This window comes from Bacteroides fragilis (assembly GCF_019583405.1).
Lineage (GTDB): Bacteria > Bacteroidota > Bacteroidia > Bacteroidales > Bacteroidaceae > Bacteroides > Bacteroides fragilis_B.
On record NZ_SZUU01000006.1, the window covers coordinates 115344 to 230686 of the forward strand.

The following is a 115343-nucleotide window of genomic DNA, read 5'->3' on the forward strand; positions in this document are numbered from 1 at the left end:
GGTGACACAAAATCATAGGCCTTTTCTTCCAGCAAATCATTGCATGAACATGCCAACAGGACTGTCCATAGCAATAAAAACGATTTGAATATTATTTTTTTCATGACTTTTCTTGATTTGAGTTAAACATCAGAACGTACACTGTAAACCAAATGAGAAGGTGCGACTACTTGGATACGAGAATAAATCCACGCCACGGCGAGAAGCATCACTACCGAAAGAGTTTACATCCGGATCATACCAGCTATATCCCGAAATGGTGAATACATTGCTGACAGAAGCAAACAGATTGATCGATTCAATTCCCTTGAACGGAGAGACAAACTTATACCCCAGATTAATATTCTTCATTCTCAGATAAGATCCGTCTTCTACATAACGATCAGACAGTTTCATCGTTCTTCCATAGCCGGCATAAGCTTTCGGCCATTTGGCATTCTCCCGGTTTTCGGGTGTCCAGCGAGATTCATATATATTCAGCGGAATATTACCAATACCACTCATAGTCACCTCGAGTAAGTTCGCATTGAAAATATCACCTCCGACACATCCTTGCAGGAAAAAGCTTAAAGAAAAGTTCTTATAAGTAAAATTGTGAGTCATACCGAAAGTGAAATCCGGATTCGTATCCCCAATTACCTGGCGATCGGCATTTGTAATACCGGCTACTCCATCCAAATCTTTATATTTCACCTCACCTACCATTGCTTTACATACGGCTTCTGACTCTTTTGCATAAAACGGGTCGGCTCTTACTTCAGCAATATTATCATAAAAACCATCTTCCACAAATCCATAAATGGTTCCGATCGGCATTCCGTTGCGCTGCAGGAATACATTATCAGCCTTACTCCATCCCTGGGCAAACTGATCTCCCGGAAGTCCGCTGATCTTGTTACGGTTAAAGGAAATATTAGCATCAAAATCCCAGTTGAAGTTCTTACCGGTGATCGCATAGAACTTTCCGGTAATTTCAAGTCCCTTATTCGTTACATTTCCAAAGTTAGTCGTCATATTCGAGAAACCTGTACTTTGTGGTATCTGTATATTCTGCAATAAGTCAGATGTCTTTTTGTAATACAGATCGACAGTCAAATTAATTCTGTTCTGCAGGAATCCCATATCCACACCCACATTATACTGGCTGGTGGTCTCCCACTTCAAATCCGGATTGGCAGGTCCTCTCCAGGTAAGATTGGCAAATCCACTGGAAAGTGCACCGTTAATCGGATAATTGGCCACAGTCAGATAGTCACGGGTAGCATAGGCGCCTATCGCCTGATTACCAGTCTGCCCGTAGCTTGCACGGAACTTCAGGTTACTAAACAAATTCAGGTCCTTAATAAACTGCTCTTCCGATGCTCTCCAGGCAATAGCTCCTGAAGCAAAGTTAGACCATTTGTTGCCCGGTGCAAACTTACTGGAACCATCCCGACGGAAAGAGGCAGTAAACAGATACTTATTCATCAGGTTATAGTTGGCACGTCCCAGGAAAGACACCAGAGAAGTCATTCCGCGTCCACTGGTCGGCTTCTGCGGATTCACAGCGGCACTCATATCAAAGTCTTCCGTCAGGTCCTGGGGGAATCCGGTAGCTACCATTGCTTTATTACCATAGTCCCCTCTTTCATAAGAGAAAGCAGCAACCACATTCAACGAATGATTCTTATTGAAAGTTTTGTTGTAAGTCGCCATCGTTTCAAGTACCAGATTCTTCGCCCAGTTATCAGCTTTTGAGGCGTATCCGTTTGTCGGATCTTTACCTTCCACCGTCTCTCTGTTATAGTACACATCACGTTCGTTTATATTATAGGAGAAACCCACATTCTGACGAACTTTCAAATCCTTATACGGTGTGATTTCCACAAATGAAGAAGAGAAGAAACTATTCGTTGTCAATTCATCTTTAGCTGCACGGGTATATACATAAGGATTCGATGAGAACCAGTTCAACTGGGCATTATTCGTTTCATCGTCCAAGGGTGCGGTAGCCGGATAGAACAAGGCCCCCCGGATAATACCATCACTGACAGAATTGGTTTTGGCAAGCTTGTTCAATGAGTTGGTGAAACTCATATTCGTACCGATTTCAATCCAGTCGTGTACCTTACGAGCGAGATTCGCACGGAATGAATAACGTTTGTATCCGGAGTTATGAATGATACCGCTCTGATCCAGTATATTACCGGAGATTGCATAATACCCCTTATCATTCGAACCGTTCACGCTCAGATTGTATTCCTGGGAAAAAGCTGTTTCAAATACTTCATCCTGCCAGTTTACACTGGGATACGTACCATTCCGATAATCTTCCGGTCCCGGAGAATAAACCGATTCACCGGTATTCGGGTCCACTTTCGAAGTGCCCGGATAAGGAATAGCTTCATTTGCATTCTCGTATTCATTAAACATCCGTGCTGCTTCATTCCTATACAATGCATATGTATATCCATCCAGCATATCCAGTTTCTTCACTACCTTTGAAATTCCGAAGTTAGCACTGAAACTGATATTGTCTTTTCCTTTCGCACCACGCTTGGTGGTAATCAATACCACTCCGTTCGCACCGCGTGATCCGTAAATAGCCGTAGCTGAAGCATCTTTCAGAATCTCAATAGACTCGATATCCGACGGATTAATCGTCGACAGCGGATTGGCCGTCTGCATCATACCATCTTTACCTGTTCCGGGCATTCCACTACTGGTAAAAGGAATACCATCTACAATGTAAAGCGGTTCTGTAGAAGTTGAAAACGAGTTCGCACCACGAATCTGAATACTCACGCCTGCTCCGGGAGCACCATCATTCTGGTTGACCTGCACACCTGCAATACGCCCCTGAAGTCCCTGGTTGATACTGATCGGATTGGTTTTCATCAAGTCTTCGCTTTTGATACTGGTGACCGATCCTGTCAAGTCACTCTTCTTCATTGTACCATAGCCTATGACTACCACCTCATCCAACAGTTCAGTATCTTCCTTCATTGTCACATTGAGTATTTTCTGTCCGGGTTTTAAAGTAATCTCCTGTTCTTTATACCCCACACACGAGAAGACCAGTACCTTCTTGCCACTCGGAACGTTTACACTGTATTTACCGTCCACATTGGCAATAGAACCGGTTCCAGCACCTTTGACCAGTACATTGGCTCCAATCAATGGAGATCCATCGTTAGCATCGGTGATTACGCCTGTAACAATGGTTTGCTGAGCCATCATATGGCTGCTCATCAAGAGCGCCATCAGAAACAACATCATGTTCTTCATACTATTACACTGATTTAAAATGATTAATTTTGTGATAATGCAAAAATAGAGTCAACCGGGAGAACAAACAAGTATGATTTTATCATTCACTTATGCAATTCAGACAAACACTCTTTATTTCTTTTCTGCCTTCAATGCATCCGTTATTCTACCATAGTTTATCTAAAAGACGAAATCGAGACTTGTTTTATCCCAATATCGGAGAACTTTCTCAAATGTAAAATTAGTGCAGTTATCATTAACAATCCAGTATTATTTTATCCGATAGTGATACAATCAGCACACCCTTACATCAGAGAACAAGTACATAAAGAAATTACCTTCAAACAATCTTTCCTTAAAAAAACACTACTACCTCAGAACCTGTAAAAACCAACCTTATTGTATCTTAACCTCAAAACCTTTCGTAATACCCTTTGCCAGTCCCGGTTGTCCGGAACCTATAAACAGCGTATACTTTCCGGTAAGCATCCTCCAGTTTCCATTTTCCCAGACCGACAACTCCCGGGGAGGTATATTAAATTCAACTCTCTTCTTTTCACCCGGAGCAAGTTTCACCTTTTTAAACGCTACCAATTTCTTCAACGGATATGTATAGACAGGAGTATTTTCTCTGGAAACATACACCTGGACGACTTCTTCTCCGGTCCATTTACCGGTATTGGATAATTCAACCGAACATTGCAACGTTGCGCCCGATTTCAAAGTATCATTTCCTTGTATACCATCGAACCCAAATGATGTATAACTCAACCCATGACCGAAACCATATAAAGGATCTTCCTTCATATAACGATAAGTACGCCCTTTCCACATATCAAAATCCAGGATATCCGGCAACTGATCTTCCGCCCGATAAATAGTCATAGGCAACTTCCCCGATGGATTTTCGTTCCCAAACAATAAATCGGCCAGGGCTCTACCGGCTTCCTGCCCAGGGTACCAGGCCTGCATAATCGCCGGTATATGCACATCCGCCCATTCAGAAGTTAGCGGATTTCCTGAATGGAAAACCAATACGATCCTCGGGTTCACTTGATAAATAGCTTTCAGCAGTTTCTCCTGTTCTTCCGGTAAATAAATAGAAGTCATATCATGATTCTCTCTTGCCATTTTTTCATCACTTCCCAAAGCTACAAGCACCACATCCACTCCTTCTACCGCAGCCACAATAGAATCCCTGGAAGCTCCTATACCGTTCAAATAGTTGACTTTTCCTCTTTTACCCATCAAATCTTTCACCCCTTTCAAAAGTGTAATCGAATAAGGAGGCTGTCCACTATATCCACCTAAATAATTATGATCGGCAAACGGGCCTACTACAGCTACCGATTTAGTCTTCTCCTTACTTAAAGGCAACAGATTTTCATTTTTCAATAGCACAACCGACTTGACAGCCGCTTCATAAGCAAGTTCCGCAAACTTCTTGCCGGCCAATAGCTTCTTATCGTAATGATTATAAGGCACAAGTTCCATCGGATCAAATTCTCCCAACTTAAACCTCGCGGTCAGCACCCGCGTTAAAGCCTGATCAATAGTAGCTTCCGAGATTAAGCCCTGTTTCACTGCCTGAACCAATTTCTCTTTATATGTAGTGCCACATTCCAAATCACACCCACTGTTGACACCCAGCGCTGCCGCTTCCTCCAACGAATTCACGACCCTATGCTGCCAATTCATCACCCCAATGGCCCCGCAATCAGAAACTACAAATCCGTCAAATCCCCACTCTTTTCTCAGCACTTCACCGAGCAGCCAACGGGAGCCACTGGGAGGCACACCGTTAAAAGCATTATAAGCTGTCATTACCGACTGCACGTCTGCCTCTTTCACGCAAGCTTCGTAAGCCGGAAAATAATATTCATACAACTGTTTCGTCGGTATTTGCGAAGAGCTGGAAAAGCGATTGTTCTCTTCGTTGTTAGCCACAAAGTGTTTGATTGTTGCGACAGTTTTCAGATAAGCCGGATGATCACCCTGTAGCCCCTTCACAAAGGCTACTCCAAGCCGTGAAGTCAGATACGGATCTTCACCATAAGTCTCTTCATTTCTTCCCCAGCGCGGGTCACGAGCCATATTGATAGTAGGCGACCAGTAAGTGAGCCCCTTTCCTATTTCCAGATATTTCAGTCGCGCCTCCGTAGAAATAGCAGAAGCCACCCGCTTTACCAATACCATATCCCAGGTAGAAGCCAGATTAATAGCCTGTGGAAAAACAGTCACTTCACCTGCACGAGCCACTCCATGGAGACATTCATTCCAATAATTATAAGCAGGAAGGTTCAGCCTGGGGATGCTATCACTTTCGCTCACGAGTTGAGATACCTTCTCTGCCAGTGTCATCTGTTGGATGAGTGTTTTCACGCGAACGGCAATCGGTTGCGACAAATCTCCGATAATCCTCTCTTTCACACCGCGGACTTCCACTTTTCCTCCTGCATTAAAAGCCGGACAATCCTCACACCCTCCATTGTCTTGAGCTCTCAACATTATACCGGCAGAAAGTAGAATCCCTATCATTACTATTTTTGTTTGCATGTCTTTCATATTCTATCTCCACTGTTTTTAGTTCATACGCTTTTCAATAATGCAAAATTATCGGGATTCCATCAAACCATCCAGTATTATTTTATCCATTCATAATACAATTATTATTTTGATAACTTATATTGCTTTATAAATCGATTATCTTTGCACATAGTTAATCCTCAAATACTCCAGAATATGATCAATCCTATTTATTCAGCAGATAAGGCGAGATACTCCGGTGGAATGAAGTATCGCCGTTGTGGCAAAAGCGGTATACTGTTACCGGAAGTTTCCCTGGGCCTCTGGCATAACTTCGGTGATGTAGATACATTAGCCAATAGCCTTCGAATGGCTCACTTTGCATTCGACAAAGGCATCACACATTTCGACCTGGCTAATAACTACGGTCCCTCTTACGGCTCAGCCGAGGAGACGTTCGGGCTAATCATGAAGAAATCCTTTATGCCCTATCGTGATGAGCTATTCATATCCACCAAAGCCGGACATGATATGTGGGAAGGTCCTTACGGGAACTGGGGCTCCCGAAAATATCTGATGAGCAGTCTCAACCAGAGTTTAAAACGCATGAATCTGGAATATGTAGATATTTTCTATACCCATCGTTACGATCCCGAAACTCCACTTGAAGAAACTCTTCAGGCACTCGTCGACATTGTCCGGCAAGGTAAGGCCCTCTACATCGGTATATCCAAATACCCCAAAGAAAAAGCAGAGTTTGCCTACCGATATCTGGAAGAGCGAGACGTGCATTGTCTCCTCTATCAGGGACGATATAACCTGTTTAACCGTGAACCGGAAGCACAAGGTATCCTCCGGCAAGCCCAAGAGAACGGTACCGGCTTTATCGCCTTTTCTCCTCTGGCTCAAGGTCTGCTCACCAACCGGTATCTAAATGGAATTCCTGAAGATTCAAGGATAGCCCGCGGAGGTTTCCTGAAAAAAGAACAACTGACCGATCAAGTATTAAATAAAATCAAAGCATTGAATGAAGTGGCAGGCAGTCGCGGACAAACCTTAGCCGAAATGGCATTAGCCTGGATATTGAAAGATGATCTGGTAACCTCCGTCATTATCGGCGCCAGTTCCGTCAGTCAACTGGCAGACAACCTGAAAGCGACGGAAAACTGTAAGTTCAGTCCGGACGAGCTGCAACGTATCGGGAGCATTCTTCAATAAACTCTTTTTCACCACAGATTAACAGATCACACAGATGTGTAATATTCAGATTATCAATCAAATTAATCTCTTCTCTGTGTTAATCCGTGTAATCTGTGGTGAGTTTTGAAACAGCCCCTGTCAATGACGGCTTCTCTGCAATCATCTCTGCCTAAAACCCTTCAATATTCAGCAACCACTTCCACACAGGTACAACATCTATTAATATTCCAGCAATCTCTACTGTCCTTTCGTTGTCATAAGTCACTATAATGAATTTCTCCACATCAAAGCTATTTGCGATTTTTACCAAAGCCTTAGTTTCTCGCTCAAAAGTAGAGCTATCGGAAATACTAAACGAGGCTTGCACAGCCATCTTCTGCGACGGAAGATAGAAGTCCACCTCAACGTTCTTATTATAATAAGATAGTTCTTCATTACTGTACCGCTTCATCAGTGCCAACGCCACGATATTTTCCAATAGCTTAGTCTCCGGATCTGCCAAAAAAACATTCAGTAGCCCGTTATCACAAAAATATCGCTTTTGAGATATCTCACGATCACTCAACGAGTCCGTAAAATTAGAGATACCAAAAACAAGATAGGCATCTTTCATATATCCAATGTAATCCGCAATCGTATTTCGGCTCACTTTAGCTCCTGCAGAACTTACGATATGCTGTAATCGACTTAAAGCTATTGGCTGCATTACACTTTCGGCCATTTTTTTAGCAAGCAAACGGATAGCATCCGCATTGCGGATCTCATTCCGGCTAATAATATCCCCTAGAAGAATCTTTAAGTATAATGAGTTTATCCAACTTCTTTTATCTCTCAAATCAAATGTTTCAGGAAATCCGCCAAAGTGAAAGTAATCATCAAAGAGCTTTGCAACTGTAATCCTCTCATCAGAATATTCCCAATTTTTAGAAAGCTTGACTCCCTTGTAGGTCAGATATTCCGAAAACGAAAATGGGTAAACCTCCTTGATGATAAATCTGCCTCCAAGTGTTGTTGCAATATCCCGACTCAACATTTTAGCATTACTTCCGGTAATGTATACTCTATATTTGGAGTCTGCTAAACGTCGGGCAAAATGTTCCCATCCTTCAATATTTTGTATTTCATCCAGGTATATCAATGGCCGTTTATTTTCGTATAATTCACGATACGACTCAAGAAGTAGATTTAGCTCCTCCATTTGAATGGAGGATATTCGCTCGTCCTCAAAATTGATGTATAAGATATCTTCAATAGTCGCTTTGCCGGATTTTATCATTGATTGAATATGTTGGAACATTAAATATGATTTTCCGGCACGACGAAGCCCTACAAAAACATAGTTGCAGACTTCCTCCAAAAAGATGGGTCTTTCTACTAATTCAGTCGTAGCAATCTCCTGTTGCTTTTCACTGATTATGGTTTTAATGATTCTCTTTTCCATGAAATCGCTCTTTATACAGAGCAAATATAAGCAATTTCCGTCAGTATACAAAGCATAAAAGCAATTTCCTTAATACGGCCATGCGTCTTATATCATCCTGAGGGAGGATATCCCTCCTTAGCTAGAATCAGAACTCTTTTTCACCACAGATTAACAGATCACACAGATGTGTAATATTCAAATTATCAATCAAATTAATCTCTTCTCTGTGTTAATCCGTGTAATCTGTGGTGAGTTTTTCCCCCTATTATTTCAACCGAAACGATCGGTCAGCTATCAGAGCAGCCCCTGCCCTCCTATCACTCCGGCAATGGCACTTGCCACAGCTATAATCACCTTTAAAAGGATATTCCAGCTATTCTTCTTCATCTGTTTATCTGATTAAACTTATTATGCAGTCGGATCATCCACAATGTCTCCGTCACCATTACCGGAGTCATTACCGCCCGAAGTGCCGATACTGCCTATCTTCTGAAACTCAACACCCTGAAGCAAAGCACGGGTAGTGCCAATAGCGGCAGGCCGGGTATATTCCGGTGTGAAGTGACAGAGAAGAGCTCCCACCTGGTTCGGATTGACATCCTCCTCTTTGTCTACTCCCCTCCCCCGGCTACGAGCCTTCATCGTAAAAGTACCCAACCCTTCCAGGCGTACCGTCTTACTGTTCAATAACTCGCTGCGCATTGCCGTCATTAAGTTCCGGACCACATTATGCACATCACCCGGGGTCAATGACGACTTCTCCGCAATCATCTCTGCCAGTTGCTGGGTGGACACCGTTTTACCTATCTTCACCAGATTCAAATGCCACTTCTTGTCACCGGCCTTAGTTGCCATGGTCGATTGCACTGCTTTATAAAATAAAGTCATATTCCTATATCTCCTTTTTTTTTTAATGTTATTACTACTGATTTTATTCACATTTCGTTGATCAACGCCACAAAGGTGAACATTTACAGGAAGATGACAAAGGAAAACAGGGCATCCAGAACCGATCCCTCAGGGAAAGTTATAAGTATCATATTATCAACAGTTTCAACGCATGTACAAAACCTAATCCTACACCGGCTTTCTCTGACAGATCCACCTGTATTAGTCCGGTTTCCCTACGCATTTGTTTTACGTATTCTGTTATCGTTTGATTTTCCATATTATACCCGTTGGGGCACAAGTATAATAAAAGACTCCCACTTTTATACCCGATATGGTATAAAAGTGGGAGCACAGCATTTATTTATACCCCAACGGGTATACTTTTACATATCTTGTCTGATCGTATCTACTACTCTCCTGATATCTTCATCCGTCAATGTCGGTCCTGAAGGCAGACAAAGCCCGATATCAAATAAGTGTTCACCCGTACCGTTTCCATAGAATGGAGCATCTACAAATACAGGCTGAAGATGCATAGGCTTCCATAACGGACGAGTCTCTATATTCTCAGCATCCAGTTTCAAACGAATGTCCTCACGAGTCTTACCGGCAACACTCGGATCAACCAAGATACAAGTTAACCAGAAATTTGAATCAAACCTCTCATCAGGGTTTTGAAGAACCGTTATACCGGAAACATCCTTAAGCAGCTCCGTATAAAGAGTATGTATAGCCCGTCTTCGGGCAACATGTTCATTGAGGACAAACATCTGCCCACGACCGATACCCGCACAAATATTACTCATCCGATAGTTGTAACCGATGTGGGTATGCTGATAATGTGGAGCGGCATCACGAGCCTGCGTAGCGTAGAACTTTGTTTGCCGGGCCTCCTCTTCCGTGCGACAAATCAGAGCACCTCCACCGGAAGTGGTAATCATCTTATTCCCATTGAAAGAAAGCGCTGCCAGTTCACCAAAAGTGCCGCACTTCTGTCCGTTCAGTTCCGAGCCCAAAGCCTCCGCAGCATCCTCCAATACGGGGATACCATAACGCCCCGCAATCTCCATGATCTCGTCCATCTTAGCAGGCATGCCATAAAGGTGAACCGGAATAATCGCTTTCGGAAGCTTACCCGTCTTGCGCAAACGGTCCTTTATGGCCTCCTCGAGCAATACCGGATCCATATTCCACGTATCCTTCTCACTGTCAACAAAAACAGGTTTGGCCTCCAGATAAGAAATCGGATTGGCAGAGGCCGCAAAAGTAAAGCTTTGGCAGATCACTTCATCACCGGGTTTTACATCCAGAAGAATCAAGCCCAAGTGAAGTGCAGCCGTTCCCGCACTCAAGGCCACCACATGGCGGTCTTCATGCAAATATTCAGCCAAAGATTGCTCAAAAGCATCCACGTTAGGTCCCAAAGGCACAACCCAGTTCGTATCAAAGGCCTCTTTTATAAAGTCTTGCTCACGGCCACCCATGTGAGCAAGCGAAAGCCAGATTCGTTTGTTCATAAATAATATAATTTTAGATACTCTTAATTATTTCACATCTGTTTCCCACTGCCAAAACACGGTCAGGAATATCCTTAGTCACCACAGAACCGGCACCGATCACACTCCACTTTCCTATCTTCACACCGGGAATAACGGTAGTACCGGCACCAATCCAAGTTCCCTCTCCGACTGATACATTCCCGCAAAGAGTAGAATGCGGAGAAATATGCACATAATCCTCAATGACACATTCATGATCCACAGAGGCACCGGTATTAATAATACAATGCCTGCCTACCTGAGCACACACCTGTATAATGCTCCCTTGCATCACGACACTCCCCTCTCCGACGTTTGCAAGTTCAGATACAATAGATAAAGGATGAACCGCACGTCCAAACTCCACGGACAAAGTATCCACAATCCTCTTCCGTATCCGATTATTACCAATACTGACGATCAGTGGTCCCCGCACTTCCGACGGACGTAATACGGGATGACCAAGAAGAGAAGTAACCTCCACATTATCATCAAACAACGCTTCAATCGATTCATGACCGGCTCGTAAAATATCAATGATCACTTTGGCATGACCACTGGCACCATATAAAAACATGATTGTTACTGATTAATTATTCCCTGTAAAAGGTTCCATTGTTACTGAAGTATCAGAACTGATACCCTCACGTACAAAAACCTTTTTAATAGTCAAAAAAAAGATCTTCAGATCCAGAAAAAACGAACAATGGTCTACATACCAGACATCCAACTCAAACTTCCTTACCCACGAAATGGCATTTCGTCCATTCACTTGGGCCCAACCGGTTATCCCGGGACGGACTTCATGCCGACGAGCCTGTTCTTTATTGTATAAAGGAAGATATTGAGGTAACAACGGACGGGGACCAATAAAGGACATATCACCCTTCAAAACATTAATCAATTGTGGAAGCTCGTCAATCGAAGTAGAACGAACAAACTTACCAACCTTCGTTAATCGTTTATCATCTGGAAGTAAGTTTCCTTCTGCATCACGTTCATCTGTCATGGTTTTAAATTTGATGACTTTAAAGATTTTACCATGCCATCCGGGCCTCTCCTGAAGAAAAAAAAGACATTTTCCATTATTAGCAAAACACAAAATAATGGCTATAATAAGCAACAGAGGAGCGAGAACAATTAGCACACAAAAAGCAACAAAGAAATCCACCAACCTCTTTGTAAAATTATAATATGTATTCATTCTAATGATTGATATTCTTTTAATAACGCTTCCCAAACTTTATTTTGTTCATATCGGCTTACAACCATGGGACGAGCCTGCTTTGCCATACTCAACACTTCCCCATCCTTATGTTCATAAAACCATTTCATTGTTTCATACAATAATGTTTCATCTTTAGGTTTTATTATTTTTCCATTAACTCCATCTTCTATTATTTCATTACAGCCACTAATATCCGTCACTATAGCTGGAAGTCCCATTGCCCCAGCTTGAAGAACTACATTAGGAAACCCTTCTCGATAACTCGGGAAAGTAAGGACATCTGCAGCTGCAAAACAAGGGCGTACATCTTCTTGAAAACCCACAAAGGAAATAGCCTCATGATTATGTATTAATTGATAAGTATTTTCTTCTAGTGGATCTAATTTAGATTCAAATGAACCAACAAGTAACAAACGAATCCCAGAATATCGTTGATATAATCTAACAAAAGCATGAATTAATTCATTTATACCTTTATCTTTCACTAAACGGCCGACAAAAATATATGTAAATGAATCACTCATAAAAATATCAGCACTCAATTTGACACCATGAGATCGCTGGAAATATTCTATATCAATACCATTAATATTACCATTGAGAATTACATGCAAAGATTTATTAGTAATTTTTTCTGCTAACAAAGTTCGCTTTACTCCCTCACCTTCAGGTATCACTTTCGTTGCACACCAACATGTAATTCTTTCCATAATCATAAGTACATAACGCAATGTCCCAGTGGTTGTTTCGAACCTTAAACCAGTTACGGTATAAATACGATTTGGTACCCTTGTAATCCAGGCTGCTATCATTGATAGCAAACTTGCCTTTGGCGTATTAGTGTGAACAATATAAGGACGTTCTTTAATAAATAGCGCAATTAATATTATTAAAGATTGAATATCGAAAAGTAAATTAATTCCGCGTCTCATTGGTACATCAATGACTCTTACACCTTCTCTCAATGCTACGGAAGTCAAATACTTATTACCAGACGCTACTCCAACAACATCATAATAATGATTAAAAAAATTTAGTTGCCCTTTTAACAATCCAAACAAACTATCTGAGATAGTTGTGATCCGAAGCAGTTTACGTTTCATTATATGTAAGCACTCACTGTACGGCTATAATGCCCTAAGAGATATTACAGCACACATTGAGCTATTTTATTGATTAAACTTTAAGTTATTTTGTAATATTTACAGGTAAAAGTGACGCATAATCCGTCTCGCCACCGATGGTATCGCTCCATTAGCCATCAAGGCTTCACTTGTGCGGGCAGAGAGCATGTTAAATCCCTTTTCAGACTGACAAATAAGTCGCTATAAGAATCAACCATCTTCTTTATGTCATACATCTGAGCGCGTTCCCAACATTTATCTGCTACCTGTTTATAAAAATCCTTATCTTCTGCAAGCCTTTTGATAATAGAAGCGAGTTCTTTGTCATCTCCATGTGGGAAAAGTAGTCCATATCCGCTTACGACCTCCCTTAAACCGTCAACATCACTTGCGACAAATGGCTTGCCGACAGACATCCCTTCCACGTTTGACAGAGAAAGACCTTCAAAATGTGAAGACATCACTACTATATCTGCCGACTGTAAGACTTCAGGTATGTCAGCTCTTATTCCCATAAGCTTAACAGTTGATTCAAGATTGAGTTCTTTAATCAAACACTCTAACTCTGGACGGCGTTCTCCATTTCCGACAAGCCATAATTCAAATCTATTTTCGTCAAGATGACTGAATGATTTGATGAGCGTATCTTGATCCTTTTGATACCTAAATCCAGCCACCATCACAACAGTCGTTTTCTCACTTCGTATGCATCCAAGAGGCTTTGCGTCATGGAATTTTTGTACATCTACGCCATTGTAAATAGTACATACGTTTTTCAACGAAGGATGAAACGCCTTAAGGTTTTCCTCCGCTTGATTGGATATGCAAATCACTTTGCTATATCGTTTATACATCCATCTGTCGATAGGAGCATACCACTTCCAATCGCGTCTGCGATTGGAAGTGGTATGCTCGGTGGTGACGAGCAGCACCGAGCATAACACACTACCTATGGCAGCAAATAGCTGCGGAGCAGTGTTATGTGTATGTACTATATCATAATTTCTCATCACCTTTACCAACTTGAGAATGACAAGGGGATTATAGACATTACAGTTTTTACTGAAACTATAGACCTTAATGCCAGCCTCTTCGAGAGATTTCTTGAAATGTGTTTCCACTCCATCGAAAGCAAGCACATCCACTTCATGCCCCTTGTCTCGCAGCAATGGAGATATTTCAGAAATGAGTTTCTCCGCTCCACCTATTTGAAGGGAAGTTATTACCTGTAGTATCTTCATAATCAGTCTTCTATAAGTCTGACATATGAGTTAATAAAATTATCTTTATCAAATAATGTTTCAGCAATTTGTCTGCTATTTATACCCATTTCAATAATTTGGTTTTGTGTTAGCTGAAAGAATTTACAAAAAGCGTCACACATGGAATTTACATCTGTTGGGGCAAACAGGAAACCATTAACCCCATCATGTACCATTATGTGATTGTCACTCACATCACTACACAAAACAGCCTTTCCACAACATATATATTCTGAAATGGAATTTGAAAATCCTTCGTATAAAGATGGCAAGCACATTGCATGGAACTGATTCATATAATCAGCGACGTTACTCACAGCTTCCTTTACTTTAAACACATCTGCAATATGATATTCTTCAATCAATTGATGTATATGAATAGAGCCTTTTATGAATTCTCCCTCTTTCTTATCACCATACCAATATACGCAAAATTGCCTATCTGAAAAAGTCTTTAATTTTGAGAGCATAAAACAGAATCTCTCGTAGTTCTTTTGAGGAAAAAGTCGTGCAAATACACCTATTTTGATAACTTCAGTGCTTTTAGGAACAGGCTTTACCGAATACTCTTCTACGTCTGTATAGTTTGTGATTGTTGTTATACGGTCTTTCCATTTTTTGTTTAGTCCTTTAAGATATTTTGCCTGTGTGTGACTATTTGGGACAACGTGGTCAGCCCTGTTGTATAGTATGTTGTAATTGATTATCTCGCGAAAGCTAGGAACTATCGTCATATTTCTTTCACTCACAATAATCTTAGGCTTTCTTGTTATAAAGAGGGGGAGCAACAAAATGAAATTTGGCACAGACCTATAACTGATAATGCAATCAGTCTTATGTGTAAAAAAGAATTTTGAAATAATCAATTGCTTAATGATATTGTTCTTCCCATCAACATTGAGGAGAATTCTCTTTATTCTTTTATCTAAGACATAATGGTCTGGAATGTTGTTGTATGTTACAATAGTAACATCATAACCCTTTTCTGCCAAAAGGTTTGAGAGAATTGTTAACTGGTGCTCAGCCCCCCCTCCTGTTAGGTTCGAGGTAAAACAAGTAATTCTTTTCATTTCTCTTGCCTTTCAATCTTTACTACTTTACCTGAATGAGTTGTACGTTTTTTCTCTGGTGGTAACTCCATATATGACTCATAAAGTTGTGCTAAATATTTATCATACTCTACAAAACCTTGGAAATATGAATCCTCAAATGAATAATATGAATTGTTTCCATACCAATCCGTTGGTATAATTTCTTTTTCTTTCCAACGTCCATAAAGATTCCCTAAATAATTACCTGGTGAAAGTGCGTGAGCTTTTCTCTCAATATAATTATATATCGTTTTTTTAGAAAAAGGTATAAAGAATCTAATTATTCTCTTAACAAACTCTTTTTTCTTACTATCATTAGCTGCACGTGTATATATTCTCGCATATTTATCAACAAGCCACAACAGGTTCTTAACATCGTGATTGTGAGGATCACAGCTGTCGAGAGGAAATATATCGATATTTAATCCAAAGAAATCTTGTATTTTGCCGTAATACTGATTATTTTGACACTTGGTTGTTGTATCTTCTATTTTATAAAATGGTAGTGTTATATTCCTTGAATTATAAATTGTACGGCATTTATATTTAGAAGGCAAATCACGTTCAAATATTTCAACAAGACTATCAAAATATTTTCTCGGCACCCCAAAATCCATATCATCATCCCAAGGTATGAAACCTTTATGACGAATAGCCCCCAACATGGTTCCTCCTAACATATAATATGGAATATTGTTTTTTCTACAGACTGCATCAAATGCTTTTGCTATTTCAAGCAAATGATGATGCAGTTCTTCAAATGTCAATTCCTTCATAACCTTTATCATTTTATCTCTTTACTATTTAAAGTTGTAGCCACCATTCACCTCTATCAAACTGCCATTTATGAAAGGATTGTCTATGCAAAATCTGAATGCATCAACAATCTCATCAATAGTAGCAAAACGGTGAATAGCTGTCTTCTTATATATGTTTTGTTTAATCTCTTCCGGTTTTTCTTTCTGCCATGGTGTCTCCACAAACCCAGGGACAATGGTATTTACCGTTGTTCCTGTTCCCTCAAACTCCTTCACAAGATTCTTACAAAGGGCATGAACTGTCGATTTGGTGACACCATAAGCCAAGACCGTTGCATGGGGCTGTACGCCCATCTGCGAACCTGTGAAAAGGATACGACTGCCATCAGGAATGATAGGGAAGAACTCTCGACACATAATATAATGCAAATTGACAGTTACTTCCATCATCATATCCCAATCCTTATCGGTATATTCAGTAAATGACTTACGTATGCTCATACCTGCATTGCAATGCAAACAATCCAAATGATCTGTCTTGCTTTTCACATAATTGATGAACCTATACACTTCCTCACGATTCGTCTGATCGGTTTTGATAGCTTTGAAGTTCGCAACATGTTCTGTGAAATCTGGACCAATGTATGTTGCAAAAACATAATACCCTTTGCTAACTAACATCTTGGCAACACCTAAACCCATCCCAGAAGTGCCTCCTGTTACAACTGCGTATTTCATGCGGCTCTCCTTTCTGCAAACGATTCGCTCTTTAATTGTAAGACAATATGGTAGAAGTGAAAAATTTCTATTTCACTTGTGCAGTTGGGTGTGGGAGGGGTAATCGTTCTGATTTCATACGATTCAATTTATATTCATAACTGTGTCTTCCCTCTTCTCTAAAGTCAGCTTTATAGCGTGCGAGCACTTGCTTGAAGATTTCTTCATACTGAGGAATGAATAAATCGTCCTTTGCTTCGAGATGTTCAATAATCTCGTTTGCCAATGCTTCTGTAACAGAAAGGTCTGTCTTCCCATTATTGAAACTCGTGCCCTTGATAGAACCAGGGGAAACATTTAGTATGCGATTAGTGCTTCCGCCCTTCTCAAGCTCGACATTCAGACTCTCAATAAAAATCTTGAGTGCAGCCTTTGTCGCACCATAAACGGCAAAGAAAGGTGAAGACATAAAGCCAGCAATGCTTACCATTACGCCGCAACGAAAATCCTCTTTTCCTGCGAGCTTGTCCATGAAATGATGGATGATTCTTATTGGAGCCACAGCATTCACGCTAAAAGAACTTGTTATGTGCTGCTCAGCAATATCCTTGAAGAGGCTCGGCTTTCCAAATCCAGCTGTTATCATAAGGGTATCTACATCTTTAAAGCTATCAAATATTGAGTAATCTTCAGTAATAAGGTCAAACTGTATGCTCTCAAATTTTTGATTCAAATATTGCTCTGCAATAAGGGCTTTATCAACAATATAGACCCTTTCGCAATCTTCACGATTTGACAATTGGGTTGCAATTGACAAGCCAATGCCATTTGCACCTCCAACAATTAATGCTTTTCTCATATTTCATTAAAATTATCTTTCTTATTGAATTTCTCTATTACCTCAGCTATAGCAATACTCTCTCTCCGACGGAGTTTGTATGAACTCTTGCGATGATTCACAATCATTGACATAAACTCCTGTATCTCATAGCGGAGTCCTTCACCATCATAGCTGTAGAAATACTTCTTGTTCTTTGTCTGGTCTTCATATCGAATCTCAAAGAAGTCAGTTAGCCACCATGGAGCAGGAACATATACATAACCCTTCGTGCCAGAGATAATCATATTACCCTCAGTCTTCACTCCAATCCCCAAAGTCATTGAAGCAGTTGCGTGTGGATAGCAGATGTTTGCCTTTGTATATATATCAACTCCATTCTCTACTTTTGAGTAGAAGTCCACCTTGGTATAGTTCTTTCCTAACAGCTTCACGATAGCCATCATGTTAAGCGGGGCATGCTCGTTCATCGCACCACCTGCCAGAGAGGCATCGAGTTCACGAGTGGGAGCGTCAACCATCTTTGAGAGTGATGTCTTTACATCTACCACATCACCAATCACTCCACTCTTTACCAGCGTCACAAGATGATTGAACGACGGACTGAAGGCGGTCTTGCTGGCCTCCAAGAGGACAATGTCGTGAGCCTCGGCATAATCATAAAGCTCGCGGGCCTGTTCAGAATTGAGCATAAAAGGTATCTCACAGAGCACGTGTTTGCCAGCATAAAGAGACTTTTTGGTGTAATCATAGTGGGTAAGATGAGGCGATGCCACATAAACAGCATCCACTTCCTCGAGGAAATCCTCAAAACTATCCGAAAATGGCTTTACACCAAACAATTTTCCAAAAGCAACAGCATTTTCCTTGTTGGGGTCGAAAACAGCTGTCACATTTGCACTATTGACTACCTTACTTTCAGGAACAAAACGTTTAGCTATTCTTCCTGAGCCAACAATACCAATGCGATACACCTCTTCTGTCTGCTCTCGAAGCATAGTAGAAGAGATGCCTTCGGTACGAGGAAGATAAACAACCTTGCAATATTCGTTGAGATAGTCGAATTTACCTTTCCAATCGGATCCGATGGCGAATATATCAATATCATATCGCTGGATATCATCAATCTTCTGACCAAGACAATCTTCAATAATTACCTCATCAGCATAGCCTGTCGCCTTGACTGCCTCAACGCGCTCCAAAACGTTATTGCGCACATTGAGCTTCCCTCTACCTCTGTCGAAGCTGTCGCTGGTGACACCAACAATAAGGTAGTCGCCAAGTTCTTTTGCTCGACGAAGAATGTTAATATGACCCTCGTGCAGAAGGTCGTATGTGCCGTATGTTATTACTCTTGTCATTTCCTATATTACCAATTGTTGATACAGGATACCAAATTTACTAAAAAACCCTCCTTAAAATGGCTAAGCAAAATCGCTACATTTTGCTCACCATTAATTAGATGCAACAGCAATGTCATTATACAACACAAGAAAGCGACAGTCAGTACCGACTTGTTTTTACTCTCTTTATACAAACTTACCGCTGCCACATAATTTATAAACAACAATACATGAAATAAACGTTGAACTTGGGGTGTATATATAGCAATAACTATAAGCAAAAGCGAAATAACATTTATACTAAACAACTTATTAAACAACAAAACTGACATTTCATATTGTGGATACTTAAATCTATTGAAAGAGAAGTATTCAAAAGACTTTATACTCTTTTTTGCAATAAAATAAGATTTTATATAGATAAAGTACCCTAAGCTCAATACAAAAAAGCATCTAATAGTCAAACCAATCAAACCAAATATATTTGACTCACCTGTCTGTTGAAACTTATCATTAAGAGTATCTGGAATAGGGAGGAAAGCGATGATTTTGTATAATAACCTTGTTTGAGCTGTTACAAAAAGCACTATAAATGCAATTAAAACAACAGTAGATAGAATCTTTCTATCTTTTATACAAAGAAGATTATAAAGTAAAAAAAACAAGCATGATGTATGAAGAGTAGTCGCTATTACTACCAAACTAGAATACATTAGATAATCCCACTTTGACTCTCCTCTAATCAAATAAGGCAACGCAAAGATAACCACACACATTCCTGCCAGCCATCGAAATAGTTCAGCATCAGCCGTTGCTGGGAAAATCAAGAAGAGAGCTATAACACATGCAATTCTATTTGTAAATACTTTAATGGTTGACCATATAGCAAAAACTTCAAATAAGCAAATAATTGCCCTTGCTGCATCAAATGATAAACCATATTTATTACCTAACATGCAAAATAAGAAAAAAGAGGGTTCGTATCCCCACAATTCAAAAATATTGCCAGAGCCTACAGCATCATAAGAATTAACATAAGCTAAATAATCTTGATCTGAATGCTCAAATGCCAGCAAAAGATAAAGGGTTAACACTAACAAAATGTTGACACCTTTGTTATTGGATGTAAAAGCTAATAATAATACTATTATGATGTATATAATCGTCAACTCCATTTCAAACCTTTGCTGAATATTTTTAAGAATACTGCATTATATAAGAACGCGAATACTATACTGCCACAAATTGATAGGAGCCAATAAGATGTGCTTAAACCCATAAATTGAATGAGAATATTTTTGGAGACATCTAGTCCAATATATAACTCCAATGTGTACTTCCCAATATAATTAAGTAAAGTTATAACATTATAAAGACGGCTACGAGATATATAAGAAAATAGTTGAGCAAAAAGAACTGCTATCAATAAAGCCCAAATCCAACCTTTATATACAGCCGAGAAGCTATCAAAGGTTTGCAACACCATGTAAAAAATTATCAAAATCAAATAAATAAGGCATGATCTTTTTGATTCTTTTACCTCACTACCGATACATAAGCCTATAAGATAACATGGAGTACGAGACAAGCAACTTTGTATCGTATTTATTATAGTATTATCTACTATTGGGTAAATAGAAACTACCATAACAATAACAAGTAAAACACCTAAATTTAAATATTTATACGAAGAACTGAGAAGTTTATAGAGTAAAGGAGTAATAATGTATAAAGGTATAAGCAATGCTAAAAACCATAAACCAACATGTTCTGTCCAATATGAGCAAAAAGAAATATAATAAAAGAACCCCTCAATCCCAGTGCCATTATGTAGAGAGTACCAAATCCAAAAGGGGGACTCTAAAATGAGATATGGGATAAGAACCCGTTTAAGCCTACTTAGAATCCACCCCTCCCAATTAATATTATTACCTTTTTTACTAATGGAATAATACATTCCTATACCTGAAACTAAAAGGAAAATGTCAACACCCCAATTGCCTAACGATAATATACTTAAAACTACATCTGGCAACTGTGCACCATCCATTCGCGCATGACATAATAAAATCATAATGATGGACATTCCCATCAATGGAGTCCTATACTGACTTAAATTGCCTAAATTATATCGTATTGGTATAATCTTAGATAAGTTCATAATACTATATTTGAGAGTTATTTCTTAAGCAACTCTTTTTTGATAAATTTTTCTTCTGGGATACTCATTAAATATGCCTTCTTCTCCTCTGAGTTTTTAAATTTTCCTTTAGTGTTCAGGTTGTAAAAGTGATTCCTGTTTAGAAAATCGTTAGTAGAACAAATGATTTTTGCAGGATTTCCGCCAACTACACAATTTTTGGGGACGGATTTTGTAACCACACTTCCCGCTGCTATCAAACATCCTTCACCTATTGTTACTCCTGGCATTATATGAGAATTTGCTCCTATATAAACCCAATCGTTAATTGTTACTTTTCCGTATGCATCAAACTCTGGACAAATATTGCGTACTGCTTGACCTCCACCATGCGTGTGTATATAAACATTTCTTGTTATTTGACAATTATTACCTATTGATATCAAATAAGGTTCACTACTCCACTCTCTTGTAGCAATAAAACAATTCTTACCTATTTTTACGCCAATATGTAAAGCATACTTTTCTGGAGACACAAGAAAACGCCAGTATAAGTTAACTAATCTTACAAACAAATTCAACACAATTAACTAAATAATTTATTTAACTCTTCTTCAACTCTTTCTACCATATTCAAAGGAGAAAATTCATCATGATAGCCATAATCAACGAAACCAGTTCCTTCCGTAATGAAATCAATGTTTATATTATTCATATCTTCAAGGACTTGAATTTTATTTCTATCATAAAACTTAGATTTCTGTACATAATTACAACTCGTTATTAACTTCTTTCCATAAATAACAGCTTCTAAAAAACGAGATGTATAACCTTGTTGATTATTCTGCGTAATATCAAGCATACACCTTGTGTTTACGGAATGATAAAGCATTTCCCTGTATGACATAAAAGTATCAGAATACACTATTCCTGGTAATTCTGTTCTCTCATTTTTTGGCACTTGTGTAAGGTAAAAGAATACTTTAAGACCAGCTTTTGTTAACTGATTATATGCTCTTGACAATAATGGAAGTCGATCTTTTGCTTTTCCTGCAAAAAAAACATCGGACTCAAACTCTTTCTCTCTTGTTATTTCTATTGCAGACTCAAATTCGTCAAAATGTGGGATATTATATTCTTTTGATTCAGCCTCATCATAAGTCATTTCTAAATCAAAAATTGGATTAAAATGCAAATCTGGTCTCATTCTTTGCCCGACTGAAAGAAAGTCCCTGTGTATGTGTACGATTTTACAATCAGGATACTTCTTCTTGAGATAATGTAAATAGCCTAACGGTAGGCTACGACTTATTATTATAAAACACATAGGTAGTTGTACAGAAAAGTTATTTTTAAAATATAGCGGATACCAAAGATTCTGAAAAGGCAACTTTATATGTTTTGAAATTTTTTCAGATGTGTGTAGGGCAAAAAGTAACCGTATCCAATAAAGGTGTTTATCCAACGGATATGAAACAACTCTTGCCTGCTCTAAATTTTCCAAATCTTTTGTACAAATTGTATAGTAACCGTCATTGTCTACTCTTAACTTGTTATCAGGTGAATTAAAGATGACATAATTGTATTTATATTCCATATTTTAAAAATTACGTTTTGAACTGGCAGGTAGTATTGAGCCACATTCCAAAGGAACTACCTATATTGCCAGTTGCCATTTGGGTTATTTTACAAAGGCGTTTATATAGTAGCTATCTTTTGTACATCCTCACCAGTTAACCACATGTGCATAAGAATTTTATGTTGATAAACTTTTTCATACTATCTAAAAAGTTTTAAATCATCGAGCATTAACAATACTTAGAGCCAAACTCCTTGATTGTATCGACAATCAAGGTTAAGTCATCAAGCGAGAGGCTTTGATGCATCGGCATGCAAAGAGTGTTGTCGACCGCATAATCTGCATTAGGACAACATGCATGAACACCATAGCCTGGGACTCTGTGAAGCGGGAAGTAGCGATAAGTAGTGTAAATTCCGCAGTCGCGCAGGTATTTTGCCAGCTCATCTCGCTTGCCGTTCTTAACCTGAATGTGATAGAAATAATATGACGTAGTGCAACCTTCTGCTATAGGCAGAGGAAGGTCTAGCCAATTGACATTTTTAAGGTTTTCGTTATAGAACTCGTGAACTTTTGAACGTGCTTCCATAAAGGACGGCAGTCTCTTGAATTGCTCAAGAGCCATGGCTGCTGTCACATCATTCATGATGGCACGATGACCGAATGAACTGATGTCGAACTCCCACCACTTCTGAGCTACACTGTTCTCATATCCGCTTTTGGCTTCAAGTCCGAAATAGAGCCACTTCTCAGCTCGCTCTCGTAATTCAGGGTCTCTGAAATGTAAAGCTGCACCATCGCCACAAACAAGAATCTTCATGGCATCAAATGACCACATGCCGATGTCCCCGAATGTTCCTAATGCCTTTCCTTTGTAGGAAGAACATACTCCTGCTGCACAATCCTCTATAACCTTCAGATTGTGGGCATCAGCCAATGCCATAATCTCGTCCATCCCGCAGGCAATTCCTCCGAAGTGAAGAAGAAGTATTGCTTTTGTTTTGGATGTAATGCACTTTTCGATGTCTTCAGCACGAGCATTAAGTGTGCGTGGGTCAACATCACAAAGAACCATCTTTGAGCCGTTGGCACAAACTGCATTGCCAGCTCCGACAAAACTGATGGTAGGAAGGATGACCTCATCACCTGGCTTGATGTCGCAAAGGTGCATAGAAGAGAATAACCCTTCGCTACAACAGTTTGTTGTCAGCACTCTATTTGCAGTCGAACCGACGTGTTCAGCCCATTTCTTCTCAAACTCGTTGACGAGTTTACCTTTTCCAATCCAATTGGAATCGAAAACCTCTTTGATGCGGGCTAATTCCTCTCCCCCTAAAGTAGGTTGAAAAACATTAATCATGATAAATAAAATTTAATATTTACATATACCTATGTATTGATTTTGAACATCTTAAAATCTTTATCGATGTCGAAATTCAATCAATTTCTGTAATCTCTTGTACAACATATCTATGGTAATACAGGTAACGAATACAATGGCACATTGCAGGAGTGCCACTCCAATCATATAAGGAGTGTTGAAATAATCGATATTGTCGAACACTCGTTTCCAAAACCATGGATAGACATTTGGATTTTCTGAAATCAAATAAACCGCAAACGCACTTTGAGCAAGTAAGTTGATAATAGTAGATGTGATATTCATCTTGCTAAAGAGTAAGAACAAGCCTAATGCGCCTATAATCGGCAGGATTGAAAACCTTCCAATGAAGTGCATACTTAAATTTGCTTTAAAGCCCAAAACAGGTGTGACAATATCGAGCAACAGAATTGAAGCTATTGCCAAACCAAATCCAGCTATGGTCAAGCCTTTATTGTACCTCATCAATTTATTTTCCAACTCTGGCAAATAACGCAATTGTGCGCCTATAGAGTAGAACAATACAAATGCTCCAAGGTTGGAAGACACTGTTTTTGCAAAAATAAGCGGTAAAACAAGTTCAATGGCAAGCAACAATGCGAAGTACCATTTTCGTTGCTTGTCTGTGAATGCTAACAACAATTTGTTAAGACAAGGTGACAACACCAAAACGAGCAAAAATGGTGCTACAAACCAGTATTGGCTATAGATAATTGGCAGTAAAGAAAGTCCCCCACCCGTTATGCTAAATTTGACAAATCCCAAAGCAACTACAAGAAGCCAAGTTGTAAATGCATAGAACTTCACATCTTTTACTACACGCATGAGACCTTTGGTATTCATCGAATCACGAGAGGCTAAAAAGAACCCCGTAATCATCACAAATATGCAATTGCCTACCTCTCCGAAATATTGCGTAAGCTGAATGAAAACTTTGTTGATAAGGTTCGTATTGTCTGGTGTTAGTTCCCACGAACCATGTCCGCCCCAGTGACTTAATACTATTCCAAACATTGCCAGCAAGCGCAACAGCTCTATTCCAGATTGTCTTTGTTGTCCCATTTTATTTCTTTTTGAACTTGTTTATAATAAATGCTAAACTGCTATCTCTTAGGATGTATTGCATGAACAGATATATAACTGAACATACCAATACTTGACATATCAAAGTCATCCACAGAGGGAGTTCTATGAGAGACAGAAGATAGCCACAAGCTAACATTATTATGGAAGAGAAAACGGGTTTAATCAAATCTTTAGTTCTCTCAATCAAAGAGTAGTTATAGACTTTATCACTGATAACACATAGCATAAAATTGCCAGCAAACTCGACTACAACATAGCCTATTGCAATAGCGAACACTCCGTATGGAATCATCAAGACGAGGGATAGCAAGTTGATTGCCAAAAGAATCATCTCATAATACAACCCTATCTGGCTTTTCCATAAAGAGAGATACACTTGTTTATCTACAGATGTTATGATACCTGGAATTCTAAGCAAACAGAACAGACTTAAGAATGGGGCACACGGTAGCCATTTATCTGTTAGGACAATTAAAATCAATGGCTTTGATACAAGCGCCACAAGAAGCAGAACAGGTATCATCACAAATGCCGACATACTGACGGAACGGCGAGCCATCTCCTTTATGTAACTTTTATCGTCTTGTGATCTGGAAAAGACAGGCAATAGGACTGATGATATTGAAGTATTTACTACTTGAGTAACAAGACCAGAGTAAGTATATGCCCGGTCATAATACGCAAGTGTAGCAGGCTTGTAAACCTTTCCTATGGTCATCGTACGGATAGTGTCGCCTCCTGCACTTACAAGGTTAGTTCCTAATATCTTAAGGCTGAAAGAGTACAATGCTTTTGCGCTTTGTTTTGAGAATCCAAGCTTCAAACGTATTTCTGGAAGCATATTCATAAATATGACTATTGCCAGAATATTCGACAAGACGTAACAAATAAGTGCCCATACTCCACACCCTAAATAGGCCATAGTTATACCTATGACCGCTGATATAGGAGTGGCAAGCAAACTACGGACAAACATAGTTTGGAACATCATTTTTCTCTGCAATAATCCGCTCTGTATGGAATTGAAGGAGTATAAGAACAATGCTATACCCATTACTCTGATTGGCCACACAAGTTCTTCCATATTGTACCACGAATTAATCACAGGTGCCATAAGAAACAATCCTACATAGAGAATTAATGCCACCAAAAGACTAAGCGTAGTCAATGTGGATACATCTATCTCTGATAGGTCTTTCTTCTGGACGACTGCGGCTGACAGACCACATTGCACAAAGATACCAAGATAGTTGACTATAGCGGTAATAATCGCAAGGCTCGCAAAATCTTCAGGCATAAGGAGACGGGCGAGGATTATCTGAACCAACAAACCTATTCCTTGCACCATTATCCGTTCACCTGATTTCCACAATAATGAACCTATTATTCCATTAGCCTTTGCCATATATCATTAATACAAAGAAACCTCAATATCAAAAGGGGGGGTAAAGTCTTTTAAACATTCGTGTTGTGTGTCTTTCTCGGATAAAATTACTTTGTCCATCGGTATACACCAATCAATACCAAGGCTCCCGTCCTTAATAGAGATGCCGCCATCTGCCTGTGGTGCATAGAAGTTGTCGCATTTATACTGGAAGACAGCGGTTTCGCTGAGAACAGCAAAGCCATGCGCAAAGCCTCTTGGAACAAAGAACTGGCGATGATTATCTTCCGTCAACTCCACAGCAACGTGATGTCCGTAGGTGGGTGAGCCTTTGCGGATGTCAACGGCTACGTCAAGAACTTTACCTTTGACACAACGGACTAATTTGGATTGAGTGAACGGAGGTAACTGAAAATGAAGGCCTCTCATTACCCCATAGCTGGACATACTTTCGTTGTCCTGTACGAACAGTATTGGTTTACCATATTGGGGTATAGCAACTTTCTCATCAAACTCTCGTTGTGAGAAGGATTCGACGAAATATCCTCTTGAATCCTTAAACACTTTGGGTTCAATGACAACTACGCCTTCAATGGTAGTTTTGATTACGTTCATTACTTTTCAGTATTAATAATGCTTAATCTAACGATGTCTTCATACTTCCCTTCGGCATTGAGAGCCTCATCTTTAAGAATAGCTTCTGCAGAGAATCCTGCGTTCTTAAGTAATTCTACTTCATCGGGATACTTATAGAATACGTACGAATACACCTTATGCATACCATATTCCGTGAAAGCTTTATCAACAAGCATACGAATAGCCATACTCTGGCTATCTGGTGTCCACTCTGTATCTGTACTGGTGAAAATACACAGCTCACAACGCTTGTTGGTGTAGTCCATATCCTTCAGATATACAGTTGCAATAGGGTATGCTACGATAGGGAAATCCTCATTCAAGCGTTCCACCATGAACTGCTTATATTTGCCTGTCTTCACAAAATTCTCGTAGAACTCTTTATTTGATTCTTCAGTAATTGTTGCTCGACTGAGACAATGGTTAATCACTCTTTCGTCATTACGCCACTTTACAAGATGAACTCCATCTTGCAATGTGATTGGTCTTAATACTATTTTCATATTTCAATTATTATATTTCATCTTCAAAAGAACGATGACACTTGTCCTCAGTGGGAGTACTTTATCAACTGCACAAATGCTATGCTTTCATTTTTTTAAGGTCTTCTCGCAAAATTTGCGATTACTCTTGGAGTTATTTTGATGGATTGATTCATCGTGTTTTGTTTTTATCATGGGTCATAGAGATAGACACTTGATTTATCAGTCCTTATCCCAAAATTTGCTTAACATCTTGGTTTTGATGAGTCTTGAAAGGCAGCACAAAGTGGTTTGTAATCAATGCCTGCACACCGAATGCGGAAGATCTACCTTCATCTCTTTTAAAGTTACAAATTATATCCATATATAGATTTATATTATAATCCTCGTGACACACTAAGCGTCCATTTCTCCTCAAAATTTCTCTAAACCATTATAAAACGAACTGTTGAGAATTTTGAAAACTTTAAAAAAATATTTTAATTTTACGTTCATTTATTATAATACCCATTGTACCATTCCGCAAACTTACACAGTCCTTCACGCAAAGGGGTCGATGGTTTGAAGTCGAAATCTTGCACCAAGGGTGTTGTGTCCGCGTAAGTGACAGGAACATCACCAGGCTGCATGGGGACGAGTTCCTTGTGTGCCTCAAAGTCGTATTCAGCTGGAAGCACACCAGCGCGAACGAGTTCTTCTTGCAGGATGGTGACAAAATCCAACAGGTTCTCGGGTTGGTTATTGCCTATATTATATATGGTATAGGGAGGAACGGGCAGACCGTCCTCACCTGTTCGTCTTTCGGGAGCGTGTCGCATCACTCTGACTACTCCTTCTACTATGTCATCAACGTAGGTGAAGTCACGCTTGCAGTTGCCGTAGTTGAATATTTTAATGGTCTCACCTTTCACGAGTTTGTTCGTGAAACCGAAGTATGCCATGTCTGGACGACCGGCAGGACCATAGACAGTGAAAAAACGAAGACCTGTAGATGGGATATTATATAGTTTGCTGTAAGCGTGCGCCATCAGTTCGTTGCTTTTCTTGGTGGCAGCATAGAGGCTAACAGGATTGTCCACCTTATCATCGGTGGAATAGGGTATCTTCTTGTTGCTACCATAGACAGAGGAACTGCTGGCATAGACCAAATGTGCTACCTCATGGTGACGGCAGACTTCCAATATGTTGTAGAAACCGATGAGGTTGCTCTCGATATAGCTGTCGGGGTTAGTAATGCTGTAACGTACACCTGCCTGTGCGGCGAGGTTGACTACTACATCTATCTTGTTTTCGGTGAAAACGTTCTCAATGAGTGCTTTGTCGGCGATGCTGCCTTTGAGGAACGTCCAATCCTTAGACAGACTGTCTATTTCCGTCAGACGTTCGTATTTGAGATTGACATCGTAGTAATCAGTAATAGAGTCGATGCCGATAACTTTGATATTGTCAAAGTCTGTTAGTAACCGTTTCACCAGATTGCTGCCGATGAAACCTGCGGCACCTGTGACAAGAATAGTCTTGCCTTTCAAATCTATATTGTATTCCAACATGAAACTAATCCCTTTTAAAAATGTCACGCGTATATACTTTCTCCCTCACGTCGTCCAGGCACGCATCGTAGCGGTTAGCAATGATGGCTTGCGACTGCCGCTTGAAGGCATCGAGGTCGTTGACTACCTTACTACCGAAGAAAGATTCCCCGTCCACCAGGGTGGGCTCGTAGATAATGGTCGTGGCCCCTTTGGCTTTGATGCGCTTCATGATGCCCTGAATGGCCGACTGACGGAAGTTATCGGAGTTGGACTTCATCGTCAAGCGATACACGCCGATAACCACCTCCTTCTCCTTTTCAGCTTCCCAATTCGCACTCTCATGGTAATAGCCGGCCTTGTTCAGCACTTGGTTGGCAATGAAGTCTTTGCGGGTTCTATTTGATTCCACAATGGCAGACATCATGTTTTGGGGAACATCTGCATAGTTGGCCAACAACTGCTTTGTGTCTTTCGGTAGGCAGTAGCCGCCATAGCCGAAGCTGGGATTATTGTAGTGCGTACCAATACGTGGATCAAGCCCCACACCGCTGATAATGGCTTGTGAATCCAAGCCCTTCATTTCAGCGTAAGTGTCCAATTCGTTGAAGTAGCTGACACGCAGGGCAAGGTAGGTGTTGGCAAATAGCTTCACAGCTTCTGCCTCCTTCATACCCATGAACAAGGTATCAATTTCTTCCTTTATCGCTCCCTCTTGCAAAAGTTTTGCAAATATCTTCGCATATTCCTCTGCATCGGAATTGCCGATAGATTTAATGGCTGTATTCTCCTCATCGAACTCTTTTCCATCGATGATCTTTGGATAGCCTACGATGATACGACTGGGATAGAGGTTGTCGTAGAGTGCCTTGCTTTCGCGAAGGAACTCAGGCGAGAAGAGCAGGTTGAAATGCTTACCTTTCAATTCTGGTTTCAGCTGAAACAGTTGGGCATATTTCTTATAAAGCGACCGTGTATAACCAACAGGAATAGTGCTCTTGATAACCATAACGGCATCAGGGTTCACCTCCAACACCAAGTCTATTACATCCTCAATATGATGAGTATCGAAGAAATTCTTGACAGGATCGTAGTTGGTGGGAGCAGCTATGATAACAAAGTCCGCATCCTTATAGGCTGCTTTCCCGTCAAGGGTTGCGGCCAATTTCAAATCCTTTTCCGCAAAGTATTTTTCAATATACTCATCCTGTATCGGTGACACACGACGGTTTATCTTCTCTACCTTTTCGGGTATCACATCCACAGCCACCACATTATGATGTTGTGACAATAGTACTGCCATGCTGAGACCTACATAGCCTGTACCAGCAACGGCGATTTTCAAATCTTTGTATTCTTGCATATCGTATTAACTTTTATCCACAATTAATTAGTTGGCATTACAACAACCGTAAGCATTCAATTTAGGGCATACCCCCTTTGAAAGGGCACACAAGTGTGCCCTAAACTGAGTTTCGTTAATTAATTGGTTTTGAATTTAACATTGGCATGTAGCCAAAGTGATTTTGTCAGGGAGCATGTTAACATAATCCCTGCACCCGTTAAAGATATTTTTGAAAAAAGTTCCGATGAAGTTCCAAATAGAACTGCCATGAAGCTTCACTATTCCAATCGCACTGTGATAAGTTGCAGCCATTTCAGCTCCTGCGTCACTATCGTAATGAAGCGAACTGTTTCGTTGAGTAGTCAGCTTTCGAATGGTTCGTTCAACTTCGTTATCCAAACTTTTTGATAATCTGGTGGAAGGTGGAATCAGAATCTTAAAGGTAAAACAAAAAAGAAGCGGTGGCTTCCGTAGCGACAAAGACACCAAGGACTTTATGGCGATACATTCAGTCACCTATACGGCAAAAAAGAATCAATATTCACGTTGGGATGCCGTTTTAGCATTGGTCCGATAGGCCAATCGATAAATCGTACCCTTACTTACGTATTCGTATAGATGAGTAGTTACTTGACACTCAAAACGAGTTAAGAATCAATAAAAGCGAGGTTCAATAATCACAACACCCTTTATGGCGGTTTCTATTATATTCATTACTGGTCTGCAGCTAATTCATCAATTACTTTTAAAAGGTACTGCCCATATTGGTTTTTCAACATAGACTGAGCCAATTTCTTCATTTTATCAGAATTAATCCAACCTTGGCGAAGTGCAATCCCTTCCAGACAAGCTATTTTCAACCCTTGACGTTTCTCAATCACTTCGATAAAAGTACTTGCTTCACTCAGAGAGTCGTGAGTACCTGTGTCCAACCAAGCAAAGCCACGCCCCAAAGTCTGTACTTTCAATTGTTCTTTTTTCAGGAAATACTGATTCACAGTTGTGATTTCTAACTCACCGCGAGCAGAAGGTTTTATGTTCTTAGCAACTTCTACAACCTTATTAGGATAAAAATAAAGTCCAACAACGGCATAATTGCTTTTAGGCACTTTAGGCTTTTCTTCAATGGAAAGACAATTACCTCTTTTATCAAACTCCGCAACACCATAACGCTCCGGATCATTCACCCAATAACCAAACACCGTTGCCTCTTGCTTTTCATCAGCAACACGGACTGCCTCTTTTAACATAACCGAAAAGCCATTGCCATGAAAAATATTATCACCCAAAACTAAACATACTGAATCATCACCAATAAACTTCTCTCCAATAATAAAAGCTTGTGCTAAACCATCGGGAGAAGGCTGTTCCGCATATTCAAAACGCACTCCGAAGTCAGAACCGTCACCCAGCAAACGTTGAAAGCCGGATAAGTCATAAGGAGTGGAAATAATCAATATTTCACGAATCCCCGCCAACATGAGTACAGAGATAGGATAATAGATCATCGGCTTATCAAATATCGGAAGTAACTGCTTGCTTACCCCTTTAGTGATCGGATATAAGCGAGTGCCGGAACCACCGGCCAAAACAATACCTTTCATAATTAAAACTTAAAGGGAATTCGATTGATTTGTAACTATTGGCATACAGCCATAACAGTTGTTTGTTGATTGGCAGCAAAGATATATATCATTTTTGAGCCCTAAATTGAATGCTTACAGATTACTCAAAAAATCACTATCTTTCGTTCATCCCAATTTATTCTTCAACATACTCCCACGGATAAGGATTATCCACCACAGTCTGAAACTCGTTGATAGCCTCTTGCTGTTCAGTAGTAAGTGACACCGAATCCCAAGAAGCGATAATTGCACGGGCTTCGTCAGCCAAAGGCTCGTCGAATACCTCACCATAGCAGGCAGTAAGCAGGCGGAGCTTCAATAGCGAAGCGGGAAGGGTATCGAGGATATCCCAGCAACGATCTAATATTTCCTGGATATGTTCGCGCTTTTCTCCATGGTCGATGAACGATGCGTTGTAACCCATCAGGAGAGCGAGACAGACAGAGGCCTGCTCTTCAACCGTAGAACCTTTGATACCGGAATTATACAATGTTGTGGTCAAGCGGTAAACTTCATTGTTACGGCGGGACAAGTCATCGCTGTAAATGGGACTCCCGTCCATGCCCAAATACATCAGGTCGTGCGCGGCACGCTGAAGGGAAGCTACTTCTTCGGAAAGAGTCATAATAAATTTGAATTATGAATTATTTGATTACTTCTATAAGATCAGGATGAATGGTGGCCATGGCAACTGCTATGACACCTTGTATAGCAATGACCACGCGACGATCCCGGGCGCCTTTCACTTTCAGGAAAACACCTTCCTGACCCTCGAAGTCACCACCCGTAATACGGACTTTGGTGCCTTTGGACAGGTTGAGTTCATCGGGTTGAAAGTATAGGAGATGGTCACTGTAGGTGCCGGCTACAGCGATGAAGCGCTGCATTTCATTGTCGGGGATAATTATCTTCTTGCCGCTACGGGTATCGGTGATATACTGTAAATAAGCAACCATAGACTTGACACGCTTCACTTCGGAAGGACAAGCGTGAATAAAAATCAGATTGTGAATAACAGGAACCAAGACACGGACTTTTTTTCCTTTCTTCATACTTATCTTGTATTGCATGGGGACAAAACAGCCCAAGTTCTCTTTCGCAAGCAACCGCATAGCGTCAGTCTCCCGACGGTAGGTGGCACGCATAGCGAACCATATTTCAGTCTCTTTCTCCACTTCCATTATTCGATTATTTCAGAAAAGGACATTCTCCCGGGGCTTTGAACTTCTTGCACACACCTGAAATTCAATCACTTGCGAGTACTTTATGTAATATACAGCAAGCTTTGTACTCTCTTGCCACGGTTTCTTGTAGTTACTCATTACCTGTCTGGTAAGAAGCTATAAATAAACGAATTACACTAAAAAAACGTATTTTTAAACGTTCGTTTATTTGAACTCTATTTTTGTATTCATTTTTTCATTATCAAAACATAAAAGCAGACAGATAAAAAAGAGATTTTTATTCATAGGTATCTATCTAACAATTAATATGTTAAAATAGAGTCCCAAGAGTGCAAATCATTTTTTTTATTAAACATTTTGCTATTATGAAAATACCCCTTATCTTTGCGTTCAAATAGACGAACGTTTTTTGAAACATCCCTATTTTACCAAACTATCGCATTATAAGCCAACAACTTACTACTCCAATAAAAATCAAACACCACATTTTATCCTGTATTTGCAAGTTTACTAAATTTTTCGTCCATACCTTTGCCATATTTTACACAAATAAAAATCACTAAAATTAAAAAAGAGTATGAACTACGAAAACAAACAACAAGAAGAAAAAAAAGGAACTCAAAAAAAACAAAACGGACAACAAGCAAACCTCTGACAATAAAAATCTTAAGTCAAACAGGGGACGAAAAAAGGAGAAACCCATACAAGGGATTGTTTTGAAACACTACGAATGCTTAAAGCTACTAATCACACTCTATCAAAATGGAGCAATGGGTATAAAAAAGGAGACATCACAAATTGCGTTAGCCCGATATATAAATGACAAAAAACTATTAGGGAATATTCGAAACGGAATATTCATTCCATTGAAGCTCAGCACCATTCTAAAGGAAATAAACACTATCTGGAACGAAACCTTACAAGATAAATCCATTGGCATAAAATAGACAAGAAAACACACCATGAATTATTATACTCCAACTTAATCGGCAAACACTCTACCTTCGAGCCGTAAACAATTTATAAACTTTAAAATCGTATATGTATGAAACGAAAAAAAAGGCCGGCATCACAAAGTGAAGCCATGAAACTGAGATGGAAAAGACGTATCGTCTTCGAAAAAGGATACACCGAGTCGTGCGCCGAATGGATGGCGGAACGCCTGGAAGCGTTATTGGATCACATGCAATATGGACATGCGGCAGTGGCTTACCGAAAACAGAACGGGAGTTTCCAACTGGCGAAAGCGACACTGCTTTATTACGAAGCGGAGTTCCATAGGAAATATGATCCCGCAGAAGTAGAAGGGGCGGTAGTGTACTGGAATGTGGACGAACAGCGGTGGACGACGTTTCAAGTGGAGAACTTTATGGAGTGGAGGCCGGTGGTGTAAAAGCGAACACCACAGATTACACGGATTTCCACAGATAATTATTCATCCTAACCGACGGATCGATTCTGATATTCTATGCGAATCTCGTGTAATCCGCAGTAAAAGTATTGCAAATAAAGCAAACAACTAATCTAAAAAACAATATGGCGACAACATACGACGGGATCAACTATTTCCCGATAGGCGTAAATTTCATGGAAGAGAACGCAATGGAAGTGATAGAAGCAAAATACGGAATAAAGGGCCCGGCAATCGTGCTGAAGCTGCTTTGTAAAATATACAAGGAAGGATACTTCATCCGTTGGGATGAAGAACAGTGCCTGATTTTCGCAAACAAAGCAGGGAGGGAAGTGCAAACAGAAGAGGTGAAGGGAATCATCAAGATTCTGTTCATCAAAGGAATACTGGACGAAAACAGTTATCGGGAAAACGGAATACTGACTTCGGAAAGCATACAAAAGGTATGGCTGGAAGCTACGAAGCGAAGGAAAAGAGAACTGTCGAAGCTCCCCTATCTGATAGTAAAACCGGAAAAGGAAAACGGAAAACCCGATACTCCTTCTACACCACAGGAAACTCAGCAACCGGAGCTGTTCAAAGAGGAAAAAACACCTGTTAACCCGAAAAACGTAGTACATCATGTAGCCGTTGACGCAAAAAATGCATGCGATTCCGGACAAAGTAAAGTAAAGGAAAGGAAAGCAGAGGAAAGTAAAGAATTCCCCCCCTCAGCTCCCCCTGAAGGGGAGGGGGAAGAGCGGAAGGAGGATTCTGCTTATCTACAGATACCGGGATACGCCTTCAATACAATGACGCACAATTACTCGGGACTGATGGACACGCTAAAGAGATTGAGCGTTACCGACACCGGGGAAGTAAACTCCATACTCAGGCTGTCGGACTATGGGAGGAAGGGAACGACGGTGTGGAAACTGATTGCAAACACTTGCTGGAGCGATATAGGGGCCAAAGGAAGATATCTGATAGCGGCGCTAAACAAGGCGAAAAGAAGATAGCAGGGAGTGTCAGTCCCCTATTTGTAGTTGACAAAAAAGCAAGTATACAGGCTTTTTACCAGAAAGGGATTCGGTGAAACAAAGAAGTAAAGAGTATACCTAACAAACTAAAACACAGTGTTTTTAAAGCACAAGATTTCTCTCGCCCAAAGCTTTGTTTTAACGCTACGTTAAAGCTTGTTCTTTAAATGCAAATAGCAAGTGTTTTAAATGCAAAAGGCTTGTTATTTGCACACAAGAATAAAATAACGGAGAAATGGCGTTAACAATGTTAATTGAGGGTAAGTATTCTCACATAAAATTATACCAGTTTCTTTTTCTTCCTGTAGTTTTCACGAAACTCTTTGGGTGAACATTCTTTCTTTTTCTTGAAGATCCGATTGAAATTAGAAAGATTATTAAACCCGCATTCATAACAGATTTCAGCAATAGACATAGTAGAATCAACCAGCAGGCGGGCAGCAAACCCCAAACGAATGTCAATGATATAGTCCGAGAGGTTCTTGCTGGTACGCAATTTAAAGAAACGACTGAAAGATACCGGAGTCATTCCTACCATATCGGCCAACTGATTCAGGCGGATCTCTTCCTGATAATGGGCATTAATATATTCCTGCACCTTCTGTACGCGACGACTATCCGAATGAATGCCGATTTTAGCAAAAGAAGAACTTGACAACGTACGAGCCTCTTCGTTGAAAAGTGACAGTTCGTAAAGGATAGTCAGGAATTTGATAACAGCATAAAACCCCTGTTTCTCGGATGCCAGGGTATCGAGCAGAGGATAGATTTTCAGGATGGCCGACATCGGAAAACAAAGACCTTTCTGAGCTTTCTCAAGCATATCACGAATGGAATCGAACTGATTCTTATTGATAAAGCTTTTAAAAAAGAGATCGGAGGAAAACTGGATCGTTATTTCACGGATCTCTTTTGAATGGCAATCGTGCTGCTCCCATACATGTTCCAGGTCTTTTCCAGTAATCAGAACCAAATCATAATCACTGATCACTTCTGCCGAATCGCCGACAATGCGACGCACTCCGGCGGCTTTCTCCGTAAAGTTCAGCTCAAACTCGGCATGGTTGTGAATGGGATAGGTAAACTCCGTTTTATACCGTTCGGCAATATAAAAACAATCCTTGTCAGACAACGGAGTGATCTCCCGGATAATGTTGCTTTGTAGTGCATTCATAGCTAATATAGTATTATTAGCTACAAATATAATACACTTTTTTAATTTCTTCTACTCCACTCCCTAAAATCTTCTCCCGTAGGATTCTGGAATACACGTAATCCGAATTCCGGAATAATAGCAAGCAGATGATCGAATACATCGGCCTGGATTCCTTCGTAAGGTACCCACTCTTTCACAGCAGAAAAAAAGTAAAGTTCGACCGGAATACCTTGTTCGGTGGGCTGAAGATAGCGTACCATGCAAGTGAGATTTTTATTCACGTCGGGAAGACTTCTCAGGTAGTTCGTCAAATAGGCGCGAAACACACCAAGATTGGTCTGGCGTCGCCCATTGACCAAAATAGAGTTGTCTATGTGATGTTCTTTATTATACTCTTTCACCACCTTCTCGGTCTGCTCCACATAATCGGTCAACAATTGGACTTTCTTATATTTAGCCAGCATTTCGGGGGTACAGAATCTTACACTGTTCATATCAATATTGATAGAACGTTTCACACGCCGTCCACCGGACTCCTGCATACCCCGCCAATTCTGAAAAGAATCGCTGACCAGCAGATAGGGAGGAATGGTAGTGATGGTATTGTCCCAATTGCGCACCTTCACTGTATTGAGCGTCACTTCAATCACCGTACCGTCGGCTCCGTATTTGGGCATAGCAATCCAGTCACCTACTTTCAGCATATTATTTGCAGAAAGTTGAATGCCGGACACAAATCCCATGATACTGTCTTTAAACACCAACATCAGGATGGCAGCCGAAGCACCAAGCCCGGTGAGCAATACCATCGGAGATTTATCTATCAATACACTGATAACAACAATTCCTCCAATGAAAAATAGTATCACTTGCGCTGTTTGCAACAAACCTTTCAATGGTCGATCACGAAACTGCTCTCGCTCACTGTATACATGATAAACAGCCGACAGAAATGCGCTGATAAAACGTAGAAAAACCGCAATGATATAAATCATGCAAATACGACGAATAAAATCGAGGGCACTTACATTTGGAATTGCCAAAGGAATCAACACATAAATAATGATGGGGGGGACAAGATGACTGAGATAAATCAGTACTTTACGGTCGAATACAATATCATCCCAGGTTGCTTTGGTCTTTTTCACTAGTTTAGCAACCACTCTTAAAAGAATGTTACGACAAATAAGATCGGCTAAAAAGGCAACACCGATAATCAGTATCAGTGTGATAATAGGACCTACTTCATTGCTGTTAAATCCCCAGGAAACGAATAAGTTATTTATCTTTTCGGTTATTTGTTCCATATAAAAACTCTTTAATATCTTCTTTCAACCATTGATAGAGGTATAAATCTTTGTATGCACTGTTTTTGCGGAGCATTACTTCCACATTCACCTGACTGTTCTGATAACAAGTCAGTTCGTTATGAAATTGTTCATTGTGTTCTGCCAACTTCTTGATTTCCTGTTCACGCTCGCGCCTTAAAGCCGTACAGACGGGAGTCAGCACTTTCATCACTACATTATCCATAATATGATGCCCTTGAACAAACAAATAAGTAGTATCAGGAAGTACTCCGAGCCTTTCAAGTTCGGCCGATAATCTGTCGATCTCTTCGAGCCCCTGCGGAAAGCGTGTAGACAATTCGGACAACTTAGCTGTAACCGAACGTCTCACCACTTCCAGAGAACGTTCCGGATGTCTCAGGCTAACATCGTGCAAGCGAACACAGCCATTAAACTCACTCATGGAAAACGTATAAGTATCATGGCGGCGATAAAACCAGACAGACCATAGGAAAAGCGGATAAACGATCCGGGAGTATCGCTTCATAAACTCGTTGAAATCAATGAGGTGACGGTCATTCAAAGTTGCCTGTACACAAACCTCATGCAAGCTGTCGGCGTAACAATGATAGTTCTCAATGGCATAGGCATAGGTCTGAAAAATATATTTGTTACGGTTAATCTTACGCGAGGTGGAGGTAGCTCCCTGCAACAGAAAGTCATAGTCACTATCTACGCAAGCAATCAGGCTTTTCCCGAGCTCAGCGGTATTGAGAGTATTCATCAACACCATCTTCTTGCCTTTGGCCAACGATGTAGCGGAAGGAAGCATCACTTGAAAATAATGTTCTTCGTCCTCAAACTCTTCAAGCAGGGTACGCCAGAAAGCTACATCATCATAACTCTCAACATAAGCAACGATTCGGCGGCGTGCCTTTTTAGAGTACAGCTTATGGGCTGCACTGAAGTAGGAAGAGGTCAGATTATCTTTAAGACTAATTGCCATAGGTCGTGTTTGGGTTAAATGCTATTTATAACTGGTTGCAATATCACTGACTTCGGTTACTGCATCGAGCCATCCTTCCATGATCACTGCAGGAGAATGTGTCGTTAGTATAATCTGCACATTCGGATTCAGTTCACGGATCATCGATATCAGCTTTTGCTGCCATTCGATATGCAAAGAAGCTTCGGGCTCGTCCATGAACAATACGCAATGGGCATTATCCTGTACAAGTACAGTAAGCAGGATCACCAACATCTGTTTCTCACCGGAAGAGAGCTTATTAGGAAACAGAAGTTCACCATCCTGATAAAAAGCAATATCATTGCGTTTACGGTCTATTTTTTTACGGGTATAGCTGAACAGTTCATCGACCAAGTCTTGAAAACGGCGCTTGGTTACTGAAAGCGTAGCTGCTTTGCCGCGCTCTTCTTCGTTATTACTACTCAGCAGATCGATCATCTTATTGCCGATATTGACCTGGTAGTCAAGGTAGCGGCGCTGCAACAGATAGAGTTGCCAGTCGAGTTCGGACTTTACATTCTTATCTGCCATACGGGCTGTGAAGTCTCCCATAATAAGCGGACGATCGTAACTGCGGATCACGTCATACGGAATGTAAGTAGCTTCCGGATTATCAAAAAAGACACGTACCCCGTTTTTTTCATCACTCTTTACTTCACCTGATAACTGTTCAAGATAACCTACCGATCGATTCAGGATAGTAGTTTTTCCTACTCCATTGATACCGGATAGTATATTGACATCCGGACGAAGGTCCCAGACTATGTTGAACCGGTCCCATAATCCGTTTATTTCAATTCGTTTGATATAATTGGCTGATAGTTCCATAAATGGTTGCATTTAAATTAAACAAATATAGAAAATTCAAACGATAAATTAGTTACTTTTGCATCAGTTTTCAATAAAGGTAACATTCGGTATGGAGATTGATAAGAATCTGAAAGGACATGCACTGGCATTTACGGCCAACGTGATGTGGGGATTAATGTCCCCTATCGGCAAATCGGCATTGACAGAGTTTTCGGCACTTTCGGTAACCACCTTTCGCATGGTAGGGGCGGCAGCAGCTTTCTGGATACTTTCCGCTTTCTGTAAACAAGAGCAGGTAGGACACCGTGACATGCTGAAAATTTTCTTCGCTTCTCTGTTCGCCCTTGTTTTCAATCAGGGAATATTTATATTCGGCTTGTCTCTCACTTCTCCGATAGACGCATCTATCGTAACAACGACTTCACCTATCATCACCATGATTGTGGCAGCTATCTATCTGAAAGAACCGGTTACAAACAAAAAGGTATTGGGAATTTTCATTGGAGCAATGGGAGCATTGATCTTGATTTTAAGCAGTCAGGCGACAAGCGCAGGAGGAGGAAGCATCTGGGGAGACTTACTTTGTATGATCGCCCAACTCAGCTTCTCTATCTACCTGACCGTATTCAAAGGATTATCCCAACGCTATTCGGCCATCACAATTAATAAGTGGATGTTTATTTATGCATCTATATGCTATATTCCTTTTTCTTACCAGGATATAGCGGGCATCGAGTGGAACAGTATTTCGACCGCTGCCATTTATCAGGTACTTTATGTGGTACTATGCGGAAGCTTCATTGCTTACATCTGCATCATGACTGCACAAAAACTGATGCGCCCTACAGTAGTAAGTATGTATAACTATGTGCAACCCATTGTTGCTTCCGTAGCGGCGATCTTAATGGGAATCGGAAGCTTCGGCTGGGAAAAAGGAGTTGCGATTGCATTGGTATTTCTTGGAGTCTACTTTGTGACTCAAAGTAAATCGAAGGCAGATTTGGAAAAGGCGGGAAGAAAAGTTTGAACGGAAAATATCCTCAAAAATAACTCTCTAAAGAATGCCGAGCAAAATTTAAACAAGCTCTTAAAAAAGTTCTCATTATTTATAAGTTGTTTCTCTAAGATTGTGTAATTTCTTCTATTACCTCAAAAATATAGTCTGTCCGATCATCTTCCCCGATAGGCAAAGCACATTCTATTTCTTCCATTATATTGGAACGAGAAGTCAACATGACCATTTTTTCTTTCAGATATTGTTTAAGAGCTTCGTCTTTTTCTTCCTGAAAGCGTTCAATGAAATCCGGGCAACTATTCAAAATGTATATAATATCTTCAAAATCATGTGAAGTACGCAAATCATCGCCCCCTCTGCCTGCCAATGCCTCAAACTTAGTGGCTACATAATAAGTAACAGGAAATACATAAATGGTTGTACCATCGGGCAAAGTTCTCGGTTCTTTATTAATGATTGCCGGGTGATACCACATATTGGAAAAACCGATGACACCTTCATCGTCCGGCATAATATCAACAGTTTCTCCCTGATATATCCACCGGCAAATAGGAGCATCGGGAGTTTGGTCGTTTTGAAAACCTTTCCCCCTTAATAACTCGCATAGTTCGTTGAATCCTTTATAAGATGCCAATTCTATTACACAATCCACGTCCATTGTCGGACGGATATCTGTTGCTGCCGGGTCACTGACATATAATTCGGCAACAGCTCCACCGACATAGACTACACTTTCATTCAAATCGCCTAACCCGGAAGCTACTTTCTGTAACCTGTTTAAATTACTCCCTGCCATATTCCTGGAAATATTTTTTAAGTTCAACTTTTGCTATTTCAATCTCTCTTGTTTTACCGATACGTAATGCATCTACAATAACTAATAATTCATATAGTTCCGTATCTCTATTTATAACTTCCGGTACGGACTTATACAGTGGTTCTATCCTTTGCCCTCTTTCCGTTCCGTTCTTATATGCCCATACATATTTCTCCTTTCCCTGGCTGATTTGTTCCTTAATAGGAGTAGCCGAAAACGCAGTAGGTATTCCTCGGACAACGCTTTCCGGCTGAACGGGAAATACATATTTCAAACCATGTACAAGAAATTCTTCCAACGCTATAATATTGACTTTCTGTTTATTCCGGTCAATCAATTTAGCGATACGGCATCTTTCGAGTGCTTCGGAAATCTCTGATGCACTAATTTTAAGAGAAGCAGCTATATCTTTATTCAATAGCCTCTTTCCGTCTTTGGTCGTTTTCTTTAATAATATCACTACGTCCTGTGGACGCATTCCACTATGTTTTTTCATTTTACAAAACCATTAATTTGCAATTCGCGAATTGCAAATTAATGGTTTTATTATTTGATATGCAAGCAAATATGCAAATATATTCCAGAATCAAGCATTTTTTAAAGAATACGGATTTGCAATTCGCGAATTGCAAATCAAATAGAAATAATACTGTTTGAATCAAATTGGCTGTTTTCTTTTTTGCTGATATAGCCGCAAGGATTGGTAACCAGTTCTGTATCATGGAGCCGGTACGACTTTCTGCACTGGTGGGAATGTCCGTATATCCAGTAATCGATAGTGTTATCTCTAATAAGCTCATCCAGATTATTGGCATACAGTGCCGGATACCAGCTATTTTGAAGTTGTTCGCTGATAGCTTCGAGAATAGGAACATGGTGCGAAACAATAATTCTTTTGGAGTACTTCTTTTCCAGTTCCTTACTAATATAATCCCGGCAGAAGCGATTTTCATCATTATACTTGTCAATTGTTATAGGAACTCCCTCATACTGTATGCAGGTAAAATCATTGCAACAATTTCTGATACGTTCACTTATATCAGTAGGAATCTGTGACCATAATGTCGAAAGAATAATCTGCACTCCTTCAATAACGACTGATTGATTATAGTACCAGTGTATATTATCTCTGATTATTCCTGATGCGCTTTTGCGTAACGAAGCTAAATCATATCCCTTATAGAACTCATGATTTCCCGGAATGACAAGTACTTGGGCAAAAGTCGAAGATATTTCATCCCAAAAAGGATTTTGCAGATAGCCTTCATCCCAGCACATCGTATCACCTGCAAGTATCAGTATATCAGCAAAAGGAATAATTTTTTCCTTTTGAAAATATTGGGCATTTCTTGGTATTTCCAAGTGAAGGTCAGACACAAACTGTATATTCATTCGCTTTAATTATTATGAAGTCAAGGCTATTATTGCAATCCAACTGCGAAAATACTCATTTTTCGAGTATTATTGCAGATAGAACGTCGCCTTTTCATGTCATCACGACAATACAGAATCGAACTGACGTTATTTCAGATCTTCGAAATAAGTATCGAGTAAGCTCTTGGCAGCAACAAAAGAGGTGAGATTTCCCTTGAGCACCTGTTGCTCCTTTTCTTGTAACATCGATTCAATCTTGGCATTGTGATAAAAGCTGTCACGTAACTGTTCATTGATGCTCTCATACATCCAGTATTTGCTTTGTTCGTTACGACGATATTCAAAATAGCCATTACCTTTCACAAAATCGATGTACTCGTACACCATATCCCATATTTCCTTTACTCCAAGATTATAGAATCCCGAATAAGTAAGTACACGCGGTGTCCATCCGGAATCCGGAGCCGGGAAAAGATGTAAAGCGTTACGGAATTGCGCAGCCGCCAACTTGGCTTTGTCAATGTTATTGCCATCAGCTTTATTTATCACAATACCGTCAGCCATCTCCATAATCCCTCTTTTGATACCCTGTAGTTCATCTCCCGTACCGGCCAACTGAATCAACAGGAAAAAATCGACCATTGAATGAACTGCCGTCTCACTTTGTCCCACTCCTACCGTCTCCACAAAGATCTTATCGAACCCTGCAGCTTCACATAGAATAATCGTTTCACGAGTCTTACGGGCCACTCCTCCCAACGAACCGGCAGAGGGGCTGGGGCGTATAAATGATTTAGGATGTACAGAAAGCTGCTCCATACGGGTTTTATCACCCAAAATACTTCCTTTGCTGCGTTCACTACTCGGATCAATAGCTAAAACAGCTAACTTACCTCCTTTTTCAAGAACGTGTAATCCAAAGACATCAATCGAAGTACTTTTACCGGCTCCCGGCACACCACTGATACCTACACGAATCGAATTACCGGAATAAGGCAGACATCTTTCAATGACCTCCTGTGCGGTAGCCTGATGTTCGGGACGCACACTTTCCACCAAAGTTACAGCCTGGCTCAGAATCGTCACATCCCCTTTGACAATGCCCTCCACAAACTCATTAACCGACAACTGGCGTTTTTTTACTTTTCGCTTCAGATAGGGATTTACAGATGACGGTTGTTCAATGCCTGCATTCACAACCAAACCTTTATATGCTTCGTTATTTTCAGGATGTTCCATGGCAGATATTAATTATGTGATTCGTTACTCGTAGCTTTTACATCGATCTCCACTTTCGGCTGTACCGGATCATTGGTGATCATCAGAATTCGCAAGTGTCTCTTCTTCTTTCCAAGGTTCTTTTTCAAGACAGTCACTCTCAGGCGGGTACTTTCGCCCGGCTGCAGTATAGTTTTCTTCAAAGCAACACCTACCGCAGGATTGAATACCTGCAGTTTACTGATCTGCAAAGGAGACTTACCTGTGTTAGTGATAACAATGTCATGTCGGGCTTTGTTTTTCTTAACCAAAACCCGGCTTAAATCAATCTTGGATTCGGACAGACGAATAGCAGGAGCTAAAGCTTTATCTTGCTCGGTCATTCCTGAAAAGTCAGGAAGAAGTATTGCTGACACGGGGATTTCATTTTCCTCACTCACTTTATCACCGGCAAAGCGAGCCAGATAAACAGAAGACTGAGTCAAACCTAAATCCATCAGTTGTTTGGTATCAAGTGTCAGGGTAATGGTTCCTTTCTTACCTTTCAAAAGGACGGTAGGATTAGTTTCCATTTTCAGATAAGGCGGAAGGTGCATCAATACAGGTTCGTATGGACGATCGGAAAGATTGACTACCCCCAACGTAATGACCGGTTTCTCTCCGCTGTGTACATCAGGAAAATCTATATCTGTACGGTCAATCCGGATTTGTCCGATTGCATAGGGATGGGTTTTAGTAAAATCCTTGATCTCCTGAACCACCTCTCCATCGAAGTTCAAATAAACCAAACCAGGCTGCGCATTGCTGTAAATGCCGATCGATTTATTGAAATGCCCCAACGCTTTTGCATCAAACGTAGCACTAACCGTTCCTTTTTCTCCGGGAGCAATCGGAGTTTTCGTCCAGTTAGCAACCGAACAGGCACAAGAGGTAGTAACATTAGTCAGTACCAAAGGTTTATCACCTGTATTGGTAATAGTATACTCTACAGAAACCGGACGCTTCCATTCAATCTGTCCGAAATGATGGGTCTCCTTATTAGAAGAGATACGAGGTTGAGCTACAGCCGATAAAGTAATAGTAAGTAAAGTAAATATGAAGAGTAAACTACGTTTCATTCGTTCCTATTTTATTATTGTTAGTTGTTTAAAGTACAAAAATAGGAGTTTTCGTCGAGAATCTGCCACTGATTACATATTTTTAAGCACAGGACATAGTGGCTTTACTCAAAAAAACAGGGGCTGCATCAAAACTCACCACAGAGGACACAGAGTAACACAGAGACGATTTTAGGTTGTTGATTATCAATAAAAAGACTCTATGATACTCTGTGTTACTCCGTGGTGAAAAAAATTTCGACACACCCTCCTGAAAATATTTAATTTTATTTATTGAGATATGTTACAGCGAAACGAAGCTGAGTGGGCTGCATATTCGGGTGCATAGGCACTCTGAATAGTAGCAATTCCTGTTTCGTAACTTCCTGCACGATCGACACGGTAACTATACTCTAAAACATAAGTTCCTTTATTCAAGGTATCGAAAAAGAAATCAGTTGAAGCATCTTTTACTGCTACATAACAACCGACATCACCAACATTGCGATATCCGGACAGGACTTCAATCGGTTCGAGACAGGCAGCGCGCTGGTCTTTCAACTGTATAAAATCCATCGTACGGTCAAGACGGACGGTCAGACGGACTACCACTTTATCACCAACCTTTAACTGAGTCTTACCAATAATCGGTTGCAACTGACGATTGTTATGAGCAATCGTTTCCACATATAATTTCTTATCTACATCCAGACCGCTCCCTTGGCGAACTACTTTATCAAGACTCTCTTCAAACTGTGCATATACTGCTCCCCAGGCAATACCCGGATCTCGTTTTTCAACAATAATCTCAGCGGCATCTACGGTCTTTCTGTCCGTAAAAGTCTTTTTGATATAACCTAACCCCGGAACAGTCGTCTTAGCAGGACTTACCGTTTCTAACACTTCATTGCCAAGAACAATACGGACATCTCCTTGATTATCCAGTAAATTAGTTCCATTGTAAAGCAGGGCATAAACAGCATCTGCAGTAGCTACCGGAGAATCCCATTGCTGGGTCTGTTTCTGCTTTAAAAGCCACATTTTCATTTCTTCAACAACCTGTGCATCCTCTCCCACTCGTTCAAAAGCTTCCATTACATCCACATGGGCAGGTACTTTCAGGTTATTCCAAGTATATGGACTTTCGGCTGTATCAAAAAACATACCCTGGTCATCTGTCCGAGTGAGATATTCTTTAAGGGATGCCATAAACTCCTGAGCCTCTTTCACCTTGCCTACTTTCTGCAAGATAATGGCCGACCAAGCTTTTTCGGTTACAGACTGCTGAGACAATGACGGAGCTACTCTTGAAAGGAAATAGGTGTATGCTTCTTTCATGGATGCCGGCACTTTTTCGTCAGAAATAGCAATCAGATAGAGATACTTTAATGCACTTCGTGAAATTCCTTGTGATTTACTGCCGTTTTTTTCGGCTTCACGAATAGAACGATATTCCTGTAAGGCCTCTTTATGAAGATAGTTGAAAGCCGACCGTTGCATATTCAAGGCTGCGCCTTCCAATGGTTTTCCTGTAAGCAGGGCTATACGTGCATTCTGCTCCACAATAAAATCGGTAACAAAAAGACTACCGTCCATTCCTTTATACCAACTCCACGAACCATCAGGTAATTGGAGTTCCTGTAGTTTCAGTAAGGCTGCTGCATTATTATTACGGATATTATTCAAATCGAATAGAGTGGCAATGCGTTCTTTTTGTTCGCTTTCCGAGGTAGCTTCCATCACCCAGGGAGATTCGGAAAGAAGGATATTCTTCACTTCCTGATTCTTTTGCAAATTACTCAGGAAAGTTTCTTTGGTGCCTCCCCCGAGTTTCCAACTGTCAAAAATAGCTCGAATACGTGGTTGGGCATTCATTATGTAAGAGGCCATTGTGTTGGCATACCAGGAAGTAGCCCATGAAATGGCATCATCATTTCTGGGTTGCGACAGCGCTGGCAATGCTTGTACGGCATACCAAGCCGGATTGGCAGTAAATTCAACGGTTAAACGCCGGTTGGTTGCAGTCTTACTATGATGATTGAAAAGGTCTGCTAAAGAGAAAGTACGCGTTTGTTCACCACGGACAGGCATAGGCAAGGTCTCTGTCAGATTCTCTTTATTGCTGAGAACCGGAAGCAGGTGTTGTTCACCATCGCTGAAATTGCCTCCTTCGGCTATCATCCGGCACCCCAGAACTTCATATTTATCAGTAACCGTAAACAGGAAATCCACCCCGACAGTCTGTCCGGGCCCGGCATTAAATTTCTTTTGCTGGGTAGATATCACCTGATCCGTCATAGGATTGAAAAGCACAAGTTTCACTGTACCCGACATGCTTTTACCTGTGAGATTGCTGACAGAAGCAGCGATGGAAGTATGGTCTCCCACCCGGACAAACCGCGGCAGATTTGGGGTAAGCATAAACTCTTTACTGGTAACAGCAGTAGCATTTATCTGACCCGTCATCATATTCTGTGTGTGGGCATAACCACGGAAATTCCAGGTCGTAAGGCTTTGCGGCATACGGAAAGAGAAGCTGACCTCACCCTGAGCATTGGTATGAAGTTGCGGATAGAAAAAAGCTGTTTCAGCAAAGTTGGTACGTAACTCTATATCTGCAGCCCCATTCACAGCCGGATGATCTGCCTGATTTACAGCCCCCGCATCTTGTGAAACAGAAATCATTTCGGATTCAAAAAGAACATCGTCTGCGGCCTCGCTTTTCATTTGTTGTTTCATAGCTCCCATTGCACGCATACGAGCATAGCGGGTAACCGGAGCGGCGTCATTGGTTATCGACAACACCTCGGCAACAGCATATCCGACAGGAGGTAATACAAAATGATCGTAACTGAAAGAAGGTACTTTCAAACTACGCTGACGGAAACCAAAATAGAAATAGTTCGAATCTGCATAGTCCCTCCTCCAATGGGAAACAGGAACGGAAAGATGATAATATAGCTGCAGAGACTGGTCAGCTTTCCAGATTTTATCCAGTGAAGCATCGTACATGGTAGCCAACATCTCGGCCAAAACCGGTGATTCTTGTGGATTCCGGATCGTCAGCTTCCATTCCTCTTCCTGTCCGGGACGTAATTTGTCACGGAATACATCCCAGCGTATATTCAAAGTATAATCGGGCAAACGCTTTGTCAGACTTACTTCTTGTTCGTAAACCATTCCTTTACGAACAAATGCAAAAGTAATGCCCAAACCATTTCCATAAGCCTCCCGATAAGGATACTCAAAACGGACAAGCGAATCGGACAAATGAAGAAGTTTGCTCTCCAGATGCTTGTTACCACTGAATACATCCATAAGTACATAAGCATCCTTTTCGGAAGTTCCAAAGTAGAACAGTGCAGGATGTTCTGCATCAAACCGGGTATTTACCTCATAATACCATAAAGGCATGGACACCGGTGGACGTTTATCATTCAAAGCGAAAAGGATCACAACCTTTTCCGTTTCAGATTTACGTCCCTGGGCATCTGTCACAGAAGCTACAAGTTTATAAGCACCGGAAGGTAGTGTTTTCCAGTCGGACAATAACGTCTCTTCATTGGATCTGAACGAACCTGAAAGGATTGCCTGAGCAGAAACCTTCTGATCTTTCACAGCTTTGGATTCCTCATAACCTGAAATAGAGAACAATTGGTAACTGCCTTCGACGGCAACCGGTTTACGTTCCAGATTATTTACCTGAAAAGTAGCTTTTATGGAATCGTCTTTACAGATAAGTCCGTTTATATCGGCAAATAGCAGCAAGGAAGTCTTTCCGGCCCGCAGGCTGATTTCCGAAGTCTGCGTTTCGCCCGCAACATTCGTGACCGAAACCTGTACTTTATAGTCATAATAGGAAGAAGTGTCATCACCACCGTCAAGGTCGGAGCCTGAAGTATCGGGTTTCAGGTCAACAGGAAGCTCAAAATTTCCATCTGCCCCCAGACGCACGGTGTCAGAAGCCAGTATGACAGGATTCACTCCCCACATCCGCCAGGAACAAAGGGAGCGGGTTATGGTATAAGTAACCGGAATATCCTGTAAAGGCACACCGCTGAAAGTCTTGACATTCCCTTTCAATTCGACACGGTCTCCTAAACGATAACTTTCAGTCACCGGCTCAAATGTAATGTCAAATGTAGGACGTTTATAATCTTCCACCCTAATGGTACGGAAACCGTTTTGAGTATTCAGGCTGAAAATGCCGTTCAAACAAACGGATGGTAATACGAATTCAGCAGTAAAAGAACCGAAATCACCGGTACGCAGCTTCTTTGTACCCACTTCCTGCCCATTGGCATCTGTAAGTGTCAGTGTATATTCTCGCCCGGCAAGCACATGGGCAGAATCCGGGTATTGTTCATAGGCAATTCCTTTCACATAGACAGTCTGTCCCGGACGGTAAAGAGAACGATCGGTAAGCAAAGTTACGGCAGAAACCGGCTTTGTATCATCTGTAAAGTTATAATTCCCACCCCATAAATAGATTTGAGGCATAGCCGTATCGGCTCCTTTGGCAGCCGTCAGGTATCTGTACTCTCCTGATGAAGCAAACTGTGCTTTCCCGTCAGCATTAGTGGTAGCGGTCAGAAGCTGTTTGTTCTGTCGGTCGAAGACTGAAAGCAGAACCCCCTCTACAGGCTTCCCACTCATATCATCGAGTACAGCTACCTCACTTAGCTTGGAAGGCAAAGAGCGGGTCAGCACTTTGAAGCGGGTGGAAGACAGAAACTTCGCAGAATTAGAACGAACCTCAGCATCCGGAACAATACGAAGGGCATAGAGGCCTGTTTCAGGAGCTTTCATATGAAATATAGAGTCTTGCATTTTATAGTCACCAGACGGGAAAAGGACATAATGCACCGACGAAAGCAAGCGCCCATATTTCTTCAAGAATGTTTCATCAGGTACTTCCACCGCATTGGGGCGAGCCGGCAAATTGATCGCATACAACTGAACTGCAAAACTCTTCAGATTCTTAAAACTGACTTTCAAGTCGAATTCCTCACCGGGATAAACCGCTGACGGGGTCTGCACTGTAAAATCCGGGCTCAGGATATCCTGCTTCAGCTCTTTCAAGGCATTAATACGGTGATAAGCCGGATAGCGGGAAATGGCCTCATCACACAATTGCAATCCGGAAGCAGGTACGCCGGCGTTCACTGCCTCCTGGGCCTTAAGTAAATAAACCTCGGCACAAATGTCACGTGACTGGTTCTCGGCAATCAGTTTATTCAATGCTGCCAGATAAGGATCTTGCGTTAGCCCGATTCTACCTTCGGGAGCATGATAAGGACGAAAACCGGGATCGGTGCGCCTTTTCCACTGCAAATAATCCAAGTTAGTAAGCAACAGAGCGTCCGGATTATCGGTCCGGCGATATGAATCCATCATGTGTCGATAAATCCCTTCGATACGTGCATTTATCAGAGAATCACTGCCCAACCCGGATAAACTCTCTAATGAAGCAATGGCACGGGAAGCTAAGAGATGATACATATCATGATGATAATAATCACTTGTTACCCCCAGCTCGACAAAAGGAATGTAACTTCGGGATGAAGTATCGAGCAGTAACAAGGAATCCTGAAACGTTACGGCTGTTTCTGACATCACTTTCGTTACAAACTGATTTTTACTCCACTCCCGGATATCATTCGAGGGAGTCACTTCCTCCAAATCTGTACGGCGGTTTAGTTTCCAACGATTTTGAGAAGCATAATCGGCATACATACTGCCGATAAGCGAATGCAGAACCGCACGGTCCAGTGGCTTATCTGTAGTTTTCACCCACTGCTCTAATCCGTTCAACGACACATAGAAACTATCCGGAGTGATCTCTTCCCTGAATCTCATCTGCCAGACATAGGCTTTCAGCATTTGAGGAGAGTTCTTCTCAATTTCAGCTTTCTTATAAATTTCGCCGGTCAACCGGACGATAGTCTCGGGCAAGCTTTTCTGTTGGGCCTGCTCCACTTGCTTCCATAACTTATCGTATGATTGGGCATGTGTCCATGAGGACATTCCCATAGAAAGTAACACGATAATACAAATCAGTCTAATCTTCATATCTTAAAAGTTTAAGTATCAATACATAATTAACAAAGTAACAAAATAAAGTTTAAAGATTTGTTCTTTTTCTTATAAAAAAAGAGAACAGATCGGGCATATTTCCATAATCAGCAAGAGTAAAATTAATACATTTTAACACAAAATCGAATACTTGTAACTACTCAGATCTATTTTTACCACAATCAATAAAAACATTAAAATTCTGATTTCTCTTGAAGGATCACGAACTAAACAGCTGTATCCGCCCTACTCTTAAAACCTTGTATCCAAGTTTATTATAATGAATCTCCGTCTATTTATCCCGGTCCGCATACCCGATCCCGGGTGGCGGGGATGGGACGAAGAACAGAGCATTTCGGACTAAACAGCAAAGGAAAACAAAATGCTCTAAACAGCCTGTCCGATTAATCAATATGCTTCTAAGTATTGCATATCAGCATCTTAACAATTGAAAGACGATGGAAGATACGGGTGGAAGATGGAAGATCGAAATGATTTTTTGTAGGAACCTTCTTGAAGTATATGCTGGCGATTGCCGCATGATTATTCAATGGAAAAAATCCGAGGTGAAACAAATTCTCGTCTTGGGCAATGCACCTCATGGGCCAATGGGTGAAGTAACTCCCCAATAAAAAAGTGGGGAACACTTTTACTTAGTGTATCCCCACTTCATCATTTCATTTCTGCCGGCTTCTCTTAAACATCTTTCCAGCAGATGCATTACTACTTTTTTCATTGCTTCAAATACTAATAATAATTACCTTAATTAATAAACACACATCGAAAACCTAAAGGGGAAAACGCTTAAAGCGTTACATATCCCCAGATGTTAGGATTGGCATTTGCCAAATTCTTTAATAAACTTCTTACAATCTTCATAATCTTTTTACCTAAAAAAACTGTTACCTAAAAACTATGTTATCCTAATTCTTATGTTTTACAGCACAAAAATAAGACCTAAATAGGTACGTTGTACTCAAAAAAGGAAGAAAAATGTGTTTTAAAACATATTTCTTGATATACATCAAGAAAACCGGTTTCTATTGGCAATCATATGACAAAACCGGACATAAATAAAGTCAGAAAGGCAGGTTGCCATTGACAATTCTGCATTCGGATGACAAGTCGTCATGAAACAGGAAAACAAGAAGAGATCTTTAAAAAAGAAGAGAGGCAAACGCTTGTAACGCTTGCCTCTCATTCGTATATTCGCAGATGAACCTTTATTTAATCGGTGTTTGTTCTAATGTAGCAACCAGAAAATCATAGAATTTCTGCACAGTCGGAATCAAGGCTCTTTCATCAGGAGAGTGCGGTGAACGTAGTGTAGGACCAAATGAAATCATATCCAGTCCAGAAATAATAGCCCCAATGATACCGCATTCCAACCCGGCATGAATAACTTTCACTTCCGGCTCTGTACCAAACTGCTTTTTATAAGATTCTTTCATTGCATGCAGAATCGGAGAATCGATGTCGGGTTGCCATCCGGAATATCCTCCCGTCATCTCCACTTTCATACCCGCCATAGAAAAGCAACATTCAAGGCTGGTAGTCAGACATTCTTTCATGCTGTCGCTGGAACTACGTGCCAGAATCTTGAAAGAAGCTTTTCCACCACCAATATTAATGATTGCCAGATTTGAAGAGGTTTCTACTGTATCGGGAATTGCAGGAATCATTCGCATCACACCATTCTGACAAGCAAAAATAGCATCGATCAGATTATCCTGAATCTCTTCAGGTACTTCTCCTGCAGGCAGTTCTACCCGCTCGGCAGTGAAGCTGATAGGAGTTTCGATTGCTTTATACTCTTCATTGAAAATATCTTCGCAATACTTCACTAAACCCAATAGTTCTTCTTCATTTTCAGCGGGGATAGTTACTACTGCATGGGCTTCACGAGGAATGGCATTACGCATATTTCCACCTTCCCAAGTTGCCAGACGAGCTTCATAACTTGCTACAGCTTCACGCACAAAACGTACCAGTAATTTGTTGGCATTGGCACGTCCCTGATTGATTTCCAGTCCGGAATGACCGCCACGAAGACCTTTCAAGCTTACCTTAATGGCAATATCACCATCTTCCGGAGCCACTTCCTTATACTCAAGAGATGCGGTAACGTCCATACCACCGGCACAGCCGATGTAAAGTTCACCTTCGTCTTCAGAATCGAGATTTAGCAGTATTTCTCCATTCACAGTACCCGGTTTCAGACCAAAAGCACCAAACATGCCTGTTTCTTCATCCTTTGTAATCAAAGCTTCCAACGGTCCGTGTTTCAGATTCTGATCTTCAAGAACAGCCATGATAGCAGCTACTCCCAAACCATTATCGGCTCCAAGTGTAGTACCTTTAGCTTTCACCCATTCACCATCTATATAAGTTTCAATCGGATCTTTCTCAAAATCGTGAACAGTATCATTGTTTTTCTGTGGTACCATATCCATATGTGCCTGAAGGATTACTCCTTTTCTATTTTCCATCCCCGGAGTAGCAGGTTTACGGATAATCACATTGCCGGCATCGTCTACAAAGGTTTCCAGACCGAGACCTTTACCAAAATTTACCAGAAACCCGGTTATTTTTTCCATATGTCCCGACGGACGCGGAATCTGTGTCAAAGAATAGAAGTGTTTCCACACATTTTGTGGAGCTAAATCAAGAATTGTGCTCATAAATGAATTATTTATAGGTTTTAAATCAATTTCTAAAGGTCAAAGCTACTAAAAAGAATGGAAAAGAAAGAATTACCGAAAGAAATTCAAATAAAAAAAGTTCAAAAACCGGATTTACAGATTAAATATGTATAGCAATAACACACATATTGTTTTAAGTCAGCAAAGCGCATTTCCTGAAACACAATTGTTATCAGCAAATATTATTTTCGTCGGAGAAAGGAGATAGCCGCCAACCCGTAAATGCCTAATAAAACGACCAATAAGGTTTGAATGCCGTGGACGATCAATGCAAATATTCCGGCATCTGTCGCATTTACCCCATAAAGCATCATCATGGTGATCACTGCAAAATGCCACGGACCGGCCCCATTCGGAGTAGGAACAATTACGGCAAATGTTCCTCCGACAAACATGACCAATGCAGCAAGCAGTCCCAAATGTGCCGTAAAAGCAAAACAATAGAAAGTAAAATAAAAATGGAGAAAATAGCTGAGCCAAATCAAAAAGCTATAAAGCAGAAAAAGCGGAAGATTTTTCACATTCCGCAGTGACATAATGCCTTCACAAACATTCAGTACAACTCCTTTCACTTTTTCGAAAAAAGAAAGGGTACGAACCAGATAATAAAATAGCACAACAACCCCGATTCCACAAAACAGAATAATATAGAACCAAACAGACGTAAGTAAATGCATCAATGAAGGAATCTTCGTACCGGTTTGTTCAAGAAAGGTGACAAATACAGGCATTTGCAACAAAACCGTGACACCGGTAATCAAAAGAATAGTCAGTGTATCTACCAGACGTTCGGTTACCACAGTACCTAAAGATTTAGCAAAGGAAACATCATCGTATTTTGCAAGTATCCCACACCGGCTCACTTCTCCTACCCGCGGCACCACCAAACTGGCTGCATACGAAATAAAAATGGCGTCAACACAATCCCTTCTTCGGGGAAATACTCCCAAAGGTTCCAGCGTCTGACGCCAACGCCAACCACGAAACACTTGTGCCGATATGCCGAAAAGAAGTGAAAAAGCCATCCACCACCAGTTTGTGCCGTGTTGCAAAACCTCCGCGGCTTTTACAAAATCGAAGTCACGATAGACCCAATATAAGATAAAGCCTCCCAAAACCAATGGTAAGATAAGTTTCAGCGCCTTTTTTATTAGTTTCTTCATCCCTAATTCTTTATTCTTCATTTAAAAGAATTACCTTTGTCAACTGCAAAAGTAGTTATTTAGTTGATAAATGAAATTAGTAAAGCCTAAAAAGTTTCTCGGACAACACTTCCTGAAAGACCTGAAAGTGGCACAGGACATTGCCGATACAGTAGATACATTCCCCGATTTACCGATTTTGGAAGTTGGACCGGGAATGGGTGTGCTCACTCAGTTTCTTGTTAAAAAAGAACGGTTGGTAAAAGTTGTAGAGGTAGACTACGAATCAGTAGCCTATTTGCGAGAAGCCTATCCGTCATTGGAAGACAACATCATTGAGGATGACTTCCTGAAAATGAACCTGCAACGTTTATTTGACGGACATCCGTTCGTATTAACCGGAAACTATCCATATAACATATCCAGCCAGATATTTTTCAAAATGTTGGATAACAAAGACTTGATTCCTTGCTGTACAGGAATGATCCAAAAAGAAGTAGCCGAACGCATTGCGGCCGGGCCGGGCAGTAAAACGTATGGCATTCTCAGCGTTCTGATACAAGCCTGGTATCATGTAGAATATCTTTTCACTGTAAGTGAACATGTGTTCAATCCACCTCCAAAAGTGAAGAGTGCAGTCATACGAATGACACGCAACGAAGTACAAGATCTTGGTTGTGATCCGAAACTATTCAAACAGGTAGTGAAAACAACTTTCAACCAGCGTCGAAAGACATTACGAAACTCCATCAAACCGATCTTGGGTAAAGATTGCCCGTTGACAGAAGACGTTCTATTCAACAAACGTCCTGAGCAACTCTCGGTACAGGAGTTTATAGACCTGACAAACCAGGTGGAGCAAGCACTGAAATCTCCGATAAAAACAACTTCTCCAAAAGAAAGCCAAAATCGGGAAGCCGGATTATCGGACTGAACAAACATAGTTAGGAAACGTAGTATACTAAACGTGTCTTCCTCGATTTACAGGAAGCAGGTAAGGATGCAATTATGAACGAAGAATACATTGACAACGTAAAAGAACTTATCGGAGAAAAAGATGCCGATAAAGTAAAAGAGCTTCTTATCGATCTACACCCTGCCGATATAGCAGAGTTATGTAACGAATTGAATCCGGAAGAAGCCCGCTTCGTCTATCGATTACTTGATAATGAAACTGCCGCGGACGTACTTGTAGAAATGGACGAGGATGTTCGTAAAGAGTTTCTTGACATCCTGCCATCAGAAACCATTGCCAAACGTTTCGTTGACTATATGGATACGGACGATGCCGTAGATTTGATGCGCGAACTGGATGAAGACAAGCAGGAAGAGGTACTTTCGCACATTGAAGACATCGAACAGGCAGGAGACATTGTCGACCTGCTGAAATATGACGAAAATACCGCCGGTGGTTTGATGGGTACGGAAATGGTGACCGTCAACGAAAACTGGAGTATGCCCGAATGTCTGAAAGAAATGCGTCAACAGGCAGAAGAACTTGATGATATCTATTATGTATACGTGATAGACGATGACGAACGTCTTCGCGGAATATTTCCACTGAAAAAGATGATTACGTCACCCTCTGTATCCAAAGTAAAACATGTGATGCAGAAAGACCCAATCTCCGTACACGCAGATACACCTATCGATGAAGTGGCACAAATTATCGAAAAGTATGACTTGGTTGCTATCCCCGTTCTCGACAGCATCGGCCGGCTGGTAGGACAGATTACCGTCGACGATGTCATGGACGAGGTTCGTGAACAATCGGAGCGCGACTATCAATTGGCATCCGGTCTCTCGCAGGATGTAGAAACAGACGACAATGTACTTCGTCAGACTACAGCCCGCTTGCCCTGGCTATTAATCGGTATGATTGGTGGCATAGGTAACTCTATGATATTGGGTAATTTTGATTCTACTTTCGCCGCACATCCCGAGATGGCTCTTTACATACCGTTAATTGGAGGTACGGGTGGAAATGTGGGAACTCAATCATCGGCACTCGTCGTACAAGGCTTGGCAAATAGTTCTCTCGATGCTAAAAACACGTTCAAGCAAGTCAGCAAAGAAGCTGTAGTTGCCTTGATTAATGCCACAATCATCTCTTTACTGGTATATACCTATAATTTCATTCGTTTCGGTGCGACGGCCACTGTTACTTATTCGGTATCCATCAGCCTGTTTTCAGTAGTGATGTTTGCCTCCATCTTCGGTACTCTGGTTCCAATGACGCTGGAAAAGATGAAAATAGATCCTGCCATAGCTACAGGACCGTTTATTGCCATAACAAATGACATCATTGGTATGATGATGTACATGGGAATTACGGTGTTATTATCGTAAAAAACGGCTATAATGAAAAAAAATAAAGGAAAATAGTATGAAGTAATCATTTTATTTCATTAATTTGTGACCTAATGGATTTAAAGACAAATCCTGTTTTCCTAAAAACGAATATACAATGATGGACTCTCATGACACTAACCAACCTTTAAAACAAGGGGAATTAGAAGAAGAAAAAAAAGCAGTTGAGGTTTCTGAAGAGATTACAGAAACTCCGGCTGAAGAAACGATTGCTGAAAAATCAACCGAATCAGGTTCAAAACTGAACACAAAAGAAGAAGTGTTGTCCCGATTAAAAGAAGTTGCCCAAGATGCTGAAAATGCAAGTAAACAGGAACTGGATGGTTTGAAGCAGACTTTCTATAAAATTCATAATGCCGAACTCGAGGCTGCGAAAAAGTTATTCGTAGAAAATGGTGGTGCCGAAGATGAATTTATTGCACAGCCTAACGGCGTAGAAGAAGAATTCAAAAATTTAATGGCAGCTATCAAAGAGAAGAGAAGTGCTTTGGCTGCTGAGATTGAAAAACAGAAAGAAGAGAATCTTCAGGTCAAGCTGTCGATTATCGAAGAATTAAAAGAACTGGTGGAATCACCCGATGACGCCAATAAATCCTACAATGAATTTAAAAAGCTACAGCAACAGTGGAATGAAGTAAAGCTGGTACCACAGGCTAAAGTAAACGAGTTGTGGAAGAATTATCAACTGTATGTCGAGAAGTTCTACGATATATTAAAACTGAATAATGAATTCAGGGAATATGATTTCAAGAAGAACTTGGAAATCAAGACACACCTTTGTGAGGCTGCAGAGAAACTGGCTGACGAACAAGATGTAGTCTCCGCTTTCCATCAATTACAGAAACTACATCAAGAGTTCCGCGATACCGGCCCGGTTGCCAAAGAATTGCGTGACGAAATATGGAACCGCTTCAAAGCAGCCTCTACGGCTGTTAATCGTCGCCATCAGCAACATTTTGAAGCGCTAAAAGAGAGCGAACAACATAATCTGGATCAGAAAACAGTTATTTGCGAAATAGTAGAAGCAATCGAATTCGATCAACTGAAAACATTTGCTGCATGGGAAACTAAGACGCAAGAAGTAATCGCCCTGCAAAACAAATGGAAAACAATCGGTTTCGCTCCACAAAAAATGAACGTGAAGATCTTTGAGCGTTTCCGTAAAGCTTGCGATGAGTTCTTCAAGAAGAAAGGAGAATTTTTCAAATCTCTGAAAGAGGGCATGAATGCCAATCTGGAAAAGAAAAAAGCATTATGCGAAAAGGCAGAGACACTGAAAGATAGTACCGATTGGAAAGAAACAGCCGAAATCCTGACTAAACTACAAAAAGAATGGAAAACAATCGGTCCTGTTTCCAAAAAATATTCGGATGCAGTCTGGAAACGTTTCATCACTGCATGTGATTACTTCTTTGAACAAAAGGGCAAAGCCACCTCTTCCCAACGTTCTGTAGAACAAGAAAACCTGGAAAAGAAAAAAGCAATCATAGCCCAATTAACCTCAATTGACGAAACAACAGACGCTGATGAAGCAAGCAAAGAAGTTCGTGAATTGATGAAAGAATGGAATAACATCGGCCATGTTCCTTTCAAAGAGAAAGATAGACTTTATAAGCAATATCATGGTTTGATTGACCAGCTTTTCGACCGATTCAATATCAGCGCATCGAACAAGAAACTGAGTAATTTCAAATCTTCTATCGGTAATATTCAAAGTGGAGGTTCGCAATCTCTTTACCGTGAACGTGAAAAATTGGTTCGCACGTACGAGAATATGAAAAATGAGCTCCAGACCTATGAAAACAACTTGGGCTTCCTCACTACCTCTTCCAAAAAGGGAAACAGCCTTTTGACCGAAATCAACCGTAAGGTAGAAAAACTCAAAGCTGATCTGGAATTAGTATTGCAGAAAATAAAGGTAATTGATGAATCAATCAAAGAAGAATAAAAGAAAATAATTTTAAGTTTTATGTAAAGCGAATCTGAGAGCATAAGCCCCTTTGATTCGCTTTTTTCTCTGTCACCGAGAATGTCACCGAATAGCTGTCAACTTTCATCGGATAGGCCTAACCGGACAAAAAAAATCCCCCTAAAACTACGGTTTTAGAGGGGTTTCACTTGTTTATAAGGATAATATGTTGGGCTATCTGGACTCGAACCAGAAATGACAGGACCAGAATCTGTAGTGTTACCATTACACCATAGCCCAATGCTGCTTAACGATCTACATCCTTTGTTTCTCGTTTGCGGTTGCAAAGGTACAAAGTTTTTTTTAATCACAAACACTTTTCGCTCTTTTTTTGCAAAAAAATATCTAATACACCAGATTCCAAATAGATGCATCCCTAAAAAAAAACAAAAAATGAAATAGATTTAGCAGATAACTTTCCTTGATACAATAAATCAGCGTATATTTGTAAAAAATATCACGTTTATGACAGGAAAACAAAGAATACCCCTTCCTTGTTATAAACAGAAACTAAACATTGATTATTTAATTTCAACCTATAAATGAACGAAACGAAAGTATTAATAGAAAAGATAACCGAAGGTATACAAGAAAAAAAAGGTAAAAACATTGTCATAGCAGATCTGACAAACATTGACGACACGATATGCAAATACTTTGTAATCTGTCAGGGGAACTCCCCCAGCCAGGTCGTTGCCATCGTAGATTCCATAAAAGAATTTACCCGAAAAGGTGCCGGCACTAAACCCTCTGCCATCGACGGACAACGAAATGCAGAGTGGGTCGCTATGGACTTTTCTGACGTATTAGTACACGTATTCCTGCCGGAGGCCAGAAACTTTTATAATTTGGAACACCTATGGGCAGATGCCAAGCTAATTACTATTCCCGACATTGATTAATCTATCAGTATGGACAATAACAGCAAGAAAACCAACAATAAAGTAAATATGCCCAAGTTCAACCTGAACTGGATGTATATGATTATCGCCCTGATGCTTTTAGGGCTGTATTTCGCTAACGGAAACAGTTCTGTTAACAAGAACATCTCTTACGATGAATTCCAGCAATACGTACGTGACGGGTATGTCAGTAAAGTGATTGGCTATGATGATAACTCAGTTGAAATTTATATTAAACCACAGTATGTAGGAGCTGTATTCAAACAAGATTCTACACGTGTAGGCCGGAATCCGATGATTACCACCGAAGCTCCTTCACGCGAAAATCTGGATAACTTCCTGCAAAAGGAGAAAGAAGAAACACATTTTGACGGCTCTGTCAGCTATGATAAGAAGAAAGACTATTTCAGCGCAATACTTTGGAATGTGCTGCCTATTGTCTTTCTGATCGCCTTGTGGATATTCTTCATGCGCCGCATGGGCAGTGGTGCCAGTGGTGGAGCAGGTGGCGTATTCAACGTAGGAAAATCGAAAGCACAGCTTTTTGAGAAAGGTGGATCCATCAAAGTGACATTTAAAGATGTAGCCGGACTGGCAGAAGCCAAACAAGAAATAGAAGAGATTGTCGAATTCCTGAAAGAGCCCCAGAAATATACGGATTTGGGAGGTAAGATTCCTAAAGGCGCCTTGCTGGTAGGCCCTCCGGGAACAGGTAAAACATTGCTTGCAAAGGCTGTAGCCGGTGAGGCCAATGTACCTTTCTTCTCTTTGGCAGGTTCCGATTTCGTTGAAATGTTTGTCGGTGTAGGTGCATCCCGCGTACGCGACCTTTTCAAACAGGCTAAGGAAAAGGCTCCCTGTATTGTTTTCATCGATGAGATTGATGCCGTAGGACGTGCCCGCGGCAAGAATCCTGCGATGGGCGGCAATGACGAACGTGAGAACACGTTGAACCAGCTGCTAACTGAAATGGACGGTTTCGGCTCAAACAGCGGTGTTATTATTCTGGCAGCCACTAACCGTGTGGATGTACTCGATAAAGCATTACTCCGTGCCGGACGATTCGACCGGCAAATCCATGTAGATTTACCGGATCTCAACGAACGTAAGGAAGTATTTGGTGTGCATTTGCGACCCATCAAGATAGACGATACAGTAGATGTAGATCTGCTTGCCCGCCAGACCCCCGGATTTTCGGGAGCTGACATTGCAAACGTATGCAACGAAGCAGCCCTGATAGCTGCACGACATGGAAAGAAATTCGTAGGCAAACAGGATTTTCTGGATGCTGTAGACCGTATCATCGGTGGACTTGAAAAGAAAACCAAAATCACCACGGAAGCCGAACGCCGCTCTATTGCTTTGCATGAAGCCGGACACGCAAGCATCTCTTGGTTATTGGAATATGCCAACCCATTGATTAAGGTAACCATCGTTCCTCGTGGACGCGCATTGGGAGCTGCATGGTATCTGCCGGAAGAAAGGCAAATTACCACCAAAGAGCAAATGCTCGATGAGATGTGTGCCACTCTGGGAGGACGCGCAGCAGAAGATATCTTCATTGGCCGCGTATCCAGTGGAGCTGCCAATGACCTTGAACGTGTGACCAAACAGGCTTATGGCATGATCGCCTACCTGGGAATGAGTGAAAAGTTGCCGAACTTATGCTATTATAATAATGATGAGTATTCGTTCCAACGTCCGTATAGCGAAAAGACTGCCGAACTGATTGACGAAGAGGTGAAAAGAATGGTTAACGAACAATATGAACGTGCCAAACAAATCCTCTCGGAACACAAAGAGCAGCACAACGAATTGGCGCAGCTACTGATCGATAAAGAAGTGATCTTTGCCGAAGACGTAGAACGTATCTTCGGTAAACGTCCTTGGGCTTCCCGTTCGGAAGAGATCATGGCAGCCAATAGCAAACAAGAAAATACCGCCCACTCTACGGATGGAGAAGATACCGATACTCCACAAGCAACAGAGTCGCAAGAAGATAATACGCAACAAGAACCGGCGGCATCACAAAACTAAAAACGTAACAGCACCTTGAAGAACAACTTTTTACAACGCGCCATAACAGGAATATTATTTGTAGCCATCATAGTGGGTTGTATACTGTACGATCCACTGGCTTTCGGGACACTTTTCGTTATTGTCAGTGCTTTGACCATACGTGAGTTCGGCCATCTTGTCAATCAATCGGGGGAAGTAGCCATCAACCGGACCATCACCATGCTGGGAGGGGCTTATCTGTTTCTTGCTCTCATGGGATTCTGTATCGATGCTGCCGATTCCAAAATATTCATTCCTTATCTGGTATTGCTCATTTACCTGATGGTAAGCGAACTATACCTTAAGAAAAAGAATCCGGTACTGAACTGGGCTTATTCCATGTTGAGCCAAGTGTATATCGCTCTCCCTTTTGCTTTACTGAATGTACTTGCTTTCCAAAATGATCCGGAAACAACCAGCGTCTCTTATAATCCGATATTACCGCTTTCCATATTTGTATTTCTATGGCTGAATGATACGGGCGCCTACTGCTTTGGCTCTCTGTTTGGCAAGCATCGTTTATTCGAACGTATTTCTCCGAAAAAGTCATGGGAAGGTTCTATTGGTGGCGGTGTCGTAGCCATTGCCGCTTCGTTTGCATTTGCCTATTTCTTTCCGGTCATGACTTGGACTGAGTGGGCCGGATTGGCACTGGTCGTTGTTATTTTCGGAACTTGGGGAGACTTAACAGAGTCACTTCTGAAACGTCAATTGCAAATTAAAGATTCGGGAAGCATTTTGCCGGGACACGGTGGTATGCTCGACCGCTTCGACAGTTCGCTTATGGCCATACCGGCAGGAGTTATCTACTTATATGCACTGACCCTATTCTAAAATCGAAAAAAATAATAGCCGCAAATAAAAACGGGCTACAAACGTAAAGCATCCCGCAGAATATAGCGAAACTTCCGTTTGTAGCCCGTTATTTACAACTCACCCTTTTTACATTACCTGAACTTCGTTTGAAAGCTCTATATTCTTTGCACCCTCGGGTATCGACTGTTCTTTTACATCAAAGACCACCTCAACGTCTCCGTTTTCAACAGAATTCAGTTTCACTTTAATGCCTTTCTTCCCGGTCAGATCCAACGAATTCAAATTAAAAGATACCGCACCGTTTAAACAACGCTTAGTCACATCACCATACGTATTATAACGATATTCCAAATGGATATACCCGTCATCACCATCTTTAGCCATGTTTCGCGTATCGCGAACCAGACTGAAGCGATGTTTTTCTTTGGCCGGTAAGCACTGGCGAAAAATGATGTTCAGATATCCGCCTCCAATCCACATCATATCTTTATATACAAGAACAGGGTCATTGCCTATTTCCGCTTCATTGTCGGCAGTCAGGTCCTCTATTTGTTTGGTCAGGACGTCATAGTTACACTCTACTTTTACCCCATGATCGTATCCTCCATAATTATCATAAAGAGGATTGAAATAAGTAATCACACGCTGTCCGTCTATCGGCCTATAGCCCGGAATCGCGGTCGCAGCAGGCCAAAGACTTCCCCAGTGGTCGGCATTCAGTGCATAAGTATCGCCACCGACTACCCGGACTGTAGCCCAGTCTCTTGCTATATCGCCCAATGAATAACCGCTACCGTCATCACACGACTGCAATGCCGGCAGTATCAGCATCAGCATTGCCACCCAAAGTAGTTTAACTCTTTTCATATCTATTTTTAGTTTATTCCTTTTACCTTATAAATAAAAAAACCGGGCATTTACTGCACCGGCTTCTGTCCTATTATTGAATAAAAAACTATTTTTTAAGCAATTTCACCATTTCGCGGGCAGCATGCCTCGGGGCCCCTGCCGGTCCGAGCAATCGTGCCATTTCTTCATAGCCATCCAACATTTTCCGTCGGTAGTCTTCCTGAAACAACAAACGTTTCAGCTCGTTCCGCATATTCTCCACCGTCATCGTATCAGCCACCAATTCCCTGACTACTTCCCGTCCGGCAATCAAGTTGACCAACGAGATAAACTTCACCTTCAAGATATGTTTCCGGAGGAAAGACACCAGCTTCCCTACAGGAGTATGATAGCAAACCACTTGTGGTACGCGGAAAAGTGCCGTCTCAAGAGTGGCAGTTCCGGATGTCACCAAAGCGACATCCGCCTGTTGAAGCAAGCGGTAAGTCCGGCCAAAGATTACTTGCAGATTTGTCCCTTTTACAAATTCAGCATAATATTCCGGAGAAATGCCGGGAGCGGCAGCCAGCACAAGCTGATGATCTGGAAAAGCCGAGGCTGCCCGGATCATATCGGGGAGATTATCCTTAATCTCCTGTTTCCGGCTTCCGGCAAGCAAAGCAATGATAGGCTTATCCGCTAACTCATTATCACTGATAAAATCGGCAAATGTTTCCGGATTTGCAGCCTTGAAAGCGGTAACTTCATCCACCGTCGGATTACCAACGTAATGAATCGGGTATTGATGCCCCTCAAAGAACTCAACCTCAAAAGAGAGAATGGAGAAAAGCTCATCTACATCTCTTCTTATATTTTTGATGCGATATTCTTTCCATGCCCAAATCTTGGGAGAAATATAGTAGTAAACCGGAATCTTCGTTTTCGCATGCACAAACTTGGCAATATCGAGATTAAAGCCCGGATAATCCACCAAAATAACAACATCCGGCGACCATGCCACGATGTCCTCCTTACATCTCTTCATGTTGGCAAAGATAGTTCGCAGATGCAGCAATACAGGAATAAAGCCCATGTAAGCCAGCTCCTTATAATGCTTCACCATCGTTCCTCCTACAGCAGCCATCATATCACCGCCAAAGAAACGGAATTCAGCCCGCGGATCCTCCTCTTTCAGTGCAGCCATCAAGTGAGAAGCATGCAAATCGCCCGAGGCTTCGCCAACAATCAGATAGTATTTCATAATTCCCAGGATTTCAATTCGTCCATAAAATGATAAGCAGTCATATCCACTACCGTCGGTGTGATGGCTACATATCCGTTGGCCAACGCCCAATGATCGTTCTTCTCGTTCTCCGGTTCGTGATCGATAAATTCTCCGGTCAGCCAATAATAATTCGTATCGTCTCTCCGTGGACAGGCCTGCCACTCTCCGCTCCAGTGCCCTTTGGCCTGTTCGCAGATTTTCACTCCCTTCAGTTCCGGAGTATTGGGAAAATTCACATTGAGGCAAGTCAGTGGCGGAAGTCCCTTCTCAAGAACCATTGCCGCTATTTTCCGCACATAAGGTCCTGCAGCATCAAAATCAGCTCCGGGGGCATGGTCACAAATAGAAAACCCGATAGAAGGAATTCCGTTAAGGCAACCTTCGATTACAACCCCCATCGTGCCGGAGTAGTGTACATTGGTAGCAGAATTGTCACCATGATTAATCCCACCGACAACCAGATCGGGTTCACGGTCAAGTATCTGATTTCGTGCCAGTTTTATACAATCGGCCGGCGTACCGGAACACTTATAAACAGTCAACCCCACATCTTTCTTTAATAACTGATAATGCACCGGCTGTGTCACCGTCAATGCACATCCACTGCCGGAACGGGGAGCGTCAGGAGCCATCACTACGATTTCGCCCAGCGGACGAAGAAATTTAATCAGTTCGCTAATACCTTTTGCCATAATACCGTCGTCATTGGAAACGAGGATCAAAGGCCTTTTATTTTCCATACAATCTTACCTTATCTATTATTTTATGTTTTCGAAATGCACAAAAGTAGCAAAAAGAACTTGTATCGACAACAGAACCAAATAGGAAAGCGAAGGTCTATTAATATTGTACTCACAACAGATAAGAAGCAAGAGTGGAAAACATCCGGATGTTCTTCACAATAACATCCGGATGTTGTTAGATACAACATGGGGATCTTGTTATCAAAAACATGGGGATGTTTTATCAGCTAACTCTTAATGGAAGTCTTGAAACCATCTGATGGTTAGCCATGCAGACTACCCGTTTACAAATCTTAATCTTCTGCAAGTGAGTAAAAAAAGGAATTGATATTCAATTTTAATACGTATATTTGCGAGCTAAAAAGAGAAAAAATGCCCGTATCTCGCCTGGCAGTTATTAACAAAACAGGTAACTTATCAACAGATTAAGCAAAGTTTCTATTTTTTAGTAGGCGCTCTGAGGATTTATCACTTATTTCGCTGCCAATAAATTTAGATAATATGGGAAAAATAATTGCTTTGGCCAATCAAAAAGGTGGTGTAGGAAAAACAACGACTACGATTAACCTCGCAGCTTCGCTGGCTACGCTTGAAAAGAAAGTACTGGTTGTTGATGCAGACCCACAGGCAAATGCCTCTTCCGGATTGGGAGTCGACATCAAGCAATCCGAATGTACTATCTACGAATGCATTATCGACAGAGCCAACGTACAGGACGCTATTCATGACACTGAAATTGATTCGCTGAAAGTCATTTCATCGCACATCAATCTGGTAGGCGCCGAAATTGAAATGCTAAATCTCAAAAACCGCGAAAAGATACTGAAAGAAGTGCTGACCCCGTTAAAGGAAGAGTATGATTATATTTTGATAGACTGTTCTCCTTCACTGGGATTGATCACAATCAACGCCCTGACGGCAGCAGACTCGGTGATTATCCCCGTACAAGCGGAATATTTTGCCCTTGAGGGAATCAGCAAACTGCTGAATACCATCAAGATCATCAAATCAAAACTGAACCCGGCACTCGAAATAGAAGGCTTCCTGCTGACGATGTACGACTCACGCCTGCGCCAAGCCAACCAAATCTATGACGAAGTGAAACGCCACTTTCAGGAACTGGTGTTCAAAACCGTCATCCAGCGCAACGTGAAGCTCAGTGAAGCACCCAGTTACGGACTGCCCACCATCTTATATGATGCAGAATCTACCGGAGCAAAAAATCACCTGGCACTGGCTAAGGAACTAATAAGCAGAAATAGTAAATAAACGAAGATATGGCAACACAAAGAAGAAATGCATTAGGCCGCGGGCTCGACGCCCTGCTCTCCATGGAGGAGGTGAAAACCGAAGGTTCTTCGTCTATTAACGGAATAGAACTGTCGAAAATCTCCGTCAACCCCAACCAGCCACGTCGCGAATTTGATGAAACTGCACTGGAAGAGTTGGCCGATTCGATCAGGGAAATAGGAATTATCCAACCCATCACCCTGCGCAAAGTCTCGGACGACGAGTACCAGATCATTGCCGGGGAACGTCGCTACCGCGCTTCACAGAAAGCCGGACTGGACACGATTCCTGCATACATCCGCACAGCCGATGATGAAAACGTGATGGAGATGGCGCTGATAGAAAATATACAGCGCGAGGATCTTAATTCGGTAGAAATCGCACTGGCTTACCAACACTTGATAGAGCAATATGACCTGACACAGGAACGGTTGAGTGAACGTGTCGGCAAGAAACGCACAACCATTGCCAACTATCTGCGTCTGCTCAAATTGCCTGCACCGATACAAATGGCATTGCAGAACAAACAGATAGACATGGGACATGCCCGGGCATTGATCACACTGGGCGACCCGAAACTACAAGTTAAAATTTTCGAAGAAATTCTGGAACACGGATACTCTGTCCGCAAAGTAGAAGAAATAGTAAAATCACTGAGCGAAGGAGAAGCCGTGAAGAGCGGAACCAAAAAGATTACCCCGAAGCGGGCCAAACTGCCCGAGGAATTCAACATGCTGAAACAACACCTATCGGGATTCTTTAACACCAAGGTACAACTGACTTGCTCTGAAAAGGGCAAAGGGAAGATCAGTATTCCTTTTAGTAATGAAGAGGAACTGGAACGTATCATGGAAATCTTCGACTCACTGAAGAAATAAATGACGAAAAAAAGTAAAACATATCAGCTATACATTGCCCTGCTTCTCTGTTTCTTTCAGGTAGCAGGGATTGATGTGTATGCACAGGAGCCTGTAAAAACAGTCCAGGATTCCATCTCTCCGGTCCGCGAGGCTCCTAAAGCACGGGCACGCCGCCATCGTGAACCGGTGGTTTCTTCGCCGGTCGCCGACAGTGTGAAAGTGGATAAAGCGGTTATCCTCCCGCCGATAGACAGTTTGGAAAACCGGAAACCCGCCATTGTTACGGCAGACAGCCTCGAGGAAGTCAACCGGCAGAACCTGGAAAAGATAGAAACACCTGTCATTCCGTCAGTCGTAAAGACAGATAGCCTGCCGCCTCCCATCATGCCTAAAAAAATGTTCGTACCTAACCCGACGAAAGCAACCTGGTATGCCATCGTATTTCCGGGTGGCGGACAGATATATAACCGCAAATACTGGAAACTACCTATTATATATGGTGGATTCGCCGGATGCGCCTATGCATTAAGCTGGAACGGGAAAATGTATAAGGACTATGCTCAGGCTTATATGGATATTATGGACAATAATCCAAATACGAACAGCTATCAGGATTTACTTCCGCCGAATCACAATTACACCGATACCCAGCTGAAAGATATACTCCGCAAACGGAAAGATACGTACCGCCGCTATCGTGACCTCAGTATATTCGCTGTCATCGGCGTATATCTGATTTCCGTTATCGACGCCTATGTAGACGCGGAGTTATCCAATTTCGACATATCACCCGACCTAAGCATGAGGGTGGAACCTACTATTATAAATAATAACCCGTTACAACCCGGCAGTAAGTCGGTAGGCGTGCAATGCAGCCTCAGATTTTAACCCATGAAGATTGAACAAATAAGAATGAAGAAATTAGCAAACTATTGCCCCCTGATTTTATTGTTTTTGTTTGCCACCCCAAAGGTAAACGCACAGAGTGTAGACGTAGTGATTCGCGACAACGGCAAAGAACGCCAGGAAAGCATCGAGCTTCCGAAAAGTATGACTTATCCCCTCGATAGTCTGCTCAACGACTGGAAAGCCAAAAACTACATTGACTTAGGAAAAGATTGCAGTACGGCGGAAATCAATCCGTTGTTCAGTGACTCCGTATATATCGACCGCTTATCGCGCATGCCGACCATAATGGAGATGCCATACAACGAAATCGTACGTAAGTTCATCGATATGTATGCCGGCCGCCTGCGAAATCAGGTATCTTTTATGCTGAGTGCCTGCAACTTCTACATGCCTATCTTCGAAGAAGCTCTCGATGCGTATAATCTGCCATTGGAACTGAAGTATTTACCTATCATCGAATCGGCTCTGAACCCGTCGGCAGTATCACGCGCAGGTGCAGGAGGTTTGTGGCAGTTCATGATAGGAACCGGCAAAATGTACGGGCTGGAATCGAACAGCCTGGTGGACGACCGTCGTGACCCGATAAAGGCAACTTGGGCAGCAGCACGCTACCTGAAAGATCTATATGATATTTATCATGACTGGAATCTTGTGATCGCAGCATACAATTGCGGACCGGGCACCATCAACAAAGCCATCCGCCGTGCAGGAGGAGAAACCGATTATTGGAGCATCTATAACTACTTGCCCAAAGAAACAAGAGGATATGTACCGGCATTTATAGCAGCCAACTATGTAATGACCTATTACTGCGATCATAATATCTGTCCGATGGAAACCGATATTCCGGAAAGCACCGATACGATTCAGGTAAACAAAAACCTTCACTTCCAACAGATTGCCGACTTGTGCAATGTTCCGATGGATCAAATCAGAAGTCTCAATCCACAATACAAAAAAGAGATAATTCCGGGTGAAAGCAAACCTTATACTTTGCGCCTTCCACAAAACGCCGTAAGTTCGTTCATCGATCGCCAGGACACTATTTACGCCCACCGTGCCGACGAATTATTCAAAAACCGACGTACAGTAGCCATTAAAAATGACAGTCCTGCTTCCAGAAGGAAAGGTAGCTCTGCCAAAGCAGGCAATGGTACACCTACATATTATAAAATCAAAAATGGAGACACCTTGGGAGCTATTGCAGCAAAATATGGTGTACGCGTAAAAGATCTTCAAAGTTGGAACGGACTGCGGGGAACTAACATTTCCGCAGGAAAACGTTTGAAAATATACAAATAAATCCCCTTTCGCTTGCCTGATGTTTAAATTTGATTATTTTTGCAGAAAAGGAACGAAAGGACTAAATTATGGACACTGAGAACCAGAAAGAAATAGCTGAAGAGCAAATGATTGAACAAGCTTTTCAAGAATTGCTGAACGATTATCTTGCTACCAAGCACCGTAAACGTATTGAGATTATAACCAAGGCCTTTAATTTTGCCAATCAGGCACATAAAGGCATCAAACGACGCTCCGGGGAGCCTTATATCATGCACCCCATTGCCGTCGCAAAAATCGTATGTAACGAAATCGGGCTTGGTTCGACTTCCATTTGTGCTGCCCTTTTGCACGATGTCGTAGAAGACACTGACTATACGGTAGAAGATATCGAAAACATTTTCGGAGCTAAAATCGCACAAATTGTCGACGGGCTAACTAAAATTTCCGGAGGTATCTTTGGTGACCGCGCTTCGGCACAGGCAGAGAACTTTAAAAAGCTCCTGCTCACCATGTCCGATGACATCCGGGTGATCTTGATCAAAATAGCCGACCGTCTGCACAACATGCGTACCCTCGGCTCTATGTTACCCAACAAACAGTATAAGATCGCAGGCGAAACATTGTATATTTATGCACCTCTTGCCAACCGCCTGGGACTGTATAAGATCAAAACAGAGCTGGAAAACCTCAGTTTCAAATATGAACATCCTGAAGAATATCAGGAAATTGAAGAAAAGCTGAACGCAACAGCGGCCGAACGTGACAAGGTATTTAATGAATTCACCGCCCCGATACGCGAGCAACTGGATAAGATGGGGCTAAAATACCGTATCCTGGCACGCGTGAAATCAATCTACTCCATCTGGAACAAAATGCAAACCAAGCATGTTCCCTTTGAAGAAATTTATGACCTGCTGGCTGTACGAATTATCTTCGAACCACGCAATATGGAGGAGGAACTGAATGATTGTTTTGACATCTATGTTTCAATCTCTAAAATCTATAAACCCCACCCCGACCGCCTGCGCGACTGGGTGAGCCACCCGAAAGCCAATGGATACCAGGCACTACATGTCACCTTGATGGGAAACAACGGACAATGGATCGAGGTCCAGATACGTAGCGAACGGATGAACGATGTGGCCGAACAAGGATTTGCCGCCCACTGGAAATATAAAGAAGGAGGAGGCAGCGAAGATGAAGGTGAATTGGAAAAGTGGCTGCGTACTATTAAAGAAATACTCGACGATCCGCAACCGGATGCCATCGACTTCCTCGATACAATCAAATTGAATTTATTTGCTTCGGAGATTTTTGTCTTCACTCCGAAAGGAGAGCTTAAAACCATGCCACAGAACTCTACTGCGCTGGATTTTGCATTCTCCCTGCACACAGATATAGGAAGCCATTGCATCGGCGCCAAAGTCAATCATAAACTGGTGCCCCTAAGCCATAAATTACAAAGTGGAGATCAGGTGGAGATACTGACATCCAAGTCGCAACGTGTACAGCCACAATGGGAAGTATTTGCCACTACTGCAAGGGCAAGGGCAAAGATTGCAGCTATTCTGCGTAAAGAACGGAAAACCTTCCAGAAAGAAGGAGAAGAATTGTTGAACGAATTCTTTAAGAAAGAGGAGGTCCGTCCGGAAGCAGCTGTCATCGAGAAGTTATGCAAACTGCATAACATGAAGAATGAAGAAGAATTCCATGTAGCCATCGGCAACAAAACCATCGTATTGGGAGACACCGACAAGAATGAACTGAAGGAGAAGCAAAGCAGTAACTGGATGAAGTATCTGACTTTCTCTTTTGGCAACAACAATAAAGACAAACAGCAGGAAGAAAAAGAACCGCAAGAAAAAGAGAAGATTAATACCAAACAGATTCTTAAACTGACGGAAGATGCCCTGCAAAAGAAATATATCATGGCCGAATGTTGTCATCCCATCCCCGGTGACGACGTACTGGGATATATGGATGAAAACGACCGCATCATCATCCATAAACGCCAATGTCCGGTAGCGGCTAAGTTAAAAAGCAGTTATGGCAACCGTATCATTGCCACTGAATGGGATACGCACAAAAAACTTTCGTTCCTCGTATATATTTATATTAAAGGGATAGATAATGTAGGCCTATTGAATGAAATCACACAAGTTATTTCACGCCAGTTGAGTGTAAATATCCGAAAGTTGAATATGGAAACCGACGATGGCATTTTCGAAGGAAAGGTCCAATTGTATGTGCACGATGTGGAAGATGTAAAAGCTATTTGCAACAACCTGCGCAAGATTCCGAATATAAAGTCGGTGACACGTGTAGAAAACTAACAAACAATAAATAACGGGAAGAGGAGCAATGAGTGCTTAAACAGCCACTCATTGCTCCTCTTCCCGTCTTGTTGAAAACCCATCCAAAGCATCCCTCATTCCAACCAACTCTTGACGAATCTGCTTCAAACGGTCGATAATTTCAAAATTCCGGATCGTCGCTTCCCTGTTATCTTTCAGTTTCTGGCGAGCTCCGGGCAGAGTCATTCCTCTTTCTTTCACCAAATGATAGATCAGGCGAATGGTTTCCACATCCTCTTTCCTATACTGGCGCACGCCACGACTCCCTTTCTTTGGAGATATCTGCGGGAACTCCTTTTCCCAGAAGCGAAGCAACGACTCGTTGACATCAAACATTTGGGCAACTTCACTGATAGAGTAATATAATTTCAGGTCTCTCTCCGTATTTTGCATGATTTCTTCTCTTTTAGTCAAATACTTTACCGTGGTTGGCGGCAATCTGAATCATCCGTTCATAATCTTCCGCACTCAAATCCATAAAGTAATAGTTCACCGGATTGACCACCTGTCCTTTAACGTGCACTTCGTAATGCAAATGCGGACCGGTACTCTTTCCCGTACTTCCTACCCCGGCTATAACTTCACCACGCACAACCTTTTTGCCCAGTTTTGTACGAAACTCCTGCAAATGGGCATAGCGGGTACGATATCCGAAGCCATGGTCAATCTCAACAGTATTGCCATAACCGGTCTCCCATCCCATTTTCACAACCGTACCATCACCCGTGGCATACACGTCCGTACCCGGATGTGCCGAGAAGTCCATGCCGGCATGAAACTTCGTTGTTCCGTAGATGGGATCAATCCGTGTCCCATAGCCGGAGGCTGTCTTCCGAAGGTCCTTATTGGATATAGGCTGGATGGCGGGAATACACTTCAGCATCTGATCATGATTTTTACACATTGCCACTACATCGTCAAATGACTTGGACTGGATATAAAGCTGTTTACTCAGTACATCCATCTTTTGGGTAGTGTTGATCACCAACTTTGAGTTAGCCATATCCATCAGTTGTTCGTAACGGTTCGTACCACCATAACCGGCCTGACGAATAGCCTGTGAAACAGGATCGGCCATAAAAATCACTCTATAGAGGTTATCATCACGCTGCTGGATATCCTGAAGCACCCCCATCGCCTCGTCAAGACGACGAGAGAGTACGTTATATTGCGCCAAGAGTTGGCTATTTTCTTTCCGCAACTCCTTCTCCGAGGGAGAACCGAAAATCAGTAACAGAATGATGAAACTGCCGGCTCCCAGTCCCATTCCTATAAAAAGACGGCGGAGAATGCTCAGCGCCCGTTGTCGGACAGTCGGATAAATCCGGTCATAAGTCTGCGTTTGCGGATTATAGATGTAGTAAACTTTGCGCATCTTATAAATATTTCGCTTGTTAATACGGCAAAAATAATAAAAACAAGCTATCTTTGCACTGCTTTTTTTAGAATATTAACCTCAACAATAGATATATAGAAGTATGTTGACTGCAAAAGAAACCAGAGATTCGTTTAAGAATTTCTTCGAGTCAAAAGGACATCAGATTGTTCCTTCGGCTCCAATGGTGATTAAAGATGACCCCACCCTGATGTTTACCAATGCAGGGATGAACCAGTTTAAAGATATTATTTTGGGTAACCACCCGGCGAAATACCACAGAGTCGCGGACTCACAAAAGTGCCTTCGTGTAAGCGGCAAGCACAATGACCTTGAAGAAGTAGGACACGATACCTACCATCACACCATGTTCGAAATGCTGGGTAACTGGTCGTTCGGCGATTACTTCAAGAAAGAAGCTATCAGTTGGGCATGGGAATATCTGGTAGACGTCCTGAAACTGAATCCGGAACACCTGTATGCAACAGTATTCGAAGGCAGCCCGGAAGAAGGGTTGGAACGTGATAACGAAGCAGCTTCCATCTGGGAACAATTCCTTCCCAAAGACCATATCATCAACGGCAACAAGCATGACAACTTTTGGGAAATGGGTGATACAGGTCCATGTGGTCCTTGCTCGGAGATCCACATCGACCTTCGTCCTGCAGAAGAGCGCGCCAAGATTTCAGGACGCGACCTGGTGAACCACGATCATCCCCAGGTTATCGAAATCTGGAATCTTGTATTCATGCAATACAACCGCAAAGCCGACAGCACTCTTGAGCCGCTTCCGGCAAAAGTGATTGATACCGGTATGGGATTCGAACGTCTGTGCATGGCTTTGCAGGGTAAAACATCCAATTACGACACGGACGTATTCCAGCCGTTGATTAAAGCAATCGCCCAAATGGCCGGAACGGAATATGGCAAAAATGAACAGAACGACATTGCCATGCGTGTTATTGCCGACCACATCCGTACCATTGCTTTCTCAATCACTGACGGACAATTGCCGTCGAATGCCAAGGCCGGTTATGTGATTCGTCGTATCCTGCGTCGTGCCGTTCGTTACGGATATACATTCCTTGGACAGAAACAGGCATTTATGTACAAATTGCTTCCGGTTCTGATTGACAGCATGGGAGATGCCTATCCGGAACTGATTGCTCAAAAAGAGTTGATCGAAAAGGTTATCAAAGAAGAAGAAGAATCATTCCTCCGTACTTTGGAAACCGGTATCCGCCTGCTCGATAAAACAATGGCTGACACAAAAGCTAACGGAAAGACGGAAATCAGCGGTAAAGACGCTTTCACATTATACGATACATTCGGTTTCCCACTCGACCTGACAGAGTTGATTCTGCGTGAAAACGGTATGACAGTCAATGTCGAAGAGTTCGATGCCGAAATGCAACAGCAGAAACAACGTGCCCGCAATGCAGCTGCCATAGAGACAGGTGACTGGATCATACTGAAAGAAGGAACTACTGAGTTTGTAGGTTACGATTACACGGAATACGAAACTTCCATCCTGCGTTATCGCCAGGTGAAACAGAAAAACCAGACCCTGTATCAGATCGTACTGGACTACACTCCGTTCTATGCAGAGAGCGGTGGTCAGGTGGGCGACACCGGTGTATTGGTAAACGAATTCGAGACTATCGAAGTAATCGACACCAAGAAAGAAAATAATCTTCCGATACATATTACGAAGAAACTGCCCGAACATCCGGAAGCTCCGATGATGGCATGTGTAGACACAGACAAACGTGCCGCTTGTGCAGCCAATCACTCGGCTACCCACTTGCTGGACGAAGCGCTCCGTGAAGTTTTAGGCGAACATGTAGAGCAGAAAGGATCATTGGTTACGCCGGATTCTCTGCGCTTCGACTTTTCTCACTTCCAGAAAGTAACGGATGAAGAAATCCGCAAAGTGGAGCATTTGGTAAATGCAAAGATACGTGCCAATGTTCCATTGCAGGAACATCGCAACATCCCTATTGAAGAAGCGAAAGAACTGGGGGCAATCGCCCTGTTCGGCGAGAAATATGGTGACCACGTACGTGTTATCCAGTTCGGCTCATCCATTGAATTCTGTGGGGGTACTCACGTTGCCGCTACCGGAAACATCGGTATGGTAAAAATTATCTCAGAGAGTTCGGTAGCTGCCGGTGTACGCCGTATCGAAGCATATACCGGAGCTCGCGTAGAAGAAATGCTGGATACGATCCAGGATACTTTGAGCGACTTGAAAGCTCTTTTCAACAATGCTCCCGACCTTGGTGTGGCCATTCGCAAGTATATTGATGAAAACGCAGGACTGAAAAAACAGGTGGAAGACTTCATGAAAGAAAAAGAAGCTGCTGTCAAAGAACGCCTGCTTAAGAATGTACAAGAGATTAACGGCATTAAAGTCATTAAGTTCTGCTTGCCGATGCCCGCCGAAGTAGTGAAGAACATCGCTTTCCAACTTCGTGGTGAAATTACAGAAAACCTGTTCTTTGTAGCCGGAACAGTTGATGCCAACAAGCCAATGCTGACGGTCATGATCAGCGATAATCTGGTTGCAGGCGGATTGAAAGCAGGTAATCTGGTAAAAGAAGCTGCCAAACTGATTCAAGGTGGCGGTGGCGGTCAACCTCACTTCGCGACAGCCGGCGGTAAGAATCCGGACGGACTGAACGCTGCTGTTGAAAAGGTACTGGAACTGGCAGGAATCTAAAAGTCCCGACTCTCCACGAAAAAGGGAACCACGCTATCCGAAAGTTTCCATATAAAGCTGGAAGTCAGATCAAACATCATAGACTCTCCGAGTAAAGAGTCCGGTACTGCACCGGACTCTTTCTATTCATTCCCCTTCATCGAATGTCCATATCACAAACTCACTTTATCCCCCGGGAAAAGCAAGAATTATCTTTTTTATTCTACTCCCACTATTACAATAACGGAAAAGAGTGGGCAGACTCAGCCTCATCCGAGATTCTTTATCGCCCGAAATTCTTTTGGAGAGATACCTGTATTCTTCTTAAAGAAATGTGTCAAATAGGATTGATCCGGAAAATGCAGTTGCTCAGCTATCTCTGTTACAGATAGACGGGGTTCATTCAACAGCACTTTTATTTCAGCCACCAACTGTTCATCAATAAGCTGTTTAGGCTTCTTTCCATCTAAATGCCGAACTGTAATTTTATGCAGGTAACGAGACGATATACAAAGTTTTCCGGCATAAAAAGCTACCTGATGTTCATGCATACTATATTCGCGGATCAATTGCATAAACCGATGGCAGAGTAATTGAGTACGGCTATATTGCTTGCTGACAGCCAACTTTTCCGGAATCGTATTAAACAGCCACATGAGCAAACTTTGCAAAAAATTGTGCTCTTGTTGTCCTCTGAACTGCGGCATCGGTTCGGTAAACAACATTTGTGCCATATCCATCCACAAATTGATCTGGCGCCAAGTCTTCTGACTTCGTTCGTCAGCAGTATGACGGTAACAGGGATGTTCGTGAGTATAATTAAAGTAGGGTGTATCAATAGGTAACATGGCATTTAGAAATGCTTCTTTAGGAAACATCAACATTTTCACCTGCAAATCTTCGGAAGCTTCAAGCACTTGCAGCAAGCTACCGGTCAGGAAGATCAGTTCTGTCTGTTCATTAAATATATATTTCTGCACACCGGTAGAGACAATGGCTTCCCCCCGCGTACAAATCAGATAGATACCACACCGGAAATGGTATGGAGTCGATATCAAAGAAGTCAGATCTGTCTCTTCATATCGGATCGTTTTCGTATCGGCAAGCAATTGGTCTGTTTTCATGAAAGTCTGTTTTAGGCAACAAATGTAGGTTTATTTTTTGTATTCGGACTATTTTGTTCTGAAAACAACATATTTTGTACAGATTAGCCTACGTCCGGTTCCTAACAAATGAAGTAATTTTGCGACTGTATTGATCAAAGAGAATAGCAATGACTGACAGACAGAATTCCAGACGGTTCTTATTATTATTTTTAGGTGTATTAAGTGCCTTCGGCCCTTTTATAATGGATATGTATTTGCCTACCCTGCCGGCTATGGCAGATTTTTTCCAGACTTCATCTTCCATGGTACAATTAGGACTCACAACCAGTATGATTGGTTTGGCTGCCGGACAATTAATCTTCGGTCCCCTGAGTGACAAGTACGGACGACGTTCTCCCTTACTTTTGGCCATGATTCTGTTCCTGCTCGCTACGGTAGGATGCATCTTTTCACACACCATTTCACTATTTGTGGTATCCCGATTCTTACAAGGCATTGCCGGAGCAGGTGGTGTCGTGATTTCCCGCTCCATAGCTACCGACGAGTATTCGGGACACCAACTGGCCGGTATGCTCGCCATTATCGGGGGAATAAACGGAATTGCTACAGTCGTTGCCCCCATCGGAGGAGGTATTCTGGCCCAGATAACAGGCTGGCAAGGCATCTTTATCTGCTTATTCCTTATGGGAGTGGCTCTCCTATCCGGAAGTCTGCACCTGAATGAGTCACTTCCGACAGAACACAGACAGGCTGTGAGTTGGCAAGCCCTATACCATCGTTTTGGAGAAGTCCTCCGCAACCGCCGTTATGTAGGCTACGTCCTGCAATACGGCTTTACCATGGGAATATTGTTTGCCAATATCTCTTCTGCACCATTCATCATGCAGCAACACTACGGACTCTCTCCCCTATCGTTCAGCCTCTGCTTTGGAATCAATGCGATAGCAATGGTTATCTCTTCAGCAATATCGATAAAATTGCCTACTATGGAACGGGCTTTATATATAGGAAGCCGGGGCATGCTGTCAGTATCTGCACTGTTAATGGTGTTCTTACCTCTGGGTTGTGATTTTTGGATCTACGAGCTATTGATCTTCGCTCTACTCTCCATGATTGGCATGACTTTTACGGCATCCAACACGTTAGCCATGGAGTGTGAGCGACGGAATGCAGGCATTGCTTCGGCACTTTTGGGAGCCACCGGGTTTGCATTTGGAGGTATCGTATCGCCGCTTGTAAGCTTAGGAGATATGATGACCTCTACCGGAATATTGTTTTTAGCAGGTTCTGTTTGTACCTATGCGTGCACGCGATATGTATTATCACGATCCGCTCAGCCCTCCGGACTGCTATATCATTGAAAACTTTCACATTCAAATATCTTTTCCTGACAAACGTCAAAAGGAAGTTCCAAATCCAATACGACTTACAGAAGATAAAGTCGAAGCGTAGCATAAATTACAATTCACCTATAAACAGACCTTTAACTGCCCAAATATTAGTTTAAAAGCAAAAGGTCCTTCCTTTAAAACCAATGCCCCTTCGGTTTTAAACCAATGATTCCCTTCCTTTAAACCACCTATAGGAACTCTGCACAAATCACACTTATACATTCGATCGCCCAGTGGCAGCAATACTTTATCTATACATATCTATTTTCAAAACACAAAGAAGAGATAACCGAAACGGAAAATGTATTGTCTACACTCAGCAGTTTAGAATGGCAGTCCTCCTACCCAGTAATAACGAACCGAAAAACAAAAAGACGAATCAATCCACACACAAGTTCTTTCGTTTTACATTTATATTCTCTACCTTTGTACACTGAATCAATCAATTACTAAAATTCTAACCCAAGCCGCATGAAAGCATTTTTTCATTTATCATTTATTCTTTTATTCGTATTCACAGCCTGTACGTCTGCCCCCAAGCAGACAAGCACTGATTACACACAATATGTAAACCCATTTATCGGAACAGACTTCACCGGTAATACATATCCCGGAGCGCAAGCACCTTTCGGCATGGTTCAGCTTAGTCCGGACAACGGACTGCCCGGCTGGGACCGCATTTCAGGATATTTCTATCCCGACAGCACAATTGCCGGGTTCAGCCATACTCATCTTTCGGGCACGGGAGCCGGAGACTTATATGACATTTCGTTTATGCCTGTCACCTCGCCCTACAAAGAAGCAGAAGCTCCGTTGGGCGTCTACTCCAAATTTTCCCATCAGGACGAAAGCGCCACGGCAGGATATTACCAGGTACTGCTGAAAGATTACGGTATCAACGTCGAATTGACGGCAACCGAACGATGCGGCATTCAGCGTTACACTTTTCCTGAAGCCAAAGCCGCTATCTTCCTCAACCTGAAAAAGGCTATGAACTGGGACTTCACCAACGACTCTCACATAGAAGTAATAGATTCGGTGACTATTCAGGGATATCGCTTTTCCGACGGATGGGCACGAAATCAACACGTATACTTCCGCACCCGCTTCTCCAAGCCTTTTGCTGCCGTACAGATGGATACTACCGCCATCCTGAAAGATGGTAAACGAATAGGTACCGCTACTGTAGCCCGTTTCGACTTTGACACGGAAGACGGTGAACAGATCCTCGTCAATACAGCGCTGTCAGGTGTAAGCATGGAAGGAGCCGCCAAGAACCTGACAGCGGAAGTGCCTGAAAATGATTTTGAAAAATACCGTGAGGCTGCCCGCAACAACTGGAATAAGCAGCTCTCTAAAATAGAAATCAAAGGTGATAACGAAGACGACCGGGTAAACTTCTACACTGCAATGTACCACAGTATGCTTGCCCCCACCATCTACAGCGATGTGGACGGTGCTTACTACGGACCGGATAAAAAGATACATCAAGCAGACGGATGGGTGAACTACAGCACTTTCTCACTGTGGGATACATATCGTGCCGCACATCCTCTATTTACCTATACCGAAACGGAACGGGTGAACGACATGGTGAAATCATTCCTTGCATTCTACGAACAGAACGGTCGCCTGCCGGTCTGGAACTTTTATGGAAGTGAAACCGACATGATGATCGGTTATCATGCCGTTCCCGTGATTGTGGATGCTTATCTGAAAGGTATAGGCAACTTTGATCCGGAAAAGGCATTGGAAGCTTGTGTAGCTACCGCCAACCTGGACAATTACCGCGGAATTGGCGCTTATAAAGAACTGGGATATGTTCCTTTCAATGAAAAAGATAGTTATAATGCCGAAAACTGGTCGTTATCCAAAACACTTGAATACGCTTATGATGATTACTGCATTGCCCGCATGGCAGAAAAACTGGGAAAGAAAGAGATTGCGGACGAATTCTATAAGCGGTCGCAAAACTATCGTAACGTATACAATCCGGCAACCTCGTTCATGCAACCTCGTGACGACAAGGGAGATTTTCAGAAAGACTTTAAAGCAGATGCTTATACACCGCATATCTGCGAAAGCAACGGTTGGCAATATTTCTGGTCGGTACAGCATGACATAAACGGACTGATCAGCCTAGTAGGAGGGAAAGAACGCTTTACCCAAAAGCTGGACAGCATGTTCACCTTCCATCCTTCGGCCGACGACGAACTTCCTTTGTTCAGCACCGGGATGATCGGGCAATACGCACATGGCAATGAACCCAGTCACCACGTCATTTACTTATACAATGCGGTGGACCAGCCTTGGAAAACTCAGGAGTATGTGGCAAAAGTAATAAACGAACTCTACCTGAACAGCCCTGCCGGACTCTGCGGAAACGAAGACTGTGGACAAATGTCTGCTTGGTATGTATTCAGTGCCATGGGGTTCTATCCCGTTGATCCGATAAGTGGTAAATACGAAATAGGTACTCCCCTTTTCCCGGAAGTGCAACTGCACCTTGACAACGGAAAAACATTCACTGTCAAAGCTCCGGCTGTCAGCAAAGAGAACATCTATATCCGATCAACCAAACTGAATGGAAAACCCTATGATAAAAGTTACATTACCCATGAACAGATTATGAGCGGTGCAACCCTTGAGTTTGAAATGGGAAAGGAGAAAGTTACAAGCGATAAATAACTTGTAGCCCGTAAACCCCAAAACCAGCAGCCAAAAAGATGGACGATACATTTGATATAACCTACAAAGCCCTGTTCCGGAGGTACTATCCGAACCTGATGTTCTACGCCACCCGCCTGGTGGGCGATGAAGAAGCAGAGGATGTGGTACAGGATGTATTCGTGGAACTGTGGAAACGGAGAGATTCCATGGTAATAGGCGACCAGATCCAGGCCTTCCTCTATCGCGCGGTATATACCCGGGCCCTGAATGTGCTGAAACATCGCAGCATAGAGGACGGATATTGCGCTGCTGTGGAAGAAATCAACCAAAAAAGAGCGGAATTCTATCAGCCGGACAACAACGAAGTAATCCGGCGGATAGAAGACCGCGAATTGCGAAACGAAATCTACCAAGCCATTAACGAGCTACCGGACAAATGCAAGGAAGTGTTTAAGTTGAGCTATCTGCATGAAATGAAGAATAAAGAAATAGCCGACGTGATGGGAGTCTCTTTACGTACGGTAGAAGCCCACATGTACAAGGCACTGAAGTTCTTACGAAACCGTCTCGGCCATTTATGGCTTTTATTTCTATTATTTTTCATCAAATAGATAAGTGTTTTTAAAGATTTAATTGTTTCTATTATATAATGAGAAAGAAAAGATGAATAATCTGAGCGAAGAAATATTGATGAGATATCTGACAGGCGAATGTTCTGACGAAGATTTTGCCAGAGTGAACGCTTGGATCAAAGAATCAGACGATAATGCCCGCCGACTTTTCCGAATGGAAGAGGTATATCATTTGGGCAGACACGACAGCTTTCCTGATCAGAAAAGAGCTGCCCGGGCAGAAGCACGACTATACAAGAAACTGGCTCAGGAAGATGCACATAGCCGCAAAGTGATCAGAATACAACAATGGATGCGATATGCCGCTATCATCGTGCTCGCACTGATGATAGGCACCGGAGGCGGATACCTGTACTATCAGGCCGACCCGACCCGGAATATGATAACGGCCTCGTCCACAGATGGCAAAGTGAAAGAAGTGATGTTGCCCGATGGCACGAAAGTATGGCTCAATCAATCGGCCACCTTGAGATATCCCAAGGAATTCTCAGAAACCGAAAGAGATGTATTTCTCGATGGAGAAGCTTATTTCGAAGTCACTAAGAACCGTCGGTGTCCTTTCGTTGTAGAAAGTGAGGCTATGCGTGTCAAAGTGTTGGGAACCACCTTCAACTTCAAGTGCGACAAGAGTCACAAACTCGCAGAAGCAACCTTGATCGAAGGAGAAATAGAAGTGAGAGGAAACCACGATGAAGGAATGATTATTCTTTCGCCCGGACAAAAGGCCGAACTGAATAAAACAACCCGCAGACTGGTGGTGAAGCAAGTAGATGCCAAATTGGATGCCGTATGGCACAATGACCTGATCCCATTCGAACAGGCCGACATCTTTGCCATCACCCGGACGTTGGAACGCTTTTATGATGTAAAAATCATTCTTTCACCCGACATTAAGTCCGACAAAACTTACTCGGGTGTATTGAAGAAAAAAGATAATATAGAGTCTGTACTCCAATCGTTGGACAACTCTATACCTATCAATTATAAGATTGTGGGAGACAATATCTTTATTTCTTCACGTAACAAGTGAGCAACTAATTAAAATAAACATACAGTACCATGAAATTTAAAACATTCCTGGCGGGATGTTTAGGAGGCTTATTGTCTCTGAACTCCTGCACAAACTCGCCGGACATGACTGATTACGCAGCTTATGTCAACCCATTTATCGGTACAGGCGGACACGGTCATACTTTTCCGGGCACCATTGTCCCCCATGGCATGATTTCTCCCAGCCCGGACACCCGTATAGATGGGTGGGACGCTTGTTCGGGCTATTACTATGCAGACTCTACCATCAACGGATTTTCACACACCCACTTGAGCGGAACCGGTTGTTGCGACTATGGAGATGTACTACTGATGCCTACGGTGGGCGAACAAAAGTACCTCCCCACAGGTTCACAGAGCCAGCAGATGGCTTATGCTTCTGCCTTTTCACATCAGAATGAGACTGCCGAACCGGGCTATTACTCAGTCTTCCTGGATACTTATCAAGTAAAAGCCGAACTGACCGCAACCAAACGGGCAGCCATCCACAAATATACTTTTCCTGAAAGTAAAGAAGCAGGATTCATCCTCGACTTAGACTACAGTCTGCAACGGCAGACCAACAAAGAGATGGAAATAGAGGTCATCAGCCCCACCGAAATCTGCGGCCGTAAAAAGACCATGTACTGGGCTTTCGACCAATATATCAACTTTTATGCAAAATTCTCGAAGCCTTTCACCTACACGTTGGTGACTGATTCGATGGCACTTGATGAAGGAGGCAGACTGCTGCCTACCTGTAAAGCATTACTTCACTTTGACACTACCAAAGACGAACAAGTGTTTGTCAAAGTCGGAATCTCTGCTGTGGACATAGAGGGTGCACGCAAAAATGTAGAAACTGAAATACCAGACTGGGACTTTGACGGAGTACGTAAAGACGCACGCAAAGCGTGGAATGAAACGTTATCGAAGATCGATATTACCACAAATGATAAAGATGACAAAACCATCTTCTATACCGCACTCTACCACACTGCCGTTAGTCCGAATCTGTTTACGGACGTAGACGGACGTTATCTGGGTATGGACCTGCAAGTACATCAAGGAGATACACTGAATCCGATGTATACCATTTTTTCTTTATGGGATACCTTCCGTACGCTGCATCCGCTAATGACCATTATAGATCCGGATCTAAACAATGCTTTCATCCGTTCACTGATCAAAAAACATCAGGAGGGGGGCATCTTTCCAATGTGGGACATGGCTTCCAACTATACCGGTACAATGATTGGTTACCATGCCGTTCCCGTCATTGTAGATGCATATATGAAAGGCGATCGTAATTTCGACATCCAAGAAGCTTACCGAGCCTGCGTGCGTGCGGCAGAATATGATACAACAGGAATCAAATGCCCTGATCTGGTGTTACCCCACCTGATGCCGAAAGCCAAATATTATAAAAACTCAATCGGCTATGTACCGTGTGACCGCGAAAACGAATCGGTTGCCAAGGCCTTGGAGTACGCTTATGACGACTGGTGTATTTCAGTATTTGCCGATGCATTGAACGACTACGACACCCGGGACAAATACGCACGTTTCGCAAAAGCCTACGAGTTTTACTTCGATCCGGAAACCCGCTTTATGCGCGGATTGGACAGTAAGGGCGAATGGCGCACTCCCTTCAATCCACGCTCTTCAACTCACCGCAACGATGATTATTGTGAAGGGACTGCCTGGCAATGGACCTGGTTCGTTCCACACGACATCGAAGGATTGGTAAAACTAATGGGCGGCGAAGATGCCTTTGTCGGTAAACTGGATTCTCTGTTTACCGCCGACTCTTCACTGGAAGGCGAAACAACCTCCTCGGACATCAGCGGACTGATCGGACAATATGCCCACGGCAACGAACCCAGCCACCACGTGATTCATATGTACAACTATGTGAACCGTCCGTGGAGGACACAAGAATTGGTAGACAGCGTATACCGTAGCCAATATGCTAATGCCGTAGACGGACTGTCGGGAAATGAAGATTGCGGACAAATGTCGGCTTGGTATGTACTCAATTCTATGGGATTCTATCAGGTATGTCCGGGTAAACCGGTTTATTCTATCGGACGCCCCGCATTCGATAAAGCCGTGGTTAACCTGCCTGATGGCAAGAAGTTTACAGTGATAGCTAAGAATAACTCGAAAAAGAATAAGTATATCAAAAGTATGACATTGAACGGAAAACCATTGGAAAAACCATTCTTTACGCATGACGATATCATAGCAGGCAGTACGTTGGAAATTGAAATGACGGATCAGCGGACTCAACCCTAACCACAGATTATGCGAACGTAATAGAAAATATATAATATCCATATAGCAATACATTTATCCACACCATGAGAAAAATACTTTTGACCGCTTGCCTCATAGCTTGCTCACTAATGGCTAAGGCCAAAGACTGGGCCCAATACGTAAACCCACTGATGGGAACACAGTCTTCTTTCGAATTATCAACAGGGAACACCTATCCCGCTATTGCACGTCCGTGGGGAATGAACTTCTGGACACCACAAACGGGCAAGATGGGGGACGGATGGCAATACACGTATACAGCCAACAAAATCAGGGGATTCAAGCAAACTCACCAACCCAGCCCATGGATCAATGATTACGGACAATTCTCCATCATGCCCGTCACAGGTAAACTTGAGTTTGATGAAGAAAAACGTGCCAGTTGGTTCAGTCATAAAGGCGAAATAGCAACCCCTTCCTACTATAAAGTATATTTGGCCGAACACGATGTAGTGACCGAAATGACTCCGACAGAACGTGCGGTTCTGTTCCGTTTCACCTTTCCCGAAAACGAACACTCATACATTGTAGTGGATGCATTCGACAAGGGTTCCTACGTAAAAGTAATTCCGGAAGAGAACAAGATAATCGGCTACACCACCCGTAACAGTGGCGGAGTACCCGAGAATTTCAAAAACTACTTCGTTATCGAGTTCGACAAGCCTTTCACTTACAAAGGCACTTTTGCAGACAACAAGCTGGAAGAAGGCAACTTGGAACAGAAAGCCGACCATACGGGAGCCGTCGTTGGTTTCAGTACCCGTAAAGGTGAAATCGTGCATGCTCGTATAGCTTCTTCGTTCATTAGCTTCGAACAAGCGGCTCAGAACCTTAAAGAATTGAGTAACGACTCTTTTGAGCAACTTGCACAAAAAGGGAATGATGCCTGGAACAATGTATTAGGTAAAATAGAAGTAGAAGGCGGCAATCTGGATCAGTACCGTACATTCTACTCTTGCCTCTACCGTTCTCTACTGTTCCCCCGCAAATTTTATGAGTTTACGGCAGACGGGCAACCGGTTCATTATAGTCCTTACAACGGTCAGGTACTACCCGGATATATGTATACCGATACAGGATTTTGGGATACATTCCGTTGCCTGTTTCCATTCCTGAACCTGATGTACCCATCGATAAACAAAGAAATACAAGAAGGACTTGTCAATACTTATAAGGAAAGCGGCTTCTTTCCGGAATGGGCGAGTCCCGGACACAGAGGTTGCATGATTGGCAATAACTCTGCTTCAGTATTGGTAGACGCCTATATGAAAGGAGTAAAGGTAGACGATGTGAAAACTCTGTATGAAGGGCTGATTCACGGTACAGAGAATGTACATCCGGAAGTCTCTTCTACCGGACGCTTGGGGTATCAGTATTACAATAAGCTGGGCTACGTACCCTATGACGTGAAAATCAATGAAAATACAGCCCGCACCTTAGAATACGCTTACGATGACTGGTGCATCTACCAACTGGCTAAAGCCCTGAACCGACCGAAAAAAGAAATTGAACTGTTTGCCAAACGTGCCATGAACTACCGGAATGTATTCGACAAAGAAAGTAAACTGATGCGTGGCCGTAATGAAAACGGCCAGTTCCAGTCACCATTCTCTCCGTTGAAGTGGGGAGATGCATTCACAGAAGGTAACAGCTGGCATTACTCTTGGTCGGTATTTCACGACCCGCAAGGATTAATCGATCTGATGGGAGGCAAAAAGATGTTTATCACGATGCTGGACTCCGTATTTGCAGTTCCTCCCATATTCGATGACAGTTATTATGGACAGGTGATCCACGAAATCCGCGAAATGACCGTGATGAACATGGGCAACTATGCACACGGCAACCAACCGATACAGCACATGATTTACCTGTACAATTATGCCGGACAGCCCTGGAAAGCGCAATACTGGCTTCGTCAAGTAATGGACCGCATGTATACTCCGGGCCCTGACGGTTACTGTGGCGACGAGGACAACGGACAGACCTCTGCCTGGTATGTATTCTCAGCCCTCGGATTCTATCCGGTATGTCCAGGAACAGATGAGTATGTCATTGGAGCCCCTCTGTTCAAAAAGGCAACGCTACACTTTGAAAATGGCAATAATCTTGTGATCGATGCACAGAATAACAGTAAGGAGAATCTTTATATCGAATCCCTCCGGGTCAACGGGCAAGAATCAACTCGGAACTATCTGAAGCATGCCGATCTGCTGCAAGGCGGAACCATTGAATTCAAAATGAGTTCACAACCCAACCTCAACAGAGGCATCAACGACGATGATGCCCCCTATTCATTCTCCAAGGTGAAATAGTCCTCTCTCTTTAGACAACTCATATATCCCCTGAGGGTGCATACCCATCATCCAATACAGATACACGTACGCATCCTCAGGGACATATAAAATAATTCTCAAAAAAGTTAGTAACTGAAGTAAGTGTTTCTTTCGGGACACTTGTTTTATTAACATCAAGGGTACAAAAGCCGTTGAGTTATATTATAAATACAATGCTTAAACCTTGTATGTTTTTAAAGTTAACTAATTAATTTAATTATATCAATGAAAAACAAAATCCTATTTCAAAGACCCAAGCTACTTAAAGCGTCGCTGGTTCTTCTTTTAGCTGCCGCTCCTATCCAGTGGTCATTTGCACAATTCACATTTTCAACTTCCCGCACTACATTGGGCCAAGTCATCAAGACGGTGCAATCTCAGTCTAAATATCAATTCTTTTATGATGACCAATCGTCAAACATGCCGATTGAGAATCTGAACGTAAAGAATGTAAGTCTGGAACAACTGTTGAATGCTGCTCTCAAAGGCAAAAACCTGACATACAAAATCGAGGATAACATTGTTTATCTGTCTCAGGCCGCCAAACAACAAGATCCGGTTCAGGCATCGGCCAAACGTCAGATCAGCGGTACAGTCGTAGATGCTAACGGCGAAGCACTGATCGGTGTCAATGTATCTGTTAAAGGTACCAGCACAGGAGCCATTACGGACCTGGAAGGTAAATACACCCTGACCGTCAATGATCCGAAAGCTGAAATCGTATTCTCCTATATCGGATACAAACAACAAGTGTTGCCCGCTAAAGAAAGCATTCTGAATGTAACTATGAGTGAAGATACTCAGATGATCAGTGAAGTGGTTGTAACCGCCTTGGGTATCAAACGTGAGAAGAAAATGTTGGGATATGCCGTACAGGAAATCAAAGGTGACCAACTGAACCAGACAGGAGACCCTTCAGTGACCAGTGCATTGCAAGGTAAAGTAGCCGGTCTGCAAATGAATACAGCCGGAACCGGCCTGGGTGGTTCTACCAAGATTACAATCCGCGGTAACTCTTCTCTCGCAGATAACAACCAGCCGCTCTGGATTGTAGACGGTGTACCGTTCAGTGACAATAATAACTCGGATGCTACCTATTACGGTGGTGTCGACCGTGGTGGTTCATCCGTCGATATCAACCCGGAAGATATTGAATCGATCTCTGTACTGAAAGGTCCGAATGCCGCCGCTCTCTACGGTTCGCGTGCCGGTAACGGTGTGATCTTGGTCACAACCAAAAAAGGTAGCAAGAAAGATGGGTTCGGAGTACGCTATAGCGGCAACTTCACCTGGAGCCAGGTAGCCGAAACTCTCGAGATGCAAGATCGTTACGGACAGGGCCACATTGTGACTCAGGATGAAAACAAGAATCCTCTGTCTCAATATTATGCCAAATATGATCCGACAGACTCTTCAAGTTGGGGACCTGTATTGGACGGAAGCATGCAGAAAGCCTGGAACGGCGATACCTATGCATTCTCTAAATACGGCAATAAACTGAAAGATTACTTCGATACCGGTTTCGCGCAAAACCACAATGTATCGGTAAGCAACGTAACAGATAAATCGCACTTTCGTGCTTCTTTCGGCAGCTCGAATAATAAGGGCGTATTCCCGAACGAGAAGCTCAACCGAATCAACCTCGACCTGAATGCCGGAATGGAAATGAACAAATATCTCTCTATGGACGGAAAGATTTCACTTTCACGTACCAAAGCAGAAGATCGTCCTTACTTCGGTACTTACGGAGCAATCGCTCAATTGATGGGTATTCCTAACAATATCCGCCTGGACGACCTGAAACAATATTCGACAGATGGCAATGCACACGTAAACTGGACAGGTCCTACTGCCGGTATCCGTAATCCTTATTACGTCCTGAACCAGCGCCACAACTCTGACGAACGTTGGAGAGCTTTCGGATATTATGGAATGAAAATCAACTTTACTGACTGGTTGCACTTGTCTGCCAAATATGCATTCGATTATTATCGTACCCGAATCGAAGAAACGAACGCAGGTGACGGTATCAACGGTGAGAGCAGTATCAAAGATATCACCGATGACGAAATGAACCGCGAGGAGCAGAACTTCTTCGAATCGAACGCAGAAATCGTATTGATGGGTGACAAACAGCTGACTGACAATTTCCGTCTGGGCTTCACGGTAGGTGGTAACTTCATGTACCAGAATTATGAATCACTGAATGCCGGCGTACGCAATATGCTGGATAAGGGACAATGGATTTTCAATGCAGCCAATATGCTGAACACTGCCGGAGAAACCGGACATGAACGCGCAACAAATTCAGTATTCGGATCTTTGCAACTCTCTTGGAAAGAATATCTATCACTGGACTTGACCGCTCGTAACGACTGGTCGTCTACACTGCCGAAGAAGAACAACTCTTTCTTCTACCCGTCTGCCAACTTAAGTTTTGTCGTTTCTGATTTTGTCCGCTCACTGGACAAAACACTGCCCAACTGGCTCACTTTCGCCAAGGTACGTTTGTCTGCCGCCCAAGTAGGTAAAGATACGGACCCGTATCAGTTATACAACACGTACGGATTTAAATTTGAAAAAGGTGAGCTGATTCCAAGCAAATCGAACGTGAAAATGAACGACCAACTGAAACCGGAAATCTCTTCTTCTTACGAAGCAGGTTTGGACATGAAGTTCCTCAACAACCGTCTGGGATTTGACTTTACCTATTATTATAGCCGCACGAAGAACCAGATCATGAAAGTGCCCGCCGCTGCCCCCTGGAGTGGAGGTAAATGGGTCAATGCCGGTCTGATCACCAACAAAGGTTTCGAAATGATGATCTACTCTACACCGGTACAATTAAAAGACTTCTCTTTCGATCTAAATGTCAATCTGGCCAAGAACGTATCGAACGTAGAGAAACTGGCTGACGGTGTAGACTACATCTACTTCAATGGCGACTCTAACTTCCCGATCAATGTAGGTGCACGCCCGGGTCACAAATTGGGTGAAATCTATGCCAAGACTCTCTACAAGCGTGACGAACAGGGTAATATCATTATTAATAAAGAGAATGGCTTGCCTATGACGACCACAGATGCTGACGAGCGCCTGGCTAAACCCATCGGTAACATCCAGCCTAACTTGCTGATGTCTGTATCTCCGTCGTTCACTTATAAAGGCTTTACATTGTCGGCCATGTTCGATATGAAATTCGGTGGCGATATCATCTCTATCTCCGAAATGAACGCAACAGGCTCGGGTATGGCTAAACGTACCATGAATCGTGGAGAAAGCGATAACTTTATGATGATCTTCCCGGGTGTATACGAAGACGGAACACCTAATACTCAGAAGATCTCAGCATCCAACTATTACGGAGCACAGAACGCGGAAGACTTTATCTACGATGCTTCTTTCATCAAGCTGAAGGAACTGGCCATCGGTTATACATTCCCCAAAAGCATGCTGAAGAAAACGCCGATCAACTCGCTGAATGTTTCGTTCGTAGCACGTAACCTGGCTTATCTGTTGAAACATACTCCGGGAACAAGTCCTGAAGGTGGTTACGACACAACTATGTTCTCCCAGGCCATCGACTTTATGGCTGTACCATATACCCGTACATTCGGATTCTCAGTTAACCTTGGTTTCTAATTTTATAAATAAAAGATATAGTATGAAAATCAAAATATACAAATCGCTTGCCATGTGCACTCTCCTGTTAGGACTGGCTGCATGTAATGATTTCGAAGAAATGAATACCGATCCCTACGCACCGGTATACGATCCGGAAATAATCGGTGCCACGCCCGACGGAATCGATATCGACTACGAACTGACACCCAGTGCACTGAAAAGTCTTCAGGGCACGGAAAGTGCCATCGGTTCAGTATTCGCCAACCTCACTTACGAAGGACTGTATAATGATTATCAGGTTACGACCAACCTGACCCATGACATCTACGCTGCTTACTTTGCCAACAACGTTAGCGGATTCGTGACCAACTCACCTACCTACGGTTATAACGACGGATGGTCCAAAAGACGCTGGGAGCACTTCTACGACAACCGTACTGTAGAAGAATACAGCCAGTTGATCAAGACATTCTGGTTCTGTGGAAAAGAGCGCTATCACAATGCGTTCTATATAACCCGCATCTACTACGCATTCCTGATCTCTATGCAAACAGACACTTATGGAGCCATTCCATTGGAATACTACGTAAAAGGTGCAATGCCCACAGATGAGAAAGTGAAATACATGGATCAGAAAGATGTGTACGATGTTATCTTTAAAATGCTCGATCAGGCCATCACTGCACTGCACAACACTCCTTCTACTGCACAATACAGCCTGGGTGAAAACGACAAGTGCTTTGGAGGCGACAAAGACAAATGGCTTCGTTTTGCCAATACCCTTCGCTTACGATTGGCACTGCGTGTATCGAATGTAGATCCTCAACTGGCCAAAGAACAGGGGGAGAAAGCCATGGCCGACCCTGCCGGATTGATGCAAAATGATGATGATAATATGAAGCAGACTCCCAAATACTCGTACATCACGGGTGGTAACGAAAACATCTACACACTTCTGTATAACTGGAGTGCCAACGTAGTGCTATCTAAAGAAATGGAACGAGCTTATAAAGAACAATCGACCATTCTCGACCCGCGTTGCGAAATATTGTGGTGGAGGCCAACCGCCCTTGAGGACCTGAACCAAACCGAACCTAAAGAAGACATGACAAAAGACTTCAATGGTTGTGAAAACGGTGAGACTTCATTGGGAGGAAGCTACACAACGACTTATTCTCCGAGTCGTGTATTCATCAAGCAAGATCAGAAAAAACTCGACCGCAAACATTGGTGGTGTTATGCACGCGAAATAGTATGGCTGGGCTACTCCGAAAGCTTGTTCCTCCGAGCAGAAGCCGCTCTCCGCGGATGGACCGGTGCTAAAGGTACCGCTGAAGATCTCTATAAAGAAGGCATTGAAGCTTCCTTCAACTACTATCAAATTGGTGCTGACGAAGAAGGACAAGAAAAGATCAGCAAATACATGGAAGGATTAAAAGGATTACAAGCCTTCAAGAGTGGTGACAGAGAAGCACAGCTGGAACAAATCATCACTCAGAAGTGGATTGCCGTATATCCTAACGGTAACGAAGGATGGGCAGAGTTCCGCCGTACAGACTATCCCCGCTATATGAAAACACCTAAAGGAGGCAACAACTCAGGGGGTGAAGTCGCAAACGGCAAGTTCATCAAACGCCTGAGATACCCGGATAGTGAAGTGTCTAACCCGAACCGTCCGAAAGATGTAGATACACAAGGAACTCGTTTATGGTGGGACGTAGCCGACACCAATGACGATGGAGGCAATTACGTTACTCCAAACAACTTCCGCTAAACAACGAGATTAATATTCATGCACTGACAATAAATTAGGTTACACAAGAGAAACAGGGAGCCCGGGATGGGTTCCCTGTTTTTATGTATACTCCTGTCACTCTATTTGTTCTTTCGGATAATTCACCAAATAGAGTGTCTTCGATGCACGTGTGAAAGCCGTATATAACCAGCGGAAATAATCCGGCGTCAGATATTCATCCGACATATACCCCTGATCGAGAAAAACATTCAGCCACTGCCCGCCCTGTGCCTTATGGCAAGTCACTGCATAAGCATACTTTACCTGCAAAGCATTGTAATGCGGATCTGCTTTCATCTTTTTCATTCGCTCCCGCTTGACAGTAATGTCCGCATAGTCCTCAAGTACGGAATAAAAAAGCCGGTCATTTTCTGTTTTGGGCAAGGCAGGGGCATCCGAATGGAGTGTATCCAGCAACAAGTTTACTTCAATTTCAAAATCATTATAATCCGGAAATGAAAGAACCACTTCGGCAAACCGAAAACCATACAGTTCACGAGTACGTCTCACCCGGCGAACCACGGCAATCTCTCCGTTCGCTATGAAATCCATTTCTTTATACTTCTCAGTCCAGTAATAATTATTCTTCGCTATCATTAGCAAATCACCCGTATTCAGTTCATCTTCCCGGTAAAGAATCTGGGCACGTATACCTTTATTATATATATTGGCCCGCTTATTGGAACGACATACCACAATCGTCTCGTCCATGCCATCTTTTTCGTAACATCCGGTCAGGGTCTCAATCAGCTCGTCACCGGGCACTACCTTTATATCCGGAAATCCACTCACTTTTATTTTAGGCAACGAGTAACACTCCTCTTCAGCAATTAACCGGCGTATTTGGGTCGCATTCCATAATATACCAGATGCCTGTACCTGACGCACCACTTGTGTCAGATCGACCTCTATCACATTCAGTCCGTATCCTTTCAATGCCTCTGTAACAAGTGCAGGACTTTGCTCTTCCCCTACCGGAGGCAGCTGGGCTGTATCTCCCATCAACAGCAAACGGCATCCTGCACCGGAATAAACAAACTTGACCAGATCATCCAAAAGCCGCCCCGTACCAAACATAGATCCCGACAAACCTTCATTCGAAATCATGGAAGCTTCATCTACAATATATAATGTATGGGTGGTAAGATTATCATTGATTGAAAAATTACTTACTTCATTCGAAAAAGACTGCTGCCTGTATATCTTTTTATGAATGGTAAAGGCCGGGTGTCCTGCGTAAGCAGAAAATACTTTAGCCGCTCTCCCCGTAGGAGCCAGTAATACCGATTTCTGTTGTAACTTATCCATCGCTTTCACTAAGGCCCCGACAAGAGAAGTCTTTCCTGTTCCCGCATATCCACGAAGCACAAAAACCGTATCATTAGCCGTAGAAAGTAGAAACTCCGAAAGAGATTTTACAGCTATTTCTTGCTCAAAAGTTGGCTGATAAGAAAAATTTTCCTTAATTTGCCGCTCTAAATAGTTATTTATCATTTTTGTACGAGAAAAAAGTTACAAGAACTATCGTTAATTAGATTTATTTATTTTATTTTTGCGCTACGAATATAAACTAAAAAAAACATATTTATCATGAAAACAGTATTTAATATCGTACTAGGTGTATGCGCCATTGCTTTGGTTTACATTTGCTATGCTAGTATCATGGGTCCTATCAACTTCGAAAAAGCTAAAAAGCACAGAGACAAAGCAGTTGTTGCCCGCTTGATTGATATTCGTAAAGCTCAGGCAGAATATCGTAACATTTACAAGCAGTATACTGCAAGCTTTGACACACTGATCGATTTCGTTAAGACACAAAAGATTCCTTTCGTATCTAAAGAAGGCGTATTGAGCGATAAGCAGCTGGAAGACGGTATGACTGAAAAGAAAGCCATGGCTATGATCAACAAGGCTAAAAAGACTAACAACTGGAAAGAAGTTGAAGCTGCCGGCTTGATGGGCTTCAAACGTGATACAATATGGGTTGCCGTAACAGATACTATCTACGATAAGTCATTCAATGCAGACTCTTTGAGATATGTTCCGTTCGGTAATGGTGCACAGTTCGAAATGTACACTAAAAACGATACAACTAAATCAGGAGCTCCTATCTTCTTGTTCCAGGCTAATACTCCGTATGATGTATACTTGAACGGACTTGACAAGCAAGAAATCGCAAACTTGAAAGATGTTCAAACCAAACTGGGTAAATACGCAGGTTTGATGGTAGGTTCTATCGACACTCCTAACAACGGCGCAGGTAACTGGGAATAATCCGAATATGCCCGATAGAGCAATTGCAGAAACGATTGACTTTAGTAAATCGGAACAATATACATTGTCCATCCGTCTTAGTACGGATGGATTTTCTTTTTCTATCTACAATCCGATTCACGATAGTTCGCTCTCTTTCTTTGAGAAGGAGGTCGAAGCTTCATTATCTCTTACAGCCAATCTCAAACGGGCTTTTCGTGAATTGGACTTTCTGAATCATACTTACAAACGGGTAAACATTCTGATGGCGGACAAGCGTTTTACCCTAATCCCCCTTGAACTGTTTGAGGATGACCAGTCCGAAATGATATTCTACCACAATCATACTCCCAAAGAAAATGAAACGGTAAAATATAATATTCTAAAAAAGAATAACGCCGTAGTCATCTTTGGCATGGACAAAAGTACTTGCCAGTTCTTATCCGCCCAATACCCTGAAGCGAGATTTTATTCACAAGCGGCTCCATTAGCAGAATATTTTTCGGTGAAAAGTAGATTAGGAAACAGTAAAAAGATATACGTTTCTATTCGCCCTAACACCATCGACTTTTTCTGTTATGAGCGTGGACATTTGCTTCTTGCCAATTCATTTGAATGCCGCGAAACAAGTGACCGAATCTACTACCTGCTCTATCTCTGGAAGCAGTTGAATTTCGATCAAGAACGCGACGAACTTCACTTGACAGGCGTATTTAATGATAAAGAAAAACTAATACAGGAGTTACGTAAATACATACAGCAAGTATTTATAATGAACCCTGCAAGCAATATTGACATGCAAGCCTTATTAACATGCGAGTAATCAGCGGAATATATAAAAGAAGAAGATTTGATGTGCCCAGAACCTTCAAGGCACGTCCGACAACAGATTTTGCCAAAGAGAATCTGTTCAATGTATTATCCAATTACATGGATTTCGAAGATAGCATTGTTGCTCTCGATCTGTTTGCCGGTACAGGCAGTATCAGTATAGAACTGGTCTCACGTGGCTGTGACCGTGTCATCAGTGTAGAAAAAGAGGGTGCCCACCATGCTTTCATCAGTAAAATCATGAAAGAAGTGCAAACAGACAAATGCCTGCCCATCCGTGGAGATGTATTTAAATTCATAAACAGTAGCCATGAACAGTTTGATTTCATTTTTGCGGACCCTCCCTATGAGTTAAAAGAATTGGAAACAATTCCGGATTTAATTTTCAAGAACAACCTACTGAAAGAGGATGGCTTGTTCGTACTGGAGCATGGCAAACAGAGTAACTTTGAAGCTCATCCCCACTTTTTAGAAAGAAGAATATACGGAAGTGTCAATTTTTCCTTCTTCAGATAGGCTGAAGGAGGTTTTCTTTATAGCAACGGAGCCAACAAACGGACTACAGACTCCATTGCTTTCTGACGTGAGGAACGTTTTTCCCAGCTCTTCAAGAAAATCTGGGTACTCTCCCGCTGATCCTGCAAGAAAATCTCCCGCATCTGCAATGCCGTCTCCATATCGTACATAAAGGCATTTACTTCAAAATTATGTTCAAAGCTACGAAAATCGAGATTGGTAGATCCCACAGTTGAAAGCATATCATCCGAAACCATTAATTTAGAATGCAGGAATCCCTTTTTATAAAAATAGACTTTAACTCCTGCACGCAAGACATCTGCCAGATAAGAACAGGAGCCTAAATGTGTTACCCGATTATCCGCATGTTCAGGCAACATCAACCGGACATCGACCCCAGCTAATGCGGCAGTCTGCATTGCACCTAAAATCTGTTCGGTAGGTAAGAAGTAAGGTGTCTGCATATAGAAATATTTCTTAGCACCGGATATAGCTACCGTCATCCCCTGCATGATTTCTTTCCAAGGACCAATCGGCTCACTCGTCACAATCTGAACTAAGGAATTACCAAAGGCTTCTATCTTAGGAAAGTAGCGTGAAGCTGTAATCAGAGTGCGATCTACGAAATACCAATCAAGCAAAAAAGTAGTTTGAAGGCCATGTACCGCTTTTCCTTCAATCAATATATGTGTATCTCTCCAAATTCCCCACGAAAAGCCACGCATATAGCGTTCGGCAAGATTCATTCCACCAATAAATCCAACACGACCATCAATCACCACAATCTTCCGGTGATTACGATAATTCACTTTACTCGTGAACAAGGGAAAACGGACCTTCAAAAAACTGCGTACCTCAATTCCGGCATCTCTCATCTCTTCGAAAAAGCGATGAGGAACATGCCAACATCCTACATCGTCGTAGATCACACGCACCTCGACTCCCGTGCGTGCCTTCTCTATCAGTACATCACGCACCAGTCGCCCCACCGGATCATCCTCAAAGATATAATATTCCATATGAATATGAAGCCTCGCCTTTTGCAACTCTCTTAACAGAGCTTGTAATTTAGAATACCCTCCAGTGTAAATATCGACCCGGTTTCCCTCGAACGGAAAAGCCTGGTTCGTATTCTGAAACAGTTGTATCAGCCGTGCATATTCCTTCGGTGTTTCACAGCAATTCTGCGCCAGATATTCTGCCATCGGTTTTTTGAGCAAACGGTCATAACTTTTCTTACCGATAATCTTCTCACGCCTTTGGCTACGCCCAAAAAAGAAATAGAAGACCAACCCTACAACCGGAAGAAACATCAGGATCAGAATCCACGCCATTGTCTTCACCGGATTACGATTGTCGAGAATCACGATGACAATCGTACCGATAATGGCCCCGAAATAAATAATGTCAAAGGCAACGGTAGCTATTACACTTGCTATGTAGTTCCAATCTATCATATTCGCCCTCCGCGGATTATACAAAGAACAAATGTATGGAAAATATCGGATACGAACAACAACTGTCCCGATTCAAAACGATAATCCCTCCGGACCGATACAAAATTAAAGAGATTTTGCATCAGTCCGGAGGGATTTGCCTGTGTTAACAAGATATCTTATTAAAAGCGGGGATGTCCGCCACCAAAGCCACCGCCGGGACCTCTACCGGGTCCACCAAAACCTCTTCTACCACTATTCATCATCTTTTCTCGAGCAGCTTTACTGCCGAAGATATTCAGACGGTAGATAAAGTGTACCATACAGTAACTATTAATACCGTTATATTCGGATACCGAACGCATATCGGCTGACAACGAACGGCTGATGTTGCTCTGTTGTCTCAAAATATCATAAACCTCAAAACTAACAGTAGCAGCACCTTTCAGCAATGACTGAGCAAGTTGTGCATTCCAGATAAGTTCGTCACGGTTCATGCTTGAGTCACGATAGCCGCGACGACTTTGATTGGCGATGTTAGTAGCCAAAGTCATTTTCCAAGGCATCGTAATATTGGTACTTGCTCCGTAAGAATACGTATAAGGTTCTTGATTATTCTCCGGACGAAGTTTATTGCGTTCGGCTGTGTAATTGATCGAACCGTTCAAAGAAAATTCAAACCAATCATTACGATAGGAACCTGTTACTCTCTCACCTAATGTCAGACCTGTACTTGTATTTCTATCATTGTTTTTCGTATCCTGATTATAAAGGAACGCCACATTATTCTGGTAATTAACATTAGTGAAAGTATTAATCGTATACTTCTTATTCTTTAAAGCTGTATTGAAACCGAACATACCGAACGCATTCCAGTTACCATTGATATTCTCCGGTCGTGTAATCAATCCACCGGTTTCTTCATTATAGCGAGTACTGTTACTGATGCTGTTTTGTGTAGCTGTAAAGCTAAAATGAGTCATGATTCCACGCTGTTTCTCTGCATTATATGTATTATAGAACAAACGCATCGTATGTGCAAAAGAAGGCTTCAATCCGGGATTACCCATACGTATATTCAACGGATTGGAGTTATCGGTTATAGGCAACAAGTTCTCCATAGTCGGCTGATTGCTACGTCCCCGATAAGTGAAACGCAACTGACTCACCTTTGAGAAACGGAAACGCAAGTCCATATTCGGTGCGAAGTTGAATACAGTACGTGTTGTATCAATCATATAGTCTCCTTTCTTATAAGACAAGGTAGAGTTCTGTGGTTGGAAAGACATGCCTACATTCAACTGATACTTCGGACGAATGAAACGCACCCCCACTGAAGCATCATGGTTATAATAACGATATTCAGCATTCTTACTCAAGCTGTCCACTGCATGAGACTCATACCCGGAGGGGAGAGCTCCCCCGATAGCCCAGTCCGGATAATCGAGCAAATCGAACGTGGTCTTGTCACTCTTGCTGTATTTATACTGAAACTGATAACTGAACTGCAAGAAAGTAGCCTTGGCAATCGGTTCACTATAAGTAACTTGGGCCGTATAGTTATAATTGCGTGTAGGAGTTGTAATATATTGATTACGGTACAGGATAGAGTCACCTCCCAAATGATTCAACAATTGATAATAGCGTGTTTCAGACTGTGTGTATTGGTCGTTATCATTATTTCCATAACCGAAGACCCCACGGAAAGTCAGGTTACGACCTCTATTATTCAATTTCCGGTTAACCTGCAAAGTGGCATTTCCCGACAAGCTATTCCCTTTAGACAGCGAAGCACTGTTAGTAGCATTTACACGGATATCTTTCAAGGGATCATCGGAAAGATTGTCAAAATTCAGATAATCATTCGGATTTGCCACCAAATTGAAAGGATCTTCATTGAAGGTTCCCGATTCCGAGAGAGAAGCATTATTGGTTCTTCCATAAGAAAAATTCGGGCGAAAAATAATGTTTGTCAACGTATCCGGTTTCCACTCCATACGAAAGTCAGCATTCACGTTTGTCCCCTTATTCCGGTTCTTATTATTCGAATTAGAATATGAATTACCATTCTGAAGAAAACGCTCGGAAGAATTGATGCTTGAGATGTCAGCATCCTGGAAGTTATATCGTACACTACCTCCCAGTTCGAGCTTGTTGGTCTGAGTCGCAAAGTTGGCACCCAACATTTTAGTAGCATTCAAACCATTGTTACTACGCCAGCGCGGACCGCCTCCCCCTCCGGAGAATCCCTGATCATTTACATTATTCGCCGAGCCTATAATGGAGAACTGGGTTTTATCGACAAAGCGGTTCAGCATCATTCGTCCAGTATAGCGGTCTTTAGTACCGGCTCCCAAATCTGCATTGCCGAACCATCCCTGATTCATTCCTTTTTTTACAGTCAAGTCGAGTACCGTTTCTTCTTCACCGTCATCAATCCCCGTCACACGTGCCAGATCCGACTTTTTATCATAAGTTTTCAGCTTATCGACCATGTCTACCGGAAGATTCTTCAAACCGGTTTTCACGTCTCCACCGAAAAACTCCTTACCATCAACCATAATTTTCTTCAGATCCTTACCATTGATTTTTACATTACCGTCATCATCAATTTCAGCGCCCGGAAGTTTCTTGACCAATTCTTCCAGCATAGCCCCCTCAGGTGTACGGTAAGCACTGGAATTGTACATTAACGTATCTTCTACAACCGTCACTTGCGGAGCTTCTGCTACCACAACCGCTTCTTGCAGCATGACAGCATCAGTTGCCAGTTCAATATTCCCCATTTTTTTTGCAGGAACATTAGCTGTTAGCTGCACAGGAATAATTTTGGTGACATACCCGATGAAAGATACTTTAAGCAGATATTTTCCCGGTTTCTGCTTGGATAAAGAAAAGTAGCCTTGTGTCGAAGTGGTCATACCCGCTACCTGAGCACTGTCAGGGAGAGATAATAACTGCACAGCAGCGAGTTCGACCGGTTCCTTCGTACCGGCCTCTATTACACGGCCCGATACGGTTACAATTTTGTTTTGCGCATAAGTGGATAGGGTAGCTGTCAGCAGCAACACCGTCCAGATCAATAGTTTCTTCATTTGCCTGTAGGTTGAATAATAACAATCGTTTGTTTGACAACCTTCAAGGCAAAAGGTTTAATTTAAACACAATTATCTTTTAAAGATTTTATCGATTCGCGCTTTTTGCATACCAAATTCAAGGCAGAGCACATTGATAATAAGAAAAATAAGAAAAGAAGAGGTATCTACGGTCATGATATCTCCCGTTGCTACCCGATAAAGCATCCCGCCAAACAAAAAAAGTACAGTCAGAAAAATAGCATTACGAGTAGCTTTGTTCCGTATAATCTCTGTCTCACGACCTTCATTACGTGATAAAGCAAAAATAATCATCATTGCTCCCAATATCATCAGCAGCTTAATACACTCTTTATAAAATAATAAGTTACTGTCCGTTACCATTCCCTGCATCAATAACAGGAATGGAATAAACATAGAAATAACAAGAATCACATATCCTAAAGGACGACAGAATACAGGTAATAATGCTTTCATCTTATCTAAATTTAATGTCACAAAGATAGCTTTTTCTCATAAACAGAACCCCATGTTTTACATTTTTAAGTGCTAAGTTTCACTATTTATCTCCGAACTCCTATCTTTGCAGTACATAAAAAAACATTGAACCATTATGAGTAAACAAGAAGTCATCCTTTGTGAAGATCTGGAAAGCAGTCTTAAACGTGCCATCGACAACTGCCCACACGACCGCCTGTTCATTCTCACTGACGATCATACTCACCATCTCTGCCTCTCTCAACTGGCAGGCTTATCAGTCCTGAAAGATGCTGTAGAAATCACTATCGGAGCCGAAGACGTACATAAAACACTCGAAACCCTGGCCTCTGTCTGGCAGGTATTAAGTGAAAAAGGCGCCACCCGTCACTCGCTCCTCATCAATCTCGGGGGCGGAATGGTCACTGATTTAGGTGGATTTGCAGCCGCAACCTTCAAACGCGGCATTGCCTATATCAATATTCCCACCACCTTGCTGGCAATGGTAGATGCTTCTGTTGGCGGGAAAACCGGCATTAATTTCAACGGATTGAAAAACGAGATAGGTGCCTTTGCACCGGCAGCAAGTGTATTAATCGAAACAGAGTTTCTCCGTACACTCGATGCACATAATTTCTTTTCAGGATACGCCGAGATGCTAAAACACGGCCTGATCAGCAACACCTCCCATTGGGCTGAACTACTTGCATTCGATACGGAGAAGATGGATTACGGATATCTGAAAAAATTGGTAGGTCACTCCGTACAAGTGAAAGAAGATATAGTGAAACAAGACCCATTCGAACATGGCATCCGTAAAGCATTAAACCTGGGACATACCGTAGGACACGCCTTTGAAAGTCTGGCACTTGCCGAAAATCGTCCGGTTCTTCACGGATATGCCGTAGCTTGGGGCATTGTTTGTGAACTCTATCTGTCACATCTCAAAGCCGGCTTCCCGAAGGATAAAATGCGCCAGACCATCCTATTCATAAAAGATAATTATGGAGCTTTCCCGTTCGACTGTAAGCAATACGATCGTTTATACAAATTCATGCAACATGATAAGAAAAACAATGCAGGTGTCATAAACTTCACACTTCTGAAAGAAATCGGCGATATAAGTATCAACCAGACAACGGACAAAGATACTATTTTCGAAATGTTCGACTTCTATCGGGAGTGCATGGGTATGTAAAGCAGGCATCGTGACAGAGGTATCCACTTCCGATCATGAATAAATGAAGTACCACATAAGAAGCATAAGACGAATCGGCAGATTGCGAAAATCACAACTAATACGAATGACCACCCGCCTTAACAATCCCAAGGGGTATCAGGACATATTAGTATAATACATTATTTACTAATCATTTAAATGGATAGTGATCTGTTCTCCAAACCTTTGTTTTAACACAATGTTAAAACAAAGGTTTGGTCGATAAAAGACTTGTTCTCTAACGTCAAGAAACAAATCTTTTGCAAAGAAGAGTTTTATTATCTCATATTCAGATTAACAATGTTAATGGATCGTTTCACCCAAAACCTCTACTCTCTAAGCATGAAAAATGCTATAAAGGAGAAATAAATCATCCGAATATTTTGCTTATTAAAAATAAAATTCTACTTTTGCACTCGCAATTCGGGATGTAGCTCAGCCCGGTAGAGTACGCGTCTGGGGGGCGTGTGGTCGCAAGTTCGAATCTTGTCATCCCGACGAATTGAATGAAATAAGGAGTTAAGAATCAAACTTAACTCCTTTTCTTTTTATCTGATAGTTTGATTCTCATTTTTACCGTTACAACACCTACACTGCAAATAGAGAAAAAGCAGAACGTTGAATATTCAATGCAATTCCCCTGATTATTTCCACATATTACTCAGTATCTCAAGTTTTTTTCTATCTTTGCCCCAAATAAAACAGCATCCGGAAAATAAACGGGGTATGTCCATTATAAATGGATACTTCGCATAAAAACACAAAATAAAAATCGTCTTATTAACAAGAAAACTCAAACAAAAATGAAACGCATTGTTTTTTTAGATTATGTACGCGTATTCGCGTGCTTCCTCGTTATGATCGTACACGCCAGTGAAAATTTCTACGGTGCCGCCGGATCCACAGATATGGCCGGACCGCAATCTTATTTAGCCAGTGAGGCAGACCGCTTGTGGGTAGCTGTATACGATGGCTTTTCACGCATGGCAGTACCATTATTCATGATTGTCTCCGCCTTTCTTCTTGCTCCGATGAAAGAAGAACAAACTACATGGCAATTTTATCGCCAGCGATTCCTTCGTATCATACCACCATTTTTCATATTCATGGTATTATACAGCACCTTGCCAATGTTGTGGGGACAGATAAACGGAGAGACATCATTAACAGATCTGTCGCGGATATTCCTGAACTTCCCGACACTGGCCGGACACCTGTGGTTCATGTATCCTTTAATCAGTCTTTATCTATTCATACCTATAATATCTCCATGGCTGAGAAAAGCCTCGGCAAAAGAAGAACGTTTCTTCATCGGATTGTTTCTGTTATCAACATGCATACCCTATCTCAACCGTTGGTGCGGTGAAGTATGGGGACAATGTTTCTGGAACGAATATCACATGCTATGGTACTTCTCAGGCTATTTAGGTTACCTCGTGCTGGCACATTATATACATACTCACCTTACGTGGAGTCGTTCGAAACGTTTCATCATAGGAACCATTTCAATGGTTATAGGAGCTGTATTAACCATCTATTCATTCTATAGCCAGGCTATACCTGGTGAAATTCTTTCTACACCCGTAATAGAAATAGGATGGGCCTTCTGTACAATCAACTGTGTACTGCTCACAGCGGGTACGTTCCTCATGTTTACGTGCATCAATAACTCAAAAGCTCCACGAATCATAACAGAAATGTCAAAGCTCAGCTACGGTATGTATCTGATGCACATATTCTGGCTCGGATTATGGGCTACAGTCTTCAAACATACACTGGCATTTCCTGCTGTCGTTGCCATACCATGTATCGCTGTTAGTACATTCATCTGCTGCTTCGTAACTGCAAAGATTATCTCATTCATCCCAGGCAGTAAATGGATAATAGGATAAATATCCGCTATGGGAACTGTTACAAAATTGAATGTTGCAAATACCATAGGGTACAAATCAGATAACTAATAATCAGAGATATACAATTCTCTGAATCAGATCATTTTTTTATTCTAAAAACAAATAACAGTGAGCCCCTGTCCGGAATACACCTGACAGGGGCTCAACTCTGAATATATAAAGATAAAAAGTATAGATACTTCAGATTCCGTTTTCATCGCCTCATATTGCTGACGAGTAATAGCATCCCGTTCCAACATGTTCTGATAACGTTTATATTCGTGGCTGGCGGAAGAGCGGAAGTTTGGTTAGTATACCCTGAAAGGGCTCAAAACGGGGCTTTCTGTATTTCTGTTTCATTCGTCTCGTGGAACTTTATGCTCCATCCGAGGGACAAAGTTACCAAAAGCAAGATTCAGGTGGGAACGGAAGAGATTATTTTCTTCATACAGCCTCTCCGAAAACCAAGAAAGGGAGCCAAGCACGCAGCTAAACTCCCTCTCTTTATTCAGGTTACTGTCTTATTTCTTATAAACTTTCAAATTTGTTATCTTACTATCAAACTTCCCGGCTTTCTCTAATGGGAAAACCAAAGTACGGACATAATTCATAGAATCCTTTCCGGCATTATAGTAAAGTTTCTGAGTATTCATTTCCTCTACCACCTGACCGTTGATAAGCAAGCGGGTCGACTTATTGTCACCACTGATACCGATGGTCGCTTTCTCACCTTTGTGAATACGGTGACTAAAGGTATTCAAATAACCGTCACGGGCAAAACCCAACATACCGCGGATCGGATCGGAAAGATAAAATACGGCATCCGGCGAACGGAACAGTTCCGTACCCTTTGCTTCGTCGGCTCCGTCAATGTCGAATGTTACCAGATAGTCGTATCCGATTTCGCGATGGGGTGTCTTGCTACCCGGAGCAACGGAAGCCTGTTCATACACCAATCCCGGTGCTGTACCGATACGCCCGAGTTGGTTCACACCCGGAGCCTCACTGAGGACATTGCGTTGTTTGTCGAAGTCGGCATAGGGAACAGACGTATCTTTTCCTGTCCACATCTTCACAGCCAAGGTCTGCAAAGCCGGATAAACACGGTGGTGAATATCTTTTGTCGAGATACCGTTGCCTACATGATCGTTCCATACGGCAAACATACCACCGAGGATAGAAGGGTCTTTCTCCGGGAAAACTGCTTTGCCGATGTGTACAGGAGTCCAGTTCTCATACAGATACTTCGTGTTCAGGTAGTCATAATAGTATCCGGCAGCCGGAACGATGTATACCAGCCCATCAGGAATACTGATCAGCTTATATCCCTGCTCGATCATGTCTTTCGGATTGGCATAGCCATTGTACCAGGCACTCATGATCACATTCTCCGATTTCACCGGTGTATCACCTTTGGCATGTGTCAGTGCTCCCCATACACAAGCCTGTTTGCCAAAGCTCTCTACATAGCGGATGTAGTGGTCAGTGAAAGCACGGAACTTCTCTACCACATCTTTCTTCTTATTAGAATATTCATCAGTACCGATATGCACTTTCTTTCCACGGAATACCGGTTCATCTCCTTCCAGATATTCTTTAAAGAGACCATCCATAAACTTATAGGTTTCAGGATTGAACAAGTCGAGGTGATCCATGCCATATTCTTTGCTGCCGATCTCCGGTTTATAATGTGTAAAAGCAAGGGTATGTGCCGGAGCATCAATCTCGGGAATGATCTCTACATAAAGATTCTCAGCCAGCTTTTGCAAGTCGATAAATTCACGTTTGGTGTAATATCCATCTTCGGCAGCCAGTCCGGGATACGTATCCGACTCCAGACGGAACGCAGCATAAGTCTTCGACCAATCATGTTCAAAATACTGCTTAAAGCCATTATCATTCAAGTGAATCTGCAAAGTATTCATCTTGTAATAAGCCATGATCTTCACATAGTCCTGAAGGAAAGCAAGAGGAATAAACTTACGTCCGCAGTCTATCATGAAGCCACGCACGGCATAGTCAGGAAAATCGCGCAAAGTTCCTTTCGGGAACTGGTGGTTTTCACTTTGTTCCGCAATCTGGAGCAAAGTACGGGTTCCCCAATATACGCCTATGCTTTCGGGAGCAGTCAGCAAGATACGGTCGGTTACTTTTACCGTATAACCTTCTTTACCCAACTTTTTATCTGAGCGGATGGCAAGGATCACATCGCCGGCTCCGCCTTTGCCCTGTACCACTTCGGGTTTATAGCCGAACATTGTTTCACAATCATCGGCCAGCATACGGGCTATGCGCAACAGTTCCGGCTGATTGGCGGGACAGACAATCTTTGTAGCTTCGGTAGGCACAAACACTCCTTCGGCACCTTTCCACTCTTTCAGTTCGGGAATCACAAAAGGTTTGGGATTAACAACTGCACTGATGCCGGGACAAACCAGGCATAGTGCCACAAGAATCATAAAGAATCGGTTAACAAGTTTCATATCGTGTCGTTATAAAAGGGTTAATTCAACCGGACATCCGATTGCGGAACCAAAAGTAATGCAAATCTATCGATTGTACAACATTCTGTTCAAAATAAAAGAAAGTTGGCACCCCGGCAGACAAAATCACATATCCGCTGAAGTACCAACACGGGGTCTTTGTTTCCGCTGAAACAGTGACCTCATCACAAACAAAACAAACATCAAGCTGATGGCAAACACCAACTTGCTACAGAAGTCCTTCTCAGGGAACCTCACGGTCACTCATCCGTAGATTTTAAATATGATTATCGGACAAATTGGGGATAGTAAACCAGAAAGTCGATCCTTCTCCAACTTCCGATTCCACTCCAATCGTCCCGTGCATACGCTCAATAATAATTTTACATAGGGACAATCCCAGTCCAAGCCCTTGGGTAAAGCTATCAAGTTTCACAAATCGTTCAAATATCACTTCCTTTTTATCGTTAGGAATGCCGCATCCGGTATCCGTCACATAAAACCTAATTTGACCATTCTCTTTCTCTTGATAACCCCAACGAACGGTCCCCTTTGTTGTAAATTTAATAGCATTATCCAATAAGTGCTCCAATATCTGTATCAGCCTGTCCCGATCTGTATAGATGTGAGCACTCGATTGCTCCCGATCCCAAGCCAAAAGCAGATCACGTGCTTCCGCTTTGAGGCCATATATCTGTTCTATCTCTTTCATCAATGGATCAAGAGCAACATCCGAACTGACTATATCCATGATACCCGACTCAATATTGGAGAGATCAATCACGTCATTCATCAATCGCAAAAGATGCCCAGTATTACTCTGTATCAATCCAATATACTCTTGCTGTTCTTTTTCGTTATCTACGATAGAGAGCAAGGATGCAAAGCCGACAATCGCATTCAAAGGTGTACGTATCTCATGATTCATATTAGCAATCAATGCCGCTTTGAGCCGATTGGCTTCTTCCGCCTTCTCCTTGGCTACTGTCAGTTCTTCTTCCAGAACTTTTCGCTTGGTAATCGACATCAGCGTTCCCTCTACTGTCAGCACTCTGCCATTCGCATCGACCTTCCCGGGAATAGCATGCATCTCCAACCATTCCAATGCCAATCCACCTCTCTTTTGGGCCCAAAAACGAAGTTCTACCACCACTTTACCCACTTTACCCTTCAGTAATCTCCGACAGGCCTCAATAACCCGAAGGCGATCCTTCTTGTATATACCTCGATAAACGCGCGCTATAGAAACCGGAAATGAATTATTGTGAAATATTTCCCACCCTACAGGGTCATCTGAGGGACGAGCATCAAACCAGACCATATGCTCTGCCAGTCCCCATTTCCATGGGAAAACCTCCGCAACTCCAAGAGTCATCAACAACTTACGGTTCACTTTATCCAGCATCCTCCGGGTCCGCAACAACTCAATTTGTTCTTCTTGTTTCATTCAGACATTATTTATTGATACATACGATATTCTGTAAGCGTCATCCCTGTGTGTTTTCTAAAAAAACGCCCCAATGACGACTGATTCGCAAAATTTGTCTTAATAGATATTTCTTGTATATTCATAGTAGAATTCTTCAGCATGGCTTTGATCTCCAATATAGCATACTCTACAATCCAATCTTTTGCCGTTTTTCCGCTCGCCTCTTTTATTACCATTGACAGATACTTCGAAGTGATACACAACTTGTCGGCATAGAAAGCGACATCCTTGTGTTCCCGATAATGCTGCATAATCAAACAGAAAAAATCGTGCGCCAGTTTACTCTTACCCATATCCGAACCTCCTTTCATCAAATGAGAGTTACTGTAATATTCGTTATAGATATCCAGATAGAAGATTCTCAGCAATAACAACACGGACTCCCTCCTGAAAAAATGGGTAGGATCCTTTGCCCGTTGTGAGAGTGATTCGTAAAAAAGCTTGAACCGTTCAATCTCTTCTTTTGTTAATTCATGCCAATAATGGCTTCTCATGTAAACAAAGAAAAGAGGAGAAAAGCGATTGAATCCACTTAACGTATCATCAAAGAGCGCACGCGACAGCACAACTATATCACAAAGAAAATCACTGCTCAACTCGGTTATCGAAACCAATTGCCCAGGCAGAATAACTGCCAGTTCGTTCTTCGTAAGAATGTGGATATTGTCAAAGATACAAACCTTAGCGGTCCCTCTCAAACATAAAATAATCATTCCGGCTTCAGTATAGGAAGGAGCAGAGGTCACACGAATGTGCTTCATATTCTCACAAACCATGAGTTCATCCCCCAATAAAGTCGTGGCATAACTATCTGTTATCAATTTCTCACTATCCCTGTTTGGCATCAGAATTCTTTCATTGTTGATACAAAAGTAAAATAACTATGCTAACCCCGTTACCGCACAAGACTTTTGGTATCACAATACGGAAATATGGGGGCTCTTCTTGACATTTTTTTATAAACAAAATGTCTATAAGCCTATAAACAACCTATTCCACATCTGTTTGTTCGCCCTGTTAATGTATATTGGATTCCGTTCATATCTTTAATATTTTAAGAAAGGGATAGGGACGGAAAAGAATAGATTTCCTATTTTTGCAACCAAATATAACTATAGCAACAAAGATCATGCGTTATCTACTCTCAGCGCCTTCGCACATAAAGGCCACCATCCAGCTTCCGGCGTCAAAAAGTATCAGCAACCGTGCGCTTATCATCCATGCACTGTCGAAGGGCAATGACGTGCTTTCGAACTTGTCCGACTGTGACGACACAAGGGTCATGGTCAAGGCTCTGACAGAGGGCGGGGAAGTAATCGACATCCTTGCCGCGGGAACGGCTATGCGCTTCCTGACAGCCTATCTGAGCAGTACGCCGGGCACTCACATCATCACCGGGACGGAACGGATGCAGCAGCGTCCCATACAGATATTGGTGAACGCCTTGCGGGAACTGGGAGCCAGTATCGAATATACCCGCAACGAGGGTTTCCCGCCCCTGCGGATCGAAGGGGCACCGCTGGCCGGCAACGAAATTACATTGAAAGGCAACGTGAGTTCACAATACATTTCGGCCTTGCTGATGATCGGGCCGATCCTGAAAAACGGTTTGCAGCTCCGGCTGACAGGTGAGGTCGTCTCGCGCCCGTATATCAACCTGACCCTGCAACTGATGAAGGACTTCGGTGCATCGGCCCGGTGGACGTCGGACCAGAGCATCTCGGTCGAACCGGAACCTTACCGCTGCGTCCCGTTTACCGTAGAGAGCGACTGGAGCGCAGCCTCTTACTGGTATCAGATGGCTGCCTTATCTTCCGAAGCGGATATTGAACTGACCGGACTGTTCCGCCACAGCTATCAGGGCGACAGCCGGGGAGCGGAGGTATTTGCCCGGCTGGGAATAGAAACCGAATATACGGAAGAAGGCATACGGCTGAGAAAAAACGGCAGTTATGTCAAACGGCTGGACGAAGATTTCGTCGACATTCCGGATTTGGCACAGACGTTTGTCGTGACTTGTGCGTTACTCGATGTCCCTTTCCGGTTCACCGGGCTACAAAGCCTCAAAATCAAAGAGACAGACCGCATCGAGGCCCTCAAAGCGGAAATGAAGAAACTGGGGTATGTGTTACACGACGAGGATAACAGCATTCTGTATTGGAACGGCGAACGCATAGAGCCGCAGGCATGTCCCGTTATAAAGACGTATGAAGATCACCGCATGGCCATGGCTTTTGCCCCGGCAGCGATTCATTATCCGACAATACAGATCGATGAGCCGCAGGTCGTATCCAAGTCATATCCCGGATATTGGGACGATTTACGCAAAGCCGGTTTTATGATCGAGGCGCATGTCACAGAAAGCTGAATACGGAAACATCTCCAGCCCCATCACAGAGCACCTCCCAAGACCGATTCCGGTAAAAAGTAAACCCTGCCTCCACAAAGTTCCGACTTCGGGAGGCAGGGTGCAATAACTTCAAGAATAATCAACATCAGGAGCTGCAGAGCGGTTTCTTTTGCAGCCGGACCAATGTTCATTATCTCAACGGCTCCATCCGGAAGGAATAGCTGTAAACCGTATCTTTCCGTATCTCATAATGGGGACGGGGTCCGGGTCCGCAACTGGCGTTGCCCAATCCCCTCTGAATGCAGTCCAGATTGAGAACAACCTCCGCACGGCGAATGTCGGGCAAATCGTGCCCATACTTCACTTGCCACAGATCTTTGTCCGTATAGTGCTGAGCACTGAAGTCAACCGCATCCGTTGCGGTGATCCTAAGCCCTTTCCCCCGGTCGTCGGTCAGTGACAACCAACGAGTATCCGTACGTCCACCCATTGTTTGCGCACGTGCATAATGTTCCGCCATATCTGTGACAGTCGTTTGGTAACGCCCGATATAGGCGGCATTCTTCCGGTCACGGTAATTCTCCATCGGGCCACGACCGTACCACTCGACTTGTTCTAACGAGGGATTGAGGAACATCTGCAAAGCCAGACGGGGAAGGTCAAAGTTACTACCTGTTGTAAAGTCGGCTGCCACATCGACCACACCATTACTGTAAACCTGATATCTGATGGTATAAGGAACGGTTACTTTCCCTACTTTCACTTCTATTTCCGAAAGGATGGATGCCGACTTTCCGTCCTCTGCCATCTTCCAGTCAAAACCACGCAGCGTAATCACTGGCTGAATCCATTCACGAGGATCATTGTTAATAGAACGATACCAGTTCAGTGACGGTCCTTGCTGCCGATGTATCAGGTTCCGCCCGTCATATCGGAGAGCAATCATCATGCCAGTCTTCGAATCAAACGACACTTCGGTTCCCGGAGCACGGAAACGGATATACTGCCGCTCTTCTATGACCTGCAAAGGCTCTGAAGGTTCCGGCATTTCGGATTTGCGTTTCTTCTCCTTCAGCAAGAACTGTTCCGTTGCCACTACATGTCCGGCTTTAGCCCATACGCAGTCACTTTTCAGTTTCACTTCCAGGTTAATGTGATAATCGGCATCTTCTGTCAAGTGGCGGAGGAAAGGAATATGAATCGTGCGGTGCTCGCCCGGCTTGCCGTCAGGCAACCCGAACTCTTCTTCCGCAACAGGCACCCCGTCTTTGAGGATGACATAACGCAGGTTGAAATGACGCATATTCAGGAATGAATAATGATTGCGCAACCCCACATTGTTCTCTCCCACTTCTTCAAAAGTCATATATTGGTATACCTTTTTCACTTCCCATAACTTAGGAGTAACCCTACGGTCGGGTGTCACCAGTCCGTTACAACAAAAGTCATTGTCGTTGGGACGATCACCGAAGCTGCCCCCGAAATAATAACGGTCCGGCGCTTCTCCGGGTTTGTTGATGCCCTGGTCCACCCAGTCCCAGATGCAACCTCCGATCATGCGTTTAGACTGATTGGCAATGTAGTCCCAATATTCTTCCAGGTTACCGACGGCATTTCCCATGGCATGTGCATACTCACATAGAAAGAAAGGTTTATTGCGCGGCTCGTTGTCCTGAGCTATCATACTTTCGATGGATGGATACATCCGTGAGTCCATATCGGCAACGTCATTCATTCCTTCATAATGGATGAACCGTGCGTCAATCTCTCTGGCAGCCTGATAAGCGGCCTCGAAATTGGGTCCTCCGCCCGATTCATTCCCCATCGACCAGAAGATAACGGAAGGATGATTCTTATCCCGTTCCACCATACGTACCACCCGGTCTACAAAGGCTTCTTTCCAACTTTCCCGCTTGGTCAGCATCATGTTGCCATGACATTCCAGATCGGCTTCGTCCATCACGTAAAGTCCATAGTAGTCAAACAGAGCATACATCTTCGGATCATTCGGATAATGACTGGTACGAATGGTGTTCAAGTTGAAACGCTTAAAGAGAAGAATATCCTCTATCATGCTTTCTACAGGCACCGCTTTACCGAAACGGGGATGAATGTCGTGACGATTGGCACCCTTGAACAACACCAATGCATCATTGATATACACTTTATTGTCACGTATTTCAATTTTGCGGAAACCATATTGTTGGGTAGTTGCCTCGAGCACCTTGCCGGAAGCATCCAGCAATTCCAGATTCACAGTATACAGATAAGGTGTTTCGGCGCTCCAGAGTTGGGGATCACGAATACTTGCTTTTGCAGGCAGACAGATCTCTTTTCCGGCAGCCAGGTTACCGACCGCAGTTGTAAACGTACGCAAAGTTTTGCCATCGGCATCCAGCAGCCCTATGCGTACGGAGGCATTCACAGCAGACTTGCCATAGTTCTTCACGTCTGCTTTGACACATAAGTCAGCCTTGTCGAAACGGTCACTAATGACAGAAGTAAGATGCACGTCGCGCAGGCGAAGTTTCGGAGTCGCCACCAGATAGACATCCCGGTGGATACCGCTCAGGCGGAACATATCCTGGTCTTCCAGATAGCTGCCGTCACTCCAGCGATACACTTCGACCGCCAATATGTTTTTACCCGGCTTCACATACTGTGTGATGTTGAACTCGGCATCATTGTTGGCACCCTGACTATACCCGACTTTCTTACCATTGATCCACAGATACATAGCACTGTACACTCCATCGAAGTGGATAAACACTTCTTTATTCTTCCAGTCGGCCGGCAGAGAGAATTCCCTCCGATAGGAACCTACCGCATTAGGCTCTTTCTCTACCGTATATCCTCTCTGTCCCTGTATAAAGGGTGGATTGTTGCGTATCGGATAGGTGATATTGGTATAGATGGGGGTGCCGTATCCCAGCATCTCCCAATTG

89 protein-coding genes, 2 tRNA genes and 1 pseudogene (2 of these 92 cut by a window edge) are annotated in these 115343 nt (G+C 42.5%); 33 read left to right on the plus strand and 59 right to left on the minus strand.

The window, feature by feature from the left end:
* From FDF36_RS14120 to FDF36_RS14130, 3 genes are all read right to left on the minus strand, one after another.
* On the minus strand, positions 1-104 hold the 5' portion of the coding sequence (locus tag FDF36_RS14120) for a RagB/SusD family nutrient uptake outer membrane protein (protein WP_005775548.1). The gene continues 1564 nt to the left of window position 1, outside the view; 104 of the gene's 1668 nt are visible here — the first part of the coding sequence; it begins with the start codon at positions 102-104; its stop codon lies beyond the left edge, outside the window.
* A 25-nt stretch (positions 105-129) separates the two neighbouring features.
* The gene (locus FDF36_RS14125) at positions 130-3267 is read right to left on the minus strand and encodes a SusC/RagA family TonB-linked outer membrane protein (RefSeq protein WP_005775546.1); all 3138 of its coding nucleotides are present in this window, start codon (positions 3265-3267) and stop codon (positions 130-132) included.
* A gap of 378 nt (positions 3268-3645) precedes the next feature.
* A complete protein-coding gene (locus FDF36_RS14130; protein ID WP_220391764.1) occupies positions 3646-5814 on the minus strand; it encodes a glycoside hydrolase family 3 C-terminal domain-containing protein in 2169 nt (722 codons plus the stop codon).
* A gap of 177 nt (positions 5815-5991) precedes the next feature.
* On the opposite strand from FDF36_RS14130, the gene FDF36_RS14135 reads away from it, so the two are divergent.
* Positions 5992-6993, plus strand: coding sequence for an aldo/keto reductase (locus FDF36_RS14135; protein ID WP_032537188.1), 1002 nt, complete (start codon positions 5992-5994; stop codon positions 6991-6993).
* Positions 6994-7144: 151 nt separating this feature from the next.
* Here the strand turns inward: FDF36_RS14135 and FDF36_RS14140 are convergent, their stop codons facing one another.
* The 26 genes and pseudogenes from FDF36_RS14140 to FDF36_RS21330 form a co-directional block, all read right to left on the minus strand.
* Entirely contained in the window at positions 7145-8416 is a 1272-nt protein-coding gene (locus FDF36_RS14140; RefSeq protein ID WP_220391765.1) for an ATP-binding protein, read from the minus strand.
* Positions 8417-8692: 276 nt separating this feature from the next.
* Complete coding sequence (locus FDF36_RS14145; RefSeq protein WP_005784981.1) at positions 8693-8785, minus strand: smalltalk protein; 93 nt, start codon at positions 8783-8785, stop codon at positions 8693-8695.
* 21 nt (positions 8786-8806) lie between these two features.
* Complete coding sequence (locus tag FDF36_RS14150; protein ID WP_220391766.1) at positions 8807-9286, minus strand: HU family DNA-binding protein; 480 nt, start codon at positions 9284-9286, stop codon at positions 8807-8809.
* 148 nt (positions 9287-9434) lie between these two features.
* On the minus strand, positions 9435-9566 hold the full coding sequence (locus FDF36_RS21325; protein ID WP_259281450.1) for a hypothetical protein: 132 nt from the start codon (positions 9564-9566) through the stop codon (positions 9435-9437).
* Between the two features lie 106 nt (positions 9567-9672).
* Entirely contained in the window at positions 9673-10806 is a 1134-nt protein-coding gene (locus tag FDF36_RS14160) for a DegT/DnrJ/EryC1/StrS family aminotransferase (protein WP_220391768.1), read from the minus strand.
* 13 nt (positions 10807-10819) lie between these two features.
* Positions 10820-11404 carry an acetyltransferase gene (locus FDF36_RS14165; protein WP_220391769.1) on the minus strand — a complete coding sequence of 195 codons (585 nt, stop codon included), beginning with the start codon at positions 11402-11404 and terminating at the stop codon, positions 10820-10822.
* Between the two features lie 12 nt (positions 11405-11416).
* Entirely contained in the window at positions 11417-12031 is a 615-nt protein-coding gene (locus tag FDF36_RS14170; protein WP_032531135.1) for a sugar transferase, read from the minus strand.
* On the minus strand, positions 12028-13158 hold the full coding sequence (locus tag FDF36_RS14175; protein WP_220391770.1) for a glycosyltransferase family 4 protein: 1131 nt from the start codon (positions 13156-13158) through the stop codon (positions 12028-12030). The genes FDF36_RS14170 and FDF36_RS14175 overlap by 4 nt, the downstream gene beginning before the upstream one ends.
* Before the next feature lie 158 nt (positions 13159-13316).
* Positions 13317-14420 carry a glycosyltransferase gene (locus tag FDF36_RS14180; protein WP_220391771.1) on the minus strand — a complete coding sequence of 368 codons (1104 nt, stop codon included), beginning with the start codon at positions 14418-14420 and terminating at the stop codon, positions 13317-13319.
* A gap of 2 nt (positions 14421-14422) precedes the next feature.
* Entirely contained in the window at positions 14423-15511 is a 1089-nt protein-coding gene (locus FDF36_RS14185; RefSeq protein WP_220391772.1) for a glycosyltransferase, read from the minus strand.
* Positions 15508-16308, minus strand: coding sequence for a LicD family protein (locus tag FDF36_RS14190; RefSeq protein ID WP_259281451.1), 801 nt, complete (start codon positions 16306-16308; stop codon positions 15508-15510). The genes FDF36_RS14185 and FDF36_RS14190 overlap by 4 nt, the downstream gene beginning before the upstream one ends.
* 24 nt (positions 16309-16332) lie before the next feature.
* Entirely contained in the window at positions 16333-17028 is a 696-nt protein-coding gene (locus FDF36_RS14195; RefSeq protein ID WP_220391774.1) for an SDR family NAD(P)-dependent oxidoreductase, read from the minus strand.
* Between the two features lie 67 nt (positions 17029-17095).
* Complete coding sequence (locus FDF36_RS14200; protein WP_220391775.1) at positions 17096-17866, minus strand: SDR family NAD(P)-dependent oxidoreductase; 771 nt, start codon at positions 17864-17866, stop codon at positions 17096-17098.
* Positions 17863-19206, minus strand: a complete 1344-nt coding sequence (locus tag FDF36_RS14205; RefSeq protein WP_220391776.1) for a Gfo/Idh/MocA family oxidoreductase — start codon at positions 19204-19206, stop codon at positions 17863-17865. The genes FDF36_RS14200 and FDF36_RS14205 overlap by 4 nt, the downstream gene beginning before the upstream one ends.
* Before the next feature lie 8 nt (positions 19207-19214).
* Positions 19215-20363 (minus strand): EpsG family protein, encoded by a 1149-nt coding sequence (locus FDF36_RS14210; RefSeq protein WP_220391777.1) that lies wholly within the window; start codon positions 20361-20363, stop codon positions 19215-19217.
* Positions 20354-21280, minus strand: a complete 927-nt coding sequence (locus tag FDF36_RS14215) for an acyltransferase (protein WP_259281452.1) — start codon at positions 21278-21280, stop codon at positions 20354-20356. The genes FDF36_RS14210 and FDF36_RS14215 overlap by 10 nt, the downstream gene beginning before the upstream one ends.
* Before the next feature lie 86 nt (positions 21281-21366).
* A complete protein-coding gene (locus FDF36_RS14220; RefSeq protein WP_005795227.1) occupies positions 21367-21912 on the minus strand; it encodes an acyltransferase in 546 nt (181 codons plus the stop codon).
* A 2-nt stretch (positions 21913-21914) separates the two neighbouring features.
* On the minus strand, positions 21915-22925 hold the full coding sequence (locus FDF36_RS14225) for a WaaS/CpsH family glycosyltransferase (RefSeq protein WP_220391779.1): 1011 nt from the start codon (positions 22923-22925) through the stop codon (positions 21915-21917).
* A gap of 211 nt (positions 22926-23136) precedes the next feature.
* On the minus strand, positions 23137-24267 hold the full coding sequence (locus tag FDF36_RS14230) for a DegT/DnrJ/EryC1/StrS family aminotransferase (RefSeq protein ID WP_220391780.1): 1131 nt from the start codon (positions 24265-24267) through the stop codon (positions 23137-23139).
* A gap of 60 nt (positions 24268-24327) precedes the next feature.
* The gene (locus tag FDF36_RS14235; protein WP_220391781.1) at positions 24328-25350 is read right to left on the minus strand and encodes an acyltransferase family protein; all 1023 of its coding nucleotides are present in this window, start codon (positions 25348-25350) and stop codon (positions 24328-24330) included.
* Position 25351: 1 nt separating this feature from the next.
* Complete coding sequence (locus FDF36_RS14240; protein ID WP_220391782.1) at positions 25352-26779, minus strand: lipopolysaccharide biosynthesis protein; 1428 nt, start codon at positions 26777-26779, stop codon at positions 25352-25354.
* A 6-nt stretch (positions 26780-26785) separates the two neighbouring features.
* Positions 26786-27373 (minus strand): dTDP-4-dehydrorhamnose 3,5-epimerase, encoded by a 588-nt coding sequence (gene rfbC, locus FDF36_RS14245; protein ID WP_220391783.1) that lies wholly within the window; start codon positions 27371-27373, stop codon positions 26786-26788.
* Positions 27373-27897, minus strand: a complete 525-nt coding sequence (locus tag FDF36_RS14250; protein ID WP_122130257.1) for a GNAT family N-acetyltransferase — start codon at positions 27895-27897, stop codon at positions 27373-27375. The genes rfbC and FDF36_RS14250 overlap by 1 nt, the downstream gene beginning before the upstream one ends.
* Before the next feature lie 470 nt (positions 27898-28367).
* A complete protein-coding gene (locus tag FDF36_RS14255) occupies positions 28368-29426 on the minus strand; it encodes an NAD-dependent epimerase/dehydratase family protein (protein ID WP_122130259.1) in 1059 nt (352 codons plus the stop codon).
* 4 nt (positions 29427-29430) lie between these two features.
* On the minus strand, positions 29431-30768 hold the full coding sequence (locus tag FDF36_RS14260) for a nucleotide sugar dehydrogenase (protein ID WP_022011151.1): 1338 nt from the start codon (positions 30766-30768) through the stop codon (positions 29431-29433).
* Positions 30769-30903: 135 nt separating this feature from the next.
* Positions 30904-31146 (minus strand): annotated as a pseudogene (locus tag FDF36_RS21330) (IS66 family transposase); the annotation flags it as partial.
* Between FDF36_RS21330 and FDF36_RS14265 the strand changes: the two are divergent.
* Complete coding sequence (locus FDF36_RS14265) at positions 31124-31327, plus strand: hypothetical protein (RefSeq protein WP_220391784.1); 204 nt, start codon at positions 31124-31126, stop codon at positions 31325-31327. The pseudogene FDF36_RS21330 and the gene FDF36_RS14265 sit on opposite strands and share 23 nt — an antisense overlap.
* Positions 31328-31463: 136 nt before the next feature.
* On the opposite strand, the gene rfbA is transcribed toward FDF36_RS14265, so the two are convergent.
* From rfbA to upgY, 3 genes are all read right to left on the minus strand, one after another.
* Positions 31464-32354 carry a glucose-1-phosphate thymidylyltransferase RfbA gene (gene rfbA / locus FDF36_RS14270; protein WP_122130260.1) on the minus strand — a complete coding sequence of 297 codons (891 nt, stop codon included), beginning with the start codon at positions 32352-32354 and terminating at the stop codon, positions 31464-31466.
* Between the two features lie 157 nt (positions 32355-32511).
* Positions 32512-33000, minus strand: a complete 489-nt coding sequence (locus FDF36_RS14275) for a UpxZ family transcription anti-terminator antagonist (protein WP_032537211.1) — start codon at positions 32998-33000, stop codon at positions 32512-32514.
* A 19-nt stretch (positions 33001-33019) separates the two neighbouring features.
* Entirely contained in the window at positions 33020-33556 is a 537-nt protein-coding gene (upgY, locus tag FDF36_RS14280) for a capsular polysaccharide transcription antiterminator UpgY (RefSeq protein WP_195317765.1), read from the minus strand.
* Positions 33557-34604: 1048 nt separating this feature from the next.
* On the opposite strand from upgY, the gene FDF36_RS14285 reads away from it, so the two are divergent.
* Entirely contained in the window at positions 34605-34952 is a 348-nt protein-coding gene (locus FDF36_RS14285) for an SH3 beta-barrel fold-containing protein (RefSeq protein ID WP_220391785.1), read from the plus strand.
* 143 nt (positions 34953-35095) lie between these two features.
* A complete protein-coding gene (locus FDF36_RS14290) occupies positions 35096-35968 on the plus strand; it encodes a DUF4373 domain-containing protein (protein WP_220391786.1) in 873 nt (290 codons plus the stop codon).
* Between the two features lie 301 nt (positions 35969-36269).
* Here the strand turns inward: FDF36_RS14290 and FDF36_RS14295 are convergent, their stop codons facing one another.
* From FDF36_RS14295 to FDF36_RS14310, 4 genes are read right to left on the minus strand one after another with little or no spacing between them, the layout of a single operon-like run.
* Positions 36270-37163: an AraC family transcriptional regulator gene (locus tag FDF36_RS14295; RefSeq protein WP_186993068.1), complete on the minus strand. Its 894-nt coding sequence runs from the start codon at positions 37161-37163 to the stop codon at positions 36270-36272.
* A 41-nt stretch (positions 37164-37204) separates the two neighbouring features.
* Positions 37205-38452: a mechanosensitive ion channel family protein gene (locus FDF36_RS14300; protein ID WP_220391787.1), complete on the minus strand. Its 1248-nt coding sequence runs from the start codon at positions 38450-38452 to the stop codon at positions 37205-37207.
* Positions 38424-39440 (minus strand): DUF4435 domain-containing protein, encoded by a 1017-nt coding sequence (locus FDF36_RS14305; protein ID WP_005810390.1) that lies wholly within the window; start codon positions 39438-39440, stop codon positions 38424-38426. The genes FDF36_RS14300 and FDF36_RS14305 overlap by 29 nt, the downstream gene beginning before the upstream one ends.
* Positions 39441-39461: 21 nt before the next feature.
* Complete coding sequence (locus tag FDF36_RS14310) at positions 39462-40289, minus strand: AAA family ATPase (RefSeq protein ID WP_220391788.1); 828 nt, start codon at positions 40287-40289, stop codon at positions 39462-39464.
* Positions 40290-40380: 91 nt separating this feature from the next.
* On the opposite strand from FDF36_RS14310, the gene FDF36_RS14315 reads away from it, so the two are divergent.
* On the plus strand, positions 40381-41298 hold the full coding sequence (locus FDF36_RS14315; protein ID WP_220391789.1) for a DMT family transporter: 918 nt from the start codon (positions 40381-40383) through the stop codon (positions 41296-41298).
* 94 nt (positions 41299-41392) lie between these two features.
* Here the strand turns inward: FDF36_RS14315 and FDF36_RS14320 are convergent, their stop codons facing one another.
* The 6 genes from FDF36_RS14320 to FDF36_RS14345 all read right to left on the minus strand — a co-directional run bounded on the left by FDF36_RS14320 (position 41393) and on the right by FDF36_RS14345 (position 51864).
* Positions 41393-42082 carry a nucleotidyl transferase AbiEii/AbiGii toxin family protein gene (locus FDF36_RS14320; protein ID WP_220391790.1) on the minus strand — a complete coding sequence of 230 codons (690 nt, stop codon included), beginning with the start codon at positions 42080-42082 and terminating at the stop codon, positions 41393-41395.
* Positions 42069-42599, minus strand: coding sequence for a hypothetical protein (locus FDF36_RS14325; RefSeq protein WP_220391791.1), 531 nt, complete (start codon positions 42597-42599; stop codon positions 42069-42071). The genes FDF36_RS14320 and FDF36_RS14325 overlap by 14 nt, the downstream gene beginning before the upstream one ends.
* A gap of 137 nt (positions 42600-42736) precedes the next feature.
* Positions 42737-43495, minus strand: coding sequence for a metallophosphoesterase (locus FDF36_RS14330; protein ID WP_220391792.1), 759 nt, complete (start codon positions 43493-43495; stop codon positions 42737-42739).
* 129 nt (positions 43496-43624) lie between these two features.
* Positions 43625-44716: a methylmalonyl Co-A mutase-associated GTPase MeaB gene (meaB, locus tag FDF36_RS14335; RefSeq protein WP_005775499.1), complete on the minus strand. Its 1092-nt coding sequence runs from the start codon at positions 44714-44716 to the stop codon at positions 43625-43627.
* An 8-nt stretch (positions 44717-44724) separates the two neighbouring features.
* A complete protein-coding gene (locus FDF36_RS14340) occupies positions 44725-45813 on the minus strand; it encodes a DUF1573 domain-containing protein (RefSeq protein WP_022012231.1) in 1089 nt (362 codons plus the stop codon).
* 270 nt (positions 45814-46083) lie between these two features.
* Positions 46084-51864, minus strand: a complete 5781-nt coding sequence (locus tag FDF36_RS14345) for an alpha-2-macroglobulin family protein (RefSeq protein WP_220391793.1) — start codon at positions 51862-51864, stop codon at positions 46084-46086.
* A 461-nt stretch (positions 51865-52325) separates the two neighbouring features.
* Between FDF36_RS14345 and FDF36_RS14350 the strand changes: the two genes are divergently transcribed.
* Positions 52326-52499 (plus strand): hypothetical protein, encoded by a 174-nt coding sequence (locus FDF36_RS14350; protein WP_220391871.1) that lies wholly within the window; start codon positions 52326-52328, stop codon positions 52497-52499.
* Positions 52500-53090: 591 nt separating this feature from the next.
* On the opposite strand, the gene FDF36_RS14355 is transcribed toward FDF36_RS14350, so the two are convergent.
* Together FDF36_RS14355 and FDF36_RS14360 are read right to left on the minus strand one after the other, a co-directional pair.
* Entirely contained in the window at positions 53091-54548 is a 1458-nt protein-coding gene (locus FDF36_RS14355; protein ID WP_220391794.1) for an aminoacyl-histidine dipeptidase, read from the minus strand.
* A 203-nt stretch (positions 54549-54751) separates the two neighbouring features.
* Positions 54752-55732, minus strand: coding sequence for a lysylphosphatidylglycerol synthase transmembrane domain-containing protein (locus FDF36_RS14360; RefSeq protein ID WP_220391795.1), 981 nt, complete (start codon positions 55730-55732; stop codon positions 54752-54754).
* A 70-nt stretch (positions 55733-55802) separates the two neighbouring features.
* Here FDF36_RS14360 and rsmA point away from each other — a divergent pair, with 70 nt between their 5' ends.
* The 3 genes from rsmA to FDF36_RS14375 all read left to right on the plus strand — a co-directional run bounded on the left by rsmA (position 55803) and on the right by FDF36_RS14375 (position 60029).
* A complete protein-coding gene (gene rsmA / locus FDF36_RS14365) occupies positions 55803-56645 on the plus strand; it encodes a 16S rRNA (adenine(1518)-N(6)/adenine(1519)-N(6))-dimethyltransferase RsmA (protein WP_122130274.1) in 843 nt (280 codons plus the stop codon).
* 74 nt (positions 56646-56719) lie between these two features.
* Positions 56720-58060 (plus strand): magnesium transporter, encoded by a 1341-nt coding sequence (gene mgtE, locus FDF36_RS14370; RefSeq protein ID WP_122130275.1) that lies wholly within the window; start codon positions 56720-56722, stop codon positions 58058-58060.
* A 118-nt stretch (positions 58061-58178) separates the two neighbouring features.
* Positions 58179-60029: a DUF349 domain-containing protein gene (locus tag FDF36_RS14375; protein ID WP_220391796.1), complete on the plus strand. Its 1851-nt coding sequence runs from the start codon at positions 58179-58181 to the stop codon at positions 60027-60029.
* A 190-nt stretch (positions 60030-60219) separates the two neighbouring features.
* Here FDF36_RS14375 and FDF36_RS14380 read toward each other — a convergent pair.
* Positions 60220-60290 (minus strand) — tRNA-Gln (locus FDF36_RS14380).
* Positions 60291-60592: 302 nt separating this feature from the next.
* Here FDF36_RS14380 and rsfS point away from each other — a divergent pair.
* Genes rsfS through FDF36_RS14395 form a run of 3 tightly spaced genes read left to right on the plus strand, consistent with a single transcriptional unit; the run spans position 60593 to position 63844 of the window.
* Positions 60593-60952 (plus strand): ribosome silencing factor, encoded by a 360-nt coding sequence (rsfS, locus tag FDF36_RS14385; protein ID WP_122130277.1) that lies wholly within the window; start codon positions 60593-60595, stop codon positions 60950-60952.
* Between the two features lie 9 nt (positions 60953-60961).
* Positions 60962-62989, plus strand: a complete 2028-nt coding sequence (gene ftsH, locus FDF36_RS14390) for an ATP-dependent zinc metalloprotease FtsH (RefSeq protein WP_475647110.1) — start codon at positions 60962-60964, stop codon at positions 62987-62989.
* Positions 62990-63004: 15 nt separating this feature from the next.
* Positions 63005-63844, plus strand: a complete 840-nt coding sequence (locus FDF36_RS14395) for a phosphatidate cytidylyltransferase (protein ID WP_220391797.1) — start codon at positions 63005-63007, stop codon at positions 63842-63844.
* A 108-nt stretch (positions 63845-63952) separates the two neighbouring features.
* Here the strand turns inward: FDF36_RS14395 and FDF36_RS14400 are convergent, their stop codons facing one another.
* The 3 genes from FDF36_RS14400 to surE all read right to left on the minus strand — a co-directional run bounded on the left by FDF36_RS14400 (position 63953) and on the right by surE (position 66679).
* Complete coding sequence (locus tag FDF36_RS14400; RefSeq protein WP_220391798.1) at positions 63953-64693, minus strand: NigD1/NigD2 family lipoprotein; 741 nt, start codon at positions 64691-64693, stop codon at positions 63953-63955.
* Positions 64694-64781: 88 nt separating this feature from the next.
* The gene (lpxB, locus tag FDF36_RS14405; RefSeq protein ID WP_220391799.1) at positions 64782-65915 is read right to left on the minus strand and encodes a lipid-A-disaccharide synthase; all 1134 of its coding nucleotides are present in this window, start codon (positions 65913-65915) and stop codon (positions 64782-64784) included.
* Entirely contained in the window at positions 65912-66679 is a 768-nt protein-coding gene (gene surE, locus FDF36_RS14410; protein ID WP_005775478.1) for a 5'/3'-nucleotidase SurE, read from the minus strand. The genes lpxB and surE overlap by 4 nt, the downstream gene beginning before the upstream one ends.
* A 504-nt stretch (positions 66680-67183) precedes the next feature.
* Here surE and FDF36_RS14415 point away from each other — a divergent pair.
* The 5 genes from FDF36_RS14415 to FDF36_RS14435 all read left to right on the plus strand — a co-directional run bounded on the left by FDF36_RS14415 (position 67184) and on the right by FDF36_RS14435 (position 73358).
* Positions 67184-67951: a ParA family protein gene (locus FDF36_RS14415; RefSeq protein WP_005784850.1), complete on the plus strand. Its 768-nt coding sequence runs from the start codon at positions 67184-67186 to the stop codon at positions 67949-67951.
* An 8-nt stretch (positions 67952-67959) separates the two neighbouring features.
* Complete coding sequence (locus FDF36_RS14420; protein ID WP_220391800.1) at positions 67960-68850, plus strand: ParB/RepB/Spo0J family partition protein; 891 nt, start codon at positions 67960-67962, stop codon at positions 68848-68850.
* Positions 68851-69720 carry a DUF5683 domain-containing protein gene (locus FDF36_RS14425; protein ID WP_032537221.1) on the plus strand — a complete coding sequence of 290 codons (870 nt, stop codon included), beginning with the start codon at positions 68851-68853 and terminating at the stop codon, positions 69718-69720. It begins immediately after the preceding gene.
* 24 nt (positions 69721-69744) lie between these two features.
* Complete coding sequence (locus FDF36_RS14430; protein ID WP_220391801.1) at positions 69745-71043, plus strand: lytic transglycosylase domain-containing protein; 1299 nt, start codon at positions 69745-69747, stop codon at positions 71041-71043.
* A gap of 68 nt (positions 71044-71111) precedes the next feature.
* A complete protein-coding gene (locus FDF36_RS14435; RefSeq protein ID WP_220391802.1) occupies positions 71112-73358 on the plus strand; it encodes a RelA/SpoT family protein in 2247 nt (748 codons plus the stop codon).
* A 48-nt stretch (positions 73359-73406) separates the two neighbouring features.
* Here FDF36_RS14435 and FDF36_RS14440 read toward each other — a convergent pair whose 3' ends face one another.
* Entirely contained in the window at positions 73407-73772 is a 366-nt protein-coding gene (locus FDF36_RS14440; RefSeq protein ID WP_220391803.1) for a MerR family transcriptional regulator, read from the minus strand.
* 13 nt (positions 73773-73785) lie between these two features.
* Positions 73786-74754, minus strand: coding sequence for a M23 family metallopeptidase (locus FDF36_RS14445; RefSeq protein WP_005818329.1), 969 nt, complete (start codon positions 74752-74754; stop codon positions 73786-73788).
* Positions 74755-74857: 103 nt separating this feature from the next.
* Between FDF36_RS14445 and alaS the strand changes: the two genes are divergently transcribed.
* Positions 74858-77476, plus strand: a complete 2619-nt coding sequence (gene alaS / locus FDF36_RS14450) for an alanine--tRNA ligase (protein ID WP_220391804.1) — start codon at positions 74858-74860, stop codon at positions 77474-77476.
* Positions 77477-77724: 248 nt separating this feature from the next.
* On the opposite strand, the gene FDF36_RS14455 is transcribed toward alaS, so the two are convergent.
* Positions 77725-78579: a helix-turn-helix domain-containing protein gene (locus FDF36_RS14455; protein ID WP_005810447.1), complete on the minus strand. Its 855-nt coding sequence runs from the start codon at positions 78577-78579 to the stop codon at positions 77725-77727.
* A gap of 149 nt (positions 78580-78728) precedes the next feature.
* On the opposite strand from FDF36_RS14455, the gene FDF36_RS14460 reads away from it, so the two are divergent.
* From FDF36_RS14460 to FDF36_RS14495, 8 genes are all read left to right on the plus strand, one after another.
* Positions 78729-79922, plus strand: coding sequence for a multidrug effflux MFS transporter (locus FDF36_RS14460; RefSeq protein WP_220391805.1), 1194 nt, complete (start codon positions 78729-78731; stop codon positions 79920-79922).
* Between the two features lie 501 nt (positions 79923-80423).
* Positions 80424-82640, plus strand: coding sequence for a GH92 family glycosyl hydrolase (locus FDF36_RS14465; protein ID WP_220391806.1), 2217 nt, complete (start codon positions 80424-80426; stop codon positions 82638-82640).
* A 38-nt stretch (positions 82641-82678) separates the two neighbouring features.
* The gene (locus FDF36_RS14470; protein WP_220391807.1) at positions 82679-83233 is read left to right on the plus strand and encodes an RNA polymerase sigma-70 factor; all 555 of its coding nucleotides are present in this window, start codon (positions 82679-82681) and stop codon (positions 83231-83233) included.
* Between the two features lie 52 nt (positions 83234-83285).
* Entirely contained in the window at positions 83286-84284 is a 999-nt protein-coding gene (locus tag FDF36_RS14475) for a FecR family protein (RefSeq protein WP_220391808.1), read from the plus strand.
* A gap of 29 nt (positions 84285-84313) precedes the next feature.
* Positions 84314-86581, plus strand: coding sequence for a GH92 family glycosyl hydrolase (locus FDF36_RS14480; RefSeq protein ID WP_220391809.1), 2268 nt, complete (start codon positions 84314-84316; stop codon positions 86579-86581).
* A gap of 65 nt (positions 86582-86646) precedes the next feature.
* Positions 86647-88917 (plus strand): GH92 family glycosyl hydrolase, encoded by a 2271-nt coding sequence (locus FDF36_RS14485; RefSeq protein WP_220391810.1) that lies wholly within the window; start codon positions 86647-86649, stop codon positions 88915-88917.
* 246 nt (positions 88918-89163) lie between these two features.
* Positions 89164-92580, plus strand: a complete 3417-nt coding sequence (locus FDF36_RS14490) for a SusC/RagA family TonB-linked outer membrane protein (RefSeq protein ID WP_220391811.1) — start codon at positions 89164-89166, stop codon at positions 92578-92580.
* Positions 92581-92602: 22 nt separating this feature from the next.
* Positions 92603-94336, plus strand: a complete 1734-nt coding sequence (locus tag FDF36_RS14495) for a SusD/RagB family nutrient-binding outer membrane lipoprotein (RefSeq protein WP_220391812.1) — start codon at positions 92603-92605, stop codon at positions 94334-94336.
* Positions 94337-94432: 96 nt separating this feature from the next.
* On the opposite strand, the gene FDF36_RS14500 is transcribed toward FDF36_RS14495, so the two are convergent.
* Entirely contained in the window at positions 94433-95851 is a 1419-nt protein-coding gene (locus tag FDF36_RS14500) for an ATP-dependent DNA helicase (RefSeq protein ID WP_220391813.1), read from the minus strand.
* A 96-nt stretch (positions 95852-95947) separates the two neighbouring features.
* Here FDF36_RS14500 and FDF36_RS14505 point away from each other — a divergent pair, with 96 nt between their 5' ends.
* From FDF36_RS14505 to FDF36_RS14515, 3 genes are read left to right on the plus strand one after another with little or no spacing between them, the layout of a single operon-like run.
* Positions 95948-96631, plus strand: coding sequence for a hypothetical protein (locus FDF36_RS14505; RefSeq protein WP_220391814.1), 684 nt, complete (start codon positions 95948-95950; stop codon positions 96629-96631).
* Between the two features lie 7 nt (positions 96632-96638).
* Entirely contained in the window at positions 96639-97433 is a 795-nt protein-coding gene (locus FDF36_RS14510) for a DUF3822 family protein (protein ID WP_220391815.1), read from the plus strand.
* Positions 97424-97957: an RsmD family RNA methyltransferase gene (locus FDF36_RS14515; protein ID WP_220391816.1), complete on the plus strand. Its 534-nt coding sequence runs from the start codon at positions 97424-97426 to the stop codon at positions 97955-97957. The genes FDF36_RS14510 and FDF36_RS14515 overlap by 10 nt, the downstream gene beginning before the upstream one ends.
* A gap of 17 nt (positions 97958-97974) precedes the next feature.
* Here the strand turns inward: FDF36_RS14515 and cls are convergent, their stop codons facing one another.
* The 3 genes from cls to FDF36_RS14530 all read right to left on the minus strand — a co-directional run bounded on the left by cls (position 97975) and on the right by FDF36_RS14530 (position 102965).
* The gene (gene cls / locus FDF36_RS14520) at positions 97975-99414 is read right to left on the minus strand and encodes a cardiolipin synthase (protein ID WP_220391817.1); all 1440 of its coding nucleotides are present in this window, start codon (positions 99412-99414) and stop codon (positions 97975-97977) included.
* A gap of 161 nt (positions 99415-99575) precedes the next feature.
* On the minus strand, positions 99576-102488 hold the full coding sequence (locus tag FDF36_RS14525; protein ID WP_220391818.1) for a TonB-dependent receptor: 2913 nt from the start codon (positions 102486-102488) through the stop codon (positions 99576-99578).
* Between the two features lie 72 nt (positions 102489-102560).
* Entirely contained in the window at positions 102561-102965 is a 405-nt protein-coding gene (locus FDF36_RS14530) for a hypothetical protein (protein WP_005784807.1), read from the minus strand.
* A gap of 136 nt (positions 102966-103101) precedes the next feature.
* Between FDF36_RS14530 and aroB the strand changes: the two genes are divergently transcribed.
* From aroB to FDF36_RS14545, 3 genes are all read left to right on the plus strand, one after another.
* Positions 103102-104163, plus strand: a complete 1062-nt coding sequence (aroB, locus tag FDF36_RS14535) for a 3-dehydroquinate synthase (protein WP_220391819.1) — start codon at positions 103102-103104, stop codon at positions 104161-104163.
* Positions 104164-104608: 445 nt separating this feature from the next.
* Positions 104609-104682: transfer RNA gene (locus FDF36_RS14540), tRNA-Pro, on the plus strand.
* Between the two features lie 305 nt (positions 104683-104987).
* A complete protein-coding gene (locus FDF36_RS14545) occupies positions 104988-106076 on the plus strand; it encodes an acyltransferase (protein ID WP_220391820.1) in 1089 nt (362 codons plus the stop codon).
* Between the two features lie 521 nt (positions 106077-106597).
* Here the strand turns inward: FDF36_RS14545 and FDF36_RS14550 are convergent.
* The 3 genes from FDF36_RS14550 to FDF36_RS14560 all read right to left on the minus strand — a co-directional run bounded on the left by FDF36_RS14550 (position 106598) and on the right by FDF36_RS14560 (position 110893).
* Positions 106598-108559, minus strand: a complete 1962-nt coding sequence (locus FDF36_RS14550; RefSeq protein ID WP_220391821.1) for a family 20 glycosylhydrolase — start codon at positions 108557-108559, stop codon at positions 106598-106600.
* Between the two features lie 277 nt (positions 108560-108836).
* Positions 108837-110006: a sensor histidine kinase gene (locus FDF36_RS14555; RefSeq protein WP_220391822.1), complete on the minus strand. Its 1170-nt coding sequence runs from the start codon at positions 110004-110006 to the stop codon at positions 108837-108839.
* 11 nt (positions 110007-110017) lie between these two features.
* Positions 110018-110893 (minus strand): helix-turn-helix domain-containing protein, encoded by an 876-nt coding sequence (locus tag FDF36_RS14560; protein ID WP_220391823.1) that lies wholly within the window; start codon positions 110891-110893, stop codon positions 110018-110020.
* Positions 110894-111177: 284 nt separating this feature from the next.
* Between FDF36_RS14560 and aroA the strand changes: the two genes are divergently transcribed.
* Positions 111178-112416, plus strand: coding sequence for a 3-phosphoshikimate 1-carboxyvinyltransferase (aroA, locus tag FDF36_RS14565; protein ID WP_220391824.1), 1239 nt, complete (start codon positions 111178-111180; stop codon positions 112414-112416).
* A 172-nt stretch (positions 112417-112588) separates the two neighbouring features.
* On the opposite strand, the gene FDF36_RS14570 is transcribed toward aroA, so the two are convergent.
* Positions 112589-115343 carry the 3' portion of a glycoside hydrolase family 2 TIM barrel-domain containing protein gene (locus FDF36_RS14570; protein WP_475647111.1) on the minus strand. Its footprint extends 800 nt past the window's final position, so 2755 of the gene's 3555 nt are visible here — the last part of the coding sequence; the start codon falls outside the window, past its right edge; its stop codon occupies positions 112589-112591.

Excerpts from the sequence above, each read along its gene's own strand:
- FDF36_RS14265 (WP_220391784.1), top strand. The coding sequence starts at position 31,124 with ATGGTTCGTTCAACTTCGTTATCCAAACTTTTTGATAATCTGGTGGAA.
- FDF36_RS14555 (WP_220391822.1), bottom strand. The coding sequence starts at position 110,006 with ATGAAACAAGAAGAACAAATTGAGTTGTTGCGGACCCGGAGGATGCTG.
- FDF36_RS14360 (WP_220391795.1), bottom strand. The coding sequence starts at position 55,732 with ATGAAGAAACTAATAAAAAAGGCGCTGAAACTTATCTTACCATTGGTT.
- FDF36_RS14215 (WP_259281452.1), bottom strand. The coding sequence starts at position 21,280 with ATGGGAATGTCCATCATTATGATTTTATTATGTCATGCGCGAATGGAT.
- rfbA (WP_122130260.1), bottom strand. The coding sequence starts at position 32,354 with ATGAAAGGTATTGTTTTGGCCGGTGGTTCCGGCACTCGCTTATATCCG.
- FDF36_RS14440 (WP_220391803.1), bottom strand. The coding sequence starts at position 73,772 with ATGCAAAATACGGAGAGAGACCTGAAATTATATTACTCTATCAGTGAA.
- FDF36_RS14285 (WP_220391785.1), top strand. The coding sequence starts at position 34,605 with ATGAAACGAAAAAAAAGGCCGGCATCACAAAGTGAAGCCATGAAACTG.
- FDF36_RS14345 (WP_220391793.1), bottom strand. The coding sequence starts at position 51,864 with ATGAAGATTAGACTGATTTGTATTATCGTGTTACTTTCTATGGGAATG.
- FDF36_RS14210 (WP_220391777.1), bottom strand. The coding sequence starts at position 20,363 with ATGGAGTTGACGATTATATACATCATAATAGTATTATTATTAGCTTTT.
- FDF36_RS14485 (WP_220391810.1), top strand. The coding sequence starts at position 86,647 with ATGAGAAAAATACTTTTGACCGCTTGCCTCATAGCTTGCTCACTAATG.
- FDF36_RS14425 (WP_032537221.1), top strand. The coding sequence starts at position 68,851 with ATGACGAAAAAAAGTAAAACATATCAGCTATACATTGCCCTGCTTCTC.
- FDF36_RS14330 (WP_220391792.1), bottom strand. The coding sequence starts at position 43,495 with ATGAATATACAGTTTGTGTCTGACCTTCACTTGGAAATACCAAGAAAT.
- FDF36_RS14200 (WP_220391775.1), bottom strand. The coding sequence starts at position 17,866 with ATGAGAAAAGCATTAATTGTTGGAGGTGCAAATGGCATTGGCTTGTCA.
- alaS (WP_220391804.1), top strand. The coding sequence starts at position 74,858 with ATGTTGACTGCAAAAGAAACCAGAGATTCGTTTAAGAATTTCTTCGAG.
- FDF36_RS14135 (WP_032537188.1), top strand. The coding sequence starts at position 5,992 with ATGATCAATCCTATTTATTCAGCAGATAAGGCGAGATACTCCGGTGGA.
- FDF36_RS14125 (WP_005775546.1), bottom strand. The coding sequence starts at position 3,267 with ATGAAGAACATGATGTTGTTTCTGATGGCGCTCTTGATGAGCAGCCAT.
- FDF36_RS14235 (WP_220391781.1), bottom strand. The coding sequence starts at position 25,350 with ATGGGACAACAAAGACAATCTGGAATAGAGCTGTTGCGCTTGCTGGCA.
- FDF36_RS14170 (WP_032531135.1), bottom strand. The coding sequence starts at position 12,031 with ATGAATACATATTATAATTTTACAAAGAGGTTGGTGGATTTCTTTGTT.
- FDF36_RS14130 (WP_220391764.1), bottom strand. The coding sequence starts at position 5,814 with ATGAAAGACATGCAAACAAAAATAGTAATGATAGGGATTCTACTTTCT.
- FDF36_RS14195 (WP_220391774.1), bottom strand. The coding sequence starts at position 17,028 with ATGAAATACGCAGTTGTAACAGGAGGCACTTCTGGGATGGGTTTAGGT.
- FDF36_RS14320 (WP_220391790.1), bottom strand. The coding sequence starts at position 42,082 with ATGGCAGGGAGTAATTTAAACAGGTTACAGAAAGTAGCTTCCGGGTTA.
- FDF36_RS21325 (WP_259281450.1), bottom strand. The coding sequence starts at position 9,566 with ATGGAAAATCAAACGATAACAGAATACGTAAAACAAATGCGTAGGGAA.
- FDF36_RS14310 (WP_220391788.1), bottom strand. The coding sequence starts at position 40,289 with ATGGAACTATCAGCCAATTATATCAAACGAATTGAAATAAACGGATTA.
- FDF36_RS14470 (WP_220391807.1), top strand. The coding sequence starts at position 82,679 with ATGGACGATACATTTGATATAACCTACAAAGCCCTGTTCCGGAGGTAC.
- cls (WP_220391817.1), bottom strand. The coding sequence starts at position 99,414 with ATGATAGATTGGAACTACATAGCAAGTGTAATAGCTACCGTTGCCTTT.
- FDF36_RS14400 (WP_220391798.1), bottom strand. The coding sequence starts at position 64,693 with ATGAAAAGAGTTAAACTACTTTGGGTGGCAATGCTGATGCTGATACTG.
- FDF36_RS14160 (WP_220391768.1), bottom strand. The coding sequence starts at position 10,806 with ATGAACAAACGAATCTGGCTTTCGCTTGCTCACATGGGTGGCCGTGAG.
- FDF36_RS14180 (WP_220391771.1), bottom strand. The coding sequence starts at position 14,420 with ATGAAGATACTACAGGTAATAACTTCCCTTCAAATAGGTGGAGCGGAG.
- FDF36_RS14510 (WP_220391815.1), top strand. The coding sequence starts at position 96,639 with ATGCCCGATAGAGCAATTGCAGAAACGATTGACTTTAGTAAATCGGAA.
- FDF36_RS14355 (WP_220391794.1), bottom strand. The coding sequence starts at position 54,548 with ATGAGCACAATTCTTGATTTAGCTCCACAAAATGTGTGGAAACACTTC.
- FDF36_RS14275 (WP_032537211.1), bottom strand. The coding sequence starts at position 33,000 with ATGACTCTTTCCGAAGAAGTAGCTTCCCTTCAGCGTGCCGCGCACGAC.
- rsmA (WP_122130274.1), top strand. The coding sequence starts at position 55,803 with ATGAAATTAGTAAAGCCTAAAAAGTTTCTCGGACAACACTTCCTGAAA.
- FDF36_RS14515 (WP_220391816.1), top strand. The coding sequence starts at position 97,424 with ATGCGAGTAATCAGCGGAATATATAAAAGAAGAAGATTTGATGTGCCC.
- FDF36_RS14375 (WP_220391796.1), top strand. The coding sequence starts at position 58,179 with ATGATGGACTCTCATGACACTAACCAACCTTTAAAACAAGGGGAATTA.
- FDF36_RS14340 (WP_022012231.1), bottom strand. The coding sequence starts at position 45,813 with ATGAAACGTAGTTTACTCTTCATATTTACTTTACTTACTATTACTTTA.
- FDF36_RS14225 (WP_220391779.1), bottom strand. The coding sequence starts at position 22,925 with ATGGAATATAAATACAATTATGTCATCTTTAATTCACCTGATAACAAG.
- FDF36_RS14295 (WP_186993068.1), bottom strand. The coding sequence starts at position 37,163 with ATGAATGCACTACAAAGCAACATTATCCGGGAGATCACTCCGTTGTCT.
- aroB (WP_220391819.1), top strand. The coding sequence starts at position 103,102 with ATGAGTAAACAAGAAGTCATCCTTTGTGAAGATCTGGAAAGCAGTCTT.
- FDF36_RS14490 (WP_220391811.1), top strand. The coding sequence starts at position 89,164 with ATGAAAAACAAAATCCTATTTCAAAGACCCAAGCTACTTAAAGCGTCG.
- FDF36_RS14465 (WP_220391806.1), top strand. The coding sequence starts at position 80,424 with ATGAAAGCATTTTTTCATTTATCATTTATTCTTTTATTCGTATTCACA.
- FDF36_RS14165 (WP_220391769.1), bottom strand. The coding sequence starts at position 11,404 with ATGTTTTTATATGGTGCCAGTGGTCATGCCAAAGTGATCATTGATATT.
- FDF36_RS14505 (WP_220391814.1), top strand. The coding sequence starts at position 95,948 with ATGAAAACAGTATTTAATATCGTACTAGGTGTATGCGCCATTGCTTTG.
- FDF36_RS14350 (WP_220391871.1), top strand. The coding sequence starts at position 52,326 with ATGGAAGATACGGGTGGAAGATGGAAGATCGAAATGATTTTTTGTAGG.
- FDF36_RS14325 (WP_220391791.1), bottom strand. The coding sequence starts at position 42,599 with ATGAAAAAACATAGTGGAATGCGTCCACAGGACGTAGTGATATTATTA.
- rfbC (WP_220391783.1), bottom strand. The coding sequence starts at position 27,373 with ATGAACGTAATCAAAACTACCATTGAAGGCGTAGTTGTCATTGAACCC.
- FDF36_RS14460 (WP_220391805.1), top strand. The coding sequence starts at position 78,729 with ATGACTGACAGACAGAATTCCAGACGGTTCTTATTATTATTTTTAGGT.
- FDF36_RS14305 (WP_005810390.1), bottom strand. The coding sequence starts at position 39,440 with ATGGCAATTAGTCTTAAAGATAATCTGACCTCTTCCTACTTCAGTGCA.
- FDF36_RS14445 (WP_005818329.1), bottom strand. The coding sequence starts at position 74,754 with ATGCGCAAAGTTTACTACATCTATAATCCGCAAACGCAGACTTATGAC.
- FDF36_RS14315 (WP_220391789.1), top strand. The coding sequence starts at position 40,381 with ATGGAGATTGATAAGAATCTGAAAGGACATGCACTGGCATTTACGGCC.
- FDF36_RS14175 (WP_220391770.1), bottom strand. The coding sequence starts at position 13,158 with ATGAAACGTAAACTGCTTCGGATCACAACTATCTCAGATAGTTTGTTT.
- FDF36_RS14545 (WP_220391820.1), top strand. The coding sequence starts at position 104,988 with ATGAAACGCATTGTTTTTTTAGATTATGTACGCGTATTCGCGTGCTTC.
- FDF36_RS14290 (WP_220391786.1), top strand. The coding sequence starts at position 35,096 with ATGGCGACAACATACGACGGGATCAACTATTTCCCGATAGGCGTAAAT.
- FDF36_RS14230 (WP_220391780.1), bottom strand. The coding sequence starts at position 24,267 with ATGATTAATGTTTTTCAACCTACTTTAGGGGGAGAGGAATTAGCCCGC.
- FDF36_RS14430 (WP_220391801.1), top strand. The coding sequence starts at position 69,745 with ATGAAGAAATTAGCAAACTATTGCCCCCTGATTTTATTGTTTTTGTTT.
- FDF36_RS14500 (WP_220391813.1), bottom strand. The coding sequence starts at position 95,851 with ATGATAAATAACTATTTAGAGCGGCAAATTAAGGAAAATTTTTCTTAT.
- FDF36_RS14525 (WP_220391818.1), bottom strand. The coding sequence starts at position 102,488 with ATGAAGAAACTATTGATCTGGACGGTGTTGCTGCTGACAGCTACCCTA.
- FDF36_RS14240 (WP_220391782.1), bottom strand. The coding sequence starts at position 26,779 with ATGGCAAAGGCTAATGGAATAATAGGTTCATTATTGTGGAAATCAGGT.
- meaB (WP_005775499.1), bottom strand. The coding sequence starts at position 44,716 with ATGGAACATCCTGAAAATAACGAAGCATATAAAGGTTTGGTTGTGAAT.
- upgY (WP_195317765.1), bottom strand. The coding sequence starts at position 33,556 with ATGGAAGTGGAGAAAGAGACTGAAATATGGTTCGCTATGCGTGCCACC.
- FDF36_RS14250 (WP_122130257.1), bottom strand. The coding sequence starts at position 27,897 with ATGAAAATAGTATTAAGACCAATCACATTGCAAGATGGAGTTCATCTT.
- FDF36_RS14185 (WP_220391772.1), bottom strand. The coding sequence starts at position 15,511 with ATGAAAAGAATTACTTGTTTTACCTCGAACCTAACAGGAGGGGGGGCT.
- rsfS (WP_122130277.1), top strand. The coding sequence starts at position 60,593 with ATGAACGAAACGAAAGTATTAATAGAAAAGATAACCGAAGGTATACAA.
- lpxB (WP_220391799.1), bottom strand. The coding sequence starts at position 65,915 with ATGAAATACTATCTGATTGTTGGCGAAGCCTCGGGCGATTTGCATGCT.
- FDF36_RS14415 (WP_005784850.1), top strand. The coding sequence starts at position 67,184 with ATGGGAAAAATAATTGCTTTGGCCAATCAAAAAGGTGGTGTAGGAAAA.
- FDF36_RS14150 (WP_220391766.1), bottom strand. The coding sequence starts at position 9,286 with ATGACTTTATTTTATAAAGCAGTGCAATCGACCATGGCAACTAAGGCC.
- FDF36_RS14435 (WP_220391802.1), top strand. The coding sequence starts at position 71,112 with ATGGACACTGAGAACCAGAAAGAAATAGCTGAAGAGCAAATGATTGAA.
- FDF36_RS14455 (WP_005810447.1), bottom strand. The coding sequence starts at position 78,579 with ATGAAAACAGACCAATTGCTTGCCGATACGAAAACGATCCGATATGAA.
- FDF36_RS14475 (WP_220391808.1), top strand. The coding sequence starts at position 83,286 with ATGAATAATCTGAGCGAAGAAATATTGATGAGATATCTGACAGGCGAA.
- FDF36_RS14300 (WP_220391787.1), bottom strand. The coding sequence starts at position 38,452 with ATGGAACAAATAACCGAAAAGATAAATAACTTATTCGTTTCCTGGGGA.
- FDF36_RS14260 (WP_022011151.1), bottom strand. The coding sequence starts at position 30,768 with ATGCAAGAATACAAAGATTTGAAAATCGCCGTTGCTGGTACAGGCTAT.
- mgtE (WP_122130275.1), top strand. The coding sequence starts at position 56,720 with ATGAACGAAGAATACATTGACAACGTAAAAGAACTTATCGGAGAAAAA.
- ftsH (WP_475647110.1), top strand. The coding sequence starts at position 60,962 with ATGGACAATAACAGCAAGAAAACCAACAATAAAGTAAATATGCCCAAG.
- FDF36_RS14560 (WP_220391823.1), bottom strand. The coding sequence starts at position 110,893 with ATGCCAAACAGGGATAGTGAGAAATTGATAACAGATAGTTATGCCACG.
- FDF36_RS14255 (WP_122130259.1), bottom strand. The coding sequence starts at position 29,426 with ATGTTGGAATACAATATAGATTTGAAAGGCAAGACTATTCTTGTCACA.
- FDF36_RS14145 (WP_005784981.1), bottom strand. The coding sequence starts at position 8,785 with ATGAAGAAGAATAGCTGGAATATCCTTTTAAAGGTGATTATAGCTGTG.
- surE (WP_005775478.1), bottom strand. The coding sequence starts at position 66,679 with ATGGAAAATAAAAGGCCTTTGATCCTCGTTTCCAATGACGACGGTATT.
- FDF36_RS14420 (WP_220391800.1), top strand. The coding sequence starts at position 67,960 with ATGGCAACACAAAGAAGAAATGCATTAGGCCGCGGGCTCGACGCCCTG.
- FDF36_RS14495 (WP_220391812.1), top strand. The coding sequence starts at position 92,603 with ATGAAAATCAAAATATACAAATCGCTTGCCATGTGCACTCTCCTGTTA.
- FDF36_RS14205 (WP_220391776.1), bottom strand. The coding sequence starts at position 19,206 with ATGACAAGAGTAATAACATACGGCACATACGACCTTCTGCACGAGGGT.
- FDF36_RS14190 (WP_259281451.1), bottom strand. The coding sequence starts at position 16,308 with ATGAAGGAATTGACATTTGAAGAACTGCATCATCATTTGCTTGAAATA.
- FDF36_RS14480 (WP_220391809.1), top strand. The coding sequence starts at position 84,314 with ATGAAATTTAAAACATTCCTGGCGGGATGTTTAGGAGGCTTATTGTCT.
- FDF36_RS14550 (WP_220391821.1), bottom strand. The coding sequence starts at position 108,559 with ATGAAACTTGTTAACCGATTCTTTATGATTCTTGTGGCACTATGCCTG.
- aroA (WP_220391824.1), top strand. The coding sequence starts at position 111,178 with ATGCGTTATCTACTCTCAGCGCCTTCGCACATAAAGGCCACCATCCAG.
- FDF36_RS14140 (WP_220391765.1), bottom strand. The coding sequence starts at position 8,416 with ATGGAAAAGAGAATCATTAAAACCATAATCAGTGAAAAGCAACAGGAG.
- FDF36_RS14530 (WP_005784807.1), bottom strand. The coding sequence starts at position 102,965 with ATGAAAGCATTATTACCTGTATTCTGTCGTCCTTTAGGATATGTGATT.